The sequence below is a fragment of the Arthrobacter sp. PL16 genome (assembly GCF_035985055.1).
Taxonomy (GTDB): domain Bacteria; phylum Actinomycetota; class Actinomycetes; order Actinomycetales; family Micrococcaceae; genus Arthrobacter_D; species Arthrobacter_D cheniae.
Window position 1 is genome coordinate 56,882 of the sequence record NZ_JAXCIC010000008.1, and the last position, 81,742, is coordinate 138,623.

Annotated in this window: 78 protein-coding genes, 1 tRNA gene and 1 pseudogene (1 of these 80 only partly in view); 20 read left to right on the forward strand and 60 right to left on the reverse strand. The window is 67.5% G+C overall.

Going from position 1 to position 81,742, the window contains the following annotated elements; all coding sequences use genetic code 11:
• Nucleotides 1–106 carry the beginning of a ribonuclease J gene (locus tag RCH21_RS14660; protein ID WP_326965008.1) on the reverse strand. It extends 1,595 nt beyond the left edge of the window, so 106 of the gene's 1,701 nt are visible here — the first part of the coding sequence; it begins with the start codon at nt 104–106; its stop codon lies off the left edge, out of view.
• Nucleotides 103–1,041, reverse strand: coding sequence for a 4-hydroxy-tetrahydrodipicolinate synthase (gene dapA / locus RCH21_RS14665; RefSeq protein ID WP_326965009.1), 939 nt, complete (start codon nt 1,039–1,041; stop codon nt 103–105). The genes RCH21_RS14660 and dapA overlap by 4 nt, the downstream gene beginning before the upstream one ends.
• A 199-nt stretch (nt 1,042–1,240) precedes the next feature.
• On the opposite strand from dapA, the gene RCH21_RS14670 reads away from it, so the two are divergent.
• Nucleotides 1,241–2,422: a heparan-alpha-glucosaminide N-acetyltransferase domain-containing protein gene (locus tag RCH21_RS14670; RefSeq protein WP_326965010.1), complete on the forward strand. Its 1,182-nt coding sequence runs from the start codon at nt 1,241–1,243 to the stop codon at nt 2,420–2,422.
• A 33-nt stretch (nt 2,423–2,455) separates the two neighbouring features.
• On the opposite strand, the gene RCH21_RS14675 is transcribed toward RCH21_RS14670, so the two are convergent.
• The 7 genes from RCH21_RS14675 to RCH21_RS14705 all read right to left on the reverse strand — a co-directional run bounded on the left by RCH21_RS14675 (nt 2,456) and on the right by RCH21_RS14705 (nt 8,099).
• Nucleotides 2,456–2,938, reverse strand: a complete 483-nt coding sequence (locus RCH21_RS14675) for a hypothetical protein (RefSeq protein ID WP_120148111.1) — start codon at nt 2,936–2,938, stop codon at nt 2,456–2,458.
• On the reverse strand, nt 2,935–3,705 hold the full coding sequence (gene dapB, locus RCH21_RS14680; RefSeq protein WP_326965011.1) for a 4-hydroxy-tetrahydrodipicolinate reductase: 771 nt from the start codon (nt 3,703–3,705) through the stop codon (nt 2,935–2,937). The genes RCH21_RS14675 and dapB overlap by 4 nt, the downstream gene beginning before the upstream one ends.
• A 16-nt stretch (nt 3,706–3,721) precedes the next feature.
• A complete protein-coding gene (locus tag RCH21_RS14685) occupies nt 3,722–4,153 on the reverse strand; it encodes a molybdenum cofactor biosynthesis protein MoaE (RefSeq protein WP_326965012.1) in 432 nt (143 codons plus the stop codon).
• Nucleotides 4,140–4,625 carry a MogA/MoaB family molybdenum cofactor biosynthesis protein gene (locus tag RCH21_RS14690; RefSeq protein ID WP_326965013.1) on the reverse strand — a complete coding sequence of 162 codons (486 nt, stop codon included), beginning with the start codon at nt 4,623–4,625 and terminating at the stop codon, nt 4,140–4,142. Before RCH21_RS14690 ends, RCH21_RS14685 begins: the two co-directional genes overlap by 14 nt.
• Nucleotides 4,622–5,110, reverse strand: a complete 489-nt coding sequence (gene moaC / locus RCH21_RS14695) for a cyclic pyranopterin monophosphate synthase MoaC (protein ID WP_326965014.1) — start codon at nt 5,108–5,110, stop codon at nt 4,622–4,624. Before moaC ends, RCH21_RS14690 begins: the two co-directional genes overlap by 4 nt.
• Before the next feature lie 26 nt (nt 5,111–5,136).
• The gene (locus RCH21_RS14700; protein ID WP_326965015.1) at nt 5,137–6,432 is read right to left on the reverse strand and encodes a molybdopterin molybdotransferase MoeA; all 1,296 of its coding nucleotides are present in this window, start codon (nt 6,430–6,432) and stop codon (nt 5,137–5,139) included.
• 110 nt (nt 6,433–6,542) lie between these two features.
• Nucleotides 6,543–8,099, reverse strand: coding sequence for a molybdopterin-dependent oxidoreductase (locus RCH21_RS14705; protein ID WP_326965016.1), 1,557 nt, complete (start codon nt 8,097–8,099; stop codon nt 6,543–6,545).
• Between the two features lie 224 nt (nt 8,100–8,323).
• Between RCH21_RS14705 and moaA the strand changes: the two genes are divergently transcribed.
• Together moaA and RCH21_RS14715 are read left to right on the forward strand one after the other, a co-directional pair.
• Entirely contained in the window at nt 8,324–9,394 is a 1,071-nt protein-coding gene (gene moaA / locus RCH21_RS14710; protein ID WP_120148118.1) for a GTP 3',8-cyclase MoaA, read from the forward strand.
• 1 nt (nt 9,395) lies between these two features.
• Nucleotides 9,396–9,647, forward strand: coding sequence for a MoaD/ThiS family protein (locus tag RCH21_RS14715; RefSeq protein WP_326965071.1), 252 nt, complete (start codon nt 9,396–9,398; stop codon nt 9,645–9,647).
• On the opposite strand, the gene RCH21_RS14720 is transcribed toward RCH21_RS14715, so the two are convergent.
• From RCH21_RS14720 to RCH21_RS14735, 4 genes are all read right to left on the reverse strand, one after another.
• Nucleotides 9,644–11,017, reverse strand: coding sequence for a M16 family metallopeptidase (locus tag RCH21_RS14720; RefSeq protein ID WP_326965017.1), 1,374 nt, complete (start codon nt 11,015–11,017; stop codon nt 9,644–9,646). The genes RCH21_RS14715 and RCH21_RS14720 overlap by 4 nt on opposite strands.
• 104 nt (nt 11,018–11,121) lie before the next feature.
• Nucleotides 11,122–13,386, reverse strand: a complete 2,265-nt coding sequence (locus RCH21_RS14725) for a polyribonucleotide nucleotidyltransferase (protein ID WP_120148443.1) — start codon at nt 13,384–13,386, stop codon at nt 11,122–11,124.
• Between the two features lie 366 nt (nt 13,387–13,752).
• Nucleotides 13,753–14,022 carry a 30S ribosomal protein S15 gene (rpsO, locus tag RCH21_RS14730; protein WP_087072138.1) on the reverse strand — a complete coding sequence of 90 codons (270 nt, stop codon included), beginning with the start codon at nt 14,020–14,022 and terminating at the stop codon, nt 13,753–13,755.
• Between the two features lie 103 nt (nt 14,023–14,125).
• Nucleotides 14,126–15,121, reverse strand: a complete 996-nt coding sequence (locus RCH21_RS14735; protein ID WP_120148120.1) for a bifunctional riboflavin kinase/FAD synthetase — start codon at nt 15,119–15,121, stop codon at nt 14,126–14,128.
• A gap of 253 nt (nt 15,122–15,374) precedes the next feature.
• On the opposite strand from RCH21_RS14735, the gene RCH21_RS14740 reads away from it, so the two are divergent.
• A complete protein-coding gene (locus tag RCH21_RS14740; protein WP_326965018.1) occupies nt 15,375–17,264 on the forward strand; it encodes a hypothetical protein in 1,890 nt (629 codons plus the stop codon).
• On the opposite strand, the gene RCH21_RS14745 is transcribed toward RCH21_RS14740, so the two are convergent.
• The 4 genes from RCH21_RS14745 to truB form a co-directional block, all read right to left on the reverse strand.
• Nucleotides 17,261–17,983, reverse strand: coding sequence for a DUF4345 domain-containing protein (locus RCH21_RS14745; protein WP_326965019.1), 723 nt, complete (start codon nt 17,981–17,983; stop codon nt 17,261–17,263). The genes RCH21_RS14740 and RCH21_RS14745 overlap by 4 nt on opposite strands.
• Nucleotides 17,984–18,140: 157 nt before the next feature.
• Entirely contained in the window at nt 18,141–18,512 is a 372-nt protein-coding gene (locus tag RCH21_RS14750) for a hypothetical protein (RefSeq protein ID WP_326965072.1), read from the reverse strand.
• Between the two features lie 104 nt (nt 18,513–18,616).
• The gene (locus RCH21_RS14755; protein ID WP_120148123.1) at nt 18,617–18,985 is read right to left on the reverse strand and encodes a hypothetical protein; all 369 of its coding nucleotides are present in this window, start codon (nt 18,983–18,985) and stop codon (nt 18,617–18,619) included.
• Between the two features lie 2 nt (nt 18,986–18,987).
• Nucleotides 18,988–19,890: a tRNA pseudouridine(55) synthase TruB gene (truB, locus tag RCH21_RS14760; protein WP_326965020.1), complete on the reverse strand. Its 903-nt coding sequence runs from the start codon at nt 19,888–19,890 to the stop codon at nt 18,988–18,990.
• A gap of 118 nt (nt 19,891–20,008) precedes the next feature.
• Between truB and RCH21_RS14765 the strand changes: the two genes are divergently transcribed.
• Nucleotides 20,009–21,190, forward strand: a complete 1,182-nt coding sequence (locus RCH21_RS14765) for a pyridoxal phosphate-dependent aminotransferase (RefSeq protein ID WP_326965021.1) — start codon at nt 20,009–20,011, stop codon at nt 21,188–21,190.
• 150 nt (nt 21,191–21,340) lie between these two features.
• Here the strand turns inward: RCH21_RS14765 and rbfA are convergent, their stop codons facing one another.
• The 5 genes from rbfA to rimP form a co-directional block, all read right to left on the reverse strand.
• Nucleotides 21,341–21,778 (reverse strand): 30S ribosome-binding factor RbfA, encoded by a 438-nt coding sequence (gene rbfA, locus RCH21_RS14770; RefSeq protein ID WP_120148126.1) that lies wholly within the window; start codon nt 21,776–21,778, stop codon nt 21,341–21,343.
• Nucleotides 21,779–21,889: 111 nt separating this feature from the next.
• Nucleotides 21,890–24,865, reverse strand: a complete 2,976-nt coding sequence (gene infB, locus RCH21_RS14775; RefSeq protein WP_326965022.1) for a translation initiation factor IF-2 — start codon at nt 24,863–24,865, stop codon at nt 21,890–21,892.
• A gap of 124 nt (nt 24,866–24,989) precedes the next feature.
• A complete protein-coding gene (locus tag RCH21_RS14780; protein WP_326965023.1) occupies nt 24,990–25,409 on the reverse strand; it encodes a YlxR family protein in 420 nt (139 codons plus the stop codon).
• Between the two features lie 37 nt (nt 25,410–25,446).
• A complete protein-coding gene (gene nusA / locus RCH21_RS14785) occupies nt 25,447–26,454 on the reverse strand; it encodes a transcription termination factor NusA (RefSeq protein WP_326965024.1) in 1,008 nt (335 codons plus the stop codon).
• 10 nt (nt 26,455–26,464) lie between these two features.
• Nucleotides 26,465–27,094, reverse strand: coding sequence for a ribosome maturation factor RimP (gene rimP, locus RCH21_RS14790; protein ID WP_442784723.1), 630 nt, complete (start codon nt 27,092–27,094; stop codon nt 26,465–26,467).
• Between the two features lie 108 nt (nt 27,095–27,202).
• Between rimP and RCH21_RS14795 the strand changes: the two genes are divergently transcribed.
• Both RCH21_RS14795 and RCH21_RS14800 read left to right on the forward strand, forming a co-directional pair.
• Entirely contained in the window at nt 27,203–28,522 is a 1,320-nt protein-coding gene (locus RCH21_RS14795; protein WP_326965026.1) for a DUF4439 domain-containing protein, read from the forward strand.
• Nucleotides 28,515–29,567 (forward strand): aminoglycoside phosphotransferase family protein, encoded by a 1,053-nt coding sequence (locus tag RCH21_RS14800; protein ID WP_326965027.1) that lies wholly within the window; start codon nt 28,515–28,517, stop codon nt 29,565–29,567. The genes RCH21_RS14795 and RCH21_RS14800 overlap by 8 nt, the downstream gene beginning before the upstream one ends.
• A gap of 13 nt (nt 29,568–29,580) precedes the next feature.
• Here the strand turns inward: RCH21_RS14800 and RCH21_RS14805 are convergent, their stop codons facing one another.
• The 16 genes from RCH21_RS14805 to RCH21_RS14880 all read right to left on the reverse strand — a co-directional run bounded on the left by RCH21_RS14805 (nt 29,581) and on the right by RCH21_RS14880 (nt 46,328).
• Entirely contained in the window at nt 29,581–30,396 is an 816-nt protein-coding gene (locus RCH21_RS14805; RefSeq protein WP_326965029.1) for a sulfite exporter TauE/SafE family protein, read from the reverse strand.
• A gap of 5 nt (nt 30,397–30,401) precedes the next feature.
• The gene (locus tag RCH21_RS14810) at nt 30,402–32,201 is read right to left on the reverse strand and encodes a proline--tRNA ligase (protein WP_326965030.1); all 1,800 of its coding nucleotides are present in this window, start codon (nt 32,199–32,201) and stop codon (nt 30,402–30,404) included.
• Between the two features lie 142 nt (nt 32,202–32,343).
• Nucleotides 32,344–33,246: a GNAT family N-acetyltransferase gene (locus tag RCH21_RS14815; protein WP_326965031.1), complete on the reverse strand. Its 903-nt coding sequence runs from the start codon at nt 33,244–33,246 to the stop codon at nt 32,344–32,346.
• Complete coding sequence (ispG, locus tag RCH21_RS14820) at nt 33,200–34,366, reverse strand: flavodoxin-dependent (E)-4-hydroxy-3-methylbut-2-enyl-diphosphate synthase (protein WP_326965032.1); 1,167 nt, start codon at nt 34,364–34,366, stop codon at nt 33,200–33,202. Before ispG ends, RCH21_RS14815 begins: the two co-directional genes overlap by 47 nt.
• Nucleotides 34,367–34,465: 99 nt before the next feature.
• On the reverse strand, nt 34,466–34,756 hold the full coding sequence (locus RCH21_RS14825) for a YciI family protein (protein WP_120148134.1): 291 nt from the start codon (nt 34,754–34,756) through the stop codon (nt 34,466–34,468).
• An 18-nt stretch (nt 34,757–34,774) separates the two neighbouring features.
• On the reverse strand, nt 34,775–35,215 hold the full coding sequence (locus RCH21_RS14830) for a hypothetical protein (RefSeq protein ID WP_442784724.1): 441 nt from the start codon (nt 35,213–35,215) through the stop codon (nt 34,775–34,777).
• A gap of 77 nt (nt 35,216–35,292) precedes the next feature.
• Nucleotides 35,293–35,889, reverse strand: a complete 597-nt coding sequence (locus tag RCH21_RS14835; protein ID WP_326965034.1) for a MarR family transcriptional regulator — start codon at nt 35,887–35,889, stop codon at nt 35,293–35,295.
• Between the two features lie 39 nt (nt 35,890–35,928).
• Nucleotides 35,929–37,272: a M50 family metallopeptidase gene (locus tag RCH21_RS14840; RefSeq protein WP_326965035.1), complete on the reverse strand. Its 1,344-nt coding sequence runs from the start codon at nt 37,270–37,272 to the stop codon at nt 35,929–35,931.
• Nucleotides 37,269–38,564, reverse strand: a complete 1,296-nt coding sequence (dxr, locus tag RCH21_RS14845) for a 1-deoxy-D-xylulose-5-phosphate reductoisomerase (protein ID WP_326965036.1) — start codon at nt 38,562–38,564, stop codon at nt 37,269–37,271. Before dxr ends, RCH21_RS14840 begins: the two co-directional genes overlap by 4 nt.
• A gap of 50 nt (nt 38,565–38,614) precedes the next feature.
• Complete coding sequence (locus tag RCH21_RS14850; protein WP_326965037.1) at nt 38,615–39,442, reverse strand: HpcH/HpaI aldolase/citrate lyase family protein; 828 nt, start codon at nt 39,440–39,442, stop codon at nt 38,615–38,617.
• Entirely contained in the window at nt 39,439–39,948 is a 510-nt protein-coding gene (locus tag RCH21_RS14855) for a MaoC family dehydratase (protein ID WP_326965038.1), read from the reverse strand. Before RCH21_RS14855 ends, RCH21_RS14850 begins: the two co-directional genes overlap by 4 nt.
• Complete coding sequence (locus RCH21_RS14860) at nt 39,945–40,595, reverse strand: CoA transferase subunit B (protein WP_326965039.1); 651 nt, start codon at nt 40,593–40,595, stop codon at nt 39,945–39,947. Before RCH21_RS14860 ends, RCH21_RS14855 begins: the two co-directional genes overlap by 4 nt.
• 2 nt (nt 40,596–40,597) lie before the next feature.
• Nucleotides 40,598–41,395, reverse strand: a complete 798-nt coding sequence (locus tag RCH21_RS14865) for a CoA transferase subunit A (RefSeq protein ID WP_120148140.1) — start codon at nt 41,393–41,395, stop codon at nt 40,598–40,600.
• A gap of 49 nt (nt 41,396–41,444) precedes the next feature.
• Complete coding sequence (locus tag RCH21_RS14870; RefSeq protein ID WP_326965040.1) at nt 41,445–42,617, reverse strand: acyl-CoA dehydrogenase family protein; 1,173 nt, start codon at nt 42,615–42,617, stop codon at nt 41,445–41,447.
• Nucleotides 42,614–44,716 carry an acetyl/propionyl/methylcrotonyl-CoA carboxylase subunit alpha gene (locus RCH21_RS14875; protein ID WP_326965041.1) on the reverse strand — a complete coding sequence of 701 codons (2,103 nt, stop codon included), beginning with the start codon at nt 44,714–44,716 and terminating at the stop codon, nt 42,614–42,616. The genes RCH21_RS14870 and RCH21_RS14875 overlap by 4 nt, the downstream gene beginning before the upstream one ends.
• 4 nt (nt 44,717–44,720) lie before the next feature.
• A complete protein-coding gene (locus tag RCH21_RS14880; RefSeq protein ID WP_326965042.1) occupies nt 44,721–46,328 on the reverse strand; it encodes a carboxyl transferase domain-containing protein in 1,608 nt (535 codons plus the stop codon).
• Between the two features lie 114 nt (nt 46,329–46,442).
• Between RCH21_RS14880 and RCH21_RS14885 the strand changes: the two genes are divergently transcribed.
• Nucleotides 46,443–47,054: a TetR/AcrR family transcriptional regulator gene (locus RCH21_RS14885; protein WP_326965043.1), complete on the forward strand. Its 612-nt coding sequence runs from the start codon at nt 46,443–46,445 to the stop codon at nt 47,052–47,054.
• A gap of 156 nt (nt 47,055–47,210) precedes the next feature.
• A complete protein-coding gene (locus RCH21_RS14890; protein ID WP_326965044.1) occupies nt 47,211–47,678 on the forward strand; it encodes a GNAT family N-acetyltransferase in 468 nt (155 codons plus the stop codon).
• Nucleotides 47,679–47,748: 70 nt separating this feature from the next.
• Here RCH21_RS14890 and RCH21_RS14895 read toward each other — a convergent pair whose 3' ends face one another.
• The 3 genes from RCH21_RS14895 to pdhA are packed head-to-tail and all read right to left on the reverse strand — an operon-like array spanning nt 47,749 to nt 51,379.
• A complete protein-coding gene (locus RCH21_RS14895) occupies nt 47,749–49,209 on the reverse strand; it encodes a dihydrolipoamide acetyltransferase family protein (protein ID WP_326965045.1) in 1,461 nt (486 codons plus the stop codon).
• Nucleotides 49,206–50,240, reverse strand: a complete 1,035-nt coding sequence (locus RCH21_RS14900; protein ID WP_326965046.1) for an alpha-ketoacid dehydrogenase subunit beta — start codon at nt 50,238–50,240, stop codon at nt 49,206–49,208. The genes RCH21_RS14895 and RCH21_RS14900 overlap by 4 nt, the downstream gene beginning before the upstream one ends.
• The gene (pdhA, locus tag RCH21_RS14905) at nt 50,240–51,379 is read right to left on the reverse strand and encodes a pyruvate dehydrogenase (acetyl-transferring) E1 component subunit alpha (protein ID WP_442784725.1); all 1,140 of its coding nucleotides are present in this window, start codon (nt 51,377–51,379) and stop codon (nt 50,240–50,242) included. Before pdhA ends, RCH21_RS14900 begins: the two co-directional genes overlap by 1 nt.
• 249 nt (nt 51,380–51,628) lie before the next feature.
• On the opposite strand from pdhA, the gene RCH21_RS14910 reads away from it, so the two are divergent.
• Complete coding sequence (locus tag RCH21_RS14910; RefSeq protein ID WP_326965048.1) at nt 51,629–52,105, forward strand: Lrp/AsnC family transcriptional regulator; 477 nt, start codon at nt 51,629–51,631, stop codon at nt 52,103–52,105.
• Between the two features lie 75 nt (nt 52,106–52,180).
• Here RCH21_RS14910 and RCH21_RS14915 read toward each other — a convergent pair whose 3' ends face one another.
• Together RCH21_RS14915 and RCH21_RS14920 are read right to left on the reverse strand one after the other, a co-directional pair.
• Nucleotides 52,181–53,818, reverse strand: a complete 1,638-nt coding sequence (locus RCH21_RS14915; RefSeq protein WP_326965049.1) for a solute symporter family protein — start codon at nt 53,816–53,818, stop codon at nt 52,181–52,183.
• The gene (locus tag RCH21_RS14920; protein WP_120148151.1) at nt 53,815–54,198 is read right to left on the reverse strand and encodes a DUF485 domain-containing protein; all 384 of its coding nucleotides are present in this window, start codon (nt 54,196–54,198) and stop codon (nt 53,815–53,817) included. Before RCH21_RS14920 ends, RCH21_RS14915 begins: the two co-directional genes overlap by 4 nt.
• Before the next feature lie 244 nt (nt 54,199–54,442).
• On the opposite strand from RCH21_RS14920, the gene RCH21_RS14925 reads away from it, so the two are divergent.
• From RCH21_RS14925 to RCH21_RS14940, 4 genes are read left to right on the forward strand one after another with little or no spacing between them, the layout of a single operon-like run.
• Nucleotides 54,443–55,630, forward strand: coding sequence for a histidine kinase (locus RCH21_RS14925; protein ID WP_326965050.1), 1,188 nt, complete (start codon nt 54,443–54,445; stop codon nt 55,628–55,630).
• Nucleotides 55,631–55,649: 19 nt separating this feature from the next.
• Nucleotides 55,650–56,369, forward strand: a complete 720-nt coding sequence (locus RCH21_RS14930) for a LytR/AlgR family response regulator transcription factor (RefSeq protein ID WP_120148153.1) — start codon at nt 55,650–55,652, stop codon at nt 56,367–56,369.
• A gap of 46 nt (nt 56,370–56,415) precedes the next feature.
• Nucleotides 56,416–56,802: a hypothetical protein gene (locus tag RCH21_RS14935; protein WP_326965051.1), complete on the forward strand. Its 387-nt coding sequence runs from the start codon at nt 56,416–56,418 to the stop codon at nt 56,800–56,802.
• Between the two features lie 25 nt (nt 56,803–56,827).
• Entirely contained in the window at nt 56,828–58,294 is a 1,467-nt protein-coding gene (locus RCH21_RS14940; protein WP_326965073.1) for a sodium/solute symporter, read from the forward strand.
• Nucleotides 58,295–58,343: 49 nt separating this feature from the next.
• On the opposite strand, the gene RCH21_RS14945 is transcribed toward RCH21_RS14940, so the two are convergent.
• The 6 genes from RCH21_RS14945 to rpsB form a co-directional block, all read right to left on the reverse strand.
• Nucleotides 58,344–58,922 carry a DivIVA domain-containing protein gene (locus tag RCH21_RS14945; protein ID WP_120148155.1) on the reverse strand — a complete coding sequence of 193 codons (579 nt, stop codon included), beginning with the start codon at nt 58,920–58,922 and terminating at the stop codon, nt 58,344–58,346.
• Between the two features lie 79 nt (nt 58,923–59,001).
• On the reverse strand, nt 59,002–60,021 hold the full coding sequence (locus RCH21_RS14950) for a phosphatidate cytidylyltransferase (protein ID WP_326965052.1): 1,020 nt from the start codon (nt 60,019–60,021) through the stop codon (nt 59,002–59,004).
• Nucleotides 60,021–60,578 carry a ribosome recycling factor gene (gene frr, locus RCH21_RS14955; protein WP_120148157.1) on the reverse strand — a complete coding sequence of 186 codons (558 nt, stop codon included), beginning with the start codon at nt 60,576–60,578 and terminating at the stop codon, nt 60,021–60,023. The genes RCH21_RS14950 and frr overlap by 1 nt, the downstream gene beginning before the upstream one ends.
• Nucleotides 60,579–60,697: 119 nt before the next feature.
• On the reverse strand, nt 60,698–61,438 hold the full coding sequence (pyrH, locus tag RCH21_RS14960; protein WP_120148158.1) for a UMP kinase: 741 nt from the start codon (nt 61,436–61,438) through the stop codon (nt 60,698–60,700).
• A gap of 175 nt (nt 61,439–61,613) precedes the next feature.
• On the reverse strand, nt 61,614–62,450 hold the full coding sequence (gene tsf, locus RCH21_RS14965; RefSeq protein ID WP_120148159.1) for a translation elongation factor Ts: 837 nt from the start codon (nt 62,448–62,450) through the stop codon (nt 61,614–61,616).
• Between the two features lie 135 nt (nt 62,451–62,585).
• Nucleotides 62,586–63,533: a 30S ribosomal protein S2 gene (rpsB, locus tag RCH21_RS14970; protein ID WP_120148160.1), complete on the reverse strand. Its 948-nt coding sequence runs from the start codon at nt 63,531–63,533 to the stop codon at nt 62,586–62,588.
• Nucleotides 63,534–63,921: 388 nt separating this feature from the next.
• On the opposite strand from rpsB, the gene RCH21_RS14975 reads away from it, so the two are divergent.
• On the forward strand, nt 63,922–64,563 hold the full coding sequence (locus RCH21_RS14975) for a M23 family metallopeptidase (RefSeq protein ID WP_326965053.1): 642 nt from the start codon (nt 63,922–63,924) through the stop codon (nt 64,561–64,563).
• A gap of 174 nt (nt 64,564–64,737) precedes the next feature.
• Here the strand turns inward: RCH21_RS14975 and RCH21_RS14980 are convergent, their stop codons facing one another.
• The 7 genes from RCH21_RS14980 to RCH21_RS15010 all read right to left on the reverse strand — a co-directional run bounded on the left by RCH21_RS14980 (nt 64,738) and on the right by RCH21_RS15010 (nt 71,644).
• A complete protein-coding gene (locus RCH21_RS14980; RefSeq protein WP_326965054.1) occupies nt 64,738–65,928 on the reverse strand; it encodes an acyl-CoA dehydrogenase family protein in 1,191 nt (396 codons plus the stop codon).
• A gap of 233 nt (nt 65,929–66,161) precedes the next feature.
• A tRNA-Ile gene (locus RCH21_RS14985) sits at nt 66,162–66,235 on the reverse strand.
• A 107-nt stretch (nt 66,236–66,342) separates the two neighbouring features.
• A complete protein-coding gene (locus tag RCH21_RS14990; protein WP_326965055.1) occupies nt 66,343–67,566 on the reverse strand; it encodes a glycosyltransferase in 1,224 nt (407 codons plus the stop codon).
• A gap of 49 nt (nt 67,567–67,615) precedes the next feature.
• On the reverse strand, nt 67,616–68,491 hold the full coding sequence (locus tag RCH21_RS14995) for a DMT family transporter (RefSeq protein WP_326965056.1): 876 nt from the start codon (nt 68,489–68,491) through the stop codon (nt 67,616–67,618).
• On the reverse strand, nt 68,479–69,102 hold the full coding sequence (locus tag RCH21_RS15000) for a CDP-alcohol phosphatidyltransferase family protein (protein ID WP_182976897.1): 624 nt from the start codon (nt 69,100–69,102) through the stop codon (nt 68,479–68,481). The genes RCH21_RS14995 and RCH21_RS15000 overlap by 13 nt, the downstream gene beginning before the upstream one ends.
• 143 nt (nt 69,103–69,245) lie before the next feature.
• Nucleotides 69,246–70,070 (reverse strand): phage holin family protein, encoded by an 825-nt coding sequence (locus RCH21_RS15005; RefSeq protein ID WP_326965057.1) that lies wholly within the window; start codon nt 70,068–70,070, stop codon nt 69,246–69,248.
• Between the two features lie 140 nt (nt 70,071–70,210).
• The gene (locus RCH21_RS15010; RefSeq protein WP_326965058.1) at nt 70,211–71,644 is read right to left on the reverse strand and encodes a sugar porter family MFS transporter; all 1,434 of its coding nucleotides are present in this window, start codon (nt 71,642–71,644) and stop codon (nt 70,211–70,213) included.
• A 296-nt stretch (nt 71,645–71,940) separates the two neighbouring features.
• On the opposite strand from RCH21_RS15010, the gene RCH21_RS15015 reads away from it, so the two are divergent.
• Nucleotides 71,941–73,170 (forward strand): multidrug effflux MFS transporter, encoded by a 1,230-nt coding sequence (locus tag RCH21_RS15015; RefSeq protein ID WP_326965059.1) that lies wholly within the window; start codon nt 71,941–71,943, stop codon nt 73,168–73,170.
• A 21-nt stretch (nt 73,171–73,191) separates the two neighbouring features.
• On the opposite strand, the gene RCH21_RS15020 is transcribed toward RCH21_RS15015, so the two are convergent.
• From RCH21_RS15020 to RCH21_RS15035, 4 genes and pseudogenes are all read right to left on the reverse strand, one after another.
• Complete coding sequence (locus RCH21_RS15020; protein WP_326965060.1) at nt 73,192–74,697, reverse strand: SDR family oxidoreductase; 1,506 nt, start codon at nt 74,695–74,697, stop codon at nt 73,192–73,194.
• A 530-nt stretch (nt 74,698–75,227) separates the two neighbouring features.
• Nucleotides 75,228–75,635 carry a RidA family protein gene (locus tag RCH21_RS15025; RefSeq protein ID WP_326965061.1) on the reverse strand — a complete coding sequence of 136 codons (408 nt, stop codon included), beginning with the start codon at nt 75,633–75,635 and terminating at the stop codon, nt 75,228–75,230.
• A 162-nt stretch (nt 75,636–75,797) separates the two neighbouring features.
• The gene (locus RCH21_RS15030) at nt 75,798–75,917 is read right to left on the reverse strand and encodes a helix-turn-helix domain-containing protein (RefSeq protein ID WP_326965062.1); all 120 of its coding nucleotides are present in this window, start codon (nt 75,915–75,917) and stop codon (nt 75,798–75,800) included.
• 112 nt (nt 75,918–76,029) lie between these two features.
• Nucleotides 76,030–76,215, reverse strand: a pseudogene (locus tag RCH21_RS15035) (hypothetical protein); the annotation flags it as partial.
• Between the two features lie 338 nt (nt 76,216–76,553).
• Between RCH21_RS15035 and RCH21_RS15040 the strand changes: the two are divergent.
• The 4 genes from RCH21_RS15040 to RCH21_RS15055 form a co-directional block, all read left to right on the forward strand.
• Entirely contained in the window at nt 76,554–78,038 is a 1,485-nt protein-coding gene (locus tag RCH21_RS15040; protein WP_326965063.1) for an APC family permease, read from the forward strand.
• Between the two features lie 774 nt (nt 78,039–78,812).
• Nucleotides 78,813–79,793 carry a PDR/VanB family oxidoreductase gene (locus RCH21_RS15045; protein ID WP_326965064.1) on the forward strand — a complete coding sequence of 327 codons (981 nt, stop codon included), beginning with the start codon at nt 78,813–78,815 and terminating at the stop codon, nt 79,791–79,793.
• Nucleotides 79,790–80,791, forward strand: coding sequence for a heme-dependent oxidative N-demethylase family protein (locus RCH21_RS15050; RefSeq protein ID WP_326965065.1), 1,002 nt, complete (start codon nt 79,790–79,792; stop codon nt 80,789–80,791). The genes RCH21_RS15045 and RCH21_RS15050 overlap by 4 nt, the downstream gene beginning before the upstream one ends.
• A gap of 103 nt (nt 80,792–80,894) precedes the next feature.
• Nucleotides 80,895–81,742, forward strand: an 848-nt coding sequence (locus RCH21_RS15055; RefSeq protein WP_442784721.1) for a copper amine oxidase, incomplete at its 3' end; no start/stop codon positions are given.

Here is an 81,742-nt window from a genome sequence, read left to right on the forward strand (position 1 = left end):
GGCCGATCTCCCCGAGGCCGCCGAGCGGCACCACCCGGAGCGTGCCCGGCTCGAGGGGAGGCGGGAGGGTTCGCAGCGCGGGTCCGACGCCGGCCGCATCGCTCATGCCCGGATGTCCTCGCGGCCGCCGAGTGCGTCGAGGTCCCACCCTGCCTCGGCGAGGTCCGCGAGGATGGGCCGCAGCTCGTGCTCGTCGGCCTCGACCAACGGCAGGCGGACGACGGCGTTGGCCAGGACACCCTGCAGGTGCAGGATGTACTTCGCCGAGACCGCACCGGGGATGTGCGTCATCACGGCCCGGATCACGGGGTCGAGCTGGAAGTGGACGCGTCGCGCCTCGGCGAGGTCGCCGGCGGCAGCGGCGTCCACGAGCGCGCGGAACGCAGCGGTCGCGACGTGCGCGCTGACGCTGACAACGCCGACGGCGCCGGCTGCCATCCAGGGCAGGGTGAGTCCGTCGTCGCCCGAGTAGACGTCGAGATCGGTGGAGGCGAGGACGCGCGTGACGGCGGCGAAGTCTGCCTTCGCGTCCTTGAGCGCGCCGATCTTCGGGTTCTCGGCGAGGCGGAGCATGGTCTCGGTGGTGATGGGGATGGCAGACCGGCCGGGGATGTCGTAGATCATGATCGGGAGGTCGGAGGCCGCGGCCACCGCATCGAAGTGCGCGAGCACGCCGGCCTGGGTGGGCTTGTTGTAATAGGGCGTCACAACCAGCTGCGCGTGGGCTCCGGCCCGCTCGGCACGCCGTGCCATCTCCACGGAGTGGGACGTGTGGTTCGTCCCCGTGCCTGCGATGACGCGGGCGCGGTTACCCACGGTCTCGGCGACGACGCGGTAGAGATCCTCCTTCTCGGAATCCTCCAGCGTCGAGGTCTCCCCCGTGGTGCCCGAGACCACCAGGCCGTCGCAGCCGTCGTCCACGAGCTTCGCTGCCAGGGCGGCGGTGGCGTCGAAATCGACGGCGCCATCGGCGGTGAAGGGCGTGACCATCGCGGTCACGAGAGAACCGAACGGGAGATTGCGCGCGGGGGTGTCAGCCATGGATGAAACGTTACCCGTTCGGCGGGCGCCCGGTGGGACGGGCCGCGCCCGTTCGGCGGGCGCCCGGTGGGACGGGCCGTGCAGACGCGGGCGGGCGAGGAAGGCCTACGGGCGACACGGGCATGGGGCACCGCGAGGCGGTGGGCGGAGCACAGGACGAGCACAGGAGGAGCAGCGGTGCCTATGGGACCATGGCTGGATGCACACGACGTCCGCTCCACGGCGGCTGACCGGAATCGACGCAGCCCGCGGGGTGGCGCTGTTCGGCATGATGAGCACGCACATCCTCCCGCTGTATACCCCGGGCACCACCGAGGCCACGTGGACCGCTCTGCTCTTCTCCGGCCGCGCGTCCGGTCTGTTCGCCGTCGTCGCCGGGATCGGCCTGGCGCTGCTGACCGGGGGCAGGGCCCCCCACCGGGACCGCGCGCTCTCCGCGGACCGCACCGGCATCGTCGTGCGTGCCGTGATCATCGCCCTGATCGGGCTGGTCCTCGGTGGCGTCGAGACGAACATCGCGATCATCCTGTTCCACTACGGCGTGCTCTTCCTCCTCGCACTGCCCTTCACCGGGCTCCCGGTCCGCGCGCTCGCCGCCTGGGCCGCCGGGTGGCTGCTGGTGGCGCCCGTCGCGGCGTACGTGCTGCGGCCGATCGCGAGCGAGAGCGCCGATCCTCCGACGCTCGGCGGCAATCCGCTCTTCGAGCATTTCCTCGTGCCCCAGACGCTCGCCGCGGACATCTTCCTGACCGGGTACTACCCGGTGCTGCAGTGGCTCGGCTTCATCCTCGTCGGCATGGTGATCGGCCGGCTGGACCTCGCCCGCCTCGGGGTGCAGCTGGGGGTCCTGGCTGCCGGGATGGTCGCGGCGGTCGGAGCCAAGCTGCTCAGCGCGCAACTCCTCGGGCCGGGAGGCGGACTGGTGGCACTCCTGGAGACGCCCGACGGTCGCCGGTACCCGCTGGAGGCGATGCTCGACGTCGGACTGGCCGGAGTGGACCAGTCCGGCTCCTGGTGGTGGCTCGCCGTCAGCGCGCCCCACTCGGGATCGACTCTGGACCTCGTCCATGTGGCGGGTTCCGCGGCCGCCGTCGTCGCGGTCTGCCTCCTGCTCACACGCCGCTTCCCCCAGGCACTCCTGCCGCTGTCTGCGCCGGGAGCCATGACGCTGACGCTCTACAGCCTCCACATCTGCGTCATGAGCTGGGCGGACCAGCTGCTGCCCCTGCCGGACCCGATGCAGCTCTTCTGGCTCCAGGTGGTCGCCGCCGTCGCGATCGGCATCCTGTTCCAGCGCGTGCGCTCCCGCGGACCGCTGGAGCTGCTCGCCTCCGGCGCCGCCAACGCCGCGCGCGAGGGCAGGGCCGAGGCCAGGCACTGACGGCCCTCCCCTGATGTCAGGGGTCGGCTTTTGTCAGGCGTCGGCTCCGCGCTGCTGCCCGTGGAGCTTCGCGGCGTCGCGCATGGCGCGCCGGGCGCGTTTGCGGTCCCCCGCGGCGTCGTAGGCGCAGGAAAGCCTGAACCAGCTGCGCCAGTTCTCGGGATCGGCTTCGACCTCGGCCTGGTACGCGGGGAACGCCTCGTCGGCGGCGGACCGCACGATACGCCCTGCCGGCGTCCTCGGCAGGTCGTCCACGGGGAGGCCTCCCTCGCTGTCCAGCTGCCGCGCCATCCGCTGCGTCTGTGCACCGAAGAGCAACTCCCTGATCAGTGCCCACGCACCGATGCAGGGCAGGAGGAGGTAGCCGGCGCCGATGGCCTTGGCTACGGGGTCGGGGTCGCCGAGCAGCAGAAAACTCCGCTGGAAGGCGACGACGAGCCAGAAGACGAGCAGCGCCGTCACGAGCAGGACGCCGAGCTTGACCCGGTGCTCCCGGTAGAACTCCACGGCCTTCATGGTCGCGCGCCGGCCTGCAGGTCCAGGTAGCCGTCGAGCCCGACCGTCAGGCCTGGGTGCTGCGCCACGGAGCGGATGCCGAGGAGGACGCCGGGCATGAAGGATGCCCGGTCGTAGGAATCGTGCCGGATGGTGAGCTGCTCCCCCGGGCTGCCGAGCAGCACTTCCTGGTGGGCGGTCAGGCCGCGGAGCCGGACGGAGTGCACCGGCACGCCGTCGACGCGGGCGCCCCTGGCGCCGTCGAGCTGGTCCCGGGTCGCATCCGGCGCCGCGGGCACACCCGCGGCTGTCCGTGCAGCGGCGATCAGCTGGGCCGTCCTGGCCGCCGTCCCGGAGGGTGCATCGATCTTGTCCGGATGGTGGAGCTCGATGATCTCGACCGACTCGAAGTAGCGGGCCGCCGTCGCGGCGAAGGCCGTGGCGAGCACGGATCCGAGCGCGAAGTTCGGTGCGATGAGGACACCCGTCGCGGGGTTGCCGGCCAGTAGGGACTCGAGGTCGGCGAGCCGCTCGGCCGTCCAGCCGGTGGTGCCGACGACGGCGTGCATGCCGTGCTCGACGGCGAAGCGGACGTTGCTCGCGGTGGCCTCCGGAACAGTCAGGTCGACAATGACAGCCGCTCCTGCGGAGACGAGGGATTCGAGCGGGTCGCTGCTGCCGAGGGCCGCCACGAGTTCGAGGTCGTCGGCCGCCTCGACGGCGCGGACGGCCTCGGCGCCCATGCGTCCCCGGGCGCCCAGAACGGCCACGGGCAGGAGTTCAGTCATGCCTTCCAGCCTACTGTCACGCCCCTGCGCCCACCCATTCCACGGTGCCGTCCGTGAAGAACTGCTCCTTCCAGATGGGCACGCGGTCCTTCACCAGGTCCACGAGGTCCGAGCAGGCCCGGAATGCCTCGCCACGGTGGGCTGCTCCGACAGCGGCGACCAGTGCCTGGTCGCCGATCTCGAGGGGCCCGATCCGGTGGGCGACCCAGATGCGGATGCCATCGTGCCGCGCCGCGATCTCCTCCGCGACCTCGCGGATGATCCGCTCCGCGCTCGGATGGGCGGAGTAGCTCAGCGACGTGACGTCGCGTCCGCCGTCGTGGTTCCGCACCACGCCGCTGAAGCCGACGACGGCGCCGCAGTGCGGGGAATCGACCCCCGCGTGTGCTTCCTCGGGCGTGATGGGGGCGTCGGCGACGGCTGCGTGGACGACTTCACCGGTGGTCATTGCGGCCCTCCAACTGGGAGCAGATGTGGTCGATGAGCGGCGAGAGAACGGCCAGGCCGTCACGCACCCCGCCGGGCGAACCGGGCAGGTTGATGACGAACGTGCTCCCGGCCGTTCCCGCGAGTCCGCGGCTGAGTGCCGCGGTGGGCACGGTGGAGGATCCGGCCCGGCGGATGGCTTCCATTACGCCGGGCAGGCTGCGCGTCAGGTAGGGGGCGGTCTGCTCGGGCGTGGCGTCGTCGGGGCTGAGCCCGGTCCCGCCGCTCGTGATGAGCACCGCTGGACGCGCCTCCAGGGCAATGCCGATCGCGGACCCGACGGCATCACCGTCCGGCACGACGACGGCGTCCGCGACCCCGAAGCCGTGCTGGTAGAGCCAGTCCGCGATGGCGGGTCCGCATTCGTCCTCATAGGTGCCGGCCGCGGCCCTGGTGGACGCGATGACCACGGCGGCGGTGCGAAGGGAAGTCATACCGTCCAGTCTCCACTCTTGCCGCCGGACTTCGACAGCACACGCGTGCCGTTGATCACGGCCCGCTTGTCCACGGCCTTGATCATGTCGTAGAGGGTCAGGGCCGCGACGGACGCAGCCGTGAGCGCCTCCATCTCCACTCCGGTGAGCGCCGTCGTCCGGACCAACGCCACGACCCGGACGGATCCGCCCTCGGGCTCGAAGTCCACGGTGACCTTGGACAGGGGCAGCGGATGGCAGAGCGGGATCAGCATGGCCGTCTGCTTCGCCGCCATGATGCCTGCGACGCGGGCGACGGCGAGGGCGTCGCCCTTCGGCAGGGCGCCGTCGGCGATGAGGGCGACGACGTCGGGCGTGGTCTCGAGGGTCGATTCCGCGACGGCTTGGCGGACGGTCGCCTGCTTGCCGGAGACGTCGACCATGTGGGCCGTGCCGTCGGCGCGTACGTGGGACAGGCCGTCGGCCGGGTGTGCTGGGGTGCTCATGATGAAGTCCTTTCTTCGGATCCCATTCAATCAGTGCCGGCCCCGTCCAGGACGAGTACATCCTCGACGGCGAAGGGATCCGACGGCACGGGACCGATCAGCGTGACCTCGACCCTGTCCCCCGCCTGCAGCGCCGTCACGCCCTCGGGCACGTGGACGAGGCAGTTGGAGGCCGCGAGGGCGTGGAGGAGATGCGAATCGGGTCCACCCACGAGGGCTACCTTGCCGCCCCGGTACAACCCCCGCCGCACCTGGTGCTTGGCCCCAGGGCTTTCGAGCCCGTCGACGAGCACGGCCTCGAGCACGGGGCGCGGGGCCGGGGCGCCCGTCAGCTGGTGGAGTGCGGGGCGGAGGAACATCTCGAACGAGACGATGGCACTCACCGGGTTGCCGGGAAATCCGAGGAAGGGGATCCCCGAGATCGTGCCGTGCGCCTGCGGGCCACCCGGCTGCATGGCGACGGAGGAGAACTCGACGCCGCTGTCGGACAGCGCCTGCTTCACGACCTCGTAGGCACCCTGGCTGATGCCTCCCGTACTGAGGACGAGATGGGTGCTGCCCGCGGTGATGGCTGCGAAGGCGTCCCGGAGGACGGCGGGATCGTCGCCGACGAGCCGGTGGCGCGTCACCTCGGTTCCGGCCTCGACCAGCGCAGCCTCGAGGAGCGTGGTGTTGGCGTCGTAGATGGTTCCCGGGGCGAGCGGGGCGCCGGGTTCCGCCACCTCGTCGCCGGTGGACAGGAGGAGCACGTGGAAGCGCGGACGGACGGGGACTTCACCGGCTCCACAGGCCGCGAGCAGACCCAGTTGCGCGGGCCCCAGAAGCGTGCCCGCCGTGAGGGCGACCTCCCCCTCGGCGATGTCGCTGCCGGCTCGGCGCACGAACAGGCCGGTGTCGATGCCCCCGGGCAGGGTGACGGTCGCGGTGCCGCCCAGGTCCGCCAGGGCAGCGACGGAATAGAACTGCGCCGGGTCGGCGCGCTCGATCGGTACGACGGCGACGGCGCCCGCAGGGATCATGGCGCCCGTCATGATCGGCGCGGCCGTGCCGGGCCGCAGGTCTGCCGGGACGGAGCCCGCCGGGATGGCCTCGGCCACGCTCAGCGCCGTGGAGCCCGCGAGGTCGTCGGCGTGCACCGCATAACCGTCCATCTGCGAGTTGTCGAAGGGCGGGAGACTCACCGGCGCGAGGACGTCCGCAGCCAGCACGCGACCGAGGGCCCGGGCGAGCGGCAGGACCTCCGGCACTCCGCCGTCGTACCCGCTGCTCCAGCGCAGGAGTCCGGCGACGGCAGCCTGGTGTTCGGCGACGGTTCTTCTCATCAGTGCCCTCCGCAGTGCCGTCCGCACACGATCACCGACGTCGGTTCCCGGGGTGGTCGAACCTCTCGCGAGGCGCCCCGGGCTGCGCGGCGTCGGGCCGGCGGGGTGGTCTAGGTCACGGTGAACGTTACCGTGTGCAGGCCTTCGGCCCCGTCAGGCGCGGGATCCACGAACGCCTCCGATTGGACGTCTCCCTCGTGGTCCACGGCGCGCGACTGCACGGTGTGGGAGCCTGCCTCCAGTTCGAGGGCTGCGCTGTACTGGCACCAGGTGTCCGCCGAGACGGGACGGGCGAGCGTCGCCCGCTGCCAGGGGCCGCCGTCGACCCTCACCTCCACGGCCTCGACCCCTCGGTGCTGCGCCCAGGCGACACCCGCCACGACGACGACGCCCGCCGGGACCCTCGCGTTAGGACGCGGGACGTCGACGCGGGACGAGGTCTTGACGGGTCCGCGCTCGGACCAGCCGCGGGTGGACCAGTAGGCCTTGTCGTCCGCGAACCGCGTGACCTCGAGTTCACTCACCCACTTCGTCGCGGAGACGTAACCGTAGAGGCCCGGCACCACGAGCCGCACCGGGAATCCGTGCTCGACCGGCAGCGGCTCACCGTTCATGCCGACGGCGATCAGGGCATCGCGCGCGTCGGTGAGGGCCTCGAGCGGCGTACCGGCGGTGAAGCCGTCGACGCTCCGCGACAGGACCATGTCCGCTTCCGGCCGCACGCCCGCGCGTGCCAGGAGCTCCCGGACGGGCCAGCCGAGCCATCGGGCGTTTCCGGTCAGGTCCCCACCGACGGTGTTGGACACGCAGGCCAGGGTGACGTACCGCTCGATGAGCGGCAGCGCGAGCAGTTCGTCGAAGGTGATCTCCACCTCGAGGTCCACCAGCCCGGTCACCCTGAGGGACCACGTAGCGGGGTCGACCACCGGTACCACGAGGGCGGTGTCGATCCGGTAGAAGTCGTCCGACGCCGTGACGAGGTCGCTGATGCCGGGGACGTCGAGTTCCGCTCCCTCCGGCACGAAGGAGCCCGCGGGTGGCGGCGGGGCGGTGGTCTCCGTGGGTGCGGGGAGTCGAATCGCCGAGCGCTGCTGCGCCACGGTGGACTGCGAGGATCGGACGCCGGTCGCAGCGGCACCGGTGGTGGCCGCGACCAGGGCCGCACCTCCGGCGCCCTGGAGGAAGCGGCGTCGGGCTGACGGGCTGCCGGTGCTGCCGTCCTCGCCGCTGCGCACCCAGGCCCTCAGGGCCTTGATGAGTGCGGTGAGCACGAGGATCGCCACCACTGCGGCGACGACGGGTGCCACGAAGGACACCAGGGACGACTGCGGCCGTGATGCCACCGCGAGAGCGCCCACACCACCGAACCCGAGGACGACGGCCCGCCCGGCAAAGGACCTGCGGTACTCGAGCACACCCGCGGCAAGGGCGATCACTGCGATGAGGACGGCCATCGTGACCAGGAGGACGGCTTTGTCCGCCGTCCCGAACCAGGAAATGGCCCAGTCCTTCACGTTGGGGGGCAGGACATCGATCACGGCGGAGCCGACGGCGCTGACCGGGGTCACGGACGGGCTCAACGCCGCGGCGGCCAGTTCACCGCCGATCACGCCCAGCCCTACGGCGAGTGCCCCCGCGGCGGCTGCCCACGTACGCCGTCGAATCATCGGTACCTCCGTCCGGGCCCCGGCGACGGCTCGGTGCCGGGCAGGATGGTCCTCCCGTTACACGTGCGCGGTCCCCTCGCCGTTCCCCTGTGCACCGCCCACGGCACCGCCTCCCGCACAGGCCCGCGCACTGCGTCCTACAGTGCCGGGGGGATACGCGGAAGAGCCGGTCCGGCGCAGCTGTCGGGTAGGGCTCTGGCCGGTGGAGGGCGTAACCTCATTCCATGGGAATCCAACTAGGAATGCCGAGTGCTGCCCCACGGGCCGCTCTTCCTGGACTCATGGACACCCATGGCAGGCAGGCCACCGATATGCGTCTGTCCCTGACGGACAAGTGCAATCTGCGCTGCACCTACTGCATGCCCGCGGAGGGCCTCAACTGGTTGCAGAAGGACCAGGTCCTCTCGCGGTCCGAGATCGTCCGCCTGGTGCGCATCGGAGTAGACCAGCTGGGGATCAGGGAGCTGCGCCTGACGGGTGGCGAGCCACTGGTCCGCGCCGACCTGCTGGACATCATCCGCGACATCCGCGCCGATCACGCCGACCTGCCCATCTCCATGACGACCAACGCGCTCGGCCTCGACCGCCGTGCCGCCCAGTTGAAGGAAGCCGGCCTCACCCGCATCAACGTCTCGATGGATTCCCTGCACCCCGGAACCTTCGCCCAGCTGACGCGCCGACCCTTCCTGGACCGCGTGCTGAAGGGCATCGAGGCCGCCGCCGATGCAGGACTCGGGCTCGTGAAGATCAACGCCGTCCTCATGCGCGGCATCAACGATCACGAGGCACCCGACCTCGTCGAGTGGGCGGTTGCCCGCGGATTCGAGCTGCGTTTCATCGAGCAGATGCCCCTCGACGCCGACCACGGCTGGACGAAGGCGGGTATGGTTACGGCCGCCGAGATGCGCGCCCTCGTCGAGACCCGATTCATCCTCACCTCAGACCCCCGCAACCGCGACGGGGCTCCGGCCGAACGGTGGGAGGTCCGGGCGAAGGACGCGCCCGACGTCGTCCTCGGGACCGTGGGCATCATCGCCTCGGTCACGGAACCGTTCTGCTCCGACTGCCGGCGGACTCGCGTCACCGCCGAGGGCAAGGTCATGAGCTGCCTCTTCTCACGGGAGGAGACGGACCTGAGGGACCTGCTGCGCTCAGGAGCGGACGACGACGCCGTCGCCCAGCGCTGGCGCGATGCCATGTGGCTGAAGCCGAAGGCGCACGGCATGGCCCACACGGGCCTCGGCGCCGATGATTTCATCCAGCCCGACCGGTCGATGAGCGCTATCGGTGGCTGAGGTGCTGGTGAGGTACTTCGGGGCCGCCAGGGCTGCCTCGGGAGTCGATCAGGAGCGGTTGCCCGCCGGTCGCACGCTGGCGGACCTGCTCAGCAACCTCCGCGGACGACCGACGGCTACGGGGGCGCCTCCCCTCGGCAAGGTCATCGACCGCAGCAGCTTCCTGCTCAACGAGGTCTCGCTGCGTGATCCCGCGACGGTACTGCAGGACGACGATGTCGTGGACATCCTGCCGCCCTTCGCCGGCGGCTAGGACTGCTCCGCGAAGTCGGCTTCCGTGTCGAAGGGTCCCACGACGACGGTCGTTCGCGGCGCAGCGGCCAGTTCCCGCGCCAGGTCCTGCACGTCTGCAGCGGTGACGGTGCGGATACGGTCGAGGGATGCGTCCATGTCGACGAACTCTCCCGAGACGAGCTCCGAGCGGCCGAGGCGTGACATGCGGGAGCTGCTGTCCTCCAGGGCCATGACGAGCCCACCGGAGAGTTGCCCGACGGCCTTGCGGAGCTCCTCGGCGTCGATCCCGTCGGCGGCCAGCCGGTCGAGCTCCGTACCGAGCAGCCTGATGACCTGACCGGTCTTCGCGGGCGAGCAGCCGGCGTACATGCCGAAGTACCCGGCGTCCGCGTAGGCGGCCGAGAAGGAATAGGTCGAGTACACGAGACCGCGCTTCTCCCGAACCTCCTGGAACAGTCGCGAGGACATGCCGCCGCCCAGCACGGCGTTCAGGACGCTCATCGCGAACCGTCGCTCGTCGGTCGCGGTGAGCGATGGGCAGCCGATGAGGATGTTGGACTGCTCGACGGCCCGGCGGATCACATGGGTCCCGGTCGCGCCCTGCACCGCGGTAGCCGTCGTCGAGCGCCGGGCGACCGGCAGGGCACCCTCCTCGAGGGACCATCCGGCCGTCTGGAGGGCTTCCTGCACGAGCCGGCAGACGATGTCGTGGTCGAGGCCGCCGGCCGCGGTGACGACCAGTTCCGAAGGCGTGTAGTAGCGCCGGTAGTGGGCCAGGACGGACTCGCGCGGAACGGCCCGGATCGCTTCCGGCGTTCCGCCGATCGGCCGCCCGAGGGGGTGGTCCCCCAGCACGAGCTCGACGAACTTCTCGTGGGCGACGTCCCCGGGGTCGTCACTGTCCATCGCGATCTCCTCGAGGATGACGTCGCGCTCCTGCTCGAGCTCCTCGGGGTCGAGCACGGCCGATGTCACCATGTCGGCGATGACGTCGATGGCCATCGGCAGGTCGGAGTCGAGGACACGCGCGTAGTAGCAGGTGTTCTCCTTCGCTGTGGCGGCGTTGGACTCACCGCCCACCTCGTCGAAGGCCGAGGCGATGTCCATGGCGCTCCGGCGCTCGGTCCCCTTGAACAGCAGGTGCTCGAGGAAGTGGGTGCTCCCGTGCTGTCCCTCGGCTTCGTCCCGGGACCCGACCCCCACCCAGAAGCCGATCGTCGCCGAGCGCTGTCCCGGCATGGCCTCCGTGAGCACGCGGACGCCACCGGGCAGCACACTGCGCCGGACGACGTTGCCGCCCGGATCACCGGCGACGAAGGAGTGGTCGGAACCGTCTCCGTCGCGGGGGGTCGGCAGCAGGGGCAGGGACACTATGGAAGACAGGGACATCTGGTCCTTCTGATTGTTCGGGAAAGGCAGACGGCCCCGACGCCGACCGATTCAATCGGTCGGCACCGGGGCCGTTCGGTGCTCAGGACGAGCGGGTCACGGAACTAGATGTCGCCGTCGGTGACCTCGGGCAGCTCGATCCCGGCGTCCTCGGAGGCGCCGTTGGAGTCGTCATCGGCGACGACGGGCGAGAGCGAGAGCTTTCCGCGGTCGTCGACCTTCGTGATTTCCACCTGGACCTTCTGACCCACGGAGACGATCTCGTCCACGTTGTCGACACGCTTGCCACCGGCGAGCTTGCGCAGCTCGGAGATGTGCAGCAGCCCATCCTTGCCCGGGGTGAGCGAGACGAAGGCGCCGAAGGTCGTGGTCTTGACGACCGTGCCCAGGTAGCGCTCGCCGATCTCGGGGACCTGGGGGTTGGCGATCGCGTTGACCGCGGCGCGTGCGGCCTCGGCCGACTCGCCGTTCGTGGCGCCGATCAGCACGGTGCCGTCATCCTCGATCGAGATGTCGGCTCCGGTGTCCTCCTGGATCTGGTTGATCATCTTGCCCTTGGGGCCGATGACCTCGCCGATCTTGTCGACGGGGATCTTGACCGAGATGATCCTCGGCGCGAACTCGGAGAGCTCGTCTGGGGTGTCGATCGCGGCCTGTAGGACTCCGAGGATGTGCAGGCGGGCCTCGCGGGCCTGCTTGAGTGCTGCTGCCAGCACCGAGGCAGGGATGCCGTCGAGCTTGGTGTCCAGCTGGATTGCCGTGACGAACTCAGCCGTTCCGGCGACCTTGAAGTCCATGTCGCCGAAGGCATCCTCGGCGCCGAGGATGTCGGTCAGGGCGGCGTAGCGCGTCTGGCCGTCGACGACGTCGGACACGAGGCCCATGGCGATGCCGGCGACCGGTGCACGCAGGGGCACACCGGCGTTGAGCAGGGACAGCGTCGAGGCGCAGACCGAGCCCATCGACGTCGAGCCGTTGGAGCTCAGGGCCTCGGACACCTGGCGGATCGCGTAGGGGAACTCCTCGCGGGACGGCAGGACGGGCACGAGTGCGCGCTCGGCGAGCGCTCCGTGGCCGATCTCGCGGCGCTTCGGCGAACCTACCCGGCCGGTCTCACCGGTGGAGTAGGGCGGGAAGTTGTAGTTGTGCATGTAGCGCTTGCGCGTGACGGGCGACAGCGAATCGATCTGCTGCTCCATCTTCAGCATGTTGAGCGTGGTGACGCCCAGGATCTGCGTCTCGCCGCGCTCGAAGATCGCGGAACCGTGCACGCGCGGCAGGACCTCCACCTCCGCGGTGAGCTTGCGGATGTCACTGAGGCCACGGCCGTCGATGCGGACCTGGTCCTTGAGGATGCGCTGGCGGACGACAGCCTTGGTCAGCGAGCGGAATGCTGCGGACAGCTCCTTGTCGCGGCCCTCGAACTGACCGATGAGTGCGGCCGTCACTTCGTCCTTGAGCGCATCCGAAGCGTCGTTGCGCTGCTGCTTGTCAGCGATCTGGAAGACCTGCGCGAGCTTGTCGGCCCCTGCGGTCTCGACAGCCGCGTACACATCGTCCTGGTAGTCCAGGAATACGGGGAACTCGACAGTCGGCTTCGCTGCGCGCGAGGCCAGGTCGGCCTGGGCTTCGCACAGCGCGCGAATGAAGGGCTTGGCTGCCTCGAGGCCGTCGGCGACGATCTCCTCGGTAGGCGCGGTCGCCCCGTTCTCCTTGATGAGGTTCCAGGAGTTGTCCGTGGCTTCGGCCTCGACCATCATGATTGCGACGTCGTCGCCTGCAACCCGACCGGCGACAACCATGTCGAAGACCGAGTTCTCGAGCTCGGAGTGCTTCGGGAAAGCGATCCACTGATCGTTGCCGCTGCCATCGGATACGAGGGCCACGCGGACGCCGCCGATCGGACCCGAGAAGGGCAGGCCCGAGAGCTGCGTGGACATCGACGCTGCGTTGATGGCGACGACGTCGTAGCGCACATCGGGGTTGATGGCGAGGATGGTGACGACGATCTGGACCTCGTTGCGGAGGCCCTTGACGAACGCGGGGCGCAGCGGGCGATCCATGAGGCGGCAGGCCAGGATGGCTTCCGTGGAGGGGCGTCCCTCGCGACGGAAGAACGAACCCGGGATGCGGCCGGCGGCGTACATGCGCTCTTCGACGTCGACGGTGAGGGGGAAGAAGTCGAAGCCCTCGCGTGGGTGCTTGCCGGCCGTGGTGGCCGACAGCAGCGCGGTGTCCTCGTCGATGTAGACCATGGCCGACCCTGCGGCCTGCTGGGCGACGCGCCCGGTCTCGAAGCGGATGGTGCGTGTTCCGAAGCGACCGTTGTCGATCACTGCTTCGGCGAACTGAATTTCGGGACCCTCCAAGAGAGTCACCTCCGTTTCCTGGTATCGGAGGCAATCGGCACCCGTCGTGGCCCCGTCCCTCCTGGACGGGCCACAGCACCCGGTCTTCGATCGAGATCCACGGGGCTGCCGTCGTGGCGCTCCGGAGATCACTACCGAGGACCGCGAATGCGCGGTGCCGATCGACTCCTGCTGTGCGTTGCGTACTTCCATGCTGTCAGGTCGTGCTGGTCCTGCTGGTCGTGCATTCCCGGCTTGCGGGGCGAGCCCCCACTGCCTACGGGGACGGCCGCTGTCGGCGGTCCGCTCCGACGATCGGCCGGCGTCCGCCTTCAGCAAGAAGGCGGCTACCTCTCCCAGGGAGAGGACGCCGCCTTCCGATGCTATTTATCGACGCAGACCCAGGCGCTCGATGAGCGACCGGTAACGCGTGATGTCGGTGTCCCGCAGGTAGTCCAGCAGGCGACGGCGGCGACCGACGAGAAGAAGCAGGCCACGACGCGTGTGGTGGTCGTGCTTGTGCATCTTCAGGTGCTCGGTCAGGTCGAGGATACGACGGGAAAGCATCGCGATCTGCACTTCGGGTGAACCTGTGTCACCTTCGGCGAGAGCGTATTCCTTGATGATTTCCTGCTTGATGGCGGCGTCAAGGGCCACGAGTAACTCCTAGAGTTGTACCGTGAACATGTGCTGAGCGTCGCTTGCACGACGACACAGAAGGATCCAGCCACCACGGACTGCAGCCGGATCTCCCTCGAGTTTAGCGTCTGGCCTGTTGTTCTGTCGAAAGCAGGCCGCGTGCGCGGTCGACGTCGAGCTTCATCTGCTCGATGAGTGCCTCCGGGCCCGTGTACGTCACCTGGCCACGCAACCGTTCCACGAACTCGACGACGACGGCCTGCCCGTAGAGGTCGAAGTCCTGCACCCGCTCCGGGGGACGATTGATGACGTGCGCCTCCACCTGGCGGTCGACGCCGTCGAAGGTCGGATTCGATCCTACGGAGATCGCCGCCGGCCACCTCGTCCCGGCCTCGTCGATGAGCCAGCCGGCATAGATCCCGTCCGCGGGGATGAAGCCCTGCGATGATGCGGCGAGGTTCGCGGTCGGGTAGCCGAGCTCACGACCGCGCGCTGCCCCGTGGACCACGTCCCCGCGCATGCGGTGGTGGCGGCCGAGTATTCGGGCGGCTGTGCCGACGTCACCGGCCTCCAGGGCTTCCCGCACCCAGGTCGACGAGCACCGCCGATCGCCGTCCGCGTCCGTCGCGGCCATGGGATAGCTCGTACCGAAGTCGTCGATCGCGATGACCTCGAAGCCGAGCTTCCGGCCGAGCTCGCGCATGGTCTCGATATCCCCGCTGTTGCCCCTGCCGAAGCGCACGTCGTGACCGATGACGACGGCTCGGGCCTTCAGTGCGCGGACGAAGACCCGCTCCACGAACTCCTCGGGTGTGTTCGAGGCAAGCTCCAGGGTGTAGTGCATCATCAGCAGAGCGTCTATACCGGTGCCGGCGAGTGTCTCGACGCGATCATCGAGACCCATGATCAGCTCGGGTGCGGAGTCCGGCCGGTGGACCTGCGCCGGGTGCGGATCGAAGGAGACGACGACCGCGGCGGCGGAACGCTGCCGCGCCGCTTCCACGACCTGCTGCAGCACCCGCAGGTGGCCCCGATGCACTCCGTCGAAGTTGCCTAGCGTCAGGACGGAGGGCCCGAAATCCTCGGGCACACTGTCCAGGTCTCTCCAGTAGAACACGCATCTCCTTCGCGATCCGGCCCGTTCCCGGGGTCCCGGGTGTCACCCAGCGGGTTGATTGCCGCTCCCATTATGGCCGAACGCGCCGACGCCCACGCCACCGGCTCGGCATTGCCGGTCCTGCTCCACAGCAGGGGCTCGTCGTCCTCGGGCAGATGTTTGTCCACATAGGGCACCTCCATCCGTCGGGCTGGTCCGACCGCGGACATCATCGGAGGAGTCCCCTTCCCGAAGACCCGAACGGTAGCAGCCCATGAGTATGCGACACCTCGATCCACCCGATCCCGCGCCACTTCCTGCCCCTCCCTCCCGGCGAAGTCCGGGGCGGGTCACTACCGTCACCCTTCTGCTCGCCCTCCTCCTGGGCCTGGCAGGGATGGCTCCCGCGGCCGCCGGCCCCGTATCCGGTGGCTGGCATACCGGTGCGGGCGTCGTCGGCACCGGGTACTTCGTGGGGCAGCACCGGAATGCCGAGGGCCTGATCGCGTACTGCACCGACTTCGAGCGCTTCTCACCGGACCGGGCGTCGGGCTACGGCGACGGAAACACCGGGCCGTTCGTCCGGAGTGACGGGTCCGCCCTGTCCACCGAGGACAACGCGATCCTTGCTTTCGTGCTCGGCCGGTGGGGAGCGACTGCGGATGACGACGAGGCAGCGGCGGTCCAACTCGCCGTATGGTCGCTGACCGCGGTCGGGATGGGCTGGGACACTCCCGCCATGACGGGATTCATCCTCGAACAGGGCCTGACTCCTGATCTTGCGCTCCGCGCCAGATCCATGGTGGACGAGGCTCGGACCGGGGCGGGGCCCTACAGCATCTCGGCTGCCTTCGTGCCCGAGGAGTCCCATGGTGAGGTGCGTACCGCCGTGCTCGCGGCCGATGGAACCACACGTGCCGGGCACAAGCTCCGGGCGGTCGTGGACGGCGCGACCTTCGCGGACGGCACGACGACGGCCGAATGGACGAGCAACACCGAGCAGCAGGTGCTCGAACTTCGGCGGACCGGGTTCGGGACGGCGCGCGTCACGATCACCGCACCTGCCGTGCCCGCTGCCAATGCAGCCTGGCTCGCACCGCGCGAAGCCGACGTGCAGCGGCTCGTCGTGGCCCCTCTCACAGCGGAGGTCGCCGCGTCGGTGGACCTTCCCGCATCCATGGGGTTCACGCCCGCGGTCATCACGGCGACGTCCACCGCACGCACCTCGCCGGGTACTCCTGTTCTCGATGTGCTCGAGGTGTCTGCTGCCGGCCCCGAACCGTGGCTGGTGGATCCCTCGAGCGATACGCCTGTCGCACTGGACGTCGTATCGACCCTTTGGGGTCCGCTGCAGTCCGCTCCCTCCGAGGGGGCTGGCGTACCGGACGGAACTCCGTCCCTCGGTACCGTCACGACCGCGGTATCGGGGCCCGGCCGGTATGAGACGCCGTCGCTCGTCGTGGGCACGGCTGGCTACTACGTGTGGACCGAGAGCATCGATCCGAAGACTGCCCGTCCAGCGACGGCGGCATCACTCATCGCTCCATGGTCCGGAAGGTTCGGACTGGCTGCCGAGACGACGCTGGTCCCGTGGGAACCCTCGCTGTCGACCAGGCTCTCGCACTCTTCGGCGCTCCCCGGAGCAGTTCTGCAGGACACGGTGACAGGGGACGGCTTCAGCCCGCCCGACGACGGCAGTCTGGTGCGGCTGACGATGTTCGGCCCGCTCTCGGAGCCACCGGTCGAATCACCGGAGGTACCTGCGGAAGCCACCGTCCACTCGATCATCACGGTGCCGGCGACGAACGGCGTCACCATCTCGGGCAACTTCGCTCCCCTGCAGCAGCCCGGCTGCTACACCGTCGTCGCCTCGTTCGAGGGCTCCGACGAGGAAATGCCGTTCACGTCATCCTTCGGCATACCCGCCGAGACGGTCTGCGTCGACGCGCAGCCGCTGCCGCCCAAAGCTGCAGAGCCCCCAGCAGCACCCGTGCCGTCAGCAGCAACGCCGGCTGAACCGTCCCCACCTCCCGCCGCGGTAATCGCTCAGCCGCACCTCGCCGCGACGGGAATCAGAGCCACTGCGGCGGCCGGGGCTGGGCTGATGATCGTGGGAATCGGGATGGGCCTCCGGCTGCTGACTCGGCGGCGGAACACCGGCTAGTCGCGCTGGGCGAACTCCTTGCGCATCGCACTCGTCTTGGCGATGTACTTGTGCCACACGAGCAGGGCCGGTGGGAAGGCGAGCTCAACAACCATCAGGACGATCATGACGTAGTTCGGAGTCCCCGAGAAGGCCCAGGACAGCACCCGCCCGATTCCCCCGATGAACACCATCAGGCAGACCAGCCACAGCATGTTCGCCCACTCGAATTTGATGGCGATGGTGATGAACGCCGCTCCGACGCCGACCATCATGGCCGAGAAGAACCGGAACTGGTTCTCCAGTGTCGGATTGACCGGGCTGGCCTCGGTATCAGGCAGACCCGCGGTGCCGAGGATCAGGTAGTAGGCACCGAAGCCGGCAATGACCAGTCCCACCAGCACGACGACGGTACGGAACACGTTCCAGTCGCCACCCGAGCTTGCCTTTCCGGCTTTCTTGACCTTGTCACCGGCTTTGCCCTTCGCCTTATCCCTGGTTCCCTCAGTGGACGGAGCGCCGGACCCGGCACCAGCCGACACGTTGCCCGATGATGACTGGCCGGTGCGCGGCAGGGAGGACGCCGTCGACGTGGCCGGTGGGTTGCCCGTCCGGCCGGGCTCCCGTGAAGGAGCTCCGGAGGAACGGACACCCGCCTCGTCGAAGCCGCGGGGATCGGACGACGCCGGCCGTCCGCTCGCCGCGGAGGAGTTGTCGTGCTCGGGATTGTTGCTGGTCATGTCGCTCCTGAAGGCCGAATGGTGCTTTAGCGTCATGATCTCACGGGGCAGGCCGCCGCTGTTGGCGATTTCCCCGGGTTGGGGTGATCGTGGGTAGCAGCTACCGCGGGTGGCCGCACCGCTCGCTGCCGCCTGCGCTCCCCCTGACCCGACGACGTCAGATCCTCGAGCGACCAGGCCTGTTCCGCCGCAGCCAGATCAGCCCGAGGACGGGCAGGATGAGGGGCACGAATCCGTACCCGCGCCCGAAGGCGGACCAGACGGTCTCACTGGGAAATGCCTGCGCGTCGAAGATGCTGAGGAGCCCGACCGCGATGACGCCCACCAGTTCGGTGGTCACCGCGACAACAGATATGCGGTAGGCACGCGTTCCCGGCCGCGCAAGCGACACCGTAGCCACGATGTAGACGATCGCCGCCACCGCGGAGAGCAGGTACGCCACCGGAGCCTCGCTGAACTTCGTGGCGATCTGGAACCCCGCCCGGGCGGACGCGGCCAGCGCGAAAACGCCGTAGACGGCGATCAGCAGCCGGCCGGGGCCCGTGGCACGGCTCGGGGCAACTCCGTCGGTATCGGAAGCTGATGCCCCTGGATACCTGCGGGTCGCTGACTCGTCGCCGTCTGGTATACCGGTCACAGGCCGGCCACTCCGTCCCAGATCTGTTCCATTCGGTAGAGCATGACGAAAACTGTCAGGCCCGCCGCTGCCAGGACGAAATTACTCCAGCGTGTCCTCTCGAGGATCGCCCACCAGAACGCACCCACGGGTACCAGGAGTGCCGTCAGGAGATAGCCCCAGAACTCCCAGCCTTCGCCGAGGACGGGATCGCCGGTCGACTGTCGGATCACCGCACCCACCGCATAGGCCAGCAGGAAGAGCTCCACTGCCGCTGTCGAGAGGATGGTGATGTCGTTCGGGGGTTGGCGCAGGACTGCTGCTCCGATGCAGAGTGCCGCCGAGACGGCGGAGACCACTACCCCGATGAGGAAGAAGGGGTCCATGGTCACTCCTTCCCACCGGGTGCGAACACCAGGGCTGTCCGCGCGGACCCACCCCTGTTCTCGAGCAGCGCAACAAGGGTTCCATCCGGCGAGAAGGCAGCCACGTGCGCGTCCGGCTGGTCGCTGGGGTCGATCCTGCGCCCGTGCGACACATCGGCGGCTTCGGCATCGGACAGCTCCCTCACGGGAAAGAGCGCCCGTCCGGCGTCGTCCAGCGACAGGACGTCGAGATGCTCCGCCAGCTGCTCCAGCGTGCGGGCCTGGTCGATCGAGTACGGACCTACCTGTGTCCGCCGCAGGGCGGTCAGGTGCCCGCCGACGCCGAGGGCGGACCCTAGATCGCGTCCGAGGGCTCGAATGTAGGTCCCCGAGCTGCACTCGACCGTGACGTCGATGTCCTGTAGGCGGCCGTTGCTCACGCGGCGGATCGCGTGGATCTCGAAGCGGTGGATGGTGACGGGACGCGCCGGAAGGTCGACGTCCTCACCGGAGCGCACCCTGGCGTAGGACCTCTCGCCCTTCACCTTGATGGCGCTGACGCTGCTCGGTACCTGCTGGATCTCGCCCGTCAGGGCCGCTATCGCCGTCCGGATGTCGACCTCGGTCACGGCTGCGGCGATGCTGCCGCCGGTGATCTCTCCCTCGGCGTCGTCCGTGATGGTGGACTGTCCCAGCCGGATGGTTGCGGTGTAGGTCTTCGACGTGCCGACGATGAAGGTGAGGAGCCGTGTTGCTCGATTGATACCGACGACGAGGACGCCGGTGGCCATCGGGTCGAGGGTGCCGGCGTGCCCGACCTTCCGGGTTCCGGCCAACTTCCGCATGCGGGCGACGACGTCGTGGCTCGTCCAGCCCTGAGGCTTGTCCACGATGATCAGCCCTGAGTGGACCTGCCCGGCATTCACGCCCCCAGTATATGGGCGGGGCGGGGCCTCCCTCGCGTCGCGCCCGTCACCAGGCACGGGCGCGGCCTTCCCCTGAGCCCTGCCACGGCGCGCCTCCGGTCGCGATAGCATCCTGCGTATGCCCTCTGCTCCAGCCCGTGTGGTGTCCGTCCCGGTCAACCAGATCCGTGAGATCACCCAGGCCGCCTGGGCCACTCCCGATTCGATCGTCCTCAGCATCGGCGAACCCGCCTTCCCCGTCGCGCGCCATGTGCTCGAAGCGGGTATCTCTGCCCTGGACCGCGATGACACGAACTACACGCCCAACGCGGGCATCGGGCCCGTGCGGGCGGCCTTCGCCGCCAGGTTTGCGCACCTCTCGGGCGTCGATGACGACCCCTCGCGGGTCTTCGTCGTGGCTGGAGCGCAACAGGGACTCCATCTGGCGCTCAGCACACTCATCTCCGCCGGTGACGAGGTGTTGATCCCGGACCCCGGGTATCCCACGTTCACCATGACCGTCGGCCTGCTGGGTGGCGTGTCCGTGCCGTACCCCCTCGTGCCGCACCACGGCTTCCAGCCGCGAGTCGACGATCTCCAGCAACTCGTCACTCCGCGGACGCGAGTGCTCATGCTCAACTCTCCGTCGAACCCCCTCGGGTCCGTGTTCGACCACGACCTCACGCGTGAACTGGTCCGCTTCGCCCACCAGAACGATCTCTGGATCATCTCGGACGAATGCTACGAGGCCTTCACCTATGACGTGCCGCATGTGAGCCCCGCCCGGTTCGACGCCGGTGGGCCCGAAGCCGTACCTGAAGCCGTCGAGGCCCGTGTCATCACGTCCCTGACCCTCTCGAAAACCTACGGCCTCACGGGTCTTCGCATCGGCGCTCTCGTGACCCCTCCCGGCATGGAGACCGTGCTGAACAATGTCATGGAGGCGACGGTGTCCTGCGTATCGGCCACGTCGCAGTACGCCGGCCTCGCTGCCCTGACCGGCCCGCAGGATTATGTCTCCACCGCTCTGGACCACTACCGGTCGAACCGGGATGCAGCGACCGCAGTGCTCGACGGGCTCGGCATCGACTACCTCGACGCCCGCGGCGCCTTCTACCTCTGGGCGAATTTGTCCCATACGACCGGTGGTGACGTCCGCACCTGGACCAGGACATTCCTTGCAGAACGGGGTGTCGCGCTTGCTCCCGGAACGGCGTTCGGGTTGATGGGCGAGGGGTGGGTCCGGATAGCTCTCTGCGGCCGGACGGAAGAACTCGTCGAGGGTCTCTCCCGGCTGCCGGCCCCGCCATCGCATGACTGATACCGGCCCCCCCACGGCGGATCATGCGGCTGCGTGAATGACGGCGGGGATCGGCTCGGGGCACCTGGTGCAGGTACGCGAAAGGCAGCCGACGGATGTCGGCTGCCTTTCGTGACGCGCTGTGCTTGACCGTCGCGGGGACGGTGGAGGCTAGCGTGCTGCTTCGTCGTCGTCAGAGGTGCGGTACGGGTCCGCATCCCCTGCGAAGTCTGCGCCCTGTGCGATGGCCGCCACTTCGGCGTCGCGCTCGCGTGCCTTCTGCAGCAACTCCTCGAGGTGGCTGGCGTTGACCGGCACCTCGTCGGGGACGAACTCCAACGTCGGGGTCAGACGTGCGGTGATGTTCTTGCCGACCTCCGAGCGCAGCACTCCACGGGCGGATTCGAGCGCCATCCGCGTGGCCTGCTGCTCCTCGGGATCGCCGAGCACCGTGTAGTAGAGCGTCGCATGCTGGAGGTCGTTGGTGACGCGGGAATCCGTGATGGTCACGGCTTCCAGCCGGGGGTCCTTCACACGACGCCGCAGCGCCTCGGCGACGATGACTTTGATGCGCTGTGCGAGCCGCGCGGCGCGGGCCGGATCTGCCATTGCTGATACTCCTACTGAAACGGGTGTGATGGGGGAATACGACCTGCGGATTCCGGCGGTGCGACGGGCACAGGCGCCCCGGAGAACCGGGGCGCCTGTGCTGACCCGAGATCAGACGCGAGGCTTCTCCCGCATCTCGAAGGTTTCGATGGTGTCGCCTTCCTTGACATCGTTGAACGAGCCCAGGCCGATGCCACACTCGAAGTCCGTGCGGACCTCGGTGGCGTCGTCCTTGAAGCGCTTGAGCGAGTCCACGGAGAGGTTGTCCCCGATGACCTTGCCGTCGCGCAGGACGCGGGCCCTCGTGTTGCGTCGGATGACGCCCGAACGAACGATCGAACCGGCGATGTTGCCGAACTTCGAGGAACGGAACACCTCGCGGACCTCTGCGGTACCGAGCTGCACTTCCTCGTACTCGGGCTTGAGCATGCCCTTGAGTGCGAGCTCGATGTCATCGATGGCTCCATAGATGACCGAGTAGAAGCGCATGTCCACGCCCTCGCGCTCCGCGAGGTCGGCCACACGTTCGGCCGGCTTCACGTTGAACCCGATGATGATGGCATTGTCGACCGTCGCCAGGTTGACGTCGTTCTGCGTGATGGCACCGACACCGCGGTGGATGACGCGCAGCTGCACGCCTTCCCCGACATCGATCTTGAGCAGCGAGTCCTCCAGCGCCTCGACGGCACCCGACACGTCACCCTTGAGGATGAGGTTGAGGGTGTCGACCTTGCCGTCGGCGACGGCCTGGTCGAAGTCCTCGAGGCTGATGCGCTTGCGGCGCTTCGCCAGGGCGGCGTTGCGGTCTGCTGCTTCACGCTTCCCAGCGATCTGCCGTCCGGTGCGCTCGTCGTCCGTCACGAAGAACGTGTCGCCGGCCCGTGGGACATTGGACAGACCCAGCACCTGTACCGGACGCGATGGTCCCGCCTCGGTGATGACATCGCCGTTCTCGTCGAACATGGCACGGACGCGCCCATGGGCCGTACCGGCCACGATCGTGTCGCCCACCTTCAGCGTTCCCGACTGGACCAGGACCGTTGCGACAGCGCCGCGACCACGGTCGAGGTTTGCCTCGATCGCGATACCGCGGGCGTCCTTGTTCGGGTTGGCCCGCATGTCGAGGGCAGCGTCTGCGGTCAGCAGGACGGCCTCGAGCAGCTCGTCGATACCCATGCCCTGAAGCGCGGATACGTGGACGAACATGGTGTCGCCACCGTATTCCTCGGGTACCAGGCCGTACTCGGTCAGCTGGCCCTTGACCTTGTCCGGGTTCGCGCCTTCCTTGTCCATCTTGTTGACTGCGACGACGATCGGCACATTGGCCGCCTGGGCGTGGTTGAGCGCCTCGACGGTCTGCGGCATGACGCCGTCGTCGGCTGCTACGACGAGCACCGCGATGTCCGTGACCTTCGCACCACGGGCACGCATCGCGGTGAACGCCTCGTGACCGGGAGTGTCGATGAAGGTGATGGCGCGCGTGGTGTCCTCGTGCACGTGCTGGATCTGGTAGGCACCGATGTGCTGGGTGATGCCACCGTGCTCGCCCTCGACGACCTTGGTGTTGCGGACGGCGTCGAGCAGACGCGTCTTACCGTGGTCGACGTGGCCCATGACCGTGACGACCGGCGGACGGGCCTCGAGGTCGTCGTCACCCTCGGCTTCCAGCTCGGCATCGAAGTCGATGTCGAAGCTGCTGAGGAGCTCGCGCTCCTCGTCCTCGGGCGATACCACTTGGATTTTGTAGCCCAGCTCGGTGCCCAGCACCTCGAACGTGTCCTCGTCCAGCGACTGGGTGGCCGTGGCCATCTCGCCGAGGTGGAAGAGCACCGTTACGAGTGCTGCCGGGTTCGCCTCGATCTTGTCGGCGAAGTCCGTGATGGACGAGCCTCGGCGCATGGTGACGATGGTGTTGCCGTCTCCGCGGGGTACGCTCACGCCGCCCAGCGAAGGAGCCGACATCTGCTCGAGTTCCTGACGCTTTGCACGCTTCGACTTGCGCTGCTTGCCGCGCCCGGCTCCACCCTTGCCGAAAGCGCCGGCCGTGCCGCCACGTCCGCGGGTGCCCTTTCCGAAGCCGCCGCCTGCGGGAGCTCCGCTGGGGCTGTTCGGGGCTCCACCGGGTCCGCGGCGCGCGCCTGCGCCTGCGCCTGCTCCTGCGCCGGGTGCTCCGCGGCCAGGGGCAGCGGGACTCTCGGTGCGGTTGGGCATCATGCCCGGAGTGGGCCGTGATCCAGGAGCTCCACCGGGACGGGGAGCACCGGGACGAGGTGCACCCGGACGGGGCCCGCCGGCGCCGGCCGCCGGACGGGGTCCCCCGGCACCTGCTGCCGGGCGGGGTCCACCCGGACCTGCGGCGGCGGGACGCTGCTGGGCATCGTCACGACGCCCGGGCCGGGGCATGCCCTGCGATGGTGCGAACGGATTGTTGCCCGGACGCGGCGGACGGTCCGAGGTGCGATCGGCACCACGGTCCGAGTCCCCGCGACGGGAACCCATCCCCTGCGACGGTGCGAAAGGGTTGTTACCTGGCCGGGGAGCGCCACCGGGACGAGCACCCGAGGGGCGCGTCGTACCTGCTGACGGAGCTGCGGGCGGAGTTGCAGGGCGGGGCGCTGGACGCGCTGCCCCGTCCTGCGTGCCCTGCTGTGCCGGCGCTGAGGCGCTCGGGGCAGCCGGGGCTGGGTTTTCCACAGGCGCAGAGCCGTTGGAGAACGGTGATACCTGCGGTGCAGCCGGTGCCGCCGGAGCCACGGGAGTGGCGGGCGCTGCCGGTGCGGGAGTGGAGGCCGCTGCAGGTGCGGCCGGGGCGGGTGCCTCGGGAGCGGGTGCCTCGGGAGCTGCCTGGGCAACACCTGGCTTCGGACCCGACGGCGACGGCGCCGAGGGGCGGGATGGTGCGGGATCGGCGGCGGGCTTGGTAGCGCCGGCACCGGGGAATGCGCCGCGAAGTTTCTTCACGACGGGGGCTTCGATGGTGGATGAGGCTGAACGAACGAATTCGCCCAGTTCCTGCAGTTTCGCAACTGCGTCTTTCGAGGTTATACCGAGCTCTTTTGCGAGCTCGTGTACGCGGACCTTGGCCACATTTCTCCTGTCTCGGTCCGCACCGAGTCAGGCACGAACCGTCTATTTCCTACTTCTGATCCCAGTCGCTAGGGCGGCTGGCAGATCGAATGCTGAGCGCAACGGATTGGTCATCGTTGCGCACTCATCGCTGGGTTCTCATCGGGTTTCCATGAGGGTTCTGACCCGCTTTCGGGGAGGACGGTGGTGAATCGGAGCGCTTATCTCGACGCTCCAGGTGTGCCTGGAAGTCCGCTGCCAACTGCGCAGTGTCCACCGACCCGCGTAAAGCCCTGCTGAAGGCTCTTCGCTTGATGGCCGTTTCCATGCATGCCGGGTCGGGGTGCAGCCATGCACCCCGTCCGGATAGCCGGCGCCGCTCATCGATGACGGCGACAATCTGTCCGTCGATCGGTCGTGCAACAACCCGCATCACGTGTGACTGGCGGTCCCGCCGGCGGCATCCTACGCAGGTGCGTATCGGATGGCGTTCCGCCGGGTGGCGTCCGGACTCTTCTCGGTAAGCAGAGTCTTCCGGGCGCGGCTCGACAGCAGTCCCTTCCATTCTACCCCTTCCGGCTCGACCGGCTGACCGGAGCCGGTCAGTCCTTGGCAGCCGGGGCAGCCGGGGCGGACTGGGCGGGTTTGGCGGCGTCGGACACGATGTCGATCCGCCACCCGGTCAGCTTCGCGGCGAGGCGCGCGTTCTGGCCCTCCTTGCCGATGGCCAGCGAGAGCTGGTAGTCCGGCACGACGACGCGTGCGGACCTGGTGGCCTCGTCCGTGATCGTCACGGAGGTGACGCGCGAGGGCGAGAGCGAGCTGGCGATGAAGGCCGCGGCGTCGTCGTTGTAGTCGACGATGTCGATCTTCTCGTCGTTGAGCTCGTTCATGACGGCGCGGACCCGGCTCCCCATCTCACCGATGCAGGCTCCCTTGGCGTTGACACCCGGGACATTGGCCTTCACCGCGATCTTGGTGCGGTGGCCCGCTTCACGCGCGAGGGCGACGATCTCGACGGTCTTGTCGGCGATCTCCGGCACCTCCAGCTCGAAGAGCTTCCGCACCAGGCCCGGGTGCGAACGGGAAAGAGTGATGGAGGGTCCCTTCATGCCGCGGTGCACGTCGACGACGAAGGCTCGCAGCCGGGTGCCGTGCACGTACTTCTCCCCGGGCACCTGCTCGGGCGGCGGTAGGACGGCTTCCACGGACCCGAGGTGGACCTGGATCATGTGCGGATTGTTGCCCTGCTGGATCATGCCGGCGACGAGTTCACCCTCCTTGCCGCGGAACTCCCCGAGGATGTTCTCGTCCTCGGCGTCGCGCAGCCGCTGCAGGATGATCTGCCGGGCCGTGCTAGCGGCGATCCGCCCGAAACCGCCGGGGGTGTCATCGAACTCGCCGACCGTCCCGCCGTCGTCGTCCTTCTCCGTGGCCCAGATGGTGACGTGGCCGTTGCGGCGGTCAAGCTCGGCACGGGCGGTTTCGTGCGCTCCGGGCGATCGGTGGTAGGCGACGAGCAGTGCCTGCTCGATCGTGGGGATCAGCTTGTCCAACGGGATCTCGCGTTCGCGCTCGAGGAGCCTGAGCGCGCTCATATCAATGTCCATGTGGGTCTCCTTACGCGTGGTGCACGGCGCCGGAGTTGTCCGGATCGGCCCCATCGATGTCTTCGGTGTGTTCATCCTCAAGATGCGCGAATTCGACCTGGACGGTCCCCTTGCGGATCTTGGAAAATTCGAGGGCGAGCGGGTCGCCCTGCTTGGGCTTCATGCCTTTCTTGACCGGCAGCTGTGGAATGAGCCGGATGCCGGTCGCTGTGACTTCCTGCAGGCGACCGACGACGACGTCCCCCGTCACCGGCTTCACCTCAACCATGCGCCCGATGTTGCGGCGCCAGTGCCGCGGTTCGGTGAGGGGGCGCGAGACGCCGGGAGAGGAGATCTCGAGGCTGTAGGGACGGTCGTCGTCGTCGGGATCGCTGTCCATCGCCTCGGACAGATCCGTCGAGATCGCGGAGATCACATCAAGTCCGACGCTTCCCGAGGCGTCCTCGGGCAGATCGACGACGACGTGCACGGTGCGGTGGGAGCCGGCGATCTTGATGTCCACATCCTCGAGATACAGGTTGTGCTGCTCGACGACGGGCAGGAGTCTGGTCCGCAGGCGCTGTGCCGCGGCCTGCAGCTCCGCCTCCACGGCCGACTTGCGGGTCGAGGCGTGGTTTTCGTTCCCGGACCGGACCGCCATGGCTGCCTCCCACTCGATGATGTTGTCCACCAAGAGTACCGACATTCGGCAGCACCCGGTGTATGGCCGGGGAAAACCAGGACCTCCGTGGCATCATCGGAAACTGTGATGACAGGGGGGCGGGCAGGCAGGACGCAGGGGCGCGGAGCGCGTCCTGCCTCTGTTGCTGCGCGTGCATCCCGCGCGTTCCTCCGCCTGGTCAGCCTCTTCATCGTGGTGCTCCTCGTGGTGGGCATCGGGCTGAATCTCCGGTCGCCGGAGCCGGAGGAACCCGTCTTCTCCGCGTCCCAGCGTGCACAGCTCGACGCCGAGCGCCGGTACCGCGCACTGGCGGATGAGGCGCGCACGGTGGCTGCCGCCGGCCCTGCGTCCGCGGGCCACCTGACGGAGATCGCGGAGGACCTGGATGCGCACGCTGACGCCGTCGCACTGCCACGCTCCCCCACATCGGCAACACAGGGTCCGACCGTGGCAACTCCGCCGCCCGCGTCGGAGGCGGCTGCCGTGGCACCTTCCGACGTAGCGCGGGTGCTGACCGGACTGCAGAATAGCGCGCTCCTGAGCCTCCGCGATGCCATGGGAGCCGAAGCCGGACCGAGGCGGGTGCTCGCCGCAGCGGGTGCGAACCAGTGGCGGCACACCGCGTTGCTCGCCCGGGCCCTGGAGGTCGAATCGGGGCTTCCGCCGGCTGACGCACTGTCCTCGACCGACCTCGCAGCCGGGACGGGACCCTTCGCGGACCTCTCCGATCCGTCGGCTCCAGCCGGCTCCCCTGTAGAACCTGCTGCGGATACACCGACACCTCCGACGTCGTCCCTGTCGCCCGCAGAAGCCGGCATGGACGAGGAACCGGACGAGGAACCGGACGAGGAACCGGCGGGCCGCGCCGCGCCGGGGACTCCTGCCGCCGACTGCTCGGGCACTCCCATCGGTCCGGGTGCCGACCGGCAGGCGCTACTCACCGCGAAGACGGCCGAGGACCAGGCGCGCTACGGGTACGACGTCGCCGCCGCGGTGCTCCCCGAACCGGCCGAGGGCCTCGCCCGTTCGGCAATTCACCGTGCCGCCGCCGATGCCGCAGCCCGACGCCTCGCCGAACTGTGCGTGCCGGTCGATCCGGCTCCGGCTGGTTTCGCCCTCGGTCCGGAATTCCGTGCCGACCCGGTCAGCGCCCTGAGGGAACTCGAAGAGGACCACGCCGAGCTCTACGCCGGGCTGGTGGCCACCACCGGTCCCGATGTCCGCGCCTGGGCGATCGCCGCCTACAACGCTGCAGCGCAGCGCAGCCTCGAGGCGGGAACACCGCTGGCCGCCTTCCCGGGGCTTGACGGGACCACCGGAGGGACCACCGGTGCGTCACCCGGCGACTCCCCGTCGGAGGATGCTTCCCAGCCCCAGCCCCGGGAAACGGAGCAGGACGATGGCTGAGGACCAACCCGATCCCAGGTCGATCCACCCGGGAAGCGACCCCGCGCTGGACCTCCCCGAACTTCCCCGCCGTCTGGTGGACAGCGCACGGACCATCGACGGCGGAGCTCGCTGGCTGCGGGAGTGGCGTGGACTGTTGACGGACCGGCTCACCGCGTGGGACCTCGACCTCGACCTGGAACCGGGGCAGCTCCCGTGGACGGGCAAGTGCGCCGTCGTCGTGCCCGTCATCCGGCGCAATGGCACACAACCGGCGAGGGCTGTCCTGAAGCTCACGATCCCGCACGACGAGGCGCTTCCGGAGCCCGATGCCCTGGAACTCTGGGACGGAAGGGGTGCGGTTCCCCTGTTGGCGGCGTCGCGTCCCGACTTCGCGCTGCTCCTCGCACGGCTCGACGGCGACCATTCCCTGCGGGACGTCCCGCTCGACGAGACGCCCGAGCTGTGGGCAGCAGTGGTACGGCAGCTCTCGCTACCCACCGGCGACAGCCCGCTCTGGGCCGCTTTCCCGCACCTGGCGTCGGAGGCCGAGCAGTGGACCGACACCCTGCCGGCCCGCTGGGACGAACTCGGCGAACCCTTCCCCCGCTGGCTCATGGAGGCCGCACTCGAGGTGTGCCAGTCCCGCGGCATCGTCGGCCGGCGGTCGGAGCGCGACGTCCTCGTGCACTCCGACCTGCACTACGAGAATCTCCTGCCGTCCGTCCCGGGGCAGCTGCGGGACTTCACCGCGATCGATCCGAAGCCGGTGCTCGGTGACGCCGAGTACGCCGTGGCCCCGATGCTGTGGAACCGGCTGGGTGAACTCGACGCGGCAGATTCGGCGGGCCACCTCCGCGCGCACTGCTCAGCCCTCGCCGCCGCGGCCGGTCTCGACGACGAGCTGGCCTCCGGCTGGACCGTGGTGCGGGAGGTGCGCAGCGCCCTGGCCCATCTCGGTCACGGCCGGATCGGGGAGGCGCAGCGATCCCTGTGGGTAGCCAGCTCGGTGGCGGGGCGGACGCTGGACGCCCTGCCCGCCGTCGGTGACCTGCCGGCCCCCTGACCGAGGGGCCGCGTCAGGACGGAGCGCCGACGAGCGGCCGGATGTTCTCGATCCAGACGTCGGAACCGAGCTTGATGATCAGCGCCCCGACGACGGCGAGGAACACGATGCGGATGAACCTGCTGCCCTGGCTGATGGCCATGCGCGAGCCCGTATAGCCTCCGGCCATGTTCGCGACGCCGAGCAGCAGGCCGAGGCCCCACAGGATGGACCCGTTCGGCAGGAAGAACATCAGGGCACCGAAGTTGGTCGCCATGTTGACGATCTTCGCCTTCGCGCTGGCGCCGAGGAAGTTGTAGCCCAGCAGGGTCACCATCGCGATGATCAGGAAAGAACCGGTACCCGGCCCGATCAGGCCGTCGTAGAACCCGATGACGAGGCCGATCGCGCCCGCCGTGCCGTAGTGCCGGGCGCCCTGGTGTCGGAGCTTTGTCAGCGTTCCCACGGAGGGTTTCAGCGCGGTGAAGAGAGCGACGGCGACGAGCGCGACGACGATGATCGGCTTGAAGACCGACGACGGCAGCGACGCGGCGAGAATGGCGCCGCAGAAACTGCCGACGAGGGCGATCCCGGCCATCGGCAGGGCTGTACGCAGATCCGGATGCGCGCGCCGGTAGTAGGTGATGGCGCTCGTCGTCGTTCCGAAGATGGAACCCAGCTTGTTGGTGGCCAACGCCTCCACGGGCGTGATGCCCGGCACCAGCAGGAGGACCGGCAACTGCAGCAGGCCACCTCCGCCGACGACGGCGTCCACCCAGCCGGCTGCGAAGCCTGCGACGAGTACGAGCAGGATCGTCGCGAGCTGCAGTTCCTCGAGTCCGGAGCCCACCGCGGCTAGTGCGCGGTGATGTCGCGCAGCAGCGCGACGGCCTCACCGACGGCGACGTTCTGTGCCTCACCGCTGCGGCGGTCCTTGACCTCGAGGACGCCGTCGGCGAGACCGCGGCCCACGACGACGATGGTGGGCACACCGATGAGCTCGGCATCGCCGAACTTGACGCCCGGCGAGACCTTCGGCCGATCGTCGTACAGCACGGTGAGGCCCACCGACTCGAGCTCGGCGGCAAGCTTCTCGGCCGCCTCGAAGACCTCGGTGCCCTTGCCCGTCGCGACGATGTGGACGTCCGCCGGGGCCACGCTACGGGGCCAGATGATGCCGCGGTCGTCGTAGTTGGACTCCGCGAGGGCGGCGATCGCCCTCGTCACGCCGACGCCGTAGGACCCCATGGTCACTGTGGCGAGCTTGCCGTTCCGGTCGAGCACCTTCAGCCCGAGCGCCTCGGCGTACTTCCGTCCGAGCTGGAAGATATGCCCCATCTCGATGCCGCGCGCAGCGACGAGCGGACCGGAACCGTCGGGAGCCTCGTCGCCCTCGCGCACTTCGACGGCCTCGATGGTGCCGTCCCAGGTGAAGTCACGACCGGCCACGAGGCCGAAGACGTGCTTCCCGTGCTCGTTGGCACCCGTGATCCAGGCCGTCCCGCTGACGACCCGCGGGTCCACGAGGTACAGCAATCCGGTGGTTGCCTCGGCGCCGAGTACCGCGGCGTCCAGGGCGAGGCCCGGGCCGATGTAGCCCTTGACCAGGCCCGCATGCTTCTTCAGGTCCTCCTCGTTGGCAGCCTCCACGGCCACCTCTCCGCCCGTCCCGAGGTGCCCGGCGATGGTCGCCTCGATGCGCTTGAGGTCCACCGAGCGGTCGCCGGGAACGCCGACGACGACTATCTCGCGTTCTCCCGTCGGCAGTACCGCGGCGAGCACCACGTTCTTGAGGGTGTCCGCAGCCGTCCAGCCACGGTCCTCGCGGGGCACCGCGCCGTTGGCATGTGCCACCAGCGTCTCGATGGTCGGGGTGTCAGGCGTGTCGCGCACCTCGGCCGGGGGCGCGCCGGTGAAGTCGATGGCATCCGGCACGACCGTGGTGACGGCCTCCACGTTCGCGGTGTAACCGCCCTCGGACCGGACGAAGGTGTCCTCGCCGATGGGCGTGGGGTGGAGGAACTCCTCGCTCTTGGAGCCGCCCATGGCCCCGGCCGTCGCCGTCACGGGGACGACCTCGAGGCCTAGGCGCTCGAAGATGCGCAGGTACGCACCGCGGTGGAGCTGATAGCTCGCCTCGAGTCCCTCGTCGTCGATGTCGAAGGAGTAGGAGTCCTTCATGATGAACTCCCGGCCGCGGAGCAGACCGGCGCGTGGCCGGGCCTCGTCGCGGTACTTGGTCTGGATCTGGAACAGGCTCACGGGAAGGTCCTTGTACGAGGTGTACAGGTCCTTCACGAGCAGCGTGAACATCTCCTCGTGCGTCGGCGCCAGAAGGTAGTCGGCCCCCTTGCGGTCCTGCAGGCGGAAGATGCCGTCGCCGTACTCGGTCCAGCGGTTCGTCGCCTCGTAGGGCTCCTTGGGCAGCAGCGCCGGGAAGTGGAGTTCCTGGGCGCCGATGGCTTCCATCTCCTCGCGCACGATGGCTTCGACGCGGGCGAGGACCTTCAGTCCCAGCGGCAGCCAGCTGTAGATGCCGGGAGCCGCACGCCGGATGTAGCCCGCCCGCAGCAGGAGGCGGTGACTCGCGACTTCCGCGTCGGCTGGGTCTTCACGCAGGGTGCGCAGGAAAAGGGTCGAGAGTCGTAAGACCACGCGGGGTGTCCGTTCGTATCGGTACTGCCATCCATCTCCCCGCCGTCCGGCGGGAAACAACAGGTACCAATCTAGCGGGTCCGTCCCCCATGGGCCGGTCCCCGGCGCGTCAGGGTCGACGGCGTCGTGGCCGGCAGGGTCCTCAGAAGAGGATCGTCGCGAACGTGTCCACCTGCTCGAAGCCCACGCGCTTGTACGCGGCGATGGCGCGGGCGTTGTAGGAGTTCACATACAGGCTCACGGTGGGCGCCAAGGTGCGGGCGGCGACGACGACGGCGGCCATGTAGGCGGCGCTCAGTCCCTTGCCGCGGTGGTCCGGGGCCACCCAGACGCCCTGCACCTGCACGGTCTGGGAAGAGACCGTGCCGAGCTCGGCCTTGAAGACCACATCGCCGCCGTCGTCGAAGGCGGCCAGCGAGTGCTTCCTGCCGATGAGGGACGCAACGCGACGTCGGTAGTGGTCCGACCCGCCGGTGAAGGGCGAGTAGCCTACCTCCTCCTCGAACATCGCGGCGCACGCGGGCAGAAGGCGGTCGAGCTCGTCGGGCCGCGTGAACCGGAGATCGTCTGCGGGTGTAATGAGTGGATCGGTGTCGATGGCCATGAGCGGTTGCGTGGGCCGGACGTCGAACGGATCCCCGCTGTAGTCCTCGAGCGTGGACCACATGTCCATGACGCCCTCGGACAGGCCGAAGATCGATGAGAAGGTGCGGCCCGAGCGGCCGAGGTGGTCGCCGAAGATGGCACCGGTCTCGTCCGTCACCCCTACCGGAACGAGATTGACCCCTGCCCAGCAGGCGGCGCGCAATTCGTTGTGGCGGAACATCCCGATGATCTCCCCGCCGGAGAAGGACGGCGCGGCATTGCCCATGGATTCGAGATGGGAGGCGACGAACACGTTGGCCACCGGGTCCTCGTTGACGATCGCCCAGAGGTCGCGCGTGTCTGCCTCTCCGAGGACGCGGAAGGACCAGGGTCCCTCGGGATCGGCCTGGGGCCTAGCTAACGGTAACCATGGGGCCACCCTGGCCAGCAGTTTCGCCATCAGCCTCACCCATTTCCTCTGCGAGCCGCATCGCTTCCTCGATGAGTGTCTCAACAATCTGGTCCTCGGGGACAGTCTTGATGATCTCCCCCCGGACGAAGATCTGGCCCTTGCCATTGCCGGATGCAACACCCAGGTCAGCCTCACGTGCCTCACCGGGCCCGTTGACGACACAGCCCATGACGGCCACGCGCAGGGGGACCTCCATGCCCTCGAGGCCGGCCGTGACCTCTTCGGCGAGCGTGTAGACATCGACCTGGGCCCGGCCGCACGAGGGGCAGGACACGATCTCGAGCTTGCGCGGACGCAGGTTGAGCGACTGCAGGATCTGGTTGCCCACCTTGATCTCCTCGACCGGAGGAGCGGACAGGGAGACGCGGATGGTATCGCCGATGCCCTTGGAGAGCAGCGCCCCGAAGGCGGTGGCGGACTTGATGGTGCCCTGGAAGGCGGGACCGGCCTCGGTGACCCCGAGGTGCAGGGGCCAGTCCCCGCGCTCGGCGAGGAGTTCGTAGGCGCGGACCATGATCACGGGGTCGTTGTGCTTGACCGAGATCTTGAAGTCGTGGAAGTCGTGCTCCTCGAACAGGGACGCCTCCCACACGGCGGACTCGACGAGCGCCTCGGGGGTGGCCTTGCCGTACTTCTCCATGAGGCGGGGATCGAGCGAGCCAGCGTTGACGCCGATGCGGATGGAGGTTCCGGCGGCCTTTGCCGCCTCCGCGATCTGCTTGACCTGGTCGTCGAACTTGCGGATGTTGCCCGGGTTCACGCGGACGGCCGCGCAGCCGGCATCGATAGCGGCGAAGACGTACTTCGGCTGGAAGTGGATGTCGGCGATCACCGGGATCTGCGACTTCCTCGCGATGATCGGGAGCGCGGCGGCGTCGTCGCCCGTGGGGCATGCGACGCGCACGATGTCACAGCCCGTGGCCGTCAGTTCCGCGATCTGCTGGAGTGTCGCGTTGATGTCGGTGGTCTGGGTGGTGGTCATGGACTGGATGCTGATCGGAGAGTCAGACCCGACTCCTACCGAGCCGACCTTGATCTGGCGGGTCTTGCGCCGGGGGGTGAGGACGGGTGGCGGTGCTGCTGGCATTCCTAGGCTGACCGAAGTCAAAACATCCTCCATGCTGGCGGCCTTGACCGCACGTCCGACGAGATTCTTGATTCCATTATCCACCCGGCCCAACGGTCCGGGAGCCGGTCGCGTTCCAGGTCACACGAGGTCGCGGAACGCTCCGATGATCGGGTTCCACGCGGTGGTCTTGACGGCCGAGATGGCTCCCGCCCGGGCGAAGGGATCCTCGCTGACGAGCTGGTTGAGATCGGCCTCGGTCCCGGCGGAGAACACCAGGAGTGCTCCGGTTCCGTCGGCGAAGGGACCGGAGGCGAGGACGCGCCCCTGCCCTACGAGCTCTTCGAGCCACTGTCGGTGCGCCGGGCGGTGCTCTGCGCGGAGGTCGTCGTGGTCGGGGTTGTACACGTACTCAACGGCGAAGATGCTCATGGCTTCACCCTACGTGACTCACAGCAGGTAGACCTTGATGATGGTCGCCACCCCTGCGGCCCAGAGCATGGAGGCCAGCGTACCGATGATGAACCGCTCCGATGCGGCCGGGGATTCCTTCAGCTCGGCGTACCGGCCGAGCGCCTTGACGGCCACGATGTAGGCGATGGCGACGGGTTGGCCACCGAGGATGGCGACGGTCACCGCGAGGCGCTCCAGCACACCGATCACCAGGCCGCCGCGGAGTACGCCCGGCGGCAGGCTGTCGACGGGCGCCCGGGGCGGCTCGGCGGGCGGATCGGGAAGATCGAACTGGGGCTGGTCCGCGGGCTCCGGCAACTCCGCCCGCCGGCGCTCCGCCGTATCGACGGACCGGGCGAGGCGCAGCACGAGCATGGTCACCGGCGAGCCGATGCCGCCGGCCGCGAGCAGGGCCACCACGATCCACAGTGCCTCCATCACCCCTCCTCCGTACGCCATCCGATGTTCCTCATGTCTACAGCACGGCACCCCCGAACGAGCGGACGCCCGGCCCGCTACGCCGTGCCGTCGTCGGACCAGGCCAGGAGGCGTGCCGCCGCCGGCCGGACGGCCTGCTCCTCGTGCCAGGCGGCCCTGCCGGCTGCCTTGCTGACGGCCTGCGGCGTGATGCCGAGCGATTTGGCGACGGCGGTCTGGGTGCCCCGTACCCCGGGCTGTAAGAGGTCGAGGATGCGCCACTCCGCGTCCGACCGGGCCATGACATGCCGGCCCAGGAGCGCGAGCACGCCCTCCGCCTCCCCCGCGCCGTCAGGACCCTCGACGGCCAGCGGCGCACGGTCCCCTGTTTTTTTTGCCCGGTCCACAGCCGCACGTGCTGCCACGAAGGCCGACCCGCGACCCTCCCGCGGCGATGACGGGTAGGGCGTCTCCACTCCGCCGATCCCGATTCCTACGTACCACCCGCCTGCCCGCAGGCACAGCAGTGCGGCGTCGACGACGTCGGGCGGATCGGCGACGACGCCCTGTGCCTCGTCGCCGACCGAGCGCTCCCATGGGAGCACTGTGGGGATGGGCCGCAGGAGCTCGAGTAGCTCGGGAATGCGATCCTGAGCGCGTCGGCTACCCGCCTGGTCAATGGTGAGGACGAACATTCATCAACCGTATGGGGTTGAAATTCGATTTACAACCGATCAGCCGAACAGATCGACCGGCTTCACGATGTCCGCGTAGATCAGCAGGACGCCCATCCCCATGAGGAGGATGGCCATCGCGTAGGTGAGTGGCAGGAGTTTCGCCATGTCGAAGGGCCCAGGATCGGGACGCTTGAACACGCGAGCAATCGTCCGGCGCAAGCCTTCCCACAGGGCGCCGGCCACGTGGCCGCCGTCGAGCGGCAGGAGCGGGATCAGGTTGAAGACGAACAGGGCCAGGTTCACCCCGGCGACCAGTCCGATGAGCGTCGCGGCTCGGGAGGCCACCGGGATCTCCTCCATCGCGGAGATCTCGCCCGCGATCCGTCCGACGCCGACGACACTGATGGGCCCCTCAGGATCCCGCGGCGCATCCGAGAAGGCGGCCTGGCCGACCTCGACGACGCGCTGCGGAAGGTTCAGCACCACACCTGCCACCCGGGCCAGCGAATCGCCGACGGCGGGAAGAACCTCCGTCGCGGGCTGCGGAACGAGCTCCTGCGTGGATCCGACGCCGATGAAGCCGACTTCCTGGGTCACCGTGGTGCCGTCGTCGTCGACCACCGCGGAGCCGTCCTCCGAGGCGACGGGTCGCTCCGTCAGCAGGGGCGTGATCGTGGAATCGATGGTCTCGCCGTTCCGGATGTAGCTGATGCCGACCTCGCGTCCTGCGGCCTCGCGGATCCAGCCGGACAGTTCGTCCCAGTCGGTGACCTCCCGGCCGTCGAAGGCAACGACGCGGTCGCCGGGAAGCAGGCCTGCCTCGTAGGCGGGCGCGGCGGGATCCTCGGCGGTGCATTCGGTCTGTCCGGTGGCGGCCTGCTGCCCCGCGGGTACGACGCACTCGGAGACGGAGGACAGCGTGGTGGTGGCCTGTGCCGTGCCGAAACCCATGATGAGCACGGCGAACAGCACCGTCCCGATGAGGAGGTTCATCAGCGGCCCGCCCAGCATGATGACGATGCGCTTCCAGATCGGGAGCTTGTAGAAGACGCGGTTCTCGTCGCCCGGCTGCAGCTGCTCTGCCGCCGCCTGGCGCGCGTCGTCCGTCAGCTGCTGGAAGACTCCCGTGCTGGACTGCCGCACCGCCCCGGCCTGCTCCGTCGCGGGCGGGAACATACCCACCATCGAGACGTAGCCGCCGGCGGGGATCGCCTTCAGCCCGTACTCCGTCTCCCCCCGGCGCCTCGACCAGAGGGTGGGGCCGAAGCCCACCATGTACTGCGTGACCCGCACCCGGAAGAGCTTCGCGGGCATCAGGTGCCCCACCTCGTGCAGTGCGATCGACGCGGCGATCCCGACGACGACGAAGAGGACTCCGGCGATGAACAACAGAACAGTCACAGCGTTTCCTTCTGGCCTTCCGAACCGGCTGCCGGATGCCGCAGCGGAGACTCCGGCGGTGTATCCCCGTGGCCACAACGGATTCGGGCGCTCATCCGTGCCCACTGTTCGGCCTGGAGTACCGCCTCGAGCGTCAGTGGACCTGGCGCGCCCGCCGCACCTGCCGCCTCACGGGTACGCTGCTCGTCGACGACGGCCGACACCGTGTCGACGATGTCGGTGAAACCGATGGCTCCCCTGTGGAAGGCGTCGACGGCCTCCTCGTTCGCCGCATTGAACACTGCCATGCGCGTGCCTCCCTCGGCGGCCGCGCGCTTGGCCTGGATGATGGCAGGGAAGGCCTCCTCGTCCAGCGGCTCGAACGTCCATTCCGCGGGTCGGCTCCAGTCACAGGAACGCGCTGATCCCGGCACCCGGAAGGGCCAGCCGATACCGAGGGCGATCGGCAGGCGCATGTCCGGCGGCGATGCCTGCGCGAGCGTCGATCCGTCGATGAACTGGACCATCGAGTGGATGACGGACTGCGGGTGGACGACGACGTCGATCCGCTCCAGCGGGATGTCGAAGAGGAGGTGCGCCTCGATGACCTCGAGCGCCTTGTTGACCATGGATGCGGAGTTGGTACTGATGACGCGGCCCATGTCCCAGGTGGGGTGGGCGACGGCCTGGGCGGGCGTGACGTCGCGGAGCTGCGCCCGCGTCCTGCCGCGGAAGGGACCTCCGGATGCGGTGAGGACCAGGCGGTCCACCTCGTCCGGGGTGCCCCCACGGAGCGCCTGGGCGATGGCGGAGTGCTCGGAATCCACGGGCACGAGCTGCCCCGGCGCGGCCGCGGCGCGGACCAGGGCCCCCCCGGCGATGAGCGACTCCTTGTTGGCCAGCGCGAGGAGGTGCCCGGCCGCGAGCGCGGCGAGCGTCGGCTCGAGCCCGATCGATCCGGTGATCCCGTTGAGGACGACGTCGGCGTCGGGCCACGCGGCGACCTTCGCCGCGGCACTCTCGCCCGCGAAGAGTTCCGGCGAGTATCCGGAGATGCCGGCGGCGTCGGCCGCCGCGCCGATGGCCCGCTCGAGCTCGGCTTCGGACACGGAGGCGACGCCGACGGCGGGAGCGCGGACGGCGACGGCCTGGCGCGCCAGCAGGTCCAGGTTCCGTCCGCCCGCGCTCAGCCCGGCGACGCTGAAGCGGCTCGGGGCCGCGGCGATCACCTCGAGTGCCTGGGTACCGATGGAGCCGGTGGACCCGAGGATGGAGACGCGCCGGCGCTTGCGGGTGGGGTTGCTGAAATCCATGGCTCCAGTATCCCGCAGTCCGGTGAGGGTGCTCCCCCCAGGACGCGCCTCTACCCTGGGACCCCGGCCCGCGCGAGGACGCTCCGTGCGTGCCGCAGGATCGGCTCGTCCACCATGCGCCCCTCGTACGTGAAGACGCCCCGCTCCCCCTCGGCGGCGGCGAGCAGCGCGCGTGCGCGTTCCACCTCGGCGTCGTCGGGAGCGAAGGCTCTTCGGATGACGGCCACCTGGCTCGGGTGGATCGATGCCTTGGCCGCGAACCCCGAGGCGACGGCGTCGTCGGCCTCGGTGGAGAGGCCTTCGGTGTCGGCGATGTCCACGAAGACGGCATCGATGCAGCCGATGCCCGCGGCGCCGGCGGCGAGGAGTACCTGCGAGCGCGCGTGGAGGGCCACGGCCCGGTACGTCCTTCCGGCCGTCCGGCTCGAGGTACCGCCGAGGGAGGCCACGAGGTCCTCGGCTCCCCACATGAGTGCGGTGACGCCGTCCGATCCTGCGATTTCGACGGCGTTCACGACGCCGCGCGCGGTCTCGCAGAGCGCGATCACCCCGACGTCACCGAGCGCTGAGCGGACTGCGGCGACGTCGTCGGGCGACTCGGTCTTCGCGAGCATGACCGTGCGGTAGTTCGTGCCTCGGACCGCTTCGCAGTCGAGCGCGAAATCGGGGGTTCCGACGGCATTGAGGCGCACCACGGTCCGATCCGGATCCAGGACCGACGCGGCGAGTGCCCGGCGTGCCGCCTCCTTCGCGGCGGGCGCGACGGCGTCCTCGAGGTCGAGGATGACGGTGTCGGCGCGCTCGGCGGCCTTGCCGTACCGCTCGGGCCGATCCGCCGGACAGAAGAGCAGCGCGGGCCCCAGCGGGATGCCGCTCATGGGCGTGCCGCCCGGTCTGCTGCCGAGGACCACATGAGGACCGAGCGGGTAGCCGTCGCGACGACGTCGCCGTGCTGGTTGCGGCCGGTGTGGGCCAGGGACACGATGCCCTGGCCGGGACGCGAGGTGGAGGGCCGGATACCGGTGACCTCGGTCTCGGTGTACAGGGTGTCGCCGTGGAAGAGCGGCTTCGGGAAGGCGACGTCGGTGAGCCCGAGCTGGGCCACGATGGTGCCCTGCGTGAGCTGCGAGACCGACTGCCCGACGAGCGTCGCGAGGGTCAGCATCGAGTTGACGAGGCGCTGCCCGAAGGGCTGGCCTGCCGACCACGCCGCATCGAGGTGCAGGGCCTGCGTGTTCATGGTGAGCGTGGTGAACAGCACATTGTCGGCCTCGGTCAGGGTCCGTCCCGGGCGGTGTGCGTAGACCGCGCCGACGGCGAGTTCGTCGAAGTACAGTCCGCGCTGTTCGATGACGTCGCGGGCACCGTTCCCTCCCTCGGTCACGCCGCGGCTTCCCCGAGCTCGATCCGCAGAGGTGCGCCGGTGGCGGCGATGACGTCGTCGGCAGAGACGCCCGGAGCCGTCTCCCGCAGCACGAGGCCGTCCGGCCCGACGTCGATCACGGCGAGGTCGGTGACGATCCTGTCCACGCAGCCCTTGCCCGTCAGGGGAAGCGAGCAGGATTCCACGATCTTCGGCCGGCCCGATCGGTCCACGTGCTCCATCATCACGATGACGCGCTTGGCGCCGAAGACGAGGTCCATGGCCCCGCCCATACCCTTGACCATCTTGCCCGGCACCATCCAGTTGGCGAGGTCACCGTTCTGGGCCACCTCCATGGCACCGAGCACTGCGACGTCGACGTGTCCGCCACGGATCATGCCGAACGAGGACGCCGAATCGAAGTACGCGGCTCCGGCATTGGCCGTGACCGTCTCCTTGCCGGCGTTGATGAGGTCGGGGTCGACGGCGTCCTCCGCCGGGTAGGGACCCACGCCGAGGATGCCGTTCTCCGAGTGGAGCACCACCTCGACGCCGTCCGGGATGTAGTTCGGGATGAGGGTGGGCATGCCGATGCCCAGGTTGACGTACTGTCCGTTCTCGAGCTCCAGGGCAACCCTGGCCGCGAGTTCGTTGCGGGTTCGAGCCATGGTCATGCTCCTTCGGGTGCGTTGAGGCCGGCCTGCGGATCGGGGCTGCCGGCGAGGGAGACGGTGCGCTTCTCGACGCGCTTCTCGACATCCGCCGCGACGACGACGCGCTGGACGAAGATGCCCGGGGTGTGGATCTCGCCGGGATCGAGCTCACCCGGCTCGACCAGCTGCTCCACCTCGGCGATCGTGATCCTGCCGGCCTGCGCGCACAGGGGGTTGAAGTTCATCGCGGTGGCATGGAAGACGAGGTTGCCGTGGCGGTCTCCCTTCCAGGCATGGACAAGGGCGTAGTCGGGGCGCAGTGATTCCTCGAGCACGTAGTCGACGCCGTCGAAGGATCTCACCTCCTTGGCCTTCGACGCGACGGTGACGTTCCCGTCGGCGTCGTACCGCTGGGGCAGGCCGCCCTCGCTGACCTGCGTGCCGACACCGGCGGTCGTGTAGAAGGCGGGGATACCCGCGCCACCTGCACGGAGCTTCTCGGCGAGTGTGCCCTGCGGCGTCAGCTCCACCTCGAGCTCGCCGGACAGGTACTGGCGCGCGAACTCCTTGTTCTCACCGACGTAGGAGCTGATGGTCCGGCGGATGCGGTGGTCGGACAGCAGCCTGCCGAGCCCCCACCCGTCCACGCCGCAGTTGTTGCTCATCGTCTCGAGCTCCGACGTGCCCTGCGCATGCAGGGCGTCGATCAGGGTCACCGGAATTCCGCACAGGCCGAACCCGCCGACGGCGAGGGAGGCACCGTCGGGGATGTCCGCCACGGCCTCCGCCGCGCTGCCAACCACTTTGTTGATCACTGCTTCTCCTTCGTTGTGCCGCTGTCCGCGCCCGTCCGGCGGCTGGGCGCTAGAGTCCGAGGTCCCTCGCGATCAGCATGAGCTGGACCTCCGTGGTCCCCTCGCCGATCTCGAGGATCTTCGAGTCACGGTAGTGCCTGGACACCACGAACTCGTTGATGAAACCGTAGCCGCCGAAGATCTGTGTCGCATCGCGCGCGTTGTCCATGGCGGCCTCCCCTGCCACGAGCTTGGCGATCGATGCTTGCGTCTTGAAGGGCTTGCCCGCGAGCATGCGCGACGCCGCGTCGTAGTAGGCCAGGCGGGCCGTGTGCGCGCGGACCTGCATGCGGGCGATCTTGAACTGGATGGACTGGTACGCGCCGATGTTGCTGCCGAAGGCCATGCGCTCCCCGGCGTAGCGGATCGACTGCTCCACGCAGCCCTGTGCCGCGCCCGTGGCGAGCGCCGCGATGGCGATCCGGCCCTCGTCGAGGATCTGGAGGAAGTTGGCATAACCGCGTCCGCGGATGCCGAGCAGGTTGGCCTCCGGGACGCGCACGTCCTTCAGCGTCAGCGGGTGCGTGTCGGAGGCGTTCCAGCCCACCTTGTTGTAGGCCTTCTCGGCTGTGAAGCCGGGAGTCTCCGAGGGAACGAGGAAGGTCGAGATCTCCTTCTTCACGGAGCCGTCCGGGCGCTCGGAGGTTCCCGTGACCGCGGTGACGGTGACCAGCGAGGTGATGTCGGTGCCGGAGTTGGTGATGAACTCCTTGGTGCCGTTGATGACCCACTCGGGGCCGTGCGCGCCGTCCTCGAGCTTCGCCGTCGTCTTCGTGCCGGAGGCGTCGGAGCCGGCCTCGGACTCGGTCAGGCCGAAGCCGCCGAGGGCAGCCCCTGATGCGAGAGAGGGCAGCCACTGCTGCTTCTGCTCTTCCGTGCCGAAGCGGTAGACGGGCATGGCGCCGAGGGAGACGCCTGCCTCGAGGGTGATCGCCACCGACTGGTCCACGCGTGCCAGCTGCTCGAGTGCCAGGCAGAGCGCGAAGTAGTCGCCGCCCATTCCCCCGTACTCCTCGGGGAACGGCAGGCCGAAGAGGCCCATGTCGCCCATCTGCTTGACGACCTCGTAGGGGAAGCTGTGCTCGGCGTCGTGCTTGGCGGAGACGGGTGCCACGACCTCGTCGGCGAATTCGCGGACGGTGTCGACGAGGTCCTGGTATTCCTCGCTCAGTTCGAAGTTCATGCTGCGTTCCCTTCCGTGGAACTCGATGTGGGGCTGGAGATGGGAGCTGGTGCGGGTGGTGGTGGTGCGTCGATCTCCGGCGCGGCCTCGATGGTCGCGACGATCTGCTGCGCCTTCACGAGGTCCCCGGGCTTCAGGGAGAGGCGGACGACGCCGGACAGGGCGGCGGTGAGCTGGTGCTCCATCTTCATGGCCTCCACGGCGACGAGCACGTCCCCCGCCTGCACGGTGGCACCGTCCTCGACGGACACGGAGACGACAGTGCCCGGCATGGGACTGCGGACCAGCGGATCGGCCGATCCCTCGTCCCGGGTGATGCGGGACAGGGCGGCGTCGAGCAGGTCCCTCCGGCCCGGGCGGCGCAGGCGCACGGACCAGCCGGCGTCGCCCAGCCACACGGTGTCTCCGTCGACGCGGTACTGCCGGCGCCGGCGCAGGCCGTCGATGGTCACGCCGTCCCCGTCGACCCTCACGTCGACCGTCGTGTCGCCGATCGTCGCGGTCCACGTTGCGTCCGCGCGCTGGAGCCGGACGGTCGTCGTTGCACCGTCCACCTCGAGCGCGATCTCGCGCGGCCGTGCGGTCCCGAGCCGGAATCCGTCCCCGCGATGCCAGGGTGAGTGGCCCGGGGTGACCGGCTCGGCCTCGACGAGCAGCACTGCGGCGAGCGCGAGGTCCCCGGACGACACCCGACGGAAGGTGAGGTCCGGCAGCTTCCGCTCGATCATCGTGGTATCGAGCCGGGCGGCCCGCACGTCGACGTCGTTGACGAGGAGCCGCAGGTACTCGATGTTCGTGTCGACGCCCAGCACCACGGTCCCGGCGAGCGCGGCGTCGAGGCGATCGAGCGCCTGGCCGCGGTCCGCTCCCCAGGCGATGATCTTGGCGAGCATGGGATCGTACGACGACGAGACGGTACCGCCGGGCAACAGTGAACTGTCGACGCGGACACCCTCCCCGGTGGGCTCGGTGAGGGCAAGGATGGTACCGGTGGACGGCAGGAAGCCTGCTTCGGGGTTCTCGGCGTACACGCGGGCCTCGACGGCGTGGCCGGTGAGGACGACGTCGTTCTGGGTCATCGGCAGGACCTCGCCGGCGGCGATACGGATCTGCCATTCGACGAGGTCCACGCCGGTCACCAGTTCCGTGACCGGGTGCTCGACCTGCAGGCGCGTGTTCATCTCCATGAAGAAGAACTCGTCGGGTGCGGCGTCGGAGACCAGGAACTCGACGGTCCCGGCTCCCGTGTAGTCGACGCTTCGCGCGGCGTTGCAGGCGGCCTGGCCGATGCGGAGCCGCGTGGCCTCGTCGAGCAGGGCCGAGGGCGCCTCCTCGATCACCTTCTGGTGCCGGCGCTGCAGGGAGCACTCGCGCTCGCCGAGGTGGATGACCGTCCCGTGGTTGTCGGCCAGCACCTGCACCTCGATGTGGCGGGGCCGCTCGATCAGGCGCTCCAGGAAGAGCGTGTCATCACCGAAAGCACGCGCGGCGACGCGCCGTGCCGTTCGGAGCACCTCCGGAAGGTCCTCCGGGCGGTGGACGGCGTGCATCCCCTTTCCGCCCCCACCGGCTGACGGCTTGATGAGCAGGGGGAAGCCGACGACGCCGGCGGACCGCAGCAGGTCCTCGTCGGTGAGGTCCGGCTCGGCGACGCCCGGGACGACCGGGACGTCGAACCCCGCGACGTGGTTCTTCGAACGGATCTTGTCCCCCATGATGTCCAGGGCATGGACGGAGGGCCCGATGAACACGATCCCGGCCGCGTCGAGCGCGTGGGCGAAGGCGGCATTCTCGCTGAGGAACCCGTACCCGGGGTGGACGGCACCCGCTCCCGTGCGGCGGCAGGCATCGACGACGGCCGGGATGGACAGGTAACTGTCCGAGGGGGCATCTCCGCCGATGCGCACGGCGACGTCGGCCTCGAGGACGTGCCGGGCGCCTCTGTCGGCGTCGCTGTAGACGGCGACAGACCGAAGACCCAGTGCACGGACGGAACGGATGACGCGGCTGGCGATCTCGCCGCGGTTCGCGATGAGGACGGTGTCGAAGGGCCAGGTGGACGTGTCGGCGGGGGGTGGGGAAACGGGGCTGGGTGTCATCTGGTCACATCCGGAAGAGGCCGAAGGAGGTATCGGGGAGGGGCGCGTTGGCGCAGACGTCGAGGGCGAGTCCGAGGACCCTGCGGGTGTCGGCGGGATCGATGACGCCGTCGTCCCAGAGCCGCGCCGTCGAGTAGTACGGGTTGCCCTGGGTCTCGTACTGGTCGCGGATGGGTGCGCGGAACGCCTCCTCGTCCTCGGAGGACCATTCCTCGCCGCGTCCCTCGAGCTGGTCGCGCTTCACGGTCGCGAGGACGGAGGACGCCTGGTTGCCGCCCATGACGGAGATGCGGCCGGCCGGCCACATCCACAGGAAGCGCGGGGAGAACGCCCGGCCGCACATCGAGTAGTTCCCCGCGCCGAACGAACCGCCGACGACGACGGTCAGCTTGGGGACGCGGCAGGTGGCGACAGCTGTGACCATCTTGGCGCCGTTCTTCGCGATGCCGCCGGCCTCGTAGTCCTTGCCGACCATGAAGCCGGAGAGGTTCTGCAGGAACACCAGCGGGATGCCGCGCTGGTCGCACAGTTCGATGAAGTGGGCGCCCTTCAGGGCGGACTCGCTGAACAGCACACCGTTGTTGGCCACGATGCCGACCCGGTGCCCGTGGACGGTCGCGAACCCGGTGACGAGCGTGGTCCCGTACTCACGCTTGAACTCGTGGAAGTGGGACCCGTCGACGATCCGGGCGATGATCTCGCGGGCGTCGTACGCCGCATTGACGTCTGTCGGGACGGCGCCGTACAGCTCGTCCGGCGCGACGGCGGGCTCCTGTACCTTGTCCTGGCCTGCCGGCGGCAACGCCGCGGGCGGCAGGGTGGAGATGATGTCCCGCACGATCTCCAGGGCGTGCTGATCGTTCTCCGCCAGGTGGTCCGTGACCCCCGAGATCCGGGCGTGGACGTCACCGCCGCCGAGCTCCTCCGCCGTGACGACCTCGCCGATCGCGGCCTTCACCAGCGGCGGACCACCCAGGAAGATGGTGCCCTGGTTGCGGACGATCACCGTCTCGTCGCTCATCGCCGGCACGTAGGCTCCACCGGCGGTGCAGCTGCCGAGAACAGCCGCGATCTGCGGGATCTTGCGGGCCGACATGGTGGCCTGGTTGTAGAAGATCCGGCCGAAGTGGTTGCGGTCCGGGAAGACCTCGTCCTGGCGGGGCAGGAACGCCCCACCGGAATCCACGAGGTACACGCACGGCAGGTTGTTCTCGAGGGCGATCTCCTGCGCCCGGAGGTGCTTCTTGACCGTCATCGGGTAGTAGGTGCCGCCCTTGACCGTCGCATCGTTCGAGATGACGAGGACATGGCGCCCGTGGACCAGGCCGATACCGGCGATCACGCCTGCACCGGGGCACTCGTCGTCGTACATACCGTTCGCCGCGAGGGGGGCGATCTCCAGGAAGGGGCTGCCGTCGTCGAGCAGGTGGTCGATGCGTTCACGAGGGAGGAGCTTGCCGCGGGCCACGTGCCGCTCCCGGGATCGCTCGGGGCCACCGAGGGCGGCCGTCGCGAGGCGCCTCTGCAGGTCGTCGACGAGTTCCGTCTGGGCGGCGGAGTTCGCCCTGAATGTCGGTGACAGCGGATCGACCTTCGACGTCAGGGTCTCCATCGACTACTTCCTCGCGCGGTGTTCAGTTAGCATTCACTAACCGGGTTCAGGTTAGTGGTCATTAACCTGAATGTCCATCAGAATGAGGGAAACACTCCCCGGATCGAGGATTGCATGGAGGCACTGCCCACCGAGGACCGCGTGACGGGCCGGAGTATCGCGAAGGCCACCCGCCGCGCTGCCCTCCTCGACGCCGCCGCACAACTCTTCGCCGAACGCGGCTACAACGGCGTCTCCATCGAGGACCTCGGCGCCGCGGCCGGCGTGAGCGGTCCGGCCGTCTACCGGCACTTCACCGGCAAGCCCTCGGTCCTCTCTGCCCTGCTCAGCGGCGTGAGCGAGGACCTCCTGGAGGGCGGCCGGGCCGTCGCCGTCGGCGCCGACTCCCCCGAAGACGCACTGCGGGGCCTCATCCGCTTCCAGGTGGAGTTCGCGCTGAACAATGCCAATGTCATCCGGGTCCAGGACCGTGACCTCCGCTCCCTGGCGCACGACGACGAACGCAACGTGCGGTCACTGCAGCGCAGCTACGTCCAGGTATGGGTGGATGAACTCGCCGCCTACCGCCCTGAGACGGACCGCTCACTGCTTCGGCGCAGGGTCCACGCCGTCTTCGGCCTCATCAACTCGACACCCCACACGGCGCACGGCACTGGCGCGGGAGACGAACTCTCGGCCCTCCGGGACCTGCTGCAGGACATGGCGTGGGCTGCGCTGACGGTCTGATCCGCCGGGCGGATCAGACGGGCGGTCCTACGGTGCCACCTGCCGTGGGAGGGCGTGATCCGTCGTCGCCAGCGGCTTTCCCGGGCGCCTAGTACGCTGAACCACGAGAAGTCCCGGCCGCGCCGAGCGGCCACACCATCGACTGAAAGTACCGCCGTGATCACGCTACGTCCCGTTGAAGCCACCGACCTCGACGAATTCTTCTCGCACCAGCTGGACCCGAGCGCCAACCACATGGCTGCCTTCGGCGCGAAGAACCCGTCCGATCGCGGCGTCTTCGACAACCACTGGCAGGACATCCTGAACGACCGCAGGATCACGGTGCGCACCATCCTGTCCGACGGCGATGTGGTGGGCAGCATCCTCGCCTACCACGACGGCGAGGCCCCCGAGATCAGCTACTGGATAGACCGCTCGCGGTGGGGACAGGGCATCACCACCGCCGCCGTCGGGCAGTTCCTGAACGAGGTCACCGAGCGGCCCATCCGGGCGCGTGCCGTAGCGGACAACGCGAGTTCCATCCGCATCCTGGAGCGCTGGGGCTTCCAGCAGGTGGGCGAGACGCAGGGCTTCGCACCGGCACGCGGCGCCGTGGTGCGCGAACTGATCCTCGAACTGCCGTAGCCCTCCCGCGCCACGGCTACGGGAGGGCCACGGCCCCGGCTGCGATCCGGCTCGTGCCGGCACCGGGACGCTAGACCATGGTGAGAACCATCGCGGGCTTCCGCAGGATGGTACCGACGTCCGCCAGGAAGCGTGAGCCCTGCTCTCCGTCGACAAGTCGGTGGTCGAAGGACAGGCTGAGTGTCATGACGGACCGCAGGGCCACGGCGCCCTGATACTCCCAGGGCATGCTGCGCACCGCTCCCATCGCCAGGATCGCCGCCTCGCCCGGGTTGAGGATGGGGGTCCCCGCGTCGATGCCGAAGACCCCGATGTTGGTGATCGAGACGGTACCGCCGGCAAGGTCCGCGGGCGGTGTCCTGCCAGCCCTGGCGGTGTCGGCCAGTGAGTTGAGGGCCCGCGCTAGGTCCACCAGCGTCAGGGACTGAGCGGCCTTGATGTTCGGTACCAGCAGGCCGCGGGGAGTTGCAGCGGCGATCCCGAGGTTCACGTCCGCGTACTGCACGATCTCCTGCGACGCCTCGTCCCATGACGAGTTGAGTGTCGGGTTCCGGGAGATCGCGATGCACACGGCCTTGGCCACGATGGTCAGCGGGGTGACCCTGGTGCCGTCGAAGGCGCGCGCCGCCTTCAACTCCGTGAGCAGGTCCATCGTCTCGGTCACGTCGATGGTGAGGAACTCCGTCACGTGGGGCGCGGTGAAGGCGCTCGCCACCATCGCAGCCGCCGTGTGCTTCCTCATCCCTCGTATCGGGGTGCGCGTCTCCCCCAGGGTCGACCCCGCGGCCGACGACCTGACCGCCGCGACGGGAACTTCCGCGCCCGGGTCGGCGCCGGCAGCAGGCGTAGCAGTCGGGCTTCCCGCGGTGCCCGCGAGGGCTGCAAGCACGTCCGCGCGGGTGATGAGGGCTCCCGGACCCGTCCCCGTCAGGGCATCGAGTGTGATGCCGAGGTCCCGGGCGAGCTTGCGGACCGGTGGCGTGGAGCGGGGACGCTCGCCGGCGGGCGTGCTGGCGATCGGGCCCGCGGGCGTACTGGTGGTCGGGCTGGTGGTCGGGCTGGCGGTTGGGCCGGCGGTTCGGCCGGCGGTTGGGCCCACGACCGTCGTCACTGGCGTACCCATGGAGGTATCGGCGCGCAGTGTCCGGGAACGCCGCTGGGGCCGTCCGCCCTTCTCCACGGCGGCTCCGTAGCCCACGAGGTTCGGCTCGCGCTTCTCGGGCGCCTCGTTGCTCGCCGACATCGGCGTCGGATCATCCGTTTCAGGCTCCCCCGCCACCTCGAACGAGACGATCCTCGCGCCGACGTCGACAACGGCACCGGCGGCTTCATGAAGCTTCACCACGACACCCGCGTAGGGCGACGGCAGCTCGACGACGGCCTTGGCGGTCTCGACGTCGGCGATGATCTGGTTCAACTCGACGGTCTCGCCCTCGGCCACCCGCCACTGGACGATCTCGGACTCGGTCAGCCCCTCGCCGAGATCCGGCAGGCGGAACTCCCTGATCCTGGTCGACGTCGTCGTGGTCACTGGAACGCTCCTTCGCCCTGCAGCCCGCCGTCGGGCACGCTGAGGGAGTTCGGGCGGCGCAGCACGCGGTCCACGCCGTCGAGGATCCTGTCCAGGTCCGGCAGGTGGTGGAACTCGAGCTTCGAGTAGGGGTACGGGATGTCGAAGCCCGTGACGCGGACAGGCGCGTGCTCGAGGTAGTCGAAGCACCGCTCCGTGATGCTCGCGGCGATCTCCGCTCCGAGTCCGCCGGACTGGGCTGCCTCGTGCGTGACGACGAGCCGTCCGGTCTTGCGGACGGAGGCCTCGACCGTCGCGAAGTCGATCGGCGCGAGGGATCGCAGGTCGATGACCTCGATGGAGATGCCGTCGTCGGACGCGGCGATGGCTGCGTCGCGCGCCGTCGATACGAGGGGTCCGTAGGCCACGAGGGTGACGTCGGTCCCCTCGGTGACGACGCGGGCCGCCCCCATGTCCGAGGATGCCGGGCCTCCTCCCTCGTCCACCTCGCCCTTGACGTGGTACCGCCGCTTGGGCTCGAAGTAGAGGACGGGGTCGTCGCTGGCGATGGCCTGCTGGATCATCGTGTAGGCGTCCTGGGGGTTGGAGACGCTGACCACGCGCAGCCCTGAGGTGTGCGTGAAGTACGCCTCGGGTGACTCGGAGTGGTGCTCCGGCGAGCCGATGCCGCCCCCGAACGGTACCCGGATGGTGATGGGCATCTTCACGGCGCCCTGGGTGCGGTAGTGCAGCTTGGCGACTTGGCACACGATCTGGTCGAAGGCCGGGTAGATGAACCCGTCGAACTGGATCTCGACCACGGGGCGGTAGCCGCGGTAGGCCATGCCGACGGCGGTCCCCATGATGGCGGCTTCGGCGAGCGGGGTGTCGAGGACGCGGTGGGAACCGAAATCCTTCTGCAGCCCGTCTGTGATACGGAACACCCCCCCGAGCTTGCCGATGTCCTCGCCCATGAGGATCACCTTGGGGTCGTCGTCCATGGCGCGGCGCAGGCCTGCGTTGATGGCGCGGCCGAAGGTCATCGTGGTCATCAGCGGGGTCCTTCCTGGGGTGCCCGGGCAAAGGAGGCGAGGTAGCGCTCGTAGTGGTCCTGCTGGCGGTCCAGCCAGGAGTTGGGCTCGCTGTACACGTGCCGGAAGACATCCGACGGCGCGGGCTCGGGCATCGAGAGGCAGCCCTCGCGCAGCTCGGCGGCGACGGCGTCCGCCTTCGCCCTCACGGCGTCGGTGAAGTCCGCCTCGAGCAGTCCGAGGGAGTCGAGCAGGGCGGCGATCCGCGCCAGCGGGTCCCGCTCGGCCCAGTCCTCGAGTTCGTTGGCATCGCGGTAGCGGGTGGGATCGTCCGCCGTCGTATGCGGGCCCATGCGGTAGGTCACTGCTTCGATGAAGGTCGGCCCGCCTCCGGACCGGGCGCGGGCCAGCGCTTCCCGCATGACGGCGAGGCAGGCAAGGACGTCGTTGCCGTCGACGCGGACCGAGGGGATGCCGAAGCCCGGAGCCCGGCGCGCGATCGGCACGTGCGCCTGCAGTCCGACGGGCTCCGAGATGGCCCAGTGGTTGTTCTGGCAGAAGAAGATCACCGGCGCCTGGTAGCTCGCGGCGAAGACCATCGCTTCGTTGACGTCACCCTGACTCGTGGCGCCGTCGCCGAAGTAGGCCACGGCGACGGAGTCAGCGCCGTCGTGGATGATACCCATCGCGTAGCCCGTGGCATGCAGCGTCTGGGCCCCGATGATGACCTGCGGGGTGGCCATGTTGATCGTGTAGGGGTCCCACCCCGAGGACGCATTGCCCCGCCAGACCCGCAGGATGTCAGCGAGATCCACACCCCGGCAGTAGGCGACGGCGTTCTCGCGGTAGCTGGAGAAGACGAAGTCGTCGGGGCGGAGGGCCCGTCCGGAACCGATCTGCGCGGCCTCCTGGCCGAGGAGCGGCGGCCAGAGCGCGAGCTCGCCCTGGCGCTGGAGTGCCGTGGCCTCGGCGTCGATGCGCCGCACCACGACCATGTCCTCGTACAGCTTCTGCACCGCGGCGCCGTCGACGTCGGCGATGAGCTCGTCGTAGTGTCGGTGCGGGTGGCGCACGCCGCGGTGGTCGACGAGCTGCACGAGGTCATCCCCGCCGGCTCGCGCCGGCCCGGGGAGAACTGTCCCGCCGGCGGTTTCCTGCATCGGTTCCTGCCGGTAGGACCCGCTGGTAGATCCTGGTTCCGGCCGGGTGGCGTCCTCGGTCATTGCACGCAACCTCCGCACTCGCAGACGACCCTCCACCGGCGATCCGCACGGCTGGAAGGGCTCCGGGCGCCTTCACCCGGAGTGGTTGTGACCCTACTCACACCTGACAGGTAGCACAACCGATTGATCTGCGACTGAGCACCTTGCACTATTCCGGCCGGTTCACCCGTGTTAGCGTTGCGCACTATGCAACCCCTCGACCTCACCGACACCCGCCTGCTACAGGCCATGGCCAAAGACCCACGGCGGACCGTGGTCGCCCTCGCACAGAAGCTCGGGCTGTCACGCAACACGGTGCAGGCGAGGATGGCGCAGCTCGAGAAGAAAGCGGTCTTCCTCTCGTTCGAACGCCGTATCAACACGGTGTCGCTGGGATACCCGCTGACGGCCTTCATCCACGTCCATGTGCAGCAGCAGAAGCTCGCCGCCATCACGCACAGCATCGCTGCCGTCCCCGAGGTCATCGAAGCCTTCGGTCTGACCGGACAGGCCGACATCCTGGTGCGCGTGGTCGCCGTCGACGCCGAGGACCTCTTCCGTATCAATGGGAAGATCCTGGCGTGCGAGGGGGTCGAGCGCTGCGACACCTCCCTCGCGATGGGCGAGCTCATCCCCTTCCGGGTCGAACCGCTCCTCGCGCGCGGGCCGCGGCCGGCGTCGTAGACTGATCCGTCGAGGACCACAGGAAAGGCCGCCCACCTGTCGGTGAGCGGCCTTCTTCGTGCCTGGACGGACCTGTCAGTGGTCGGTGGCCTTCTCGGCTCCGACACCGGTCAGCGAGCGGACCTCCATCTCCGCCTGCTTCATCGGGTCCTCCTTCGTGCGGGAGAGGATGGTGCCCAGCCAACCCAGGAAGAACGCCAGCGGGATCGAGACGATGCCCGGGTTGCTGAGCGGGAACACCGAGAAGTCGGCGCCCTGGATCATCGACTTCTCGCCGCCGGAGACGACCGGCGAGAGAGCGATCAGGAGGATGGCCGAGCCCAGTCCGCCATACATGCTCCAGACGGCGCCCTGGGTGTTGAACTTCTTCCAGAACAGCGAGTAGAGGATGGTCGGCAGGTTGGCGCTGGCAGCCACCGCGAAGGCGAGCGCCACGAGGAATGCCACGTTCTGTCCCTGCGCACCGATGCCGCCGATGATCGACAGGAGGCCGATGACGACGACGGTCCTCCGTGCCACCTTGACCTCGCCGTCGGGGTCCACCTTGCCGCGCCGGATGACGCTGGCATAGATGTCATGGGCGAACGATGCGGCGGCCGTGATGGTCAGGCCTGCGACGACAGCGAGGATCGTGGCGAAGGCGACGGCGGAGATGAGCCCGAGGAGGATCGACCCGCCGAGCTCATAGGCCAGGAGCGGAGCTGCCGAGTTCACGCCACCGGGAGCGGCGGCGATGCGCTCGGCACCGATGAGTGCACTGGCGCCGTAGCCGAGGACGAGCGTGAAGAGGTAGAACGCGCCGATGAGCCAGATGGCCCAGACCACGGAGCGGCGGGCCTCCTTCGCCGTCGGGACGGTGTAGAAGCGCATGAGCACGTGGGGCAGGGCTGCCGTGCCGAGGACCAGGGCGAGCGCCAGCGACAGGAAGTCGATCCGCGTGATGGCGCTGAGGCCGTACTGCAGGCCGGGGCTGGTGATCGCCGCGTTGCCGGAGGTCTCGATCGCCGCACCGAGCAGGGTGGAGAGATTGAAACCATGGATCGCGAGGACCCAGACGGTCATGATGAACGCGCCGGCGATCAGCAGGCAGGCCTTGATGATCTGCACCCAGGTGGTGCCCTTCATGCCACCGATCAGCACGTACATGATCATGAGGACACCGACCACGGTGATGACGACGGACTGGCCGAGGCGGTCGTCGATGCCCAGCAGCAGTGAGACGAGTCCACCCGCGCCCGCCATCTGCGCGAGGAGGTAGAAGAAGCAGACAGCGAGTGTGGTGATCGCCGCGGCGATGCGGACCGGGCGCTGCTTCAACCGGAAGGACAGGACGTCGGCCATCGTGAACTTGCCCGTGTTACGGAGGAGTTCCGCCACCAGGAGCAGTGCCACGAGCCAGGCCACGAGGAACCCGATCGAGTAGAGGAAGCCGTCATAGCCGTTGATGGCGATGGCGCCGACGATGCCGAGGAAGGACGCCGCCGAGAGGTAGTCGCCCGCGATGGCCGTGCCGTTCTGGCCACCGGTGAACGAGCGGCCGGCAGCGTAGTAGTCGGCTGCCGTCTTGTTGTTGCGGCTCGCCCTCAGCACGATCACGAGGGTGATGGCGACGAACAGACCGAAGATGGAGATGTTGAGCAGAGGCGAACCGACGGTCGTGGTCTCGGCCGTCTGTAGGGGGACGCGGACTGCCGCGCTGGAGATGATGCTCATTTCTTTCCACCTGCCGGATCGATGAAGGCCTCAGGGGCCGCTTCTTCGAGCTCGTGTCGAAGGTTCGCCGCGATGGGGTCGAGGCGCCGATTGGCGTAGCTCACGTACCACATGGTGATGGCGAAGGTGCTGACGAACTGCAACAGCCCCAGGATGATCCCGACGTTGATGTTGCCGGACACCGGGGTGGCCATGAAGTCGTGGGCAAAGGCGGCCAGCAGCACGTAGGCGAAGTACCAGAGCAGGAAGAACACTGCCATGGGGAAGACGAAGCTGCGATGGCGCTTGCGCAGTTCCTTGAACTGCTCGGTCTGCTGGACTTCGGTGAAGTCGACGGCAGCCCCGGAGCCGGCTTCCGGCTCTACTGGGTGCGAACCCATGGTTTCTCCTTCTTCTCGGGCGTCACCTCGACCGCGACGGCGGCACCGTTGCCACTCAGGGAGGCACGCCGGTGTGACACCCATCACTGTGCGGCATGGGGTCGCCACCCGCCAGCAGGCCGCGCGTGCGTGTCGGTGAGCGAGCAGCAAGGTGCGGTGAACGGTCGGCGGGCGCGATGAACGGCGTTGACCGGCGCAGGGCCGGGGGCCGGGGGTGGGACCGATCGGACGCTACTGTGGAGCAATGTTCAGCGCCGCCGTCGACACCGCCCTGGTGTGCGCGGTCGCCATCATCACGCTCTGCGTCGTCGCCCTGCTCGGCTTCCGCCTCTCACGCTCCTACCGGGATCTCGGGTCCGATGCCGACCGCGCCACCTACGCCACCCTGCACACGGCGGCCCTCGCCTCCGAGTACCTGCGAGAGGGGCTGACCCCGTCGGGCGCCTCGAAGGCGAGCCGCTACCTGCGCGGGCTCCTTCGGTGCGACGTCCTCATGATGAGCGACGACGCCGGCGTGCTCGCGTGGGACGGCGGACGCGGGACGCCGCCGGACGTGATGCCACTCGTGCGGCAGGTCCTCGAGAGCGGCCGCACCCAGATCTTCCGGCGGCAGCGGCTCGACGCCGCGGGGCTGACGGGACTCGGCGAACTCGTCCTCTCGCCGGTACGCGTCGACAACCGGGTGGTGGGCACGGTCGGCGCCTTCGCCGGCGATGTGAACGCGGGCCTCGTGCGCGCGACGAACGAGCTCGCCGGCTGGGTGTCCACCCAGGTGGAGCTCGCGGAACTGGCCTCGTCCCGCCGCCTGCTCGCCGAGGCGGAGCTCCGTGCCCTGCGCGCACAGATCAGTCCGCACTTCATCTACAACTCGCTGAACGCGATCGCGTCCTTCATCAACACGGATCCGCAGCGGGCGCGTGAGCTCGTGGTCGAGTTCGCCGATTTCACCCGATACTCCTTCCGCCGGCATGGGGACTTCACGACGGTTGCCGAGGAACTGCGCAGCATCGACCGGTACCTGCTCCTCGAACGGGCGCGCTTCGGGGACCGGCTGAAGGTCACCCTGGAGATCGGCCCGGAGGTCCTCAGCACGGTGATCCCGTTCCTCAGCCTCCAGCCGCTCGTCGAGAACGCCGTGCGCCACGGTCTCGACTCCAAGGACGGCGTCGGTAACATCACCATCACGGCGCACGATGTCGGCTCCTTCGCCGAGGTGACCATCGAGGACGACGGCGTGGGCATCGACCCGGACCACCTCCGGTCCGTCCTCGCGGGCCATACCGAGGACGTCCATGTAGGCCTGCGCAACGTCGACTCGCGACTGCGCCAGGTCTACGGTGACGACCACGGCCTCATCATCGACACGGCGCCCGGCGCAGGCACGCTCATCACCCTCCGCGTGCCGAAGTCGCAGCCCGATCACCAGGCGTGAGGCGCGTAACCTAGAACCCATGGTCAATGTCATCATCGCCGACGATGAGCTCCCCGCCGTGGAGGAACTGGCCTTCCTGCTCGGCAAGGACGCCCGGATCGGGACGATCCACCGCGCGTCCAGTGGAGCCGAGGCGCTCAGGGCCCTCGAGCAGCACAGCGTCGACGCCCTCTTCCTCGACATCCACATGCCCTCCCTCTCCGGGCTCGACATAGCCCGCGTGATCTCCCGCTTCACCCGCCCGCCCGCGATCGTCTTCGTGACGGCGGACGAGGACCGGGCCCTCGAGGCCTTCGAGCTGCGCGCGGTCGACTACCTCCTGAAGCCCGTGCGGACCGAGCGCCTCGCGGAGTCCGTGCGGCGCGTCTGCGAGCTGATGGAGGGCTCGACCGCGGCGCCCGAGGTCATCACCGTGGACCAGGGCGGCGTGAGCCGCATGATCAGGCGCGACGACGTCCGGTACGTGCAGGCACAGGGCGACTATGCGCGCCTGCATACGTCGGAGGCGAGCTACCTCATCCGCATCCCGCTCAACGACCTCGAGCGCCAGTGGGCGGAGGCCGGTTTCCTCCGCACGCACCGCTCGTACCTCGTGGCGATGGACCAGGTACGGAAGGTCCGCATCGGCGCGGGCCGGGCGAGCCTGTTCGTCGGGGACGCGGAGTTGCCCGTCAGCCGCCGGCACCTCCCCGATGTCCGGGAGAAGCTCGAGGCCACGCGCCTCCGCCCGAGTCACTGACGGCCCCGGTGGATCCGCTCCCGACCATCGCGGGGACGACGGCCCGATGACCGAGGACAGCTCCGAAGCGCCCCGCAGGGTCCGCGTCACCGCGCCGAGGGCGGCGGCACGCGCCACCGGCGGGTCCTTCCCCGTGGCGCGCGAGATGGCCGAGCAGTCCGAAGTGGGCCAGCTCTTCGTCGCCTCCCTCATCAGGTCGCAGCTGCGCCTGGCCCTCGTGGTGGCCGGCGGTTTCCTGGTCATCCTCATCGGGATCCCCGTGCTGCTCGCCGTCTTCCCGGACATCAACAGTGTGACCATCCTGACCGTACCCATCCCCTGGCTGCTCCTCGGCCTCGGCATCTACCCCCTGGTGATCGGATGCGCCGTCCTCTACATCCGCAGTGCCTCGCGCAACGAGCGTCGCTTCCAGGACCTGGTGGACGATGACTGACGCCCTTGACAGCACGGGCCTGCAGCTGAATCCCGCGGTGGGCTACACCGCCCTGGTCCTCGTTGCGCTGAGCACCGTGCTGATCGGCATCTACGGACTCCGGATCTCGCGCACCACGGGCGATTTCTATGTCGCCTCCAGGACGGTCCGCCCCTGGTGGAACGCCTCCGCCATCGGCGGCGAGTACCTCTCCGCGGCCAGCTTCCTCGGCGTCGCGGGACTCATCCTCATCTCCGGCGTCGACGCCCTCTGGTTCCCCATCGGCTACACCGCGGGCTATCTCATGCTTCTCCTGTTCGTTGCCGCTCCCCTGCGCCGGTCCGGCGCCTACACCATCCCCGACTTCGCCCAGGCGAGGCTGGACTCCCTGCTGGTGCGCCGGGTGACCAGCATGCTTGTCGTCGTCGTGGGCTGGCTGTACATCGTGCCGCAACTGCACGGCGCCGCCCTGACGGTGCGCATCACCACCGGTCTGCCGTCATGGGTGGGGCCGCTCGCCGTCGTCGTCGTAGTATCCCTCAGCGTCGTCACCGGCGGGATGCGCTCGATCACCTTCGTGCAGGCCTTCCAGTACTGGCTCAAGCTGACGGCCCTCGCGGTTCCCGTGGCGTTCATCCTGTTCCGCCTCGGCGCGGACGGGCGGGAGATCACGGCGGGAGGGAGTGCCTTCACGGCGGACCTCAACACGACAGCGGACGCGTCCCTCTACGGCACCATCTCGCTCGTCATCGCACTCCTCTTCGGGACACTCGGCCTGCCGCACGTGCTCGTGCGCTTCTACACGAATCCCGATGGCGCCTCTGCGCGCCAGACCACCCTGATCGTCCTCGGCCTGCTCTCCGTCTTCTACCTGTTCCCCACTGTCTACGGGGTCCTCGGTCGCATCCACACTCCCGAACTCGCGGCGGAGGGAGCTGCGGACGCCACGGTCCTGCTGCTGCCCGGGCGCATTTTCGACGGCGCCACGGGGGACGTCCTGTCCGCGCTGGTGACGGCGGGGGCCTTCGCGGCGTTCCTCTCGACGACCAGCGGCCTCGTGGTGTCCCTGGCCGGCGTGGTGAGCCAGGAGTTCTTCCAGGGCAGCGTGACCGGCTTCCGGCGCGCGGCTCTCCTGTCCGCGCTCGTCCCGCTCATCATCGCCCTGCTGACGGACAGCCTCGCCCTGGCAGGCAGCGTCGGGTCAGTGTTCGCCTTCACCGCCTCCACCATCTGCCCGCTGTTGCTGCTGGGGATCTGGTGGCGGGGACTGACGGACGCCGGCGCCGTAGCAGGGATGCTCGTCGGCGCAGTGCTGTGCGGTGGGGCGATCGCCGCCACGGCGCTGCTGGGGCCCGTGGCCGGTGACCCCTCGGTGTGGCTGGCACAGCCCGCTCTCTGGACGGTCCCGGCAGCCTTCGCCACGATGGTCCTCGTGTCCCGGGCGACAGCGGGGCGGCGGCCCGCCTCGGCGTCGCGCGTCCTGGCCCGGCTCCACACGCCCGAGGCGCGCTAAGCGTGCCGATACCCGCCGGATCACCTGCCCGGCGGGTGGAGCGGGTGCGTCAGTCGATTCCCGCCATGAGTTCGACGACGCGGTCGAGGAACACATCCACCTGGTTCTCCTCATATCCGTCGGCGCCCCGGGCCTCCCGGAACACTGCACGGCGCACGACGTCGACACTCATGGGCACGTCGTCCTCGAGGTACTGGAGGAGCTCGTCGCAGAGGCGGTCGACGTCCTCGATGGCGTAGCTGGAACTTTTCTCCTTCGCGGGGCGTCGGAAACGCTCCCCCGCCGGCCGGTGGAGACGCCGGCGAAGGACGGCAGCGGTCCTGCCGATCTGCCGCAGCCACGCGTCCTCGCCCTTGGTGCTGATGAGGAGGTCCCGCTCCCGCTGCGCGAAGACATCCTCCAGCCGGTCCAGGGCGGCGTCGACGGCCTGCGGCTCATAGCCTCCCTTGGCGGGGTCGAACGCCATCGCGCGGACCTCGTTGCTGGAGATGGCCTCGCTGTCCGGGTCCTCCGCGTTGTAGTAGCCGCGGGCCTTCGTCAGGAAGCGGTCCACCTGGCGCGTGTTGTAGCCGAACTCACGGCGTCCTACGCGGGCAAAGGGAGAACTGCCCGGGCGAGCCTCGTCCATCGTGTGAAGTCCTTCTACTGAAACCCTCGTGAGACCGTGCGGGAGCCGGTGGCTCCGGAATGTGTCCGCTGACCTGCGGTTACAGCAATCCCGGTACCAATGTAGCGGACAGCAGGTATGCCATCGGGGAGGCGAAGACGATCGAATCGAGGCGATCCATGACGCCGCCGTGGCCCGGGAGGAGTGTGCCCATGTCCTTCACCCCGAGCTCGCGCTTGATCATCGATTCGGCGAGGTCCCCGGTCGTGGCCGCGGCGACGATGGCCACGGCGAGGACCAGACCGATCCAGAGCGGTTGATCGAGGAGGAAGACGGCGCAGAGCCCACCGACGATCAACGCGCCGCCGATCGAGCCACCGAAGCCCTCCCAGGACTTCTTGGGGCTGATCTTCGGGGCCATGGCGTGCTTGCCGAAGAACGCACCGATCAGGTAGCCGAAGGTGTCGTTCGCGACGACGAGCAGCAGCAGCGTGGCAATGACGAGGAACCCGCCCTCCGCGCGCATGAGCAGCATCGCGAAACTCAGCATGAAGGGTACCCAGAGCACCGCGAAGGTGCCGGCCATGAGGCTCTTCGCGGCGTGCGGCGCAGGGTCCAGCGAGCGCCAGAGGAAGAGCGCCAGTACGGCGAAGACGGCTCCGACGGCCATACCCTCGGCTCCGCCGAAGTAGGCGGAGAACGGGAGCACCAGCGTCCCGGCCAGCGCAGGCACCAGCGGAACGTGGATGCGACGGATCTCGAGTGCACGGCTGATCTCCCAGACGCCGACCGCGGCGAACAGGGTGACGATGCCGACGAAGACGACCGGGAAGAACAGCAGACCCACAAGGACGGGGATCAGGAGGCCGGCGCCGACCCCGATCGCGGCCGGCAGGTTACGCCCGGCGCGCGAGGGAACGCCCGGCTCCCTGATAGGCCGTCGCCGACGGAGCAGCCCGCGACTCGACGGCCCGGCGGTGACCGTCTTCCGGGAAGCGGGTGCGGGTACGTCCTGTTGCGCCGGTGCGGTATCGGCCGCGACACCGCTGCCGTTCTCTGTCCCGACGGCGGGTCCGGGTTCTCGCCGGGGACCCGCACCGGGAGGATCGAGGTCTGCCATCAGACCTCGAGCAGCTCGGTTTCCTTGCGCTTCAGGAGTTCGTCGACGAGGTCCACGCGGGACTTCGTCAGGGCGTCGAGTTCCTTCTCGGCGCGCGAGCCCTCGTCCTCACCGGCGTCGCCGTCCTTGACGGCCTTGTCGATACCGTCCTTGGCCTTGCGCCGGACGTTGCGGATGGAGATCTTGGCATCCTCCGCCTTGGTCTTCACCAGCTTCACGTATTCCTTGCGACGCTCCTGCGTCAGCTCGGGCAGGACCACCCGGATCACGTTGCCGTCGTTGGAGGGGTTGGCGCCGAGATCGGAATCGCGGAGCGCCTTCTCGATGTCGTTCAGCACGCTGCGGTCGAAAGGGGTGATGAGCAGCGTGCGGGCTTCGGGGTTCTGGAAGGACGCCAGCTGCTGCAGCGGGGTGGGTGCGCCGTAGTACATCACCACCACCTTCGAGAACATCGCGGCGTTGGCACGGCCGGTGCGGACCGTCGCGAAATCGTCCTTTGCAACCTCCACGGCCTTATCCATCTTGTCGGTGGCTTCCAGCAAGGTCTCTTCGATCACAATGTCTCCTTCGCTCTGCAGTCGGCTGCCCGGCAACCGTTCCAGTGGTCAATCCTAGTTCAAGGGCGTGCGGCGGCCCGGCGGACCCGGGGCATCGTTGCCCTGCCCGCCCGGACCAGCTAGGTGGTGACGACCGTGCCCAGCTTCTCGCCGCGGATAGCCCGCGTGACATTGCCCTCGCCCTCCATGCCGAACACCACCATGGTCAGGTTGTTGTCCTTGCACATGGTCATGGCTGTCTGGTCCATCACGCGGATATCACGGCGCAGCGCCTCGTCATAGGACAGCGTCTCGAGCTTCTCCGCCGTCGGGTCCTTGTTGGGGTCCGATGTGTATACGCCGTCGACGCCGCTCTTGGCCATGAGGACCTCGTCCGCGTGTACCTCGAGCGCGCGCTGGGCGGCGACGGTGTCGGTCGAGAAGTAGGGCAGGCCCGCTCCCGCACCGAAGATGACCACGCGCCCCTTCTCGAGGTGGCGGATGGCTCGCCGCGGGATGTAGGCCTCGGCGACCTGCCCCATGGTGATCGCACTTTGCACACGCGTTTCGACGCCGGCCTGCTCGAGGAAGTCCTGGAGCGCGAGGCAGTTCATGACGGTGCCGAGCATGCCCATGTAGTCGGCGCGGGACCGGTCCATGCCGCTCTGAGATAGTTCGGCGCCACGGAAGAAGTTGCCGCCGCCGACGACGACCGCTACTTCGACCTCGCCGACCGTGGCAGCGATCTGCCGCGCCACGGAGCGGACGGTCTCGGGGTCGACACCCAGCTTGCCGCCGCCGAAGACCTCGCCTGAAAGCTTGAGGAGTACTCGGCGCCGGCCCTCGGTACCACCCGTCGGAGCGGTGGAAGTGGTGTCCATTAAGTGCCTCCCGGCGTAGAGCTGCGGGCCGTTCCTGGTCGGACGGCCGATGATGCGGGGGTTGGGATGTTGCCGGACCCGTTACAGGATACGGGGCGCCTCCCAGGCGCAGGAAAGGGCGGCCGCCCCGATGGCGGCCGCCCTTCACCTTCGTGCTGTGGCCCTGGCCTCGGGCCTAGGCTCCTACACGGAAGCGGGCGAAGGCCGTGGCCTTCACGTTCGCTTCGGTGAGTACCGCGGCGACGGACTTCTTCGCGTCCTTCGCGAAGGCCTGGTCGACCAGGACACCTTCCTTGAAGAACCCGGTGAGGCGTCCCTCGACGATCTTCGCGAGCGCCTGCTCGGGCTTGCCCTCGGCGCGTGCGGTCTCGTCGGCGATGCGGCGTTCGGATTCGACGAGCTCGGCGGGAACCTCGTCGCGCGTCAGGTAGGTCGGCGAGTACGCCGCGATGTGCACGGCGACGTCGTGCGCGGTCTGTACTGCTGCGTCGCCCGAACCCTCGACGGCGAAGAGCACGCCGACCTGGGCAGGGAGGTCCTTGGACGTCTTGTGCAGGTAGGCGTCGACGATCTCGCCCTCGACGCGGGCGATGCGGCGGACGTCCACCTTTTCGCCGAGCAGTGCGCCTGCCTCGATGACGTGCTCGGACACGGGCTTGCCCTCGAGCTCGAAGGCCAGCAGGGTCTCGACATCCGTGGCGCCGGATTCGATGGCGGCAGCGAGTACCTTGTTCGAGAAGTCGACGAAGGGAGCAGCCTTGGCGACGAAATCGGTCTCGCAGTTCACCTCTACCAGGACGCCGACGTTGCCGTCGACCCGAGCGGCGACGAGGCCCTCGGCGGTGGAGCGGCCTTCACGCTTCGTCGCGCCCTTGAGGCCCTTGATGCGGATCAGTTCCAGGGCCTTGTCGGCGTCGCCATCGGCTTCGTCGAGGGCCTTCTTGACGTCCATCATGCCGGCGCCGGTGCGCTCGCGCAGGGCCTTGATGTCAGCGGCAGTGAAATTTGCCATATGAACTCCTAAGTTGATGTGGATCCAGGAAGAGCTTCCGCGGGCGCTGCCCGCGGTGCAGGCGTCACGCGGTGAACACCTGCCGAACATGCGGAAAGGGGCGCGGTTTGACCCGCACCCCTTACGCAACGGGAACTACTTGGCGTCGGTAGCGGGTGCTTCCGGCACGGGAACTTCCTCGGCAGGAACCTCGGCTGCTGCAGGGGCCTCGGCGGCGAGCGCCTCTGCCTCGGCGGGAGCCTGGTCTGCAGCGGGAGACTCGGAGGTCGCCGGAGCGGAAGCCTCTGCTGCGTCCGGGGCGGCTACCTCGGCGGTGTTGCCCTCGAGAAGCTCGCGCTCCCACTCGGCCATCGGCTCGTCCGCAACCGCGGAATCATTGTTGCCCGAGCGGTTGTGGCGGGCGATGAGGCCCTCGGCCACGGCGTCCGCGATGACGCGGGTGAGAAGATTGACGGCGCGGATGGCATCGTCGTTACCCGGGATGGGGAAGTCGACCTCGTCGGGATCGCAGTTGGTATCGAGGATCGCGACGACGGGGATGTTCAGCTTCTTCGCCTCGTCGATGGCGAGGTGTTCCTTCTTCGTGTCGACGACCCACACGACCGAGGGAGCCTTGGTCAGGTTGCGGATGCCACCGAGGTTGGTCTGCAGCTTGGTGAGCTCACGCTTCATGAGCAGGAGCTCTTTCTTCGTGTGGCCCGAGCCGGCGACGTCGTCGAAGTCGATCTCTTCGAGTTCCTTCATACGCTGGATGCGCTTGGAGACCGTCTGGAAGTTGGTGAGCATGCCGCCGAGCCAGCGCTGGTTCACGAAGGGCTGGCCGACGCGGTTCGCCTGATCGGCGATCGCTTCCTGTGCCTGCTTCTTCGTGCCGACGAAGAGGACGGTTCCGCCGTGGGCGACGGTGGCCTTGACGAACTCGTACGCACGGTCGATGTAGCCCAGCGACTGCTGGAGATCGATGATGTAGATGCCGTTGCGCTCGGTGAAGATGAAGCGCTTCATCTTCGGGTTCCAACGGCGGGTCTGGTGACCGAAGTGGACGCCGCTGTCGAGCAGCTGGCGCATGGTTACGACTGGCATGTCATGCCTTTCTTCAGCAGGGCTCAGGCGCAGTGCGCCGCCTCTGCTTGTTGACGGTTGTCTCAGTGATGGCCGGGGTGGCCGTCACATCCTGGCACCTGGTCGTCATGGACACGCCCTCCCCTACCGGACATCGCCGGACCGCAGGGTGGGCGTTCCGGGGCTCTTCGAGAGCACCGGATCGCAGGCACGCGTAGTCAGCCTCACCATTCCACGTTCCATCGAAGCCGTAGGCACAAGGAGGTGGAAGCAGCGGACTGCTCGCTCAAGTGTACTACAGCGGCAGGAAGGCAGGAGGCGGACGACCGTGGGGTGAACCGCTCGAACGTTGTCCACATAGGCTCCGGGGTCGCACCGTTCGTCCCAGCTGACCGGTCACTGTTCTTCCATGACAGACCGCCGTCCTACCCTTGGCTTCACGATTCGAACCCACCGATACATCGCTCGATCCTGCGTCCGGACGGTGGTCGCCCTGGTCGTCGTCATGGGGTCCGCGGGCGGGGCCACGGGGGAACCGGCGACGGCGGGCCAGGTCACGCCGCACGGCAGAGTCGGCCCGGACACGAGCGACCCCCGCTCCCCGCCTGACTTCGTCCCGGAATGGTCGTGGCCGCTGCCTCCCACCCCGGCCGTCCTGCGGTTCTTCGAAAGGCCCCCGCAGAAGTGGAAGCCCGGCCACCGGGGCGTCGATCTGTCGACCGGCGGGCACGCAGTACCGATGACGAGTCCGGCGGATGGAACGGTCTCCTTCGCCGGGACGGTCGTCGATCGCGGCGTGCTCTCGATCGACCACGGTGGCGGCAGGGTCAGCAGCTTTGAGCCCGTCAGCACGGAACTGGTGAAGGGGCAGCCTGTCATCAGGGGAGAGACCGTCGCGACGGTGGCTGTTGCCGCAGTGCGGGGTACGTCGCGGAGTCACTGCGGAGGGATCTGTCTTCACTGGGGTGTCCGTGTCGATGGCGAGTACGTGGACCCACTGTCCTTCGTGACGGATCGCCGTCCCTCTGTGCTCCTGCCGCTCCGCCCATGATGGGTTACGGCACGGAGGCGACGGATCAGGCGGGCAGGGCACCGGACGAGGGAAGGTTCGGACGAGGAAGGACCGGACGACGATTCGTCCGACCCTTCCTTGCCACTGCGTGCAGGCGCGTGCTGGTGGAGCCTGTCAGCCTCGGTCCGCCATCGCCCGGGTCGGATCGGGTCCCTAGACGAACGCGGCGATCCCGGTGATCGACCTGCCGACGACAAGCGTGTTGATCTCCTGCGTGCCCTCATAGGAGTAGATGGCCTCCGCGTCGGAAAAAATCTTGGCCATTTCGTAGTCCGTGACGATGCCGTTGCCGCCGAAGATGTTTCGTCCGGCCGCGACACTCTCGCGCATGCGGGCGGTGGTGAAGGCCTTGGCCAGGGCGGACTGCTCGTCCTTCGCCTTCCCGGCGTCCTCGAGTTGCGAGAGGCGGACCATCATGCCCATCGAGCTCATGGCGTTACCGAGGATCTGCACGAGCTGCTGCTGGACCAGCTGGAAACTCGCGATGGGACGGCCGAATTGCTCGCGCTCCACGGCGTAGCGCCGGGCGACGTCGAATGTAGCGAGCTGCTGGCCAACGGCCTGCCAGCCGACGGCCAGCCGTGTCACCTTGAGGACCTTGTTGGTGTCCCTGAAACTGTTGGCGCCCTTGAGATGGAAGTCGTCCGAGATGACGACGTTGTCCAGCACGATGTCAGCGTTCTCGACGATCCGCAGGGCGATCTTGTTCTCGATCTTCGTCGACGAGAACCCCGGCGTCCGGGTGTCGACCATGAAGCCCTTGACCTGGTTGTCCTCGACGTCGCGGGCATAGATGACGACCCAGTCGGAGAAGGTCGCGTTACCGATCCACCGCTTGGCGCCGTTCAGTATCCAGGAGTTCCCATCCCGGCGCGCCGTCGTCCGCGTTCCGCCGGCGACGTCGGAACCACCGAGCGGCTCCGTCAGCCCGAAAGCGCCGATCTTCTTCAGGGCATAGATGTCGGGGAGCCACTCCTCCTGCTGCTCCTTGGAAGCAAGGGCCTCGATGGAACCGGTAAACAGCCCGTCATGGACACCCAGGAAGGTTGCGAACGACGTGTCCGCCCTCGTGAATTCGGCATGGGTGATGCCGGCGAAGAGGTTGGAGTAGCCCTGGCGGTACACCGGGCTCACGGGATCCAGCTCGGCGATCTTGGGGATGAGCTGCTGGGGGAATGAGCCCTGGTTCCACCACTCGACGGCGTTGGGCCGGATCTCGCGAGCGAGCCAGGCACGGATCTCCCCCAGGCGTGATCGCTCCTTGCTCGACAGCAACTCCTCGAAGGCGTAGAAGTCACCGTCCGCGTAGGGCAGGTTGTTGACATCGATCGGCGTTCTGCTCATGGGAACTACCTCACTCCGGTCCTCGGCGACCGGCACTCTCACTCGACCAGGTGGACTACGCGATGGGCGCGTGATGCACCCGATCGCAATGTTACCCGTCAGTAACTTAGGGCGCCAGTGGCTCATCAGGGGTGCGATCGATCGGAAGAAGCGGAGCTGGTGCTGTCGGGGGAAAATCGGATGCGCCACCCCGATGGAGTGACGCATCCGTACCGGTTGTTGCCGGCTGCGAGTAGGGCTGCTGGGGCTTGAACCCAGGACAAACGGATTATGAGTCCGCTGCTCTAACCAGCTGAGCTACAGCCCCGAGGAGCGAGGAGCACCTCTCGCGTCGGCGCCGGGAGTAGTATCCGGGCGCTGGACGCAGGTCCTATTGTAAGCAGACGCCGATGACAGGACCGGCGAAGCTCCGTGTCAGGACGTCGACGACGCCTGCTGCACCTCATGCGGACGATCCGCGGACAACGTCCCGTAGTACAGGCCCTCGAAGGTTTCGAGGGTCGTGGTGATGTCGTGCTTCATCACCATCTTCCGACTGGCGGCCCCCATCCTGAGCTGGTCCTCGCGCGACATGCCGAGAATCTGGGCGATCCGGTGACTCAGCCCGTTCGAATCACCGGGCGTGAACAGGTAGCCGTTGTCGCCGTCGGTGACGAGGTGTGGGAGCGCCATCGCGTTGGCGAGCAGCACGGGCGTCGACGCCGACATCGCCTCGAGCGTCACCAGGGACTGCAGTTCGGCCGTTCCCGGCTGGCAGAACAGGGACGCGCGGATGTAGCTCAGTCGCAGTTCGTCGTCGTCGATCAGGCCGCGGAAGGTCACGCGGTCGCTGATACCGAGGCGCGCCGCCTGGGCCTGCAGGGCGGATTTGACCTCGCCGCCCCCTACGATCTCGAGCCGCACGCGGATGTGGTCCGGCGTCTTCGCCACGGCATCGATCAACACATCGACGTGTTTTTCCTCGGCGAGTCGACCCACGAAGAGGACCGTCGGATCCTCGTTGGGCTCGATGATCTCCCCCGGCCGCACCTCGTAGGCTGCCGAGTCGATACCGTTGGAGACGGCCAGTACCTCGCGCAGGAAGGCGTGGTCATGCATGGCCTTGGCGGCGAGAGGCGTCGGGGTGGTGACCGCGGCCGCCTTCCCCATCACCTTGCCCATGTCTTTCCAGGAGTTCTTGGCGACGATTTTTTTCAACCAGGCGGGGAACGGCAGGAACGGGTTCAGGTTCTCCGGCATGAAGTGGTTGGTGGCAACCACACGGATGCCACGCCTGACCGCTTCGTAGAGCGTGTATTCACCCACCATGTAGTGGCACTGGATGTGGACGACGTCGGGCTGGACCTGATCGAACAGCCTGCTGATATCGCGCCGGATCTCCCACGGGTAGCAGATCCGCCAGTAGTCGTGCGTCGGCACGCTGTGCGAGCGGAGGCGGTGGACGGCCCACTCGCCGCCGGGCTCCGTGTAGCTCCTGCCGTTGGACACGCCCGGAGCGAGGACGTGCACCGAATGGCCGCGGCCCGTCATTCCCTTGGCGAGCCGGTATCCGAACTGCGCCGCACCGTTCACGTTGGGCGGATAGGTGTCCGCGGCGATCAGGATGGTCAGGGGCTTGTAATCAGCCGGGTAACTCACGCGTAAATCCCCTACGTCGGTGTGCTGGTCGGAACTGCCGGGGCTCGGCTCAGCGCTGCCGCTTCACCACGTCGGGATGATGACGGGACAGGGCAACGACCCCAACAATAGCAATGAGGGCTGCAGAGCCCATGCCCAACGCCGTCACCGTGCGCACATCCGGCTGCAGCTCGTCCAGGATGGTGATGCCGACCGCGATGCCGATGATCGGGTCGATGACCGTGAGGCCGGCGATCACGAGATCGGGTGGCCCGGTCGCGTAGGCGCTCTGGACGAACCAGGAGCCGAGGGCCGCGGCCGCAACGAGTGCTACCAGGGTCAGCAAGGGCACATTCAGCAGGAAGCGACCGTTCGGGTCGAGAAGGTGGCCGGCCACGATCTTGGTCAGGACGGCGACGAAACCGAACAGCACGCCTGCCCCCAGGATGTAGGCGAAGGCGTTGAGTCGATGCCGCCCGAACACGGCGAGGGATCCGAAGACGACGACGGCGGCGCCGAGCAGGAGCACGACCGATAACTCCTGCGCCGAATCGACAGCATGATTCTCGCGCGTGACATTGACCGCGAGAAGCACGAACAGGGCGCTTCCGGTCACGCAGGCGGTGATCGCCGCGACTGTAGGACGGTTGATGCGGATTCCCTGGTCGCGCGAGTTGACGATGGTGGTGATCACCAGTGCGATCGCGCCGATCGGCTGGACGACGGTCAGACTCGCGAGCGCAAGCGCGACGACGTTCAGGGCTGTCCCTGCACCCAGGAGAACGAGCCCGAAGAGCCATCGCGGGCTGGTGAGGAGCCGGGTGAGACCGGAGGAGCTGAGCGCCAGGCCGCCCGTGTTCGCCCGGACGGCACTACCCTGCCGCTGAGCTCCGAACGCGAGGAAGACGGCGCCCAGCAGCGCCAGCCCGATGGCTAGGAGGGGCACGTCTGCTGGTCGGCCCTCTCCAGCCGGTACTTGCGATGCGCTGCGGTGAAGTAGGCGTAGAAGGCGATCAGGTGCAGGACGCAGCCTGCAGCGAGCAGGGCCTGGGCGACGATCAGGAGCCACTGCTGCCCGAACCCCTCGACGCGATGGAGCAGGAGCAGCGGCGCACCGACGAGCAGGAGCGTCGTCCGGACCTTACCTACCGTGACGACCTCCAGGTGAAGAGGCCCGCGGAAGAGGATGAGCGCGTTGATGATGATGATCGCGTCCGGGATGACGATCGTCCAGACGAGCCACGCCGGTGCTATGCCGGCGACCACGAAGGTCACCGCTACCACCATGAGGGCCGTGCGGTCGGCCACCGGGTCGAGCCATTTCCCCACCACCGAGACCTGGTTGAGCCGCCGGGCGACATACCCGTCCACCCAGTCCGTGCTTCCCATGATCACGAGGGCGATGACCGCCGCCCCGTATCGCTGCTGGGTGATGAGCCAGACGAACAGCGGGACGATGAGGAAGCGGATGACCGTGATGAGGTTGGGCAGGGTCCACGGCGTCGCGAGTTCGGCGCCCTCGCTGCCGGGCTGTGCGCCAGCCCCGATCAATTTCATCACCCGTGCCTCCCCACCCCATTATGCAGGCAGGCGGCCCGTCACCCGTGACTCCCGCTGCAGGGCGCGAGTCGATTCACGGGCGAGGGGCCGCCTCGCGGTTATGCGTCTGTGGTGCGGGTGGAACGCCGGCACAGCCGGGACTACTTGCTGAGGAGCCTGCGCAGCATGACGAGCATCGCGACGACGGAACCGGCGAGGACGCTCAGCGGCTTCCAGCGGTCAGCGAGGCTGGTGTTGTGCGGGACGTCGCGACGGACTGCGACGGCAGCAACGTTGTCGCGGCTCCTGTCTCCACCCGTCGAACCGGTCTTCGTTCCGCCCTGCTGCGAACGGTGCTTGGCGCCGTTGAGGCGGGCCTTGACGTCGACGCGTGCCCCGAGCGAATCCCTCGCATCGGCGATGTGGGTCCGGCGTTCGCCCGAACGGCCTCGCAGTTCCTCGTACGAGGGCGTGGGTACCTTCGGCTTCGCGTCCTTGTCGTCGTCCTTGCGGTCCTTGTCGTTCTTGTCGTCCTTGGGCTTCTTGATATCGAGCGTGGCGGGATCGAAGCTGCGGCCTTCCTTGAGGACGCCGAGGTCGTAGCGCAGACCCCGGATCGCGTCCTCAGGCACCAGCGGGAGTTGTTTCTTGAGCCGCGAGACTCCGATCAGAGCGAGGATGCCGCCGATGACGAGGAAGAGGACGGCGACCAGAAGTGCAGCCAACCAGGCCGGCATGATTTCGGCGAGGCCCATGACGGCGGCCACGACGAGGGCGACGGCGAAGAACAGGACGAAGACGAGGGCCACGACGAGGAACGCAGCGGCAATGCCGGCTTTGATCCCCTTCTGCTTCATCTGCTGGACCGCGATCGAGAACTCGTCGTTAATCTGCCGAGGCGTCAGCCGGGCCAGTAGCTTGATGAGCCCAAACAGCGAGACCGAGCCTGAGATCCGCTTCCCGCGCGTACTAGCCGAGCTGTTCATAGGCCCTGCCTCCATTCGTCTATATCTTGCTGGACATTCGCTGAACCAAAATTACCATCGGGCGGGCGAGCCGGTTCCGCTTGGTGGTCTTCGCTTCGAAAGACCCCGCACCCGACCTTCGATGAGGTAGTGCGCCGTCCTCACACCGAGCTGAGCTCCGCATTGTCCTCGAGGTCCTTGCCCGCGAACTCGGGGAGGTGGGAGCGGACGAAGACGAAGGACAGGACGGCGAAGATCGTGAACGCGGCGTACATGATCCACAGTCCGAGATTCTCGCTGACCCAGGGGAAGGTCAGCGTGACGATGAAGTTGAAGACCCAGTTGACCATCGTGGCGACGCCCAGTGCGATCGACCGGATGCGGTTCGGGAACATCTCGCCGAGGGTGACCCACATGACCGGCCCCCAGGTGGCGGCGAAGAAGATCACGAAGAGGTTCGCCCCGACGAGGGCGATGGGTCCCCAAACACCGGGCAGCGTTAGCTCCTCGCCGGTTCCCTCCGCCTGCAGGAAGGCGAGCGTCGCGGCGAGCAGGCCGACGGACATACCGACGGAACCGATCAGGAGCAGTTTCCGACGCCCCACCCTGTCGACGAAGAAGATGGCGACGAAGGTCATCGCGACGTTGATGACCGAGGTGATGACCGACGTGGTGAACGAATCGCTCTCGCTGAATCCGACCGACTTCCACAGCGTCGTCGAGTAGTAGAAGATCGCGTTGATCCCGACCAGCTGCTGAAGCGCGGCGATGGCCATGCCGACCCACAGGATGGGCTGCAGGCCGAATGCAGGTCCCCTCAGATCGCGGTAGTCCGCGCGGTCCTCGCGTTCGAAACTGTCGCGGATCGAACGGATCTTGCCCGCGGTGTCCCGGACACCGGAGACCCTCGAGAGCACGCGTCCTGCCTCCTCATCCCTGCCGGCCCGGATCAGGAACTGCGGCGATTCGGGGATGATGAGTGCCAGCACGCCGTACACGATGGCCGGAACCACGCCGACGAGAAGCATCCAGCGCCACGCCGTCAGACCCCACCAGAGCTCTTCACCGGCACCACCGGCGGCGTTGGCGAGAGAGGCGTCGGACAGCAGTGCTGCAAAGATGCCGACGGTGATCGCCAGCTGCTGCACGGAAGCCAGGGCGCCGCGCCACTTCGACGGTGCGATCTCCGCGATGTAGCCGGGCACGATCACCGAGGCGATGCCGATGGCGAGCCCACCGATGAGGCGCCACGCCATGAGGTCCCACTCGGAGAAGGCATAGGCCGAACCGGCAGAATTGACGGCGAACAGGATCGCGGCGGCGACCATGACTTTCTTGCGCCCCCAGCGGTCGGCGAGGCCACCGGCGAACCAGGCTCCCGCCGCGCATCCGAGGAGGGTGATCGCGACCGTGAAGCCGAGGACGCTCGAACTCAGCCCGAAATCGGCCTGGATGGAGTCGACCGCCCCGTTGATGACGGCGGTGTCGAACCCGAACAGGAGCCCTCCGACGGCGGCTGCGACCGTGATCCCGATGACTCTCGCGAGATGCTTGGATGACTGCTCTGTTACCGGGCCGGCGTCGTGCTCGCTCATGTTTCCGTTCTTCCTGCTCGTTCGGTGTCTGCTCACCCTACGTCAATCGAAAGCATGCTTAGTGAAGGGGGTGGCGCTACCGTTTCATCCCCGGGGCTCGGTCAGGGTTGACGCGGGTCTTAGGATAAGAGGGATATTGATTCGCCCCAGCAACCAGTTCGCCGTCCTCCCGACGGCCGGTTGCGAGCCGCTCCGCCGTCGTCGCCGGGCCGCCGCTGCAGTCGATGCATCCCCGCTTCGCATGTCCGTTCCATCTCCTCCCCACCGGCAGTACGACAGTTCCGTTAGGCAGCATCTTGAGCACTATCACCCACCCAGGCGACACCCTCTCCCGGCGCGAGAAGATCATCTACGTCTTCATCCTCGGGACACTGACGGCACTCGGTCCGTTCACGATCGACCTCTACCTTCCGGCCTTCCCTGCGCTGCAGTCGGATCTCGCCGTGACGGAGGCCGCGGTGCAGCTGACGCTGACGGGCACGATCATCGGCTTTGCGGGCGGTCAACTGCTCGTGGGGCCGCTCAGTGACAAGATCGGACGGCGCCTGCCTCTCATCATGGCGACGACCCTGCACGTCGGCGCTTCGATCGGCGCGGCGTCGTCCGAGGACATCAACATGCTGATGCTCTTCCGGGTCCTCCAGGGCATCGGTGCAGCGGGCGGCGGCGTGGTCGCGATGGCCATGGTGCGCGATCTCTTCGGCGGCTACACGCTCGTGCGCATGCTGTCCTATATGGCGCTCGTCAACGGGATGGCACCCATCTTCGCGCCGGTGATCGGTTCGCAGTTGCTGCTGTTGTTCCCGTGGCCCGGCATCTTCTGGTTCCTCGCGTGCTACGGCGTCCTGGTGATCATCGCGGTGTCGATGTTCATCATCGAGACCCTGCCGAAGGACAACCGCCGCCAGTCGGGGCTCACGGTGATCCAGCGGTATCGAGCAGTGCTGAGCGACCGCATCTTCATCGGCATCCTGCTGGTCGGTGGCATGAACTTCTCGGGGTTGTTCTCGTACCTCTCCGCCTCGCCGTTCCTCTTCCAGGGGCCTTACGGACTCAACGAGCAGCAGTACGGCCTGCTGTTCGCGATCAACTCGCTCGGCATCGTGTCCGGCGTCCAGATCAGCTCGAGGGTCCTGAGGCGGGTCGGTCCGCAGTGGGTCATCGCGGCCGCGACAGTCGTCCAGCTCACCATGGCCCTGCTCATCTTCGCCTTCGACCAGCTGGGATTCGGGTTCTGGGGCACGGCCCTGCCGCTCTGGTTCTACATCATGGCTTCGGGTTTCATCTTCCCCTGCGTGCAGGTCCTCGCACTCATCAACAACGGGGCACAGGCCGGCACGGCAGCCTCGCTGCTCGGAGCGGTGACCTTCGGGACAGCGGGTGTCGTGTCTCCGCTGGTGGGCCTGCTCGGTGAGGGCATCGAGTCGGCGACGCCGATGGCGCTGGTGATGTCGGCGTGCATCGCCCTTGCCGTGGTGTTCATGTGGACGGTCGTACGACCCCGGACGGTGCCGGCCCTTCAGTAGCCCCGGCCCTGCCCTCCGGACTCACGCGGCAGCGGACTCCGCTTCCGCGGGCAGTGCCTCGGCGGTCTTCGCGATGTTGCGCGCCATGGACTTGAAAATGAAGCCGTGGAATGGGAGCACCGCGAGCCAGTAGAGCCTTCCGGAGAGTCCCTGGGGGAAGAACACGGCGCGCTGGTAGTAGGAGCTGCCGGAGCCGTCAGGCTTCACCGAGAATTCGAGCCAGGCACGGCCGGGCACCTTCATCTCCGCGCGCAGCCTCAGGCGCTCACCGCGCACGAGTTCCTCGACGCGCCAGAAGTCGAGCGCCTCCCCCGTGAGCAGCTCCTTGGCGTCGCGACGTCCGCGGCGCAGGCCCACTCCCCCGGCGAGCTTGTCCATCCAGCCACGGGCTGCCCAGCCGACCGGCCAGGAGTACCAGCCGTTCTCACCGCCGATGCCCTCGACGACGCTCCACAGCTTCTCGGTCGACGCCGTGGAGCTATAGGTCTGGACGTCCGTGAAGACCGTGTGCCCCGCCCACTGGGGATCGGATGGCAGCGGGTCGGCCTCGCTGTCGATCTGCGAGGCGCCAGCCCAGCTCGTCTCCACCTCTCCGCCCCGCATCCTGCCGAGCGCCAGGTCGACGGACCGGCGGTAACCGGTCAGCCCGCCCTCGGGCACGGCGATGTGCTGATCGATGTCATGTTCGGCCGTGACGGCGTCGTGCTGCAGGGACTCGATCAACGGCATGGCCATGGCCCTCGGGATCGGCGTGACCAGGTTCACCCAATGACCGGCGAGACGCGGGGTGAGAACCGGCAGGGCCAGGATCTTGCGCCGCGGCAGGCCAGCAGCCTCGGCGTACTGATTCATCATCTCGGCGTAGGTCAGGACCTCGCGCGAGCCGATGTCAAACGTCCGGTTCAGGGTGACGGGGAGGTCGAGCGCGCTGACGAGGTAGTGGATGACATCGCGCACCGCGATGGGTTCGATATGGTTCAGCACCCACTTCGGCGCGGGCATCACGGGCAGGACGTCGGAGAGGTGGCGGATCATCTCGAAGGAAGCGGAACCCGAACCGATGACGACGCCGGCCTGGAAGGCGATGGTCGGTGTCCCGGACTCCAGGAGGATCTTTCCCACCTGGGTTCGTGAGCGCATGTGGGTGGACAGCTCGACCCCCTCGGGGTGAAGCCCGCCGAGGTACACGATCCGTCGGACTCCGGCGGCGGTCGCCGCTTCCGAGACGACGGTCGCGATGGAAGCTTCACGCTTGTCGAAGTCCTTGCCCGAGCCCATCGAGTGGACGAGGTAGTAGAGCGTGTCGACGCCCTGGCTGACCTTGTGCATGGTGTCGCTGTCCTGGAGATCTCCCTGCACGATATCGACCGACCCCGCCCAGGGGACGTCCTTCAGCTTCTGCGGGGAGCGGACGATCACACGGACCCTGCGGCCATCCGCTACGAGCTTCGTGACCAGTCGACCGCCGATATATCCCGTCGCTCCGGTGACCAGGATGAGCTTGCCGTCCGTGCCGTCAGTGTCCATATCCACAGCCTACGCCCGCCTTCTGACACCTTCTCTGGGTAACTCCGCCGGCGGACCCGCGAAAGTTCATTTTGCGCCGGGCCGGCGCCAGGACGTCGTCCAGCGGGTGGCCGCGCCGCGGCAGGCGACTCCGGGCACCGGGGTAAAAAAAAATGCCCCTGACCGGTGTTTCCACTGGTTCGCCCCTACACCCGGGTTGCTCCCCTCTGCTGCTGAGCCAATTTCGGTGGACGACGTCCTCAACCGGTCAACGCACCGCTGCTACCTTCCTTGCCAGCGTAAGCGGATCTTCCTCACGGCGAGTTGGTTGCTGGCCTACGCTTTGGCGTCTTCGCCGAGGTGGCGGTATATGGTGCCGCGGGAGACCCCGAACGTTTCTGCAATCAGGGTGCATGATGTACGTCTTTTCGTCGTACATTGTCCGAGCCGGCGGGCCTTCCTCGGTGTCACCCTGCACCGGCCACCCCCTTTGCGTCCGCAAGCCCGGGCCATAGCTATCGCGTCCTTTGTGGGGTAGGCACCTGAGTGAGCTACAAGTTCTTCTCCGACAGACCGACGATAAGATCGATTTCGACGGCAGCGTCGACCGCAAGCCCTGTAACACCAACACACGTTCGTGCCGGCAGAGGTTCGGAGAACCAAGTCACATACTCCTGATTGAACGAATCATAGTCAGCGAAATCAGTCAGATAGATGCGGACCATCAAGGCGTCATCAAGGGTCGCGCCGCAGGCTGCAAGGACTGCAGTCAAGTTCGAAAGGACTTGACGCGTCTGCTTGACGATGCCACCGGGCACGAGCTTCCCGGTAGTTGGATGAGTGGGCATTTGGCCCGTCACGAAGAGCTGGTCGCCCCACCGGACTACATGAGAGAACGGCCCTACCTGTGGGGGAACGCCATCAGCGGGCGCAAAGGACAAGGCTTGTTTTTTCGACAACTTCCTACCTCCAACACAATCGTGATCCTCAAGAACCCGACCTAGCGGGAGAATGTTCCCTTCGCTGGTCTTACCCGGTCAACGCACCGCAGCTGGCTTTGTTTGCCAGCGTAGGCGGATCTGCCTCACGGAGGGGTGATTGCTAGCCTGGGTTTTGGTGTTTTAGCCAAGGTGGCGGTATATGGTGCCGCGCGAAACCCCAAACGTTTCTGCAGTCTGCTGAACCGTGTACGTCTGCTCGTCGTACATCGCTCGTGCCTGCCTGGCATTCGTGAGCGTCATCTTGAATCGACCGCCGCCCTTGCGCCCTCGAGTTCTGGCCGCAGCTAGCCCGTCCTTTTGTACGTTCCACGATGAGGTCGTGTTCGAACTCGGCGATCGCCGCGAGCATATGGAAGAACAAGCGACCGCCCGGGGTCGTCGTGTCGATGCCTTGGGAGAGTGCCTTCAGGCCGACGCCCTGCTTCTCAAGTCCGCCAGCAACTTCTGGAACTTTTGGTCCGCGAACTCGGCGCCACCTCGAGCAGGATCCGGAACTCGGACAAACCCTGAACCAGTCTGATGGACCGGTCCCCCGCAGGAGTGGAGGACGGAGCTGACAGCCACCTGGGTCAGACGAACCAGAGCTATCGCATTGAAGCTTCTAGTCTTAAAATAGGGTGATCAGTTTCACATGAGGCGCAGGACAAGTCGGAACCGTCCATGGAGTGAGGGTTGCAGCGTGCTTGAACGTCCAACCCATCCCTTGCGACCGCTGGTTCAACCCGGACGGTGTCTTCCTCAACGGAAGCAGAGCAATCGGCGTGGCGGCGGGGGCATCTGCTCCCATCCTGCCACCAAGCCCTTGGAACCCATCTCGAGTTATATGAAGCATCTCAAGATGCCTAGGACCCGAACATTGGAGTTAGGGAGACTGTTGTGAGTGAAATTCGTTCAGATGGAGTCGATCACCTGAAAAGGACGATTGACTGGAAACAGGGGCTTGCCATTGCCCTTGGCGTGCCCCTGCTGATTTTGCCCTCCTTGGGCTACCTACCGATTTACGTGTCTGCCGCAGCAATCCTTGTCTGGGGACTGTCCGTCCTTCAGGGCTTCATGCAGAGCACCGCCTACGCCGAGATGGCCACCACTTTTACGAAGGCTTCCGGTTTGCCCGGGTTCGCGCAGCACGTGTTTCGCACCGAGAACTACAAAGGCAAGTACGACAAGGGCAAACTGATTGGCGGCTTCAGCGCCTGGAGCTACTGGTTTGCCTGGAACCCCGTCCTGGCGATTTTCGCCATCCTGGTCGGCGGTTACCTGCACGGCCTGTTTCCGGTGCTCGCTGAGACGTTCACCGAGTACCAGCTCGCCCTACTCTCAGGTCTGGTGATTTTCACCGGTCTATTCATTGTGAACTGGTTCGGCCTCAAAGATGGCGCCATCCTCGGCTACATCCTGGCAGCATTCTCGTTAGTACCGCTGATCATTCTGACCGTCGCACCTTTCGCCACAGGCAACGTCGACTTATCCAATATCACCGGCAACTGGTTGCCCGCTGACTGGGCTTGGGACGTGCATCATATCCTGATCCTCTTCGGCATCTTCGCCATCGCTCAGTGGAGTGCCGCGGCATGGGAGACCGCTGCCATCTATGGCCCTGAATACAAGAACCCTGGCAAAGACGTGCCCAAGGCACTCTTCGCTTGCGGCATCGTCTGCTTCTTCTCGTTCGTACTGGTTCAAGCCGCGGTGATCGGTGTGCTTGGGGTCGACGGTGTGATGGCCGAGCCGGTTTCACCGCTGATCCCGGTCGCCCAGGCCGTCTTCGGCACTGCCGGTACCGTCATCACCATCATCATGCTGATCGCCGCCATGATCCTGATCATCCAAACGGCCTACCTCGGTTCTTCCCGCGCCATGCACTCCATGGCGGCGGAAGGCAACCTTCCCAAGGTCTTCGGCAAAACGAATCGGCAGGGAACACCGTTCGTTGCCATGCTGGTGATCGGAGCCTTCAACCTGCTGCTGATTTCGATGGGCTCTCCCGCAGCGATCCTTGCAGCATCAGCGATTGGATACACATGCGCTAACGGCATCAGCCTCTTCGCGTATGTAAAGGCAAGGAGGCACCCATCCTTCGCCAGCCTAGAGCGACCCTTCCAAGCACCCAAGGGCTGGAAGAATGTCGCCTTGATCTTCGGCCTGTTCAATCTGCCTTTGTGCCTGATCGGCGTGGTCTACCTCAACAGCTTGGAGATCGGCTGGGGTTCGACCTGGGTGGGCTTCGTCGTACTGTCCCTCTACATTCCCATCTGGTTCTACTCCCAACGCGAATCAAACCGTTCGCGAAGAGACGCAGCCACTGTTCGCTCCTCCAATCCCGAGGCACCTGATGCGACCGGCTTACACCACTCTCAATGAGCTATCGCGTCTATGGTTTGCCATCCCTGAGTGACATACATAGCTTCAACGTCCTGATGAGGTCCTAAGCCCTCATGGGTGGGCGGAGTTGCTCAGATGTCGAAGCCCGAGACCGGACACAGTTACCCCTAAACATCTGGCCTAGATGAGTTGAGAGGCGTAGCGTTGTCAGTGAAGTAGAGGTGGCTAACCCACATCGGTTGGGGTCAACAGGACCACTTGAACCGGTGCTAGGAAGCAAGTAGGCCAGGGGCTCGCGATGTTCTCAGGAACGCCCTCACCGGTCAGGCAACCGGAGAGACGACGCACGCCAAGGAACGCGACGTGCTCTTCTTCCCCAAGGGCACGGCCGTCAAGTTCGAAACCCCCGACTACGCCCTGGGGTTCTTCGCCGGCGACCGCAACTTCGCAGCCTAAACCAACCATGCATCCGGGATCCGTGCTGCCCGCGGCAGCTGCTGGTTTGGAATCGGGTTTCCGCGGTGTCATCTGTGTGGCGTTCGGTTCATCAGATGGCACCGCGGGTCACGAAACCGGTGGACGGCCCAAACTTGATCTTCGCTTCAGGTCCGCAAACCCTCAAGCCCTGTCGGATCTGAAGGTCGTGCTGGGAGCCTCGCGCGTCGGGGCCCGACTGGTCCTCGCCGGTCCGCCGGCCGACATCCACGCAGCCGCCTCGCTGGCCGCGGGTTGTGGGTTGACCGACGATGATGTGGCCTGCTGCCGCCGTGTTGGTGGGTATCTGGGATTCTCAGCGCACGCGGAGGAGACAACATGACAGTGACGGCTCTCGCAACCGGTATCCATCCTGCGGTGGAAGGCGGCCTTCAGTTGGAGGTGAGGGATGTCAGCAGGCAAACGGACTCCATTGTCAGTATCACATTCGGTGACCCGTCAGGTGGGACGTTGCCTTCCTATGTTCCGGGAAGCCACCTCATCGTCCAGTACGCAGATGGAGGCGCGAATGCCTACTCCCTCACCGGCTCAGGCAACAGTCCTACGCAATACACGATCTCCGTCCTTCAAGTCGAAGGGGGCGCTGGCGGCTCTTTAGCCATGCATCGTCTCGCCATCGGTGACCGGGTTCATGTGTCCTTGCCCCGCAGCGCTTTTGCTCCCGCGGCAACAGCTACGCACCATCTGCTGATCGCCGCGGGGATCGGCATCACCCCGGTGCTCTCCCACGCCCGGTACGCCGCCGAATGGGGTACAAAAGCATCCCTGATCTACGTTTACCGGCCTGGCGCGGGGGCTCACGTCGAAGAAGCGAGGGAACTGCTCGGACCAGCCCTGACGGAGTGCAGTGACCGTAGGAGTTTCCAGACGACTTTGATGGAAGCTCTCGTGAATCAGAAACTCGGAACCCACCTTTACGTCTGCGGGCCGACAGCCTTCATGGACGGAGTCCTCGACCAGGCGCAGGACCTTGGCTGGCCCAAGGGATTGCTGCACTCAGAAGCCTTTGGTGCTGCCGAACTCGATGCCGGCGAACCGTTCGCGGTCAACCTCGCCCGCAGCGGTGTCAGGTTGGAGGTTCCGGCTGGCGTCTCATTGCTGGAAACCCTCGAGAACGCAGGAAAAAGTATTCCGAATATGTGCCGTAAGGGTATTTGCGGTGAATGTGTCTTGCCTGTCCTTCGTGGGAAACCCCTGCACCGGGACCTTTACCTGACGGACCAGGAGAAGGCCGAAAACACCACCATCATGTGCTGTGTCTCGCGCAGCGTAGACGAAGAATTGGAGTTGGACCTGTGAGTATCACCACCGGAGAAAAAAACTCGGATACCTCTGTCCTGCCCGAACGAATCCGGCGCTTTCCCTGGCCTTTCATCGCTGAGAATTATCGCTACAGCGCCAACGTCGAACCGGCCCACAAGGTAGTGAAGACCGAAGTGGGTGAATGGGGGGGCTCCCTGATTGACATCGACGAGTACTACCTCGAGGAACTCAAGGAACGCGACGCGATACTGGACAGAGACCCCTCTCGCCTCCAGTTCCTTCCTCACATGCGGCCCGCTATCTGGGACGCCATAACCACCCTGCTGCCTGCCATGGCAAAGGACTACCCAGACACGATGTCCTTCACCAGGGAGGATAAGAATTGTCGCTGGCGCAACGACCTGCAGAACCTGGACGTACAGTTCACCGTCGGCGACGATGACTCACTTCCGATGGGTCCGCTGCGGTTCCTCGGCAGCCAGATCCAGGACGACATGGCATTCCTGGACAAGCGCGAGGACGCTCTGTGGCTCGACGCAGGAATCATCACCTTCGCCGCGGACTGGTCGATCGGATTCGACACCGGCATGAAGTTCCACGAGATCCACGGCCCCGTCCCGCGGATCACTGAAGAACGCATCGTGAGCCGTGCCGAGCAGTTCCTCCTGCGCCTGCAGCCCGGTGAGCAATACCGCAGGACCAACTGGACGATGACAATCGACCACCGCCTGGACACCTCTACCGAAACATACCCGCAATGGGCCCATGACCGCAGCACCCTAGCTGAGGACCCCAACCTGCCGGAGCGGCTCCACCTACGGGTCGAGGTACAACACCTCGTTTGCCTTCCACACACCGGAACTGTGTTGTTCCTGATCCGGTCCTATCTCCTGCCCCTCACCGACATCGCAAAAGTACCTGCTTGGCGGGAAAACCTCGGCCATGTCCTGGCCGAACTTCCGGACGACATGGCCGAATACAAGGGCTTCATCCGATACCGCACAGCGGCATCTGACTGGCTACTAAACGCTTAAGCAGCACTGCAACCCACGTTCACTCACTGTTGGCCGATACAGCCAACGAATCGTCCCGCAGAAACGTTCATTTCTAACCAGAAAATCACCTTAGGAGATAACGATGAGTATTGATAGTGAAGTCAGCACTGCAGTGGGAGTGGCGCATCCTCTTGATCCGCTCTCTGCTGCGGAGATTTCCCGGGCGGTTGCGATTTTGAAGGATGGGCCGGCTGCGGCGGATTCGTTCCGTTTCATCAGCGTGGAGTTGCGTGAGCCTGCGAAGGAACTGCTTCGGGCTGGTGGTGACATTACCCGTGAGGCTGATGCGGTCCTCGTCAACCGTGCCGAGGGGCGTTCCTACGAGGCGATCGTCGATCTTGATGCCGGGTCCGTCGATACCTGGACGCAGCTGGCTGCGGGTATCCAGCCGCCCTTCATGCTCGATGAGTTCTTCGAGTGCGAAGAAGCCTGCCGGAAGGACCCGACGGTCATTGCGGCCCTTGCCAAACATGGCATCACTAATATCGATCTGGTGTGTTTCGAGCCATGGTCGGTGGGTTACTTCGGGGAAGACGTCAACGGACCGCGTCTGATGCGCGCCCTGGTCTTCGTCCGTGACGAGCCCGACGACAGCCCGTACGCGCACCCGATCGAGAACTTCATCGTCTTCTATGACCTTAGTGCCGGTGTCGTGGTGAAGGTCGAGGACGCCGAGGTGATCCCGGTCCCTAGGGCTCGTGGTAATTACCTGCCCAAGTACGTCGGCCCGGCCCGGACCGATCTGAAGCCCATTTCCATCACCCAGCCCGAAGGCCCGTCCTTCAAGGTCACTGGTAACCATGTCCAGTGGGCCAACTGGACGTTCCGTGTCGGATTCACCCCCCGCGAGGGCCTGGTCCTGCACCAGCTGCGCTACCAGGACAAGGGCGTGGAACGCCCGGTCCTGAACCGTGCGTCCCTGTCGGAGAT

Coding starts and splice junctions, on each gene's coding strand:
- RCH21_RS15005 (WP_326965057.1), bottom strand. CDS start 70,070: ATGAACAGCTCGGCTAGTACGCGCGGGAAGCGGATCTCAGGCTCGGTC.
- dapA (WP_326965009.1), bottom strand. CDS start 1,041: ATGGCTGACACCCCCGCGCGCAATCTCCCGTTCGGTTCTCTCGTGACC.
- RCH21_RS14980 (WP_326965054.1), bottom strand. CDS start 65,928: ATGAGCAGAACGCCGATCGATGTCAACAACCTGCCCTACGCGGACGGT.
- RCH21_RS15000 (WP_182976897.1), bottom strand. CDS start 69,102: ATGAAATTGATCGGGGCTGGCGCACAGCCCGGCAGCGAGGGCGCCGAA.
- RCH21_RS14705 (WP_326965016.1), bottom strand. CDS start 8,099: ATGATTCGACGGCGTACGTGGGCAGCCGCCGCGGGGGCACTCGCCGTA.
- RCH21_RS14800 (WP_326965027.1), top strand. CDS start 28,515: ATGGCTGAGGACCAACCCGATCCCAGGTCGATCCACCCGGGAAGCGAC.
- rimP (WP_442784723.1), bottom strand. CDS start 27,094: ATGGCGGTCCGGTCCGGGAACGAAAACCACGCCTCGACCCGCAAGTCG.
- RCH21_RS14930 (WP_120148153.1), top strand. CDS start 55,650: ATGGTCAATGTCATCATCGCCGACGATGAGCTCCCCGCCGTGGAGGAA.
- RCH21_RS14950 (WP_326965052.1), bottom strand. CDS start 60,021: ATGGCAGACCTCGATCCTCCCGGTGCGGGTCCCCGGCGAGAACCCGGA.
- RCH21_RS14690 (WP_326965013.1), bottom strand. CDS start 4,625: ATGACTTCCCTTCGCACCGCCGCCGTGGTCATCGCGTCCACCAGGGCC.
- RCH21_RS14675 (WP_120148111.1), bottom strand. CDS start 2,938: ATGAAGGCCGTGGAGTTCTACCGGGAGCACCGGGTCAAGCTCGGCGTC.
- RCH21_RS14935 (WP_326965051.1), top strand. CDS start 56,416: ATGACCGAGGACAGCTCCGAAGCGCCCCGCAGGGTCCGCGTCACCGCG.
- RCH21_RS14835 (WP_326965034.1), bottom strand. CDS start 35,889: ATGTTCGTCCTCACCATTGACCAGGCGGGTAGCCGACGCGCTCAGGAT.
- rpsB (WP_120148160.1), bottom strand. CDS start 63,533: ATGCCAGTCGTAACCATGCGCCAGCTGCTCGACAGCGGCGTCCACTTC.
- RCH21_RS15030 (WP_326965062.1), bottom strand. CDS start 75,917: ATGACGCTCACGAATGCCAGGCAGGCACGAGCGATGTACGACGAGCAG.
- moaA (WP_120148118.1), top strand. CDS start 8,324: ATGGGAATCCAACTAGGAATGCCGAGTGCTGCCCCACGGGCCGCTCTT.
- RCH21_RS14720 (WP_326965017.1), bottom strand. CDS start 11,017: ATGTCCCTGTCTTCCATAGTGTCCCTGCCCCTGCTGCCGACCCCCCGC.
- RCH21_RS14830 (WP_442784724.1), bottom strand. CDS start 35,215: ATGGAGGCACTGTGGATCGTGGTGGCCCTGCTCGCGGCCGGCGGCATC.
- tsf (WP_120148159.1), bottom strand. CDS start 62,450: ATGGCAAATTTCACTGCCGCTGACATCAAGGCCCTGCGCGAGCGCACC.
- RCH21_RS14815 (WP_326965031.1), bottom strand. CDS start 33,246: ATGGCGAAACTGCTGGCCAGGGTGGCCCCATGGTTACCGTTAGCTAGG.
- moaC (WP_326965014.1), bottom strand. CDS start 5,110: ATGAGCACCCCAGCACACCCGGCCGACGGCCTGTCCCACGTACGCGCC.
- RCH21_RS14670 (WP_326965010.1), top strand. CDS start 1,241: ATGCACACGACGTCCGCTCCACGGCGGCTGACCGGAATCGACGCAGCC.
- RCH21_RS14925 (WP_326965050.1), top strand. CDS start 54,443: ATGTTCAGCGCCGCCGTCGACACCGCCCTGGTGTGCGCGGTCGCCATC.
- RCH21_RS15010 (WP_326965058.1), bottom strand. CDS start 71,644: ATGAGCGAGCACGACGCCGGCCCGGTAACAGAGCAGTCATCCAAGCAT.
- RCH21_RS14700 (WP_326965015.1), bottom strand. CDS start 6,432: ATGAGAAGAACCGTCGCCGAACACCAGGCTGCCGTCGCCGGACTCCTG.
- RCH21_RS15045 (WP_326965064.1), top strand. CDS start 78,813: ATGACAGTGACGGCTCTCGCAACCGGTATCCATCCTGCGGTGGAAGGC.
- RCH21_RS14885 (WP_326965043.1), top strand. CDS start 46,443: ATGGAGGCACTGCCCACCGAGGACCGCGTGACGGGCCGGAGTATCGCG.
- RCH21_RS14880 (WP_326965042.1), bottom strand. CDS start 46,328: ATGGAGACCCTGACGTCGAAGGTCGATCCGCTGTCACCGACATTCAGG.
- pyrH (WP_120148158.1), bottom strand. CDS start 61,438: ATGGACACCACTTCCACCGCTCCGACGGGTGGTACCGAGGGCCGGCGC.
- RCH21_RS14685 (WP_326965012.1), bottom strand. CDS start 4,153: ATGACCACCGGTGAAGTCGTCCACGCAGCCGTCGCCGACGCCCCCATC.
- nusA (WP_326965024.1), bottom strand. CDS start 26,454: ATGGACATTGATATGAGCGCGCTCAGGCTCCTCGAGCGCGAACGCGAG.
- RCH21_RS14765 (WP_326965021.1), top strand. CDS start 20,009: ATGCCCTCTGCTCCAGCCCGTGTGGTGTCCGTCCCGGTCAACCAGATC.
- RCH21_RS14875 (WP_326965041.1), bottom strand. CDS start 44,716: ATGACACCCAGCCCCGTTTCCCCACCCCCCGCCGACACGTCCACCTGG.
- rbfA (WP_120148126.1), bottom strand. CDS start 21,778: ATGGCAGATCCGGCCCGCGCCGCGCGGCTCGCACAGCGCATCAAAGTC.
- dapB (WP_326965011.1), bottom strand. CDS start 3,705: ATGACTGAACTCCTGCCCGTGGCCGTTCTGGGCGCCCGGGGACGCATG.
- RCH21_RS14795 (WP_326965026.1), top strand. CDS start 27,203: ATGACAGGGGGGCGGGCAGGCAGGACGCAGGGGCGCGGAGCGCGTCCT.
- RCH21_RS14825 (WP_120148134.1), bottom strand. CDS start 34,756: ATGAGCATCTTCGCCGTTGAGTACGTGTACAACCCCGACCACGACGAC.
- RCH21_RS14945 (WP_120148155.1), bottom strand. CDS start 58,922: ATGGACGAGGCTCGCCCGGGCAGTTCTCCCTTTGCCCGCGTAGGACGC.
- pdhA (WP_442784725.1), bottom strand. CDS start 51,379: ATGCAGGAAACCGCCGGCGGGACAGTTCTCCCCGGGCCGGCGCGAGCC.
- RCH21_RS14900 (WP_326965046.1), bottom strand. CDS start 50,240: ATGACCACGATGACCTTCGGCCGCGCCATCAACGCAGGCCTGCGCCGC.
- RCH21_RS14975 (WP_326965053.1), top strand. CDS start 63,922: ATGACAGACCGCCGTCCTACCCTTGGCTTCACGATTCGAACCCACCGA.
- RCH21_RS14740 (WP_326965018.1), top strand. CDS start 15,375: ATGAGTATGCGACACCTCGATCCACCCGATCCCGCGCCACTTCCTGCC.
- RCH21_RS14745 (WP_326965019.1), bottom strand. CDS start 17,983: ATGACCAGCAACAATCCCGAGCACGACAACTCCTCCGCGGCGAGCGGA.
- RCH21_RS14915 (WP_326965049.1), bottom strand. CDS start 53,818: ATGAGCATCATCTCCAGCGCGGCAGTCCGCGTCCCCCTACAGACGGCC.
- RCH21_RS14910 (WP_326965048.1), top strand. CDS start 51,629: ATGCAACCCCTCGACCTCACCGACACCCGCCTGCTACAGGCCATGGCC.
- RCH21_RS14755 (WP_120148123.1), bottom strand. CDS start 18,985: ATGGACCCCTTCTTCCTCATCGGGGTAGTGGTCTCCGCCGTCTCGGCG.
- RCH21_RS14780 (WP_326965023.1), bottom strand. CDS start 25,409: ATGGAAGGGACTGCTGTCGAGCCGCGCCCGGAAGACTCTGCTTACCGA.
- RCH21_RS14920 (WP_120148151.1), bottom strand. CDS start 54,198: ATGGGTTCGCACCCAGTAGAGCCGGAAGCCGGCTCCGGGGCTGCCGTC.
- RCH21_RS14850 (WP_326965037.1), bottom strand. CDS start 39,442: ATGAGCGGCATCCCGCTGGGGCCCGCGCTGCTCTTCTGTCCGGCGGAT.
- dxr (WP_326965036.1), bottom strand. CDS start 38,564: ATGGATTTCAGCAACCCCACCCGCAAGCGCCGGCGCGTCTCCATCCTC.
- RCH21_RS14870 (WP_326965040.1), bottom strand. CDS start 42,617: ATGAACTTCGAACTGAGCGAGGAATACCAGGACCTCGTCGACACCGTC.
- RCH21_RS14860 (WP_326965039.1), bottom strand. CDS start 40,595: ATGGCTCGAACCCGCAACGAACTCGCGGCCAGGGTTGCCCTGGAGCTC.
- RCH21_RS15020 (WP_326965060.1), bottom strand. CDS start 74,697: ATGGACACTGACGGCACGGACGGCAAGCTCATCCTGGTCACCGGAGCG.